Source organism: Arthrobacter sp. ZBG10, from assembly GCF_001238605.1.
Classification (GTDB): domain Bacteria; phylum Actinomycetota; class Actinomycetes; order Actinomycetales; family Micrococcaceae; genus Arthrobacter.
Map to the genome: position 1 here is coordinate 1 of NZ_LFQH01000005.1, position 111,445 is coordinate 111,445.

The 111,445-nt window shown below is 67.9% G+C and carries 110 protein-coding genes and 1 riboswitch; of the genes, 40 read left to right on the forward strand and 70 right to left on the reverse strand.

Annotation, left to right across the window (positions count from 1 at the left end):
- Nucleotides 1–20 precede the first annotated feature (20 nt).
- The 5 genes from ACU18_RS00950 to lysS all read right to left on the reverse strand — a co-directional run bounded on the left by ACU18_RS00950 (nt 21) and on the right by lysS (nt 7,267).
- The gene (locus ACU18_RS00950; protein WP_050683654.1) at nt 21–2,138 is read right to left on the reverse strand and encodes a S9 family peptidase; all 2,118 of its coding nucleotides are present in this window, start codon (nt 2,136–2,138) and stop codon (nt 21–23) included.
- Between the two features lie 145 nt (nt 2,139–2,283).
- Entirely contained in the window at nt 2,284–4,776 is a 2,493-nt protein-coding gene (locus ACU18_RS00955) for an ATP-dependent Clp protease ATP-binding subunit (protein WP_050683655.1), read from the reverse strand.
- 322 nt (nt 4,777–5,098) lie between these two features.
- Nucleotides 5,099–5,428: a histone-like nucleoid-structuring protein Lsr2 gene (locus tag ACU18_RS00960; protein ID WP_050683656.1), complete on the reverse strand. Its 330-nt coding sequence runs from the start codon at nt 5,426–5,428 to the stop codon at nt 5,099–5,101.
- 130 nt (nt 5,429–5,558) lie between these two features.
- A complete protein-coding gene (locus ACU18_RS19825; RefSeq protein WP_164468860.1) occupies nt 5,559–5,726 on the reverse strand; it encodes a hypothetical protein in 168 nt (55 codons plus the stop codon).
- Between the two features lie 2 nt (nt 5,727–5,728).
- The gene (lysS, locus tag ACU18_RS00965) at nt 5,729–7,267 is read right to left on the reverse strand and encodes a lysine--tRNA ligase (protein WP_050683657.1); all 1,539 of its coding nucleotides are present in this window, start codon (nt 7,265–7,267) and stop codon (nt 5,729–5,731) included.
- 68 nt (nt 7,268–7,335) lie between these two features.
- On the opposite strand from lysS, the gene ACU18_RS00970 reads away from it, so the two are divergent.
- Together ACU18_RS00970 and ACU18_RS00975 are read left to right on the forward strand one after the other, a co-directional pair.
- Nucleotides 7,336–8,190: an alpha/beta fold hydrolase gene (locus tag ACU18_RS00970; RefSeq protein WP_050683658.1), complete on the forward strand. Its 855-nt coding sequence runs from the start codon at nt 7,336–7,338 to the stop codon at nt 8,188–8,190.
- Nucleotides 8,191–8,241: 51 nt separating this feature from the next.
- Entirely contained in the window at nt 8,242–9,081 is an 840-nt protein-coding gene (locus ACU18_RS00975; RefSeq protein ID WP_050683659.1) for an alpha/beta fold hydrolase, read from the forward strand.
- Between the two features lie 111 nt (nt 9,082–9,192).
- Here ACU18_RS00975 and ACU18_RS00980 read toward each other — a convergent pair whose 3' ends face one another.
- From ACU18_RS00980 to ACU18_RS01055, 16 genes are all read right to left on the reverse strand, one after another.
- Entirely contained in the window at nt 9,193–10,674 is a 1,482-nt protein-coding gene (locus ACU18_RS00980; RefSeq protein WP_050683660.1) for a DHA2 family efflux MFS transporter permease subunit, read from the reverse strand.
- Between the two features lie 142 nt (nt 10,675–10,816).
- Nucleotides 10,817–11,383: a type 1 glutamine amidotransferase domain-containing protein gene (locus tag ACU18_RS00985; protein WP_050683661.1), complete on the reverse strand. Its 567-nt coding sequence runs from the start codon at nt 11,381–11,383 to the stop codon at nt 10,817–10,819.
- 122 nt (nt 11,384–11,505) lie between these two features.
- On the reverse strand, nt 11,506–12,096 hold the full coding sequence (locus tag ACU18_RS00990) for a TOPRIM nucleotidyl transferase/hydrolase domain-containing protein (RefSeq protein ID WP_050683662.1): 591 nt from the start codon (nt 12,094–12,096) through the stop codon (nt 11,506–11,508).
- Between the two features lie 33 nt (nt 12,097–12,129).
- On the reverse strand, nt 12,130–13,056 hold the full coding sequence (locus ACU18_RS00995) for a 4-phosphopantoate--beta-alanine ligase (protein ID WP_050683663.1): 927 nt from the start codon (nt 13,054–13,056) through the stop codon (nt 12,130–12,132).
- 2 nt (nt 13,057–13,058) lie between these two features.
- On the reverse strand, nt 13,059–13,952 hold the full coding sequence (locus tag ACU18_RS01000) for a Rossmann-like and DUF2520 domain-containing protein (protein ID WP_050683664.1): 894 nt from the start codon (nt 13,950–13,952) through the stop codon (nt 13,059–13,061).
- A complete protein-coding gene (locus ACU18_RS01005; protein WP_050683665.1) occupies nt 13,945–15,477 on the reverse strand; it encodes a PH domain-containing protein in 1,533 nt (510 codons plus the stop codon). The genes ACU18_RS01000 and ACU18_RS01005 overlap by 8 nt, the downstream gene beginning before the upstream one ends.
- A 35-nt stretch (nt 15,478–15,512) precedes the next feature.
- Nucleotides 15,513–16,025, reverse strand: a complete 513-nt coding sequence (locus ACU18_RS01010; RefSeq protein ID WP_050683666.1) for a PH domain-containing protein — start codon at nt 16,023–16,025, stop codon at nt 15,513–15,515.
- Nucleotides 16,006–16,539, reverse strand: a complete 534-nt coding sequence (locus ACU18_RS01015) for a DUF3180 domain-containing protein (RefSeq protein WP_050683667.1) — start codon at nt 16,537–16,539, stop codon at nt 16,006–16,008. Before ACU18_RS01015 ends, ACU18_RS01010 begins: the two co-directional genes overlap by 20 nt.
- On the reverse strand, nt 16,536–17,081 hold the full coding sequence (gene folK, locus ACU18_RS01020) for a 2-amino-4-hydroxy-6-hydroxymethyldihydropteridine diphosphokinase (RefSeq protein ID WP_050683668.1): 546 nt from the start codon (nt 17,079–17,081) through the stop codon (nt 16,536–16,538). Before folK ends, ACU18_RS01015 begins: the two co-directional genes overlap by 4 nt.
- On the reverse strand, nt 17,078–17,455 hold the full coding sequence (folB, locus tag ACU18_RS01025) for a dihydroneopterin aldolase (RefSeq protein WP_050683669.1): 378 nt from the start codon (nt 17,453–17,455) through the stop codon (nt 17,078–17,080). The genes folK and folB overlap by 4 nt, the downstream gene beginning before the upstream one ends.
- Nucleotides 17,456–17,462: 7 nt before the next feature.
- Nucleotides 17,463–18,383: a dihydropteroate synthase gene (folP, locus tag ACU18_RS01030; RefSeq protein WP_050683670.1), complete on the reverse strand. Its 921-nt coding sequence runs from the start codon at nt 18,381–18,383 to the stop codon at nt 17,463–17,465.
- Nucleotides 18,384–18,393: 10 nt separating this feature from the next.
- A complete protein-coding gene (gene folE, locus ACU18_RS01035) occupies nt 18,394–19,026 on the reverse strand; it encodes a GTP cyclohydrolase I FolE (RefSeq protein ID WP_050683671.1) in 633 nt (210 codons plus the stop codon).
- A gap of 9 nt (nt 19,027–19,035) precedes the next feature.
- A complete protein-coding gene (gene ftsH, locus ACU18_RS01040; RefSeq protein ID WP_050683672.1) occupies nt 19,036–21,099 on the reverse strand; it encodes an ATP-dependent zinc metalloprotease FtsH in 2,064 nt (687 codons plus the stop codon).
- Between the two features lie 206 nt (nt 21,100–21,305).
- A complete protein-coding gene (gene hpt, locus ACU18_RS01045; protein WP_050683673.1) occupies nt 21,306–21,857 on the reverse strand; it encodes a hypoxanthine phosphoribosyltransferase in 552 nt (183 codons plus the stop codon).
- Nucleotides 21,858–21,888: 31 nt separating this feature from the next.
- A complete protein-coding gene (tilS, locus tag ACU18_RS01050; RefSeq protein ID WP_231685980.1) occupies nt 21,889–22,932 on the reverse strand; it encodes a tRNA lysidine(34) synthetase TilS in 1,044 nt (347 codons plus the stop codon).
- A gap of 135 nt (nt 22,933–23,067) precedes the next feature.
- A complete protein-coding gene (locus tag ACU18_RS01055) occupies nt 23,068–24,198 on the reverse strand; it encodes a zinc-dependent metalloprotease (protein ID WP_050683674.1) in 1,131 nt (376 codons plus the stop codon).
- A 187-nt stretch (nt 24,199–24,385) separates the two neighbouring features.
- Here ACU18_RS01055 and ACU18_RS19485 point away from each other — a divergent pair, with 187 nt between their 5' ends.
- The gene (locus ACU18_RS19485; protein ID WP_050683679.1) at nt 24,386–24,592 is read left to right on the forward strand and encodes a hypothetical protein; all 207 of its coding nucleotides are present in this window, start codon (nt 24,386–24,388) and stop codon (nt 24,590–24,592) included.
- Nucleotides 24,593–24,609: 17 nt separating this feature from the next.
- Here the strand turns inward: ACU18_RS19485 and ACU18_RS01065 are convergent, their stop codons facing one another.
- Complete coding sequence (locus ACU18_RS01065) at nt 24,610–26,136, reverse strand: D-alanyl-D-alanine carboxypeptidase/D-alanyl-D-alanine-endopeptidase (protein WP_082178107.1); 1,527 nt, start codon at nt 26,134–26,136, stop codon at nt 24,610–24,612.
- 158 nt (nt 26,137–26,294) lie between these two features.
- Between ACU18_RS01065 and ACU18_RS01070 the strand changes: the two genes are divergently transcribed.
- The 3 genes from ACU18_RS01070 to ACU18_RS01080 all read left to right on the forward strand — a co-directional run bounded on the left by ACU18_RS01070 (nt 26,295) and on the right by ACU18_RS01080 (nt 28,968).
- On the forward strand, nt 26,295–26,786 hold the full coding sequence (locus ACU18_RS01070) for an inorganic diphosphatase (protein WP_050683682.1): 492 nt from the start codon (nt 26,295–26,297) through the stop codon (nt 26,784–26,786).
- Nucleotides 26,787–26,882: 96 nt separating this feature from the next.
- Nucleotides 26,883–28,208 (forward strand): carboxylesterase family protein, encoded by a 1,326-nt coding sequence (locus ACU18_RS01075; RefSeq protein WP_050683683.1) that lies wholly within the window; start codon nt 26,883–26,885, stop codon nt 28,206–28,208.
- A 7-nt stretch (nt 28,209–28,215) separates the two neighbouring features.
- Nucleotides 28,216–28,968 carry a DUF429 domain-containing protein gene (locus ACU18_RS01080; protein ID WP_050683684.1) on the forward strand — a complete coding sequence of 251 codons (753 nt, stop codon included), beginning with the start codon at nt 28,216–28,218 and terminating at the stop codon, nt 28,966–28,968.
- Nucleotides 28,969–29,001: 33 nt separating this feature from the next.
- Here the strand turns inward: ACU18_RS01080 and ACU18_RS01085 are convergent, their stop codons facing one another.
- Nucleotides 29,002–29,592: a GNAT family N-acetyltransferase gene (locus ACU18_RS01085; RefSeq protein WP_050683685.1), complete on the reverse strand. Its 591-nt coding sequence runs from the start codon at nt 29,590–29,592 to the stop codon at nt 29,002–29,004.
- 147 nt (nt 29,593–29,739) lie between these two features.
- Between ACU18_RS01085 and ACU18_RS01090 the strand changes: the two genes are divergently transcribed.
- Entirely contained in the window at nt 29,740–30,483 is a 744-nt protein-coding gene (locus ACU18_RS01090; RefSeq protein WP_050683686.1) for a siderophore-interacting protein, read from the forward strand.
- 40 nt (nt 30,484–30,523) lie between these two features.
- Here the strand turns inward: ACU18_RS01090 and ACU18_RS01095 are convergent, their stop codons facing one another.
- Nucleotides 30,524–32,920 (reverse strand): phosphoketolase family protein, encoded by a 2,397-nt coding sequence (locus ACU18_RS01095; protein WP_050683761.1) that lies wholly within the window; start codon nt 32,918–32,920, stop codon nt 30,524–30,526.
- 121 nt (nt 32,921–33,041) lie between these two features.
- Between ACU18_RS01095 and ACU18_RS01100 the strand changes: the two genes are divergently transcribed.
- Nucleotides 33,042–33,641 carry a MarR family transcriptional regulator gene (locus tag ACU18_RS01100; protein ID WP_050683687.1) on the forward strand — a complete coding sequence of 200 codons (600 nt, stop codon included), beginning with the start codon at nt 33,042–33,044 and terminating at the stop codon, nt 33,639–33,641.
- A 50-nt stretch (nt 33,642–33,691) separates the two neighbouring features.
- Here the strand turns inward: ACU18_RS01100 and ACU18_RS01105 are convergent, their stop codons facing one another.
- The 9 genes from ACU18_RS01105 to ACU18_RS01140 all read right to left on the reverse strand — a co-directional run bounded on the left by ACU18_RS01105 (nt 33,692) and on the right by ACU18_RS01140 (nt 43,237).
- On the reverse strand, nt 33,692–34,276 hold the full coding sequence (locus ACU18_RS01105) for a histidine phosphatase family protein (RefSeq protein ID WP_050683688.1): 585 nt from the start codon (nt 34,274–34,276) through the stop codon (nt 33,692–33,694).
- Nucleotides 34,273–34,413, reverse strand: coding sequence for a hypothetical protein (locus ACU18_RS19490; RefSeq protein WP_157407503.1), 141 nt, complete (start codon nt 34,411–34,413; stop codon nt 34,273–34,275). Before ACU18_RS19490 ends, ACU18_RS01105 begins: the two co-directional genes overlap by 4 nt.
- A gap of 12 nt (nt 34,414–34,425) precedes the next feature.
- Nucleotides 34,426–35,283 carry a Cof-type HAD-IIB family hydrolase gene (locus ACU18_RS01110; RefSeq protein ID WP_050683689.1) on the reverse strand — a complete coding sequence of 286 codons (858 nt, stop codon included), beginning with the start codon at nt 35,281–35,283 and terminating at the stop codon, nt 34,426–34,428.
- A gap of 99 nt (nt 35,284–35,382) precedes the next feature.
- The gene (locus tag ACU18_RS01115) at nt 35,383–37,044 is read right to left on the reverse strand and encodes a dipeptide ABC transporter ATP-binding protein (protein ID WP_050683690.1); all 1,662 of its coding nucleotides are present in this window, start codon (nt 37,042–37,044) and stop codon (nt 35,383–35,385) included.
- The gene (locus tag ACU18_RS01120) at nt 37,041–38,057 is read right to left on the reverse strand and encodes an ABC transporter permease (protein WP_050683691.1); all 1,017 of its coding nucleotides are present in this window, start codon (nt 38,055–38,057) and stop codon (nt 37,041–37,043) included. Before ACU18_RS01120 ends, ACU18_RS01115 begins: the two co-directional genes overlap by 4 nt.
- A gap of 8 nt (nt 38,058–38,065) precedes the next feature.
- On the reverse strand, nt 38,066–39,013 hold the full coding sequence (locus tag ACU18_RS01125; RefSeq protein WP_050683692.1) for an ABC transporter permease: 948 nt from the start codon (nt 39,011–39,013) through the stop codon (nt 38,066–38,068).
- A gap of 57 nt (nt 39,014–39,070) precedes the next feature.
- Nucleotides 39,071–40,714: an ABC transporter substrate-binding protein gene (locus ACU18_RS01130; RefSeq protein ID WP_050683693.1), complete on the reverse strand. Its 1,644-nt coding sequence runs from the start codon at nt 40,712–40,714 to the stop codon at nt 39,071–39,073.
- Entirely contained in the window at nt 40,711–42,126 is a 1,416-nt protein-coding gene (locus ACU18_RS01135; RefSeq protein WP_050683694.1) for an NtaA/DmoA family FMN-dependent monooxygenase, read from the reverse strand. Before ACU18_RS01135 ends, ACU18_RS01130 begins: the two co-directional genes overlap by 4 nt.
- 13 nt (nt 42,127–42,139) lie before the next feature.
- The gene (locus ACU18_RS01140; RefSeq protein ID WP_050683695.1) at nt 42,140–43,237 is read right to left on the reverse strand and encodes an LLM class flavin-dependent oxidoreductase; all 1,098 of its coding nucleotides are present in this window, start codon (nt 43,235–43,237) and stop codon (nt 42,140–42,142) included.
- Nucleotides 43,238–43,276: 39 nt separating this feature from the next.
- Nucleotides 43,277–43,385: riboswitch (SAM riboswitch) on the reverse strand.
- Between the two features lie 191 nt (nt 43,386–43,576).
- Between ACU18_RS01140 and ACU18_RS01145 the strand changes: the two genes are divergently transcribed.
- Together ACU18_RS01145 and ACU18_RS01150 are read left to right on the forward strand one after the other, a co-directional pair.
- Complete coding sequence (locus ACU18_RS01145) at nt 43,577–44,728, forward strand: LLM class flavin-dependent oxidoreductase (protein WP_050683696.1); 1,152 nt, start codon at nt 43,577–43,579, stop codon at nt 44,726–44,728.
- A 37-nt stretch (nt 44,729–44,765) separates the two neighbouring features.
- Nucleotides 44,766–45,152, forward strand: a complete 387-nt coding sequence (locus ACU18_RS01150) for a rhodanese-like domain-containing protein (protein WP_050683697.1) — start codon at nt 44,766–44,768, stop codon at nt 45,150–45,152.
- Here ACU18_RS01150 and ACU18_RS01155 read toward each other — a convergent pair.
- Nucleotides 45,149–46,654, reverse strand: coding sequence for an MFS transporter (locus ACU18_RS01155; protein ID WP_082178109.1), 1,506 nt, complete (start codon nt 46,652–46,654; stop codon nt 45,149–45,151). The genes ACU18_RS01150 and ACU18_RS01155 overlap by 4 nt on opposite strands.
- Before the next feature lie 202 nt (nt 46,655–46,856).
- Between ACU18_RS01155 and ACU18_RS01160 the strand changes: the two genes are divergently transcribed.
- On the forward strand, nt 46,857–48,230 hold the full coding sequence (locus ACU18_RS01160) for a PLP-dependent cysteine synthase family protein (RefSeq protein ID WP_050683699.1): 1,374 nt from the start codon (nt 46,857–46,859) through the stop codon (nt 48,228–48,230).
- A 47-nt stretch (nt 48,231–48,277) separates the two neighbouring features.
- Here the strand turns inward: ACU18_RS01160 and ACU18_RS01165 are convergent, their stop codons facing one another.
- Complete coding sequence (locus tag ACU18_RS01165; protein WP_050683700.1) at nt 48,278–48,712, reverse strand: hypothetical protein; 435 nt, start codon at nt 48,710–48,712, stop codon at nt 48,278–48,280.
- A gap of 258 nt (nt 48,713–48,970) precedes the next feature.
- On the opposite strand from ACU18_RS01165, the gene ACU18_RS01170 reads away from it, so the two are divergent.
- The gene (locus ACU18_RS01170; protein ID WP_050683701.1) at nt 48,971–49,507 is read left to right on the forward strand and encodes a GNAT family N-acetyltransferase; all 537 of its coding nucleotides are present in this window, start codon (nt 48,971–48,973) and stop codon (nt 49,505–49,507) included.
- Nucleotides 49,508–49,517: 10 nt separating this feature from the next.
- On the opposite strand, the gene serS is transcribed toward ACU18_RS01170, so the two are convergent.
- Nucleotides 49,518–50,798 carry a serine--tRNA ligase gene (serS, locus tag ACU18_RS01175; protein WP_050683702.1) on the reverse strand — a complete coding sequence of 427 codons (1,281 nt, stop codon included), beginning with the start codon at nt 50,796–50,798 and terminating at the stop codon, nt 49,518–49,520.
- An 89-nt stretch (nt 50,799–50,887) separates the two neighbouring features.
- Here serS and ACU18_RS01180 point away from each other — a divergent pair, with 89 nt between their 5' ends.
- A complete protein-coding gene (locus tag ACU18_RS01180; protein WP_050683703.1) occupies nt 50,888–51,952 on the forward strand; it encodes a diacylglycerol/lipid kinase family protein in 1,065 nt (354 codons plus the stop codon).
- Nucleotides 51,953–51,995: 43 nt separating this feature from the next.
- Here ACU18_RS01180 and ACU18_RS01185 read toward each other — a convergent pair whose 3' ends face one another.
- From ACU18_RS01185 to ACU18_RS01195, 3 genes are all read right to left on the reverse strand, one after another.
- Entirely contained in the window at nt 51,996–52,190 is a 195-nt protein-coding gene (locus ACU18_RS01185) for a hypothetical protein (protein ID WP_050683704.1), read from the reverse strand.
- Between the two features lie 93 nt (nt 52,191–52,283).
- Nucleotides 52,284–53,261 carry a prephenate dehydratase gene (pheA, locus tag ACU18_RS01190; RefSeq protein WP_050683705.1) on the reverse strand — a complete coding sequence of 326 codons (978 nt, stop codon included), beginning with the start codon at nt 53,259–53,261 and terminating at the stop codon, nt 52,284–52,286.
- Nucleotides 53,262–53,321: 60 nt separating this feature from the next.
- On the reverse strand, nt 53,322–53,648 hold the full coding sequence (locus ACU18_RS01195; protein ID WP_050683706.1) for a rhodanese-like domain-containing protein: 327 nt from the start codon (nt 53,646–53,648) through the stop codon (nt 53,322–53,324).
- A 186-nt stretch (nt 53,649–53,834) separates the two neighbouring features.
- On the opposite strand from ACU18_RS01195, the gene ACU18_RS01200 reads away from it, so the two are divergent.
- Together ACU18_RS01200 and ACU18_RS20125 are read left to right on the forward strand one after the other, a co-directional pair.
- A complete protein-coding gene (locus ACU18_RS01200; protein ID WP_050683707.1) occupies nt 53,835–55,241 on the forward strand; it encodes an amidase in 1,407 nt (468 codons plus the stop codon).
- 143 nt (nt 55,242–55,384) lie between these two features.
- Entirely contained in the window at nt 55,385–55,831 is a 447-nt protein-coding gene (locus ACU18_RS20125; RefSeq protein ID WP_050683708.1) for a LapA family protein, read from the forward strand.
- A 75-nt stretch (nt 55,832–55,906) separates the two neighbouring features.
- Here the strand turns inward: ACU18_RS20125 and ACU18_RS01210 are convergent, their stop codons facing one another.
- Genes ACU18_RS01210 through ACU18_RS01220 form a run of 3 tightly spaced genes read right to left on the reverse strand, consistent with a single transcriptional unit; the run spans nt 55,907 to nt 60,070 of the window.
- Complete coding sequence (locus tag ACU18_RS01210; protein WP_050683709.1) at nt 55,907–57,448, reverse strand: carboxyl transferase domain-containing protein; 1,542 nt, start codon at nt 57,446–57,448, stop codon at nt 55,907–55,909.
- Nucleotides 57,448–58,656, reverse strand: coding sequence for a CaiB/BaiF CoA transferase family protein (locus ACU18_RS01215; RefSeq protein WP_050683710.1), 1,209 nt, complete (start codon nt 58,654–58,656; stop codon nt 57,448–57,450). Before ACU18_RS01215 ends, ACU18_RS01210 begins: the two co-directional genes overlap by 1 nt.
- Nucleotides 58,657–58,702: 46 nt before the next feature.
- Complete coding sequence (locus tag ACU18_RS01220; protein WP_050683711.1) at nt 58,703–60,070, reverse strand: SLC13 family permease; 1,368 nt, start codon at nt 60,068–60,070, stop codon at nt 58,703–58,705.
- Between the two features lie 132 nt (nt 60,071–60,202).
- On the opposite strand from ACU18_RS01220, the gene ACU18_RS01225 reads away from it, so the two are divergent.
- Nucleotides 60,203–60,901: a FadR/GntR family transcriptional regulator gene (locus ACU18_RS01225; RefSeq protein ID WP_050683712.1), complete on the forward strand. Its 699-nt coding sequence runs from the start codon at nt 60,203–60,205 to the stop codon at nt 60,899–60,901.
- A gap of 111 nt (nt 60,902–61,012) precedes the next feature.
- Here ACU18_RS01225 and ACU18_RS01230 read toward each other — a convergent pair whose 3' ends face one another.
- Both ACU18_RS01230 and ACU18_RS01235 read right to left on the reverse strand, forming a co-directional pair.
- Nucleotides 61,013–61,615: a DUF4190 domain-containing protein gene (locus ACU18_RS01230; RefSeq protein WP_050683713.1), complete on the reverse strand. Its 603-nt coding sequence runs from the start codon at nt 61,613–61,615 to the stop codon at nt 61,013–61,015.
- A gap of 45 nt (nt 61,616–61,660) precedes the next feature.
- Nucleotides 61,661–62,599: a nuclease-related domain-containing protein gene (locus tag ACU18_RS01235; RefSeq protein WP_050683714.1), complete on the reverse strand. Its 939-nt coding sequence runs from the start codon at nt 62,597–62,599 to the stop codon at nt 61,661–61,663.
- Nucleotides 62,600–62,845: 246 nt separating this feature from the next.
- Between ACU18_RS01235 and pgm the strand changes: the two genes are divergently transcribed.
- Entirely contained in the window at nt 62,846–64,495 is a 1,650-nt protein-coding gene (gene pgm / locus ACU18_RS01240) for a phosphoglucomutase (alpha-D-glucose-1,6-bisphosphate-dependent) (RefSeq protein WP_050683762.1), read from the forward strand.
- 103 nt (nt 64,496–64,598) lie between these two features.
- Here the strand turns inward: pgm and ACU18_RS01245 are convergent, their stop codons facing one another.
- A complete protein-coding gene (locus tag ACU18_RS01245) occupies nt 64,599–65,204 on the reverse strand; it encodes a malonic semialdehyde reductase (protein ID WP_050683715.1) in 606 nt (201 codons plus the stop codon).
- 195 nt (nt 65,205–65,399) lie between these two features.
- Between ACU18_RS01245 and ACU18_RS01250 the strand changes: the two genes are divergently transcribed.
- Entirely contained in the window at nt 65,400–66,749 is a 1,350-nt protein-coding gene (locus tag ACU18_RS01250; protein WP_050683716.1) for a uracil-xanthine permease family protein, read from the forward strand.
- On the opposite strand, the gene ACU18_RS01255 is transcribed toward ACU18_RS01250, so the two are convergent.
- The 3 genes from ACU18_RS01255 to ACU18_RS01265 all read right to left on the reverse strand — a co-directional run bounded on the left by ACU18_RS01255 (nt 66,727) and on the right by ACU18_RS01265 (nt 69,136).
- Nucleotides 66,727–67,446 (reverse strand): GAF domain-containing protein, encoded by a 720-nt coding sequence (locus ACU18_RS01255; protein ID WP_231685975.1) that lies wholly within the window; start codon nt 67,444–67,446, stop codon nt 66,727–66,729. The genes ACU18_RS01250 and ACU18_RS01255 overlap by 23 nt on opposite strands.
- Nucleotides 67,447–67,836: 390 nt before the next feature.
- Complete coding sequence (locus tag ACU18_RS01260; RefSeq protein WP_050683717.1) at nt 67,837–68,172, reverse strand: hypothetical protein; 336 nt, start codon at nt 68,170–68,172, stop codon at nt 67,837–67,839.
- 64 nt (nt 68,173–68,236) lie between these two features.
- Nucleotides 68,237–69,136 (reverse strand): SDR family oxidoreductase, encoded by a 900-nt coding sequence (locus tag ACU18_RS01265; RefSeq protein ID WP_050683718.1) that lies wholly within the window; start codon nt 69,134–69,136, stop codon nt 68,237–68,239.
- A 205-nt stretch (nt 69,137–69,341) separates the two neighbouring features.
- On the opposite strand from ACU18_RS01265, the gene ACU18_RS01270 reads away from it, so the two are divergent.
- On the forward strand, nt 69,342–69,851 hold the full coding sequence (locus ACU18_RS01270; protein ID WP_050683719.1) for a DUF6328 family protein: 510 nt from the start codon (nt 69,342–69,344) through the stop codon (nt 69,849–69,851).
- Nucleotides 69,852–69,865: 14 nt separating this feature from the next.
- Nucleotides 69,866–70,528: a DUF6766 family protein gene (locus tag ACU18_RS01275; RefSeq protein ID WP_050683720.1), complete on the forward strand. Its 663-nt coding sequence runs from the start codon at nt 69,866–69,868 to the stop codon at nt 70,526–70,528.
- A gap of 82 nt (nt 70,529–70,610) precedes the next feature.
- Here the strand turns inward: ACU18_RS01275 and ACU18_RS01280 are convergent, their stop codons facing one another.
- From ACU18_RS01280 to ACU18_RS01290, 3 genes are all read right to left on the reverse strand, one after another.
- Complete coding sequence (locus tag ACU18_RS01280) at nt 70,611–71,735, reverse strand: glycerate kinase (RefSeq protein ID WP_050683721.1); 1,125 nt, start codon at nt 71,733–71,735, stop codon at nt 70,611–70,613.
- Between the two features lie 71 nt (nt 71,736–71,806).
- A complete protein-coding gene (locus tag ACU18_RS01285) occupies nt 71,807–72,595 on the reverse strand; it encodes a class I SAM-dependent methyltransferase (protein ID WP_050683763.1) in 789 nt (262 codons plus the stop codon).
- A gap of 131 nt (nt 72,596–72,726) precedes the next feature.
- On the reverse strand, nt 72,727–73,146 hold the full coding sequence (locus ACU18_RS01290) for a DUF7793 family protein (RefSeq protein ID WP_442853698.1): 420 nt from the start codon (nt 73,144–73,146) through the stop codon (nt 72,727–72,729).
- Nucleotides 73,147–73,177: 31 nt separating this feature from the next.
- Here ACU18_RS01290 and ACU18_RS01295 point away from each other — a divergent pair, with 31 nt between their 5' ends.
- The 3 genes from ACU18_RS01295 to ACU18_RS01305 all read left to right on the forward strand — a co-directional run bounded on the left by ACU18_RS01295 (nt 73,178) and on the right by ACU18_RS01305 (nt 77,634).
- Nucleotides 73,178–74,842 carry an ATP-binding protein gene (locus ACU18_RS01295; RefSeq protein ID WP_231685976.1) on the forward strand — a complete coding sequence of 555 codons (1,665 nt, stop codon included), beginning with the start codon at nt 73,178–73,180 and terminating at the stop codon, nt 74,840–74,842.
- A gap of 20 nt (nt 74,843–74,862) precedes the next feature.
- Nucleotides 74,863–76,404 carry a putative bifunctional diguanylate cyclase/phosphodiesterase gene (locus ACU18_RS01300; protein ID WP_050683724.1) on the forward strand — a complete coding sequence of 514 codons (1,542 nt, stop codon included), beginning with the start codon at nt 74,863–74,865 and terminating at the stop codon, nt 76,402–76,404.
- 336 nt (nt 76,405–76,740) lie between these two features.
- On the forward strand, nt 76,741–77,634 hold the full coding sequence (locus ACU18_RS01305; protein WP_231685977.1) for an EAL domain-containing protein: 894 nt from the start codon (nt 76,741–76,743) through the stop codon (nt 77,632–77,634).
- A 12-nt stretch (nt 77,635–77,646) separates the two neighbouring features.
- Here the strand turns inward: ACU18_RS01305 and ACU18_RS01310 are convergent, their stop codons facing one another.
- From ACU18_RS01310 to ACU18_RS01340, 7 genes are all read right to left on the reverse strand, one after another.
- On the reverse strand, nt 77,647–77,898 hold the full coding sequence (locus tag ACU18_RS01310) for a DUF6480 family protein (protein ID WP_050683726.1): 252 nt from the start codon (nt 77,896–77,898) through the stop codon (nt 77,647–77,649).
- Between the two features lie 164 nt (nt 77,899–78,062).
- Nucleotides 78,063–78,878, reverse strand: a complete 816-nt coding sequence (locus tag ACU18_RS01315) for a glycerophosphodiester phosphodiesterase (protein WP_050683727.1) — start codon at nt 78,876–78,878, stop codon at nt 78,063–78,065.
- Nucleotides 78,879–78,905: 27 nt separating this feature from the next.
- A complete protein-coding gene (locus ACU18_RS01320) occupies nt 78,906–79,154 on the reverse strand; it encodes a hypothetical protein (RefSeq protein ID WP_050683728.1) in 249 nt (82 codons plus the stop codon).
- A 123-nt stretch (nt 79,155–79,277) separates the two neighbouring features.
- Nucleotides 79,278–80,096 (reverse strand): Cof-type HAD-IIB family hydrolase, encoded by an 819-nt coding sequence (locus tag ACU18_RS01325; protein ID WP_050683729.1) that lies wholly within the window; start codon nt 80,094–80,096, stop codon nt 79,278–79,280.
- Between the two features lie 40 nt (nt 80,097–80,136).
- Nucleotides 80,137–80,889 (reverse strand): phosphotransferase family protein, encoded by a 753-nt coding sequence (locus ACU18_RS01330; protein WP_231685978.1) that lies wholly within the window; start codon nt 80,887–80,889, stop codon nt 80,137–80,139.
- A gap of 95 nt (nt 80,890–80,984) precedes the next feature.
- Nucleotides 80,985–81,599 carry a hypothetical protein gene (locus tag ACU18_RS01335; RefSeq protein WP_050683731.1) on the reverse strand — a complete coding sequence of 205 codons (615 nt, stop codon included), beginning with the start codon at nt 81,597–81,599 and terminating at the stop codon, nt 80,985–80,987.
- 67 nt (nt 81,600–81,666) lie between these two features.
- Entirely contained in the window at nt 81,667–82,923 is a 1,257-nt protein-coding gene (locus ACU18_RS01340; protein WP_231685981.1) for an ABC transporter substrate-binding protein, read from the reverse strand.
- Between the two features lie 175 nt (nt 82,924–83,098).
- On the opposite strand from ACU18_RS01340, the gene ACU18_RS01345 reads away from it, so the two are divergent.
- Nucleotides 83,099–83,773, forward strand: a complete 675-nt coding sequence (locus ACU18_RS01345; protein WP_050683764.1) for a GntR family transcriptional regulator — start codon at nt 83,099–83,101, stop codon at nt 83,771–83,773.
- A gap of 46 nt (nt 83,774–83,819) precedes the next feature.
- Here the strand turns inward: ACU18_RS01345 and ACU18_RS01350 are convergent, their stop codons facing one another.
- Both ACU18_RS01350 and ACU18_RS01355 read right to left on the reverse strand, forming a co-directional pair.
- Nucleotides 83,820–84,800, reverse strand: coding sequence for an aldo/keto reductase (locus ACU18_RS01350; protein WP_050683733.1), 981 nt, complete (start codon nt 84,798–84,800; stop codon nt 83,820–83,822).
- A 9-nt stretch (nt 84,801–84,809) separates the two neighbouring features.
- On the reverse strand, nt 84,810–85,652 hold the full coding sequence (locus ACU18_RS01355; RefSeq protein ID WP_050683734.1) for an SDR family oxidoreductase: 843 nt from the start codon (nt 85,650–85,652) through the stop codon (nt 84,810–84,812).
- 157 nt (nt 85,653–85,809) lie between these two features.
- Here ACU18_RS01355 and ACU18_RS01360 point away from each other — a divergent pair, with 157 nt between their 5' ends.
- The 5 genes from ACU18_RS01360 (at nt 85,810) to ACU18_RS01380 (ending at nt 89,811) form a co-directional block, all read left to right on the forward strand.
- On the forward strand, nt 85,810–86,688 hold the full coding sequence (locus tag ACU18_RS01360) for a helix-turn-helix domain-containing protein (protein WP_050683735.1): 879 nt from the start codon (nt 85,810–85,812) through the stop codon (nt 86,686–86,688).
- Between the two features lie 122 nt (nt 86,689–86,810).
- Entirely contained in the window at nt 86,811–87,401 is a 591-nt protein-coding gene (locus ACU18_RS01365) for a dihydrofolate reductase family protein (RefSeq protein WP_050683736.1), read from the forward strand.
- 92 nt (nt 87,402–87,493) lie between these two features.
- A complete protein-coding gene (locus tag ACU18_RS01370) occupies nt 87,494–88,012 on the forward strand; it encodes a GNAT family N-acetyltransferase (RefSeq protein WP_050683737.1) in 519 nt (172 codons plus the stop codon).
- 175 nt (nt 88,013–88,187) lie between these two features.
- Nucleotides 88,188–89,474, forward strand: coding sequence for an MFS transporter (locus tag ACU18_RS01375; protein ID WP_050683738.1), 1,287 nt, complete (start codon nt 88,188–88,190; stop codon nt 89,472–89,474).
- Nucleotides 89,434–89,811, forward strand: coding sequence for an ArsR/SmtB family transcription factor (locus tag ACU18_RS01380; RefSeq protein WP_050683739.1), 378 nt, complete (start codon nt 89,434–89,436; stop codon nt 89,809–89,811). Before ACU18_RS01375 ends, ACU18_RS01380 begins: the two co-directional genes overlap by 41 nt.
- Nucleotides 89,812–89,825: 14 nt before the next feature.
- Here the strand turns inward: ACU18_RS01380 and ACU18_RS01385 are convergent, their stop codons facing one another.
- Both ACU18_RS01385 and ACU18_RS20130 read right to left on the reverse strand, forming a co-directional pair.
- Nucleotides 89,826–90,605, reverse strand: a complete 780-nt coding sequence (locus tag ACU18_RS01385) for a CPBP family intramembrane glutamic endopeptidase (RefSeq protein ID WP_050683740.1) — start codon at nt 90,603–90,605, stop codon at nt 89,826–89,828.
- Nucleotides 90,606–90,655: 50 nt separating this feature from the next.
- On the reverse strand, nt 90,656–91,213 hold the full coding sequence (locus tag ACU18_RS20130; protein ID WP_231685979.1) for a CPBP family intramembrane glutamic endopeptidase: 558 nt from the start codon (nt 91,211–91,213) through the stop codon (nt 90,656–90,658).
- Between the two features lie 583 nt (nt 91,214–91,796).
- On the opposite strand from ACU18_RS20130, the gene ACU18_RS01395 reads away from it, so the two are divergent.
- The 7 genes from ACU18_RS01395 (at nt 91,797) to ACU18_RS01425 (ending at nt 99,508) form a co-directional block, all read left to right on the forward strand.
- A complete protein-coding gene (locus ACU18_RS01395; RefSeq protein WP_050683742.1) occupies nt 91,797–92,972 on the forward strand; it encodes an ABC transporter substrate-binding protein in 1,176 nt (391 codons plus the stop codon).
- 249 nt (nt 92,973–93,221) lie between these two features.
- On the forward strand, nt 93,222–94,241 hold the full coding sequence (locus ACU18_RS01400) for a VOC family protein (RefSeq protein WP_050683743.1): 1,020 nt from the start codon (nt 93,222–93,224) through the stop codon (nt 94,239–94,241).
- A 6-nt stretch (nt 94,242–94,247) separates the two neighbouring features.
- Nucleotides 94,248–95,204, forward strand: a complete 957-nt coding sequence (locus ACU18_RS01405) for a fumarylacetoacetate hydrolase family protein (RefSeq protein ID WP_050683744.1) — start codon at nt 94,248–94,250, stop codon at nt 95,202–95,204.
- The gene (locus tag ACU18_RS01410) at nt 95,201–96,235 is read left to right on the forward strand and encodes a cyclase family protein (protein WP_050683745.1); all 1,035 of its coding nucleotides are present in this window, start codon (nt 95,201–95,203) and stop codon (nt 96,233–96,235) included. The genes ACU18_RS01405 and ACU18_RS01410 overlap by 4 nt, the downstream gene beginning before the upstream one ends.
- Before the next feature lie 59 nt (nt 96,236–96,294).
- Nucleotides 96,295–97,419, forward strand: a complete 1,125-nt coding sequence (locus tag ACU18_RS01415) for an FAD-dependent monooxygenase (RefSeq protein WP_050683746.1) — start codon at nt 96,295–96,297, stop codon at nt 97,417–97,419.
- Complete coding sequence (locus ACU18_RS01420; RefSeq protein ID WP_050683747.1) at nt 97,416–98,489, forward strand: amidohydrolase family protein; 1,074 nt, start codon at nt 97,416–97,418, stop codon at nt 98,487–98,489. The genes ACU18_RS01415 and ACU18_RS01420 overlap by 4 nt, the downstream gene beginning before the upstream one ends.
- Before the next feature lie 11 nt (nt 98,490–98,500).
- Nucleotides 98,501–99,508, forward strand: a complete 1,008-nt coding sequence (locus ACU18_RS01425) for a fumarylacetoacetate hydrolase family protein (protein WP_050683748.1) — start codon at nt 98,501–98,503, stop codon at nt 99,506–99,508.
- Between the two features lie 46 nt (nt 99,509–99,554).
- Here ACU18_RS01425 and ACU18_RS01430 read toward each other — a convergent pair whose 3' ends face one another.
- From ACU18_RS01430 to ACU18_RS01450, 5 genes are all read right to left on the reverse strand, one after another.
- On the reverse strand, nt 99,555–100,118 hold the full coding sequence (locus ACU18_RS01430; protein WP_050683749.1) for a DoxX family protein: 564 nt from the start codon (nt 100,116–100,118) through the stop codon (nt 99,555–99,557).
- Between the two features lie 129 nt (nt 100,119–100,247).
- Complete coding sequence (locus ACU18_RS01435; RefSeq protein WP_050683750.1) at nt 100,248–101,210, reverse strand: LysR family transcriptional regulator; 963 nt, start codon at nt 101,208–101,210, stop codon at nt 100,248–100,250.
- 45 nt (nt 101,211–101,255) lie between these two features.
- Nucleotides 101,256–102,473, reverse strand: a complete 1,218-nt coding sequence (locus tag ACU18_RS01440; protein WP_050683751.1) for an MFS transporter — start codon at nt 102,471–102,473, stop codon at nt 101,256–101,258.
- A gap of 148 nt (nt 102,474–102,621) precedes the next feature.
- On the reverse strand, nt 102,622–103,563 hold the full coding sequence (locus ACU18_RS01445; protein WP_050683765.1) for a carbohydrate kinase family protein: 942 nt from the start codon (nt 103,561–103,563) through the stop codon (nt 102,622–102,624).
- Nucleotides 103,564–103,614: 51 nt separating this feature from the next.
- Complete coding sequence (locus tag ACU18_RS01450; protein WP_082178112.1) at nt 103,615–104,553, reverse strand: alpha/beta hydrolase; 939 nt, start codon at nt 104,551–104,553, stop codon at nt 103,615–103,617.
- A gap of 243 nt (nt 104,554–104,796) precedes the next feature.
- On the opposite strand from ACU18_RS01450, the gene ACU18_RS01455 reads away from it, so the two are divergent.
- Nucleotides 104,797–105,042: a hypothetical protein gene (locus ACU18_RS01455; RefSeq protein WP_050683752.1), complete on the forward strand. Its 246-nt coding sequence runs from the start codon at nt 104,797–104,799 to the stop codon at nt 105,040–105,042.
- Nucleotides 105,043–105,062: 20 nt separating this feature from the next.
- Here the strand turns inward: ACU18_RS01455 and ACU18_RS01460 are convergent, their stop codons facing one another.
- The 3 genes from ACU18_RS01460 to uriH are packed head-to-tail and all read right to left on the reverse strand — an operon-like array spanning nt 105,063 to nt 108,487.
- Nucleotides 105,063–106,028 carry a ribokinase gene (locus ACU18_RS01460; protein ID WP_050683753.1) on the reverse strand — a complete coding sequence of 322 codons (966 nt, stop codon included), beginning with the start codon at nt 106,026–106,028 and terminating at the stop codon, nt 105,063–105,065.
- The gene (gene uriT, locus ACU18_RS01465; protein WP_050683754.1) at nt 106,025–107,452 is read right to left on the reverse strand and encodes a uridine transporter UriT; all 1,428 of its coding nucleotides are present in this window, start codon (nt 107,450–107,452) and stop codon (nt 106,025–106,027) included. Before uriT ends, ACU18_RS01460 begins: the two co-directional genes overlap by 4 nt.
- Nucleotides 107,453–108,487 carry a uridine-preferring nucleoside hydrolase UriH gene (gene uriH, locus ACU18_RS01470; RefSeq protein WP_050683755.1) on the reverse strand — a complete coding sequence of 345 codons (1,035 nt, stop codon included), beginning with the start codon at nt 108,485–108,487 and terminating at the stop codon, nt 107,453–107,455.
- Nucleotides 108,488–108,647: 160 nt separating this feature from the next.
- Between uriH and ACU18_RS01475 the strand changes: the two genes are divergently transcribed.
- The 3 genes from ACU18_RS01475 to ACU18_RS01485 all read left to right on the forward strand — a co-directional run.
- Nucleotides 108,648–109,694 carry a LacI family DNA-binding transcriptional regulator gene (locus ACU18_RS01475; protein ID WP_050683756.1) on the forward strand — a complete coding sequence of 349 codons (1,047 nt, stop codon included), beginning with the start codon at nt 108,648–108,650 and terminating at the stop codon, nt 109,692–109,694.
- A gap of 54 nt (nt 109,695–109,748) precedes the next feature.
- Nucleotides 109,749–110,855: a GTP pyrophosphokinase gene (locus ACU18_RS01480; protein WP_050683757.1), complete on the forward strand. Its 1,107-nt coding sequence runs from the start codon at nt 109,749–109,751 to the stop codon at nt 110,853–110,855.
- 372 nt (nt 110,856–111,227) lie between these two features.
- The coding region (locus tag ACU18_RS01485; RefSeq protein ID WP_050683758.1) for a hypothetical protein at nt 111,228–111,445 on the forward strand (218 nt) is incomplete at its 3' end.

Consider the following 111,445-nt stretch of genomic DNA (forward strand, 5'->3'; position numbering starts at 1 on the left):
AACTTTCGGGGACCAGTTCACTAGAGACCCAACTCCCCGGGCAGTTCGGTTTCCTGATCCAGCACGTTGCGGGCCAGGAATGACTCCACCACCTGGTACCAGATCTTCGAGTGGTTGGGCTGGAGGACCCAGTGGTTTTCGTCCGGGAAGTACAGGAACCGGTGCGGGGTCTGCCCGTCCCGGTCGGCTGCCAGCTGTGATTTGGACAGCAGTTCGTACCAGAGCCGCAGGCCCTCGCCGATGGGCACACGGTAGTCCTTGTCCCCGTGGATGACCAGCATGGGGGTGCTGATCTTTTCGACGTGCAGATGCGGGGAGTTCTCCCGCGCCATCTCCTCCGTCATTTCCTTCAGCCAGTACTGGGAGGAGTCGGTGGTGGGGCCGAACTGGTCCAGCGCCCAAAGGCTGGCGTGGGTCACAATGGCCTTGAACCTGTCGGTCTGTCCTGCCACCCAGTTCGCCATGTATCCGCCGAAGGACCCGCCCATGGCGGCCGTGCGGGTCCCGTCGATGTCCACCCGTTCCTCTGCCGCGTCGGTGACGGCCATAAGGTCCGTGAACGGCGCCTTGCCCCAGGCTCCCCAGCCGCGCTGGATGTAGGCCTGGCCGTAGCCGGTGGACAATGCCGGGTCCGGGAGCAGCACGGCGTATCCCTTGGCCGTGAGCAGCCAGGGGTTCCAGCGCCAGGTCCACGCGTTCCAGGATCCCAGCGGACCGCCGTGGATCCAGAGCAGCATCGGGGCGGGCGAGGCTGCGGACGCACCCTCCGGCAGTGCCAGGTACGCGGGCACCCGGGAGCCGTCGGCGGCGGTGGCGGCGATCCGTTCAAGCCGTCCGGAGGCCACGGGCCGCTCAGCGGGGGCCGGCAACCGTGTGGTCTCGCCCGTGGCCAGGTCGATCCGGACCGCTTCGGGCGGGAATTCGTAGGAGCTCCGCAGGGCATAGGCTGTGCGGCCTTCCGGGGACACCACAACGTCGGTATACGCCGCGGCGTCCTGCGTTACCCGGGTGATACCGACTTCAGCCGCAGCGGACGGGACGCTGATCCGGAAAACCGGCGACGCGCCGTCGTCGTCCGCGGTCACCAGGAGGGCGGACCCGTCAGGGAGCCAGGCCGCGGGCTTGGCCCACCGGTCCCAGTCGTGCGCCAGCGGCTGCAGCGCCACAACCCCCCGGCCCGCAGATACGTCCAGCAGGTGCAGCTTGATTTCCGGCGCCTGGTGGGGAGTGGAATCACTCTCACTGACCACCACCAGCGTGCTGCCGTCCGGGCTGACGGGGCCGGGAAAGAAGCTCATGCCTTCCTGGTCCAGCAGGACTTCCTGCGTGCCGGACGCCACGTCCACGGCCACCAGCACAAACCGGCTGTCTGCCCTGGCCAGCGGCTTGGTGTAGCTGGTGTAAATGGTCCGGCCGTCAGGGCTCACAGCGGTTTCCGCTTCCCGGAGCCTGGCACCGGCGTCCGGGGTGAGGTTCCGGAGGGCCAGCGGCGCGGTGGCGTCCACCGTGGCGGGCTTCCCTGGCGCATCGCCGGCCCCGGGTTCCACGGCGAAAATGCGGGGCTGGCCGGGGCCCAGGTCCTCGTCCCAGTACCGCACCGGGTATTCGCTGTGCAGGATGGCGGAAACCTTGTTGTCTTTGCGGGCCTTGCGGCGCGCAGCGTCATCCTCCTCGTCTGCGGACCCGGCCAGGACGTCCGCGGTCACGAAGGCCGCAGCGGCGTTCCTGGCGGTTTTCACGGCCGACACGCCACCGGGCCGGCTCAGGACGATCCGGGCTTCGCCGCCGCCCGCGGGCAGGCGCCAGAGCGCGCTGACGGGCTCGTCCTCCGGGTTCTCCGGATCGGGGCGGGCGGAGGTGAAGTAGACGTCACCGTTGGCGGCGAAGCATGCGCCGGCCTCGCCCTTGGCGCTGCGGGTGATGCGGCGGGCCTGCTGCCGGCCGGCCGGGTCGATTTCCCACAGGGCGGAGGCAAATGCGGTGCCCTTGCTGTTCAGGGTGCCGACGGCGGTGACCAGGCGGGTGCCGTCCGGGCTCAGGCTCAGGCCACTTACCCGGGGGATGGAGAGGTAGTGGTCGAGGTTGTGGAACGGGGTCAGTGGTTGCTCTTCCGGGGTCTCCGGTTTCAGGGTAGCCATGCGTCCGATTCAAACACGTTTTGTGCGCCAGGACACAGTACGCATGGTTTCGTCGCGGCGGGCCCGGCCAGGGAACGGATCCCGGGTTAAACGCGGAAGCCCCGCCCTCTCCTGGTGGGAGAGTGCGGGGCTTTCGTCGCTGGCGCTAGACGCTCGGAGCGATCTCCGGGATGCGTGGCTTGGCGTTACCGGCGAACGTGAACTTGGCTTCGTCGCCGTCGCCTTCCACATCCACCACCACGATGTCACCGGCGTGGATCTCGCCGAACAGGATCTTCTCGGAGAGCTGGTCCTCGATCTCGCGCTGGATGGTCCGGCGCAGCGGCCGGGCGCCCATGGCGGGGTCGTAACCGCGGGTGGCGAGGAGGACCTTGGCCGCGGGCGTGAGCTCGATGCCCATGTCCTTGTCCTTGAGCCGCTTCTCCAGGCGGTTGACGAACAGGTCCACGATCTCGATGATCTCGTCCTGGGTGAGCTGCGGGAACACCACAACATCGTCAACACGGTTCAGGAACTCGGGGCGGAAGTGCTGCTTGAGTTCCTCCGTGACGCGGGCCCGCATCCGGTTGTAGCCGGTCTGCGTGTCCGTGCCCGACTGGAAGCCGGTGGCCACGGTCTTGGAGATGTCCCGGGTGCCCAGGTTGGTGGTCATGATGATCACGGTGTTCTTGAAGTCCACCACCCGGCCCTGGGAGTCGGTCAGCCGGCCGTCCTCCAGGATCTGCAGCAGGGAGTTGAAGAGGTCCGCGTGGGCCTTTTCCACTTCGTCGAACAGCACCACTGAGAACGGACGGCGCCGGACCTTCTCGGTCAGCTGGCCGCCTTCCTCGTAGCCCACGTAGCCCGGAGGGGCACCGAAGAGCCGCGAGACGGTGTGCTTCTCGGAGTATTCGGACATGTCCAGGGTGATGAGGGCGTCCTCCTCACCGAACAGGAATTCCGCGAGGGCCTTGGCCAGTTCGGTCTTGCCGACGCCGGTGGGGCCGGCGAAGATGAACGAGCCACCCGGACGCTTGGGGTCCTTGAGTCCGGCGCGGGTCCGGCGGATTGCCTGCGACAGTGCCCTGATGGCCTCGTTCTGGCCCACCACGCGCTTGTGCAGTTCGTCTTCCATCTTGAGCAGTCGCGAGGATTCTTCCTCGGTGAGCTTGAAGACGGGGATGCCGGTGGAGTTCGCCAGCACCTCGGCGATGAGGTCCTCATCCACCTCGGAGATGTCGTCCATGCCGCCGGACTTCCAGTGGCGTTCCTTTTCGGCCCGCTCGGTGATCATCTTCTGCTCCTTGTCACGGAGCGAAGCGGCACCCTCGAAGTCCTGCGCATCAATCGCGGACTCCTTTTCCAGCTTGAGCTTGGCGATGCGCTCGTCCATGGCCTTGAGCTCCGGCGGAGCGGTCATGCGGCGGATGCGCAGGCGTGCGCCGGCCTCGTCGATCAAGTCGATCGCCTTGTCCGGCAGGAAGCGGTCGGAGATGTACCGTTCCGCGAGGCTGGCCGCGGAGGCCAGGGCGCCGTCGGTGATGGTGACGCGGTGGTGTGCCTCGTAGCGGTCACGCAGGCCCTTGAGGATCTCGATGGCATGCGCCACGGAGGGTTCCTTGACCTGGATCGGCTGGAAGCGGCGCTCCAGCGCGGCGTCCTTCTCGATGTGCTTGCGGTACTCATCAAGCGTGGTCGCGCCGATGGTCTGCAGTTCCCCGCGGGCCAGCATGGGCTTGAGGATGGACGCAGCATCGATGGCACCTTCGGCGGCACCCGCACCCACCAGGGTGTGGATCTCGTCGATGAAGAGGATGATGTCGCCGCGGGTGCGGATCTCCTTGAGGACTTTCTTCAGGCGCTCCTCGAAGTCACCGCGGTACCGCGAGCCTGCCACCAGTGAACCGAGGTCCAGGGTGTACAGCTGCTTGTCCTTGATGGTCTCAGGGACGTCGCCGCGGACGATCGCCTGGGCGAGGCCCTCAACGACGGCGGTCTTGCCGACGCCGGGCTCACCGATCAGGACCGGGTTGTTCTTGGTGCGGCGGGAGAGGACCTGCATAACGCGTTCCATCTCCTGCTCGCGTCCAATAACCGGGTCCAGCTTGTTCTCGCGGGCAGCCTGGGTGAGGTTCCGGCCAAACTGGTCCAGCACCACCGAACCCGCAGGGGTGCCTTCGGGCTGGCCCGGGCCGACGCCTGCGCCGGTGGTTTCCTTGCCCTGGTAGCCGGACAGCAGCTGGATGACCTGCTGGCGGACCCGGTTGAGGTCGGCGCCGAGCTTGACCAGCACCTGGGCGGCAACGCCTTCACCTTCCCGGATCAGGCCAAGCAGGATGTGCTCAGTGCCGATGTAGTTGTGGCCCAGCTGGAGCGCCTCGCGCAGCGAGAGTTCCAGGACCTTCTTGGCGCGGGGGGTGAAGGGGATATGGCCGGACGGGGCCTGCTGGCCCTGACCGATGATCTCCTGCACCTGCTCGCGAACGCCGTCGAGCGAAATGCTCAAGGACTCAAGAGCTTTGGCGGCAACGCCCTCACCTTCATGGATCAGACCCAAGAGGATGTGTTCGGTACCGATGTAATTGTGGTTCAGCATGCGTGCCTCTTCTTGGGCAAGCACCACTACGCGACGGGCACGGTCCGTAAATCGCTCAAACATTTCGCCACACTCCTAGCTACGACGTACTTTGATGCTACGTGGCCCGCTACAAGATGGGGAGCGTGTTCGCCACGGGGGAAACCGGGACCGGTCCCGAATAGCAGCCGGCCGCCGTTGCCGGCATTTCCGGGGGGTGCCGGCAGCATCCGGCGGGAGGAAAAAATACCCCGGCCCAAATGAATTGACAAATCCGGTGCCGCTTCGGTTAGCCACAACAAAGTATGCGGTTTTTGCGGGCCGGACCGCATTCGCGGCTGGAACACAAAAAACCGCGCTTCCCGGAGTCCGGGCGGCGCGGCTTTCCGTGCATCACTGCGCAGGGCTAGGAATTTGCCTTTTGGTAGGCTTCCTGGATTTCCGCCTGAATTCGGCCGCGGCTGTTAACGGTGTAGCCGTTATCACGGGCCCACTGGCGAATCTGCGCCGAATCATTGTTCCGACCGGCAGCGGGCGCCTTGGCGCGGGCCGCGCGGCCACCGGACGTCTTACGGCCGGCGTCGATAAAGCGCTCCAGCGAAGTGCGGAGCTCGGCGGCATTAGCTGCCGAGAGGTCGATCTCATAGTTGGCCCCGTCAAGGCCAAACTTTACATTCTCGTCTGCGGATCCCCCATCCAGATCATCAACGAGGATGATGTTTACTTTCTGTGCCATTAAAAGACTTCCTTGTGAGGGGTGGATTTTCAGAGAAGCAGGATGTTTCCTAAAAAGTTTTACTCTCTTTATGGCAACGCGTCAAAGTACGCAATGGTTCCTGGCTATATTCCCGGAAAGTTCACAGGGTTTAGTTATTGGAAACCGGACCGTGGCCGGCCGCTTTGGCATCCGCCTCGGCCTGCGCCCGCGCCTCTGCCTGCCGCTCGGATTTGTCCGCATTGAAGATTGACTTCATGGCGAACCAGAACAGCAGGCCCACCACCAGGGAGGGTACAAGGACAGCTACATACTCCACGGTCAGTTTCCTTCGGGCTTCAGGAGTGGGAACAGGATGGTTTCGCGGATGCCGGCACCCGTGAAGAGCATCACCAGCCGGTCGATGCCCAGGCCGATGCCGCCCATGGGCGGGGCGCCGTATTCCAGGGCCCGCAGGAAGTCCTCGTCGAGCTGCATGGCCTCGTCATCGCCTGCGGCGGCGTGCCGGGACTGCTCGGTGAGCCGGTCCCGCTGGATGACGGGGTCGATCAGTTCGGAGAAGGCGGTGCCGCGCTCCATGCCGCCGATGATGAGGTCCCAGGCCTCGATGAGCCGGCCGTCCTCGCGGTGCGGGCGGGCCAGCGGCTGCGCCGAGGGCGGGTAGTCGTAAACGAACGTGGGGTTCAGGAGGGTGGGTTCGACGATTTCGCCGAAGAGCTCCACGGCAAGCTTCTCGGCATCCCACTTGGGGTCAACCTTCACTTCGTGCTTTTCGGCGATCCCGCGAAGCACCTCAACGGACGTGTCCGGCGTGACTTCCTGGCCAACGGCGTCGGAAAGTCCCGGGTAGACGGACAGCCAGGCCCATTCGCCGTCGAGGTTGATCTCCCCGGCGTCGGTCTGCAGCACACGGCCGGCGCCAACGGAATCTGCGGCGTCGAGGATGATTTCGCGCATGCGTTCGGCCATCACGAACTGGTCCGCCCAGGCCTCGTAGCATTCCAGCGTGGTGAATTCGGGGCTGTGGGTGGAGTCCACGCCCTCGTTGCGGAACACGCGGCCCATGTCGTACACCCGGTCGATTCCGCCCACCACGGCACGCTTGAGGTACAGCTCGGTGGCGATCCGCAGGGTCATCTTCTGGTCGAAGGCGTTCATGTGGGTCTCGAAGGGCCGGGCGAGGGCGCCGCCGTGGACCAGCTGCAGGATCGGGGTTTCCACCTCAACGTAGCGGCGCTTGAACAGCGTCTCGCGGATGGAGCGGGTGATCGCCGCGCGGGTGTAGACCATCTCGCGGGCCTCGTCACGGACCATCAGGTCAACGTAGCGCTGGCGAACGCGGGTTTCCTCGCTCAGTTCTGCATGCAGCACCGGCAACGGGCGCAGCGCCTTGGAAGCCATGGACCAGGAATCGGCCATCACGGAGAGTTCACCGCGGCGGGAGGAAATCACCTCTCCCTTGATGAACACGTGGTCACCCAGGTCCACCAGCGCCTTCCAGTCGGCCAGCGCCTCCTCGCCCACGTTGGCGAGGCTGAGCATCGCCTGCAGGCGTGCACCCTTGCCGTCCACGCCGCCTTCCTGGAGGGTAGCGAAGCAAAGCTTTCCGGTGTTGCGGACAAACACCACGCGCCCGGTGATGCCTACGGTCTCCCCCGAGGCGTCGTCGGCCTCAAGGTGGGAGTACTTTTCGCGGATCTCCGTCAGCGAGTGGGTCCGTTCCACTCCCACCGGATACGCCTCGGCGCCCCGCTCGATCAGTTTGGCGCGCTTCTCCATGCGGATCCGCATCTGCTCGCTGGCGTCGAGGGGCTCGGGTGCGTTTTTGGGGGCGGGGGTGTTTTGGGAAGTCACAGTCATCAAGTTTACGGGACGCCACCCATCCGGGCTTGCCGGGCCGTCCGGGGCCGGAAGCCTAGGATGGGGTGGTGAAAGAACAGGCACTTCCAACGCACGACGGCGGCCGGCTGGCTTTGTACAGTTACGGCACCGAGGACGCGCCGGGCGAACGCCGGGTGGTGGTTATCGGCGGCGCTTTCCTCACGGCGTTGATTTACCGGCCGTTTTCGATTGCGCTGGCCGACGGGCTGGGACCGGGCTGGGCCGTGGACGTCTACGACCGCCGCGGCCGGGGCAGTTCCACCCCGCAGCCTCCCGGCTACTCCATGGCCACGGAGATCGAAGACGTCCGGACGGTCCTGGACGCCACCGGCGCCCGGAATATCCTGGGCCACAGCCTGGGCGGCTCGGTGGCCCTGAACGCCGTCCAGGAGTTCACCGGGACGGCGTACGTTCCGGACAAGCTGGCCGTGTACGACGCCGCCGTGAACATTGATGGGAGCATCGACACCGCCTGGCTGGACGGGTTTGAGGCGGCGGTCAACGACGGGAAGCTGGGCCATGCCCTGGCTCATGCGAAACGGGCGGTCAATCCCGGATCGGCAATGGCCCGTGTCCCCGAGCCCATCCTGGCGGGACTGATGGCGCTGGTGTCACGGACCAAGGTGAACAAGGTGTTCCGCGACGTTATGCCGAGCGCCGTGGGCGAATTGCGGGCCGCGTACAACGAGGCCGAATCCGCCAGGGATTTCCGGGTGCTGCCGGCAAACACCCACTTCATGGCGGGCGGGAAAAGCCCCGGCTATTACAAGGTCACCGCCGAACGGCTGCACGCGGCCGTTCCCGGCAGCACCTATGAACTCTCGCCGAAGGGATTCCACGGCTCCATCCCGGCCGCGGTGAATGAACTGGTCACCGACATTTCGGAGTACTTCAAGGGCTGAGCATCAGGGTGCGTATCGCCTGCGTCCGGATTGCTCGGCTAGGCTTCGACCATGACGCGCGAGAACATCAGGACCCCCGACGGCGGCACTCTGGAGCTCTTTTCCACCGGCGCTGAACTGGCCAAGGCCGGTTCCGGCATCGTTGTGGTGCCACCGTCCATGGTGACGGCTGCCGACTACACCAAGTTCGCCCAGAAGCTCAGCGCTGCCCTGGGCCGCCCCGTCCACACGTTCAACCGCCGCGGGCGGGGTTCTTCCTCACCCCAGCCGGAGGACTACACGCTGGATGTGGATATCCGGGACCTCGACACCATCATGAAGCACACGTCCAGCACTGACGTGTTCGGGCACAGCTTCGGCGGCGCCGTGGCGCTGCACGCGGCGCGGACCCTGCCCGTGGAGCGGCTCGCCGTGTACGACCCCGCGGTGTCCGTTAACCACAGCGTCACCGCCGATTGGACCGCCGAATACGAACGCGCCGCCGCTGCGGGCGACGACGACCGCGCCCTGGCCGTGATGAAGCGCGGCCTGGAGTCAGGCGGCAGCAGCTTCTCGTCCCGGATGCCGCTGTCCATGCTGACGCTCGCCAACAAGCTGACCGCCGGCACCAGCGAGGGCCGGCAGCAGCGGGACATGATGCGGACGGGCGTCCGCGAGATCAAGGCCATCATCGCCGCGGACATGCCCGCCGAGCCGTTCCTTGAACTGCCGCTGGAAACCCTGATCGTGGTGGGCGAGAAGAGCCCCGCTTACTTCGGCGTGGCCTGCGGCCAGATCCACGACGTGCTCTCCGGCTCCAGCTACACCATCCTGCCCGGCATGGGGCACGACGGTGTGATCAAGGCCCCGGACCGGCTGATCCAGGAGCTGAGCGACTTCTTCGCAGGCTGACGGTTCCTGCGCCCCGGCTCACCAACCTCCCTGAGCATCCCAACTAGATCGCAGTTGTTGTCGTTTTGACGGGTCTAAACGACAACAACTGCGAGCTAGTTGGGGCGGGGGTCAGTGGGCGCCGTGACCGCCGGCCGCGCCCGCAGCGTCCGTCTTGCGCATCATGGCGGACAGGACAACGGCAGCCAGGGCAATCACCGTCGCCGTCATAAAGGCGGCACTCATTCCGGCAACCAGCCCGGACGTCGCTGACACCACGGAGAAGATGGACACCAGCAGCGCCGTGCCGGCGGCGCCGGCCACCTGCTGCGTGGTGCTCATGATCGCTGAGCCGTGTGAGTACAGGTGGGGCGGCAGCGGGTTCAGGCCGGTGGTGAAGGCCGGCGTGAACAGCAGGGCCAGGCCCAGACTGAGTCCCACGTGCAGGGTGATGATCCACCAGACGGGCGTGCCGGCGTCGAGCATGGAGAACTGCCACAGGGTCAGGACCATCATGACGGAGCCGGTGACGGTGAGGGGCAGCGGCCCGATCCGGTCGAACAGCCGGCCCACCACGGGGCCAAGCAGGCCCATGGCCAGGCCACCGGGCAGCAGCGCCAGGCCGGTCTCCAGTGAACCGAGGCCCCGGACTTCCTGCAGGTACAGCGGCAGCAGGATCACGCCGCCGAACAGCGCCATCATGGCCACAACCATCAGCAGGACGGAGACGGTGAACATCCGCAGCTTGAACGCGCGCAGGTCGAGCAGGGGCGCCGCGGACTTCTGCAGCCGGACCTGGCGGAGCACAAAAACGGCCAGGCTCGCGACGCCGATGACCAGGGCCGCGATCGCCGTGGTGGCGGGCCCGGCGTCGCCGCCATGGCCGCCGCCGATCTGGCTCAGGCCGTAGACCAGGCCGCCGAAGGCGGGAACGGTGAGCAGTACTGAGACGATGTCCAGCTTGGTCTTTTCGGCTTCACCGATGTTGGTGAGGTACTTTGCGCCGATGGCCAGCGCCACGAGGGCCACGGGCAGGACAAACACAAACATGAACCGCCAGGTGAAGTGCTCAAGGATCAGGCCCGAGACGGTGGGGCCCATGGCCGGCGCCACGGAGATGGCGATGCTGACGTTGCCCATCACGGCGCCGCGACGCGACATGGGAACCAGCGTAAGGATGGTGGTCATCAGCAGCGGCAGCATGATGGCGGTGCCGCCGGCCTGGATGATGCGGGCCAGCAGGAGGATTTCGAAGCCCGGGGCCACTGCGGCCAGCGCGGTGCCTACGGAAAAGAGTCCCATGGCCAGCATAAACACGGCCCGGGTGGACAGGCTCTGCAGGATGAAGCCCGTGGTGGGGATGACAATCGCCATGGTGAGCATAAAGCCGGTGGAGAGCCACTGCACGGTGGGGGCATCCACCTGGAGATCCACCATCAGGCGCTGCAGCGCCACGTTCATGATGGTTTCGTTGAGGATCACCACGAAGGTGGCCACCAGGAGCGTGGCGATGACCGTCACGGATTCCCGGGACATCTTCTCCGGCGCGGCAGGGGTGGTTGCCGCGGCCGGAGCTGGCTGTCCGCTGGTGTTGGGCGATACTTCGGTAGACATGGGTGTTCCCTCAGGGAGTAAGAAGAAGTGGGTGCGCGGGAATCGCCGCTGCAGATGCAAACATTCTAGCGGCCGGACTAATTCCTCCGCACGGAATATTTTCCCTAACCCTGAGGGAACACTGGGGGCCTGGGCCCGGAGATCAGGCGGTCTGGCCTGCGTGCTGCCCTTCGGCGATCTCCTCCACCAGTTTGGCGTTGAAGGCCGGCAGGTCGTCCGGGTTCCGGCTGGTGACCAGGCCCTGGTCCACCACCACTTCCTCGTCCGTCCAGTTGGCGCCGGCGTTGACCAGGTCGGTCCGGAGCGTGTGGTACGAGGTCACGTTCCGTCCGTTGAGCACGCCTGCCTCGATCAACAACCATGGGGCGTGGCAGATCGAGGCCACCGGCTTGTGCTGTTCGAAGAAGTTCCGGGCGAAGCGCTGTGCGTCCTGGTCCACGCGGAGGTGGTCGGCGTTCACCACGCCGCCGGGAAGGACCAGCGCGTCGTAGTCGCCGGCGTTGGCTTCGGCCACGGTGAGGTCCACTTCAAAGGTGTCGCCCTTGTCCGTACCGTTATAGCCCTGCAGCCGGCCGCTGGCGGGTGCCACCAGGGTGGGTTCGCCGCCGGCATCCCTGACGGCCTGCCAGGGGCTGGTCAGCTCGACCTGCTCCACGCCGTCCGTGAGCAGGAACGCTACCTTTTTACCGCTGATGCTGTGTTCTGACATTGGTCCTCCTCGGTGCGGAGCGGGACCGGACCGCGCCCGGAAGGGCGCGGCAATGGCCGCTCCAAGAGTTGCTTGCCTGACGGTTTCCAGCCTAGGAACAATCAAAGTGATAAGCAAGCTGACTATCTGGGTCCCGAGTGCGGGGTGCTGGCTGCTGCCGCCGCTGCAGCCGGGAAGCAGGCCACGAGGCGGGCCAGCGGCTCCGGCGCGTGCCCGGCCGGCAGGGCGCGGACCAGCAGCGGCGCGTACCTGATCTTGTTGCCGCTGCGGCCGCCGAAGAAACGGTGCAGCTGCGCCGTTTCGGTCCGGTCCCGGAGGGAAGGCTGGCGTTGCAGGAGCCGGAAGGACGGCAGTTCGCCCTGGGCCTCGATGATGCCGAGCACACACTCCACGCCCAGGCAGCGGATGAGCTCGTCTTCCAGATCGGAGCTGCAGATTTGGAAGCCCAGCGACGCCAGGGTGCCCGGCCCCAGGCCTGCCCTGCCGAGCGCGCGGGCAATGAACGTGGACTCGGCTGCATCGCACAGGCCCAGCAGCCGGTGGCCGGCGCCGCCGGGGCCGAAGCGGCGGAGGTACCTGCCGATACTGGTGGCACCGCCCATGGGAACCACCGCGACCTGTTCCGCTGCCAGGTTGTGGCCAAGACCCAGGGCCAGCGCCTCGACCGCCAGCCGGTCACTTTCGCCTTCGACCAACACCGTTGTCGCCTGCATCAGATCAGTATGCCTGATGCCTGCCCGTCCGGGTCAGGAGCTGAGCGGGAGGTTGTCGATCAGCCGCACGGGGCCTACTTTGGCGGCGATCAGGGCCAGCGCCTCGCCGCTGAAGGGGGTTTCGCGGCAGTTCTCGGCCAACGGTTCGAGGGTGCGCGGGTCCACCACGTCGAAGTAATCAAGTTCCACAAGCGGCTGCGACGCGACCAGCGCCTGCGCCGAGCCGAGGTCCAGCGGTTCGCGGGCGTTGGCGCGTTCCTGGAGCAGGCGCAGGGCCCGGGACAGGACCAGGGCAGCGTCCCGTTCCGCCGGGGAGAGGAACCGGTTGCGGCTGGAGAGTGCCAGCCCCTCCGCAGACCTGACGGTGGGCACACCGACGATTTCCACGGGGAAGTTCAGGTCAGCCACCATACGCCGGACCAGGGCCAGCTGCTGGGCATCCTTCTGCCCGAAGTACGCGCGGTAGGCGGGCAGCGCGGCTCCAGCTGAGGGTGTGAGGGCGCCTGCGGCCAGCCCTGCCGCGGGGGTGCCGTAGTGCAGCAGTTTGGCCACCACGGTGAGGGCGCCGTCGAAGTGGCCGGGACGGGACGCGCCCTCCCACTTGTCGCCAAGCCGGCCTGAGGTCAGCCGGACCAGCGGTTCGCCGCCCGGGTAGACCTCGTCCACGGAGGGGGCGAACACGAGGTCCACACCTTCCGCTTCAAGGAGGGCCAGGTCCGCTTCCAGGGTGCGGGGATAACGGTCCAGGTCCGTGGCGTCCCCGAACTGCAGCGGATTCACGAAGATGGACGCCACCACCACGTCGTTGTTTTCGACGGCGGCCCGGGCCAGGGCCGCGTGTCCTTCGTGAAGGGCGCCCATGGTGGGCACCAGGGCCTGCGAAGCCCCGCTCCGGGCGGCCAGGAGGCGGGCGCTTGCGGCCTGCAGGCCGGTGACCGTTGTGACGAGTTCGATGGCCATGCTCAGTCTTCCGTGGTGTCGAGGGCCTGGCGGAGGCCGGCAGCCTGGTCCGGTGTCAGCAGTCCCCGCCGTTCGGCGCGCTGGGCGGTGGCGCCGGCCATGGCCGTGTAGGCGGCCAGCACGTCGCCGTGTGCCCCGGCGTCGAACTCCCGCAGCGCCTCCGCGTGTGCGCTGACTGTTCCCAGGTCCCCGCGCGCCACCGGGCCGGTAAGGGCTGATTCACCGGAGGCGAGCGCGTTTTCCAGCGTGGCGCGCAGCAAGGGGCCCAGCATGCGTTCGGGGAATTCGACGGCCACTTCGCGGAGCAGCTCGGAGGCCTGCGCCACCAGAGTGACCAGGTGGTTGGACCCGTGTGCCAGGGCAGCGTGGTACAGCGCCCTGTCCGCCTCGGCGATGGCCACCGGCTCGGCGCCCATCTCCACCACCAGTGCCTGCGCGATAGGAAGCATTGCCGCGTCCGCGGTCACCCCGAAGGTGCAGTCCAGCAGCCGGGTCAGGTCCAGGCTCATTCCCGTGAACGTCATGGCCGGATGCAGGGCCAGCGGGATGGCGCCGGCGGCCCGCACCGGACGCAGCACGCCCACGCCGAACCTCCCGGAAGTGTGCGCCACAAGTTGCCCCGGCTGCCACGCGCCCAGCTTGGCCAGGCCGTCCACCAGGTCCGGCAGGGCGTCGTCGGGCACCGCGAGCAGCACCAGTTCCGCGCGCTCCACGATGTCCTGGACCTCAAGGACGGGCACGCCGGGCAGCAGGGCCTCGGCCCGGTCCCGGCTTGCCTCGGAGACGGCGGAAATGCCGATGACGGCGTGTTCGGCGCCGCGCAGGGCAGCGCCGAGGACCGCGCCGACTTTGCCTGCGCCGATGATTCCGACGCCCAGGCGTCCGGGCTTAGCCATGGGGGTGGCCTTCCTGTGGCGGGAGGGATGGGTGTTCCGGGCCGCTGTGGGCGGCCGCCGCAACACTGCTGCCCGGCGGTGCCACCTCCCGCAGCCATTGCTCGGTGGTTTGCCGTTTCCGGGCGAGCCGGGCACGTGCGGATTGATCGTTGAACAGGGTCCGGGCCTGCTCCAGTCCGGCCTGGTAGAGGCGCGGCGCCACTGGCCCTGCCGTGGTGTGGAGGACCAGGTCGGCCACGCCGAACCGGCGGGCCAGCGGCCCCTGGTGCAGCGCCATGGACTGGGTGCGCTGATGCGGGACCACAACAAGGGCCCGCCACCAGCGGCCGGAGCGGATCAGCAGCGCCGTGTCCGTGGCCGCATACGCGTTCCGCCGCCAGCCCAGTGGAGCCAGCAGCCGGGCCCCACGGGGCGTGGTGACAAAGCCACCGTCGGAATCCAGCCCCGCCAGCCCGGCGCCGAAAACCACGTCCGGCTCGCTGGTGCCCGGGTCGGGAAGCACCAGGGCCAGCATGGCCATGGCGTCTGCCTGCTTGCCGACAGGCAGCAGCGTGGTCCGTGCGGAATTGCCGCCGGCGCCTTCCACTGCTCCGTAGCCGGCCACGTTGACCTGGATCCGGTACCAGCCGAAGATCCGCCACAAGGGCGGCTGGCTCATTTTGAGGGCCTGGATGCGGCCGGGCGGGAGGGTTTGCGCCTGGGTGTCCAGCAACCCGTAGCGAAGCCTGATTCCGTCCGGGGAGATGGCCGCGGTGAAGTTGTAGCCCTTGTTGAACAGGCTCCAGTAACTGGCGGCCAGGCCCAGTGCCGCGGGAATCAGGTAGAAGTAGAAGCCGCGGTTGTCGGTTACCGCGGAGAGGACCACCGCTCCCACGCCGCCCAGGAGCACAAAGAAACTCTGCTCGCTGAGCAACAGCGACCCGATCAGGCGCGGCGGCGCAACGGACAGGACCTGGTGTTCCGGCGCCTCGGGCGCCTCAGCGTCCGGGGTGTCCGGCCCGACGGTGACGCCTGCGGCGCGTGCCAGGATGGTGGCCCGCAGCTGGCGGGCCTGGTCCACCTTGAGGTACGCCAGGCGGACGGCGGACTCGCCGGCGTCGGCCACTTCGAACTTAAGCTCGGCGAGCCCGAAGATGCGTGCCAGCAGGGGCTGGACGATGTCGATGGCCTGCACCCGGTCCAGCCGGGCCTGCCGCTGCTGACGGAACACAAACCCGGAGTTGACCCGGACATACCCGCCGGACACCTGGTACTTGGTGAAGTACCAGGTAAGGACAAAGCCGAGGACGGCGATGACCAGCACAATCCCGCCGCCGGCGATCAGCCACGGCGCGCGGGCGGCGAAGTTGCCCTCGAACATCGGCCGGCCCTGCAGGGTTCGTTCAAAAATGTCCCTGCCGAAGAAAAATGCGATGGCGGCCAGGGCCACCCAGCCGCGCACAAAAGGCGACGCCGGATGCACGCGCAGCCACGCGCCGTCGGCCGTTTCAACGGCGGGCCCGTCCAGCGGCGCCGGCCCGTCCAAGGGAGCCGCCCCGTCAAGGGCTGAAGGACGCTCCGTCACAGCCCGGCCAGCCTTGCTTCGCCGCGCGCCGTCAACTGCTCACGGAGCCGTGCCCCCTCCGCTGCAGGAAGGCCCGGGATGTGGGCGTTGGTGCCGGGCGATGCGGTGTGCAGCTTCAGGGTGCACAGGCCAAGCCCGCGCTCCACCGGCCCCACGCCGATGTCCACGTATTGCATACGGCCATACGGCACGGCCATGGTCCGCTGGAAAAAGATGCCGGTCCGGACCAGGAGGTCATCGTCCCGTTCGGCGTAGCCGATGGCGCGGACCTGCCGCGGAATGAGGACCAGCCGCCACAGGGCGGCCACCAGGAGCACCGCCGGAACAGTGATGGCCAGCCACAGCGGCGGCCACCGCCACCAGCCCAGGAGGACAAAGACCAGGGGCAGGCAGAAGACGAGGATGCTCAGCAGGTTGGCCAGCGCCCACTGCACCAGCCTGACGGTGACGTACTTCGGTGACACACGGACCCAGGTTATCCCTGGTGGATCAATCGCCTCTGTACGCATATTCGCCTTCCCCCGTGGCTTCTCCGCGGACTGCCCGGCCGGGCTTTCCGTCAATGTTCTTGGTGTCGGTGTCTTCGGGCGGGATCCTGCAGAACCGCTCCACGAGCAGGCCCACAACGATCATCACCAGGCCGCCGCCGGCCATGGCCAGGGCCAGCCAGGTGATGCCCTGGTTGCTCCGCAGCGTCCAGATCCGCAACTGGTCCAGGAAAATGCCAACGTGCCAGCCCAGCAGCACAGTGCCGGCGTAGGCGCAGGCCTGGGCAAGGACCAGGGTCCTGGCGGCCAGGAGCGGGTCCAGCACAGTCTTTTTGGTGGTGCTGTTGCGCCAGCGGAGCACCCGGATGCCCAGGACCAGGGTGATCACCACAATGACGCCCATGGTGGCCAGCGCCGTGGCGGGAAGGACGGGGGTGGCCATGCTGTAGCGGCCGGTCACCACCGTGGCGGACCAGCCGGCCACCGCCAGGATCACCACAATGAGCAGCAGGCGGACGGGGCTCAGGGGTTTCATCGTTCCTCCACCGCACCAGCCGTGGGCAGGCCGTCGAAATCGCCGAACCCGTCGAACGGGACCAGGTCGCCGAAGTCGGCGGCCCGGGCGGCCAGGGTGCTGACGCGCTCACCGTTCAGCATGGCGGCGGGTTCAATGGTGGACCAGGGGTAGAGCACAAAGGCGCGCAGCGCCGCCCGCGGGTGCGGCAGGGTCAGAACCGGGTCATCGCTGGCGAGCTCGCCGTAGGTAATGATGTCCACGTCGAGGGTGCGCGGCCCCCACCGGACCTCACGGACGCGGTGGTGCTTGTTCTCCACCGCCTGGCAGTGGGCCAGCAGTTCCAGGGGGCTCAGGCTGGTTTCGACGGTGATGACCATGTTCAGGAAATCGGGCTGGTTCGCGGGTCCGCCCACGGCTTTGGTCTGGACCGCGGAGGAGACCGCCAGGAGCCGGACCTCAGGCGGGTCCACCAGGTCTGCCACCGCGCCGGAAAGGGTGTCGTTGCGTTCGCCCAGGTTGCTGCCCAGGGCAAGCACTGCCTTGGCGTAGCCGGCGGTCATGCCGGAACCCCTGCGGCGGGCCGTTCGCGGTGGACGGCGACCGTGACATCGCCGAACGGCACCTCGATGGGCGCCTGGGGTTTGTGGACGGTGATGTCCACCGCCTGCAGCGGGAATTCCGCCAGCAGGCTATCCGCGATGCGCACGGCCAGGGCTTCGATGAGGTTCAGCGGCTCGCCGGTGATGTGGTCGGTGATCCGCTGCGCCACCTCCCCGTAATGCGCGGTGTCGCTGACGTCGTCGGACGCGGCGGCGGGACCGAAGTCCAGGTACAGCACGGCATCCACCACAAAGGGCTGGCCGTCGCGGCGTTCGAAGTCGAAGACGCCGTGATGGCCGACGGCGGTCACTCCGGTCAGCGTAATCCTGTCCATGGCGCGCCTACCGGGAGGGTCGTGGCGGGGCCATGCGTGCAGCGGCCTTGACGGCGTCAAGGCTGGGACCGACGTTGTGCACGCGGACCGCCCAGGCGCCGCGGAAAGCGCTGACGGCGGTGATGGCGGCGGTGGCGGCGTCGCGTTCCTCCGGTGCGGCAGCCTTGCCGGCCACGGTGAGGAGGGTGCCGAGGAACCGTTTGCGGGAGGCGCCCACCAGGACCCGGTGGCCCAGGCCGTCCAGCCGGTCCAGCTGCTGGAGCAGCTCCCAGTTCTGCGCATCGTTTTTGGCGAAGCCCAATCCCGGGTCCACGATGATCTGGTCCGCTGCCACGCCCGCGGCCAGGAGCTTGTCCCGGACCCCGGCCAGTTCCGCGGCCACTTCTCCGGCGACGTCGGTGTATTCGGCCAGCGAATCCATGGTGCGGGCATCGCCGCGGCGGTGCGTGAGGATGTAGGGAACTTTGGTGGCCGCTACCAGCTCGGCCATCTCCGGTTCCATGGTCAAGCCGGAAACGTCGTTGATGATGGCCGCGCCGGCCTTGACCGCAGCCGCGGCCGTGGCAGTGCGCACAGTGTCGATGCTGACCAGCGCGCCGGCCTTTACCAGCGCTTCGACAACGGGAAGCACACGGCGCTGTTCCTCGTCGGGGCTGACTTCCTCGGCGCCGGGCCGGGTGGATTCGCCGCCCACGTCGATGATGTCCGCTCCCGCGTAGAACATCCGCAGCCCGGCGGCGATGGCAGTGTCCGCCGTAGGGTGCTTGCCGCCGTCGCTGAAGGAGTCCGGGGTGACGTTGAGGATCCCCATGACCAGGGTGCGGCCGGTTGGCAGCTCATCGAAGCGGGCTGCCGGGCGCGGTTTGCGCAGGACGGGCAGCGGGGAGGTCGCGGGCCCGGTGCCCGGGTTTGCGGCGAGTGAATCCATGGTTTGTTGGTTACCTTCCGAGGATGAGGCTCATGGCTTCGGCACGGGTAGCCGGGTCATGAAGCTGCCCGCGGACCGCACTGGTGACGGTCTTCGCTCCGGGCTTGCGGATACCGCGCATCGACATGCACATGTGTTCGCATTCAATAACGACGATCGCGCCACGGGGTTTGAGGTGGCTGACCAGCGCTTCGACGATCTGGGTGGTGAGCCGCTCCTGGACCTGGGGGCGGCGGGCGTAGATGTCCACCAGCCGGGCCAGCTTGCTGAGCCCCGTCACTTTTCCTTCGTGCGACGGGATGTAGCCCACGTGGGCAACGCCGTGGAACGGCACAAGGTGGTGCTCGCAGGTGGAGTAGAAGGGGATGTCCTTGACGAGGACGAGTTCCTCGTGGTCCAGGTCGAAAGTGGTGGACAGGACGTCGGCGGGGTCGTGGTGCAGGCCCGCGAACATCTCCGCGTAGGCCTTGGCCACCCGCTTGGGGGTGTCCAGGAGGCCACCGCGGCCCGGATCCTCGCCGATGGCCAGCAGGATTTCGCGGACGGCCGCTTCGATCCTGGGGCGGTCAACCGCAGGGTGGGACCCGCCCTCCGCCTGGTATCCGGCGGAGGGGGGCACGTCGTCGTCGTCGAAGAAAGTCACAGGGGAAGCTTAGCCGCGAAGGGTGTCCGGCCCCGAGCCGGTGACGCCGCCCTGGAACGGTGCGTCGTTGCTGACGCCCTGCGGGTGCGGGGGCTGGGCGTCCAGCGGTTCATCCAGGCGGGCCTGGGTGGCTTCCTCCTGGGCTTCGCGCTCAGCCTTTTCGCGGCGGCTTTCCACGGGACCCGCCGCCTGCACGGGGCGGGTGTCCTTGGACAGCCAGACCTGGCGGAAATCGCTCTTGCGGACATCGGTGAAGATCTCCGCCACTTCCGCCTGGTTCAGGGTTTCGCGTTCCAGCAGTTCCACGGCGAGCCGGTCCAGGACATCGCGGTTCTCGATCAGGATGGCGTAGGCCTCGTCGTGGGCCTGGTCGATCAACCGGCGCACTTCCTCATCCACCACAAACGCAACCTGGTCGGAGTAGCCGCGGTCACTGCCGCTGTCGCGGCCCATAAACGGTTCGCCGGCACCCTGGCCCAGCTTGACGGCGCCGATCCGCTCGCTCATGCCGTATTCGGTGACCATCTTGCGGGCCGTGGAGGTGGCCTTCTCGATGTCGTTGGACGCACCCGTGGAGGGGTCGTGGAAGACGATTTCCTCGGCGACGCGGCCGCCCATGGCGTAGGCCATCTGGTCCAGGAGTTCGTTGCGGGTTACGGAGTATTTGTCGTTGTCCGGGACCACCATGGTGTAGCCGAGGGCGCGGCCGCGGGGCAGGATGGTGATCTTGGTGACCGGCGCGGAGTTGCGGAGGGCACCTGCCACCAGGGCGTGGCCGCCTTCGTGGTACGCGGTGATTTTGCGCTCGTGTTCCTTCATGACGCGGCTGCGCTTCTGCGGGCCGGCCATCACGCGGTCGATTGCCTCGTCCAGGGCGCGGTCATCGATGAGGTTCGCGTTGGAGCGGGCGGTCAGCAGCGCGGCTTCGTTCAGGACGTTGGCCAAGTCCGCACCGGTGTAGCCGGGCGTCTTCTTGGCAACACCCTTGAGGTCAACGCCCGGCGCCATGGGCTTGCCCTTGGCGTGGACCTGGAGGATCTGGTCGCGGCCGATCAGGTCCGGCGCTTCCACCGAGATCTGCCGGTCAAAGCGGCCCGGGCGCAGCAGCGCGGGGTCCAGCACGTCCGGCCGGTTGGTGGCGGCGATGAGGATCACGTTGGTCTTGACGTCGAAGCCGTCCATTTCAACCAGGAGCTGGTTGAGGGTCTGCTCGCGTTCGTCGTTGCCGCCGCCGATGCCGGCGCCGCGGTGCCGGCCCACAGCGTCGATTTCGTCAACAAAGATGATGGCCGGGGAATTGGCCTTGGCCTGTTCGAAGAGGTCACGGACACGGGAGGCACCCACACCTACAAACATTTCCACAAAGTCGGAGCCGGAGATGGAGAAGAACGGGACGCCGGCCTCGCCGGCCACGGCGCGGGCCAGGAGCGTTTTACCGGTACCGGGAGGGCCGTAGAGCAGCACACCCTTGGGGATCTTGGCGCCCACGGCCTGGAACTTGGCGGGTTCCTGGAGGAACTCCTTGATCTCCTGCAGTTCCTCCACGGCTTCATCGGCGCCGGCAACATCGGCGAAGGTCACCTGCGGCATGTCCTTGCTGACCATTTTGGCCTTGGACTTGCCGAACTGCATGATTTTGGAGCCGCCACCCTGCATCCGGGTCATCAGGAACCAGAACAGCGCACCCAGCAGGATCACCGGGATCAGCAGCGACAGCAGGCCGGAGAACCAGTTGCTTTCCACCGGCTGGTCCGTGTAGCCCTGGGCGGGCTTGGCGTCGGTGACGGCCTTGACCACGTCCGCGGCGCGGGCATCCACAAAGAAGAACTGGACGCTCTTGCCCTTGTCCTGCCCGTCCACCTGGTAGTTGTCCTTCAGGGTCAGGTCCACCCGGTTTTCACCGTCGAAGATCTTTGCCTGCTCCACCTTGTCGCCGGTGAGCAGTTCCAGGCCCTTGTCCGTGTCGATCCGTGCCGCACCGCCGGGAGCAAGCGTTGCAAAAGCCACAAGGAGCAGGCCGACCACAACGATGATCCAGATGCCCGGGCCCTTGAAGAAGTTCTTAGCTTTCATCTGTTCGGGGGCTGGCCCCGTCCCTTCCGGTAGTGCTGCACGGCGTGTGTTTCGCGCGTGATGGTGCTGCGTCAGCTTCTAGCTATACACCGTCCGGAGTAAATCACGCTCGGTGGAAACCAAAAGTTCCCTGTGGGCGTAGCGGCTTAACGCACGACGGCGGCCCGGAGGCCGCCGTCGTCAGCGCGCTTTAAGTCCCCTGCGCCTTACTCGTAAACGTGCGGGGCGAGGGTGCCCACGAAGTCCAGGTTGCGGTACTTCTCGGCGTAGTCCAGGCCGTAGCCCACCACAAACTCGTTGGGAATGTCGTAGCCCACGTACTTGACGTCGATTTCCACCTTGGCGGCGGTGGGCTTGCGGAAGGCGGTGCAGATCTCCACCGAGGCGGTGCCGCGCGATTCCAGGTTGGTCTTGAGCCAGGACAGGGTGAGGCCGGAGTCGATGATGTCCTCAACGATCAGCACGTCCTTGCCCATCAGGTCCGTGTCCAGGTCCTTGAGGATCCGGACCACCCCGGAGGACTGGGTGCCGGAGCCGTAGGAGGACACAGCCATCCAGTCCATGGACACGTGGCTGTGGAGGGCCCGGGCCAGGTCTGCCATGACCATAACGGCACCCTTCAGCACCCCCACAATGAGCAGTTCGCGGCCCTCGTAGTCCTTGTCGATCTGGGCAGCGAGCTCGGTGATCCGTTGCTGGATCTGCTCCTTGGTGTAGAGAACGTGCTTGAGATCTGCATGGACGTCGTTTGAATCCACCAATGGCTCCTGTGTAGATGCGGGGGTGCGACTAATTCTTGGGCGGTTTTTTGGACCGGAATACTAGCTTCCCACAGCGCGCGGGTTCGCGGGGACCGGTGGCCTGCGGCGCCTGCCCTGCGGGGCCGCCTGCTCCGGTGGCGTCCTGCAGCTGTGCCAGCGACAGCCGGTACACGGACACCGCGCCGGGCAGTTCCACGGGGCCGGCGGATCCCTTCCGGCGCAGCAGCTCTTCCGCCGCCAAAAGCCGCTGGTAGCTGGGTTGCTGGCCGCCGACGTCGGCCGCCGCCCGGGCGATCACCCGGAACCGGATGGCCGGGGCCAGGGCGCGCAGCGGCTCCTCCGGCAGGGCCACGTCCGTTCCGTCCCGCTCCACCAGGGACTCGAAGGTGGTTTTTGCCACATCTTCGAGGTAGTCGGCGTCCAGTTGCAGGATTGCTGCGGTGCGGGCCAGGGATTCGGCCACCCCCGGGCCCAGGTTGGCTTCGAGGTGCGGCAGGACATCAACGCGGGTACGGGACCGGGCAAAGGCGGGATCGGAGTTGGTGGGATCGTGCCACGGCTGGAGCTCCTCCACGTCGCAGATCTCCTCGGTGTCCGCGCGGCGCAGGGTCAGGAACGGCCGGAGCAGCAGGCCCCGGGCGGGCCGCATGCCTGCCAGCGACCGGGTGCCGGACCCGCGGGCCAGGCCCAGCAGCACCTGTTCGGCCTGGTCATCCAGGGTGTGGCCCAGCAGGACAGCGCCGGCGCCCTGGTCCCTGGCTGCGGCGTCCAGCGCGGCGTGCCGGGCGTCCCGGGCTGCGGCTTCGGGGCCCATCCCGGTGCGGTCCACCGTGACGGTGCGGACCTGCACCGGTTCCAGGCCCAGGTCCCGGAGCGCTGCTGCCGTCCGGGCGGCCACCCCGGCGGACCCTTCCTGCAACTGGTGGTCCACCACCACGGCGCCCACGGTGACCGGGTGGCCGTCCACGTGGCCGCGCCGGGCGAAGTACCCGGCCACGGCGGCCAGCGCCAGGGAATCGGGCCCGCCGCTGCAGGCCACCACCACGTGCGAAGGGTAGCCGGCCCCGGCCATGGATTCCTGCAACCGTTTCCGCGCAGTGCCCACAACCGGCGCCAACCTGCCGGGCCGCCGTCGTCCGCCCTGGACGCCGGGGACAGCGGCCTTGCCGGCCGGGACACCGGCGTTGCCGGCGGGAACGTCAGGCAATTAGAGGCCCATCCGCTCAAGCCACAGCTTGGCGTCGTGGATCTCGGGTTCGGTGGGCAGGTGGTCCGCCGATTCCCAGACCCGGTTGAAGCCTTCCATGCCGGCGGCGGCCACCACGGCACGGACAAAACGGGCACCGTCCGAGTACTGGCGCATCTTCGCGTCCAGGCCCAGGAGGTTGCGAAGGAACTTCTCCAGCACACCGCGGTCCTTGCCGCGGGCGTTGAACCGCTGCCGGATGGTCTTCACGGACGGCACGATGCTGGCGTCCACGGCGTCCATAACCACGTTGGCGTGCCCCTCGAGCAGGCTCATCACGGCGGTCAGGTGCGAGATGGCCGCCTTCTCCTCCGGGTCCTGCAACAGGTCCAGGATGGCGCCGCGGCCCGGGGTGTCGCCGGTGGCTGAGCGGTCCTTGAGCGAGCGGGCTGCTGCCCCTGCCCGGTCCATCAGGGAATCGACGTTGCCCAGCAGGTGCCCGCTGAGGTCATCGATCTGCGCCAGCATGTGGTGGCGCAGCCAGGGGGCAGCGGCGAACTGCACCCGGTGGGTCTGCTCATGCAGGCACACCCACAGCCGGAAGTCCTCCGGCGTGACGTTGAGTTCGCGCTCCACGGAGACGATGTTGGGGGCCACCAGCAGCAGCCTGCCGCCGGCGGGCGCCTTGGAACCTTCGGCGAGCGCGGCAAAGGGATCGTACTGGCCCAGGACCTTGCTGGAAAGGAACGCCAGCACGGCGCCCAACTGGCTGCCGGTGATGGCGCCGCTGACCCCGGCGGCGGCCGGGCTGATGGTGCCCCGCCGGCTCTCGACCATCTTTTCCATGGCCGGCCGGAGCATCACGGCAAAGCTTTGGGTGTTGGCCTTGGCCCAGGAAGCCCTGTCCACCACCAGCACGGAGGAGTCCCGGAGGTCCCGCGCTGCCTCCAGCCCGGTGATCTCGTGGACGTGCGGAACGGACTTATCAGCCAGTTCCCGCAGGCTGTCCACGGCCTTGCCGATGTCCGCCGGGGACAGTGTTGGCCCGGCGGGGGTGAGCCGGGCCGCGGTGGACGCGGCCAGGTCCCAGTTGATGAGGGACTGGGCAGATGCGGACAACGGTTGTGCCGACTCGCGCGCGGTGGTCTCCATAAGTCCCATCAGAACACAGCATGCTGCTGATCGGCCTTAAGTTCGCTGACCGGCGAACAGCCCGCGGCTCACAGCGGGCGCATAGGCCGGCGAAAGCCCCGGCCTATGCACGCCGGGCAATGTTGGACCCATCAAGCACACCGGCGGCTCCCCCGCACGGACCCCACACACTCGCCAGGAGGACCCCATGATCCCGTACCGTCCCATCGCTCCCCTGACCGCAGGCCCGCGGAAGGGCTGGACGTCCGTGCTGGCCGCCGTTGTCCTCGCAGCCCTGCTGGGCACCACGGCTCCGGCGGCCCTGGCTGCCGACACCGGCACGGCGTCTTCCGTGGCGGCCGCAGCCGCCGCCACCCCGCTGGTGGCCACGGAACCCGTCCGCCGGGAGTCCTGACCCGACCCTGTTGCCGCCTACCGGCAGCCGCAGGCCGCGAGGGCCGTCGCGGCCCGGTCCAGCGCTGCCCGGTTCCCTGCCGCGCCGGGGGTCAGTCCGTTGCCGATGAAGGAGAACACCAGCAACCGGCCGTCGGCGTCCACCACATATCCGCTGAGCGCGATCACAGTGTTCAGCGTCCCTGTCTTGGCCCGGACCAGCCCGGCACCGCGGGCTGTGGCGTCGTCGCCGAACCGTGAGTCGAGGGTGCCGGAGACGCCGGCCACCGGGAACCCGGCCAGGGCAGCCCGGAGCCGGTCATCCGGGCCGGAGGTGATGGCAGTGACCGCCCGGACAAACGTGCCTGCCGGGACCTGGTTTCCCATGGCCAGCCCGGACACGTCCGCCAGCTGCAGTGGCGCCGGGGCGATGCCCGCCGCCACGGCCTCCGCCCCGACCACGGCGGTGGCCCCGTCATTGCTGCCGGGCCGCCCCGACGCAAGTGCCGCCAACCGGCCCAGTGCCTCGGCCAGGTAGTTGTCGGAATCCTGCAACATTGCCCCTACCTGCTCCGCCACGGTGGCCGAGTCCGCCGCGGCCAGGACTTCCTGCCCTGCCTCGCCCACGGTTCCGGTTCCGGTTCCGGTTCCGGCCGGAGCAGGCGCGCGTTCGACGGCGGCCGCCACCGTCAATCCCGCCGGTTCGACTGCCGCCCGCAGTTGGCCGGCAAACTCGGCCGCCGCGGCCGCCGCCGGGTCCTGGGGCCGCGGCCCGGTGGTCACGGCGGGATCGTAGCGGGCCGCGTTCAGCGCCAGCGGAGCCAGCGGAGCCACTTCGCCGGCGGCCACGTCCCCCAGGCCCCAGGCCGGATTCAAGGCCGGCCCGCTGAACAGCGAATCATCAAAGCCCACCGTGACCTCACCGGTCACCCCGGCACTGCGCAGGGAATCCGCCGTCCGCGCGGCCAGCGTCGCCAGGCCGGCATGGCCGCGCACCCCGTCGCGGTCCGAGGCGCCGGCCCCCAGCAGCACGTCTCCCCCGCCGGTCAGGACCACCTGGCGGTTGTCCGGACCGGCAAGGACCTTGGTGCTGAACCGGTGATCGGGGCCAAGGGTGCGAAGGGCAGCGACGGCGGTCAGAAGTTTCAGGTTGGAGGCCGGCACCCTGGCGTCCGCGCCGCCCCTGTCGAACAGGACTTCGCCGGTGAGCGCATCCTGGACCTGCCCCGTAAAGTTTCCGCCGCCGTCGGCCGCCAGGAGCGGATCCAGCTGCGCCGCGACGGCTGCGGGCCGCGGGATGGCTGCGGCAGCCGACAGCGGCGCCAACGCCGGCACGGCGGACAACGTGGCCGGGACCTGCTGCCAGGCGGGTGCCGCCGGCGCCGGGGCGGGCTGGTCCGGGGCAAGGAAGCCCGGCACCACCAGCAGCGCCGAGGGGATGGCCACTGCCAACAGGACCGCGACCAGGAGCGCCGCCGGCCAGGACTTCCGGACGCGCGCCACCACCGCGGCGGCAGCCCTCCGGGCACGGTGCCGCCGGGGTTCCGCGCCTGCTGTTTTGGTCATGCCAGTGCCGGTCCTCACGTCCTGAAATATCCCCACAAGTTCCTGATTCCAGGGCCGCTCGCTATATCCTCAATAATAGTCGGCGGCACGGACACCCCATTTTTGGCGGCGGTCTCCCCTGTGCCGCGCACCCCCTGCCATTGCCGAGGAGCATTTCCATGAAGCATGACGTCACCATCGAGATCCCCAAGGGATCCCGCGTCAAGTACGAAGTTGACCACGAGACAGGCCGCGTCCGCCTGGACCGCGTCCTGTTCACCTCCATGCAGTACCCCACCCACTACGGGTTCTTCGAGAACACCCTGGGCGAGGACGGCGACCCGCTGGACGCACTGGTGCTCCTGCAGGACTTCGACCTGCACCCCGGCGTCATCGTCGAGTCCCGGCCCATCGGCGTCTTCAACATGACGGACGACGGCGGCGGCGACGCCAAGGTCCTCTGCGTCCCCGTGGATGCCCGGTTCGACCACATCCAGGAAATCAGTGACGTCAGCGACTTCCTGATCAAGGAAATCGAGCACTTCTTCACCCGTTACAAGGACCTGGAGCCCGGCAAGTGGGTCAAGGCCGAAGGCTGGGGCGACCGCGCCGCCGCTGAAGCCGAGCTCGAAGCCTCCATCAAGCGTTACGTGCCGGCAGCCGGCCACTAAGGTCCAGCAGCCGCCAATCACCGCGGGGCCACTTCCGGTTCGATGCACCCGCTGCATCGGACCGGAAGTGGCCCCGTGTTGTGGTTAAGGTGGAGGGTGAGCTCCGAACCCCTTTTCGCCCCGCCCTCCGGACCGGTCATCGGCCGCCGCGACGGCGATGTCATCCGCGCCACCGGCATCCCCTACGCAACGGCGGCCCGGTTCCAGCCGCCCACCCATGCGCCGGACCGGACAGCGCCACTGGTTGCCACGTCCCCGGCGCCGGCCTGCCCGCAGGCGCCGGTGCCGTTCCTGGACGACGTGCTGGGCACCAAATACGGCGAGCTGCCCGGCAGCGAGGACTGCCAGAACCTGTCCATCACCCTCCCGGCCGGCACCCCGCCGGACGCAAAGCTGCCGGTCATGGTGTGGATCCACGGCGGCTCGTACACCACAGGCTCGGGCGACCTGGCCATCTTTGATCCGGCAGTGCTGGCAGCGGAGAACAAGGTGGTGGTGGTGTCGGTGACGTACCGGCTGGGGCTGTTCGGTTTCCTGTCCACCCACAGTGGCAGGCCGGGCAACCTGGGCCTGCTGGACCAGCTTGAGGCCTTCCGCTGGGTGCAGCGGAACATCGCGGCGTTCGGCGGCGACCCGGGCCGGGTCACGGCCTTTGGGCAGTCCGCGGGCGGCGACGCCATTGCGCACCTGATGGCCGTCCCCGAGGCGCCCCGGCTGTTCCAGCGCGCCATCATCCAGAGCGCGCCGCTGGGCATCTCCCGCGGCCGGGCCAAAATGAACCACGCCATGGGGATCGCAGCCGGGTCCGTCACAGCGGACACCCCGGCCATGGACGTGGTGGCCGTCGAGGAAAACGTGGCACAGGTGGCCCGCAGGTTCGGCATGCTGGCAGCCATGCCGTTCGGCACCCAGTACGGCCATGACCCCCTTCCGGCGGAAGCCGACATCGAAGCAGCCTGGGACCGGACAGCGCCGGGAATCGAGGTGCTGATCGGGCACACGTCCCAGGAAGCGCGGCTCTTCCTGCCCCGCAGCCCGTTCCTCGGCCGGCTGGAACAGGTTCCGCTGGCCGGCAAAGGCGCCCTCCGCGCCGTCAACCGGGTGGTCACCGAGGCCGTCTACGGCCGGGCGTCCAGGCGGTTCGCACGCCGCCACGCTGCGGCCGGCGGCACGGCGCACCACTATGTCCTGGACTGGCACGCACCGGACAACGTCTACGGCTCGGCCCACACCATCGACCTGCCCCTGCTGTTCGGCAACCGGGGCACCTGGGACGGGGTGGGCCTGATCCGGGGCGCCACGTGGGACGAGGTGGACGCCGTGGGCCGGAAGGTCCGGGCGCTGTGGGCAGGCTTCGCCCGCGACGGGAAACTGGCTGCGGCGGGCGGCATCCCGGGCGTCCTGCGGTATTGGGCAGCGTGAGCGGGCGGTGAAGTCGCTGGGTGTTGACCTCGCCGCGGCGGACCGGAAAACGGCGGTGGCCGTCCTCGAGTGGGGCCCGGCCGGGGCTACCCTGGCTCACCTGGCACTCGGGGTTGACGACCAGGAGATCGTTGACCTCTTCGGCGCCACCGACGTCACCGGCATCGACTGCCCGGTGGGCTGGCCGGACGCGTTGCTCCCCTTCCTGACCGGGCACCTGGCGTCCGACGCAGGACCGGTCCTGCAGCACGACGGCATCGCCGGGCGCCGGCTCCTGGCCTACCGCGACACCGACCGGTTCGTCACCGCACAGACGCGCCTGATCCCGCTGAGCGTCTCGGCTGACCGGCTGGCGCACCCCGCCATGCGGTGCGCTGTGCTGCAGGCCAAAATCGCCGGCCTGCACGGACCCCAGCCCAAAGACGGCTCAGGCAGGCTCGCCGAGGTGTACCCGGCCGCTTCGCTGCGGATCTGGGGCCTGAACGGGCGCGGCTACAAGGGCCGCGGCAGCACCGAAACAGAACGGCTGGCCGCACTCCTCGCGGAGCTGCGTGCGCAGGCGCCCTGGCTGGACCTGGCCGGGAACGAGGCCCGGCTGGCAGGGTCTGATGACCTGTTTGACGCCGTCGTGGCCGCCCTGACGGCACGCGCCGTGGCCTGCAACCTGACCCTGCGCCCCGACGCTGCGCACGCTGCGGCGGCGGGGACCGAAGGCTGGATCCATCTGCCCTCGTGCGGGCTCGACGGGCTGCCGGACTGACGCGTGCCGGCCTGGCTCCAGCAAGCGGGGCTGTCAGTTACCCGCGAGCATGGCCGGCGTCAGGAAAGCCAGCTGGGCTTCCTTGTCCGCCAACTGAACAACGGGGCCGAGCTCGAAGGATGAGGCAAGGAGCCGCCGGATGGCCTTGCCGTTGCGGGCGTCGGGCTCGGCGATGATGCGCTCCGTGCCCGGGTCCGCGAAGACGAACCGGGTCAGCGCCGCCGCCAGCACCGGGGTGAAATGCGGGATGAACCTCGACGCCGGGCCCAGCAGCAGATGCGTACCCGTGTCACCGGGCAGTGCAGGGTAGGCCTGGCCCACCGGATCGTGGATGGCCTGGTAGGTCTGGAAAATGCCGAATGGTTCGCCGGCCAGGTCGATCAGGTAGGCGTGGTGGGTGTCCAGCCCGGCCAGGAATTCGTAGACTTCCCGGACTTCCGCCACCGTATAGCCGGACATGCCCCAGAACCTGGCGCGCTCCGCCGTGACCCAGCCGTGGAGAACAGCGGCGTCCGCCACGGGGTCGATGGGCAGCAACCGGAACAGCCCCCAGGTTTCGAACTCCTCCTGGTAAGCAGGGGTCCGCCGGGCGGCTTCGGGTGCCGCGATTGGGCTGGTGGACATGGCTCTCCTCGGAATAGTCCTGCGGGCTGAATTTTGCCGTAACGCCGCTGCAACGGGACCAGCGGAAAGCGCGGGTTAGGTTAGGCTGTCCTCATTAAAGCATCGATTCCCGTTTTGCGTGCACAGCGTCCGGGCAGAAGGAGAACCATGAAGCGCAGCTGGGAGGGCGCCGTCCTCAAAGTCTTCGGGGCCAAGGATTTTTCCTTGGCCGTGACGGGCCGCGAGCAGATCGGCCCGCAGTTTATGCGGATCCACGTGGACGGCGGTTCGCTGCTGGCTGACTGCGGCGTCCATCCCACCATGTGGATCCGGCTGTGGTTCGACGACAACGGCAAACCGCACCAGCGCGCCTTCACCCTGGTCAACCCGGATGCCGCGGCCGGGACCTTCAGCCTGGACTTCGCCCTCCACGAGGGCCGGGCCGCCGACTGGGCGCGGGCCGTCCAGGCCGGGGAAACCATCGAGGCCACCGTCCAGGGCAGCAAATTCGACCTCCCGGACCCGGCGCCCACGGCCGCGGTGCTGGTGGGCGATCCCGCCTCAATCCCGGCCATCAACTCACTGCTAACGGTCCTCGGCGACATACCTGCCACCATCTGGCTCGAATACAGCCACGACCCGGACCGTTCCCTGCCGGTACATGCCAGGGCCAGGGATACGGTGTCCTGGGTGCCGCGCCAGGACGGCGGCGACCGGCTGGTTGGCGAGGTCTGCGCTGCGTTGACCGCCCGCGCCGAAGCGACCGGCGCGGGCATGGATACCGGCTATTACTGGCTCGCCGCCGAGGCCGCCAGCACCCGCGCCATCACCAGGCACCTGCGGAAAACCCTGGGCGTGGACAAACGCCGGATCAACGCGTTGGGCTACTGGCGGTCCGGCGAAGCTTCCTGACCCGCCGGCGGCGCGGCCCCGCCGTCGGGCGCCCTCCTGCCTACGCCCCGCCGAGGGTCCAGCCGGTAATTTCCTCCGGATCCTCACCGTACGTGCGGGTGTGCTCGAAGGCCTTGTTTTTGCGGTCCAACAGGTCCTGGCGCAGGATCGAGTGCCGCGCCGCCAGTCCCGGCACGCGGTCGATCGCGTCGATGGCAAGCTGGAACCTGTCGATCCCGTTGAGCATGGCCATGTCGAACGGCGTGGTGGTGGTCCCCTCTTCCTTGTAGCCCCGCACGTGCAGGCCCTCCTGGTTCGTCCGGCGGTAAGCCAGCCGGTGAATCAGCGCAGGGTAGCCGTGATAGGCGAAAATGATGGGCTTGTCCGTGGTGAAGATGCCATCGAAGTCCTTGGCGGGCAACCCGTGCGGGTGCTCGGATTCGTCCTGGAGCCGCATCAGGTCCACCACGTTCACCACCCGCACCTTGAGTCCAGGGGCTCCCAGCCTGAGCAGTTCCGCCGCCGCGACGGTTTCCACCGTGGGCACATCGCCGGCGCAGGCCATCACGACGTCGGGCTCCTCTCCGGGGACTTCCGAGCCGGCGAACGTCCAGATTCCCAGGCCGCGGCGGCAATGGTTGGCGGCGTCGGCCGGGCCAAGCCAGGTGGGTGACGGCTGTTTGCCGCTGACCACGATGTTCACATAATCCGTGGAAGCCAGGCAGTGCTCCATCACGGAGAGCAGCGTGTTGGCATCCGGCGGCAGGTAGGCACGGATCACCTCCGCCTTCTTGTTCACCGCATGGTCGATGAAGCCCGGGTCCTGGTGGGAAAAACCGTTATGGTCCTGCTGCCACACATGGGAGGAGAGCAGGTAGTTCAGGGAGGCAATGGGCTGGCGCCACGGCAGCGTCCGGTGCACCTTCAACCACTTGGCATGCTGGTTGAACATGGAGTCGACAATGTGGATGAACGCCTCGTAGCAGCTGAACACGCCGTGCCGCCCGGTCAGCAGGTAGCCTTCCAGCCAGCCCTGGCAGAGGTGCTCGCTGAGCACCTCCAGGACCCTGCCGGAACGCGCCAGGTTCTGGTCGACGTCCTCAATCCGGTACTGCCAGACCTTGTCGGTGACCTCATAGACGTCCTGGAGGCGGTTCGAGGCCGTCTCATCCGGGCCGAAAAGCCGGAAGTTTTCCATGTTCAGTGCGATCACGTCCCGCATCCACGAACCAAGCGTGATCATGGGGCTGACGCGTTCAGTTCCGGGCCGGGCCACCTCGACGGCGTGGTCCCGGTAGGCGGGCAGCAAAAGGTCCCGGCGGAGCAAGCCGCCGTTGGCATGCGGTGTGGCGCTCATCCGGAAATCCCCTGCGGGGGCAGCCTCGGCGACGTCGGCACGCAGCCTCCCGTCGGCGTCGAACAGTTCCTCCGGCCGGTACGACTGCAGCCACTGCTCCAGCATCTTCAGGTGCCCGGCGTTGGTCCGCACCTCCGAGAGTGGCACCTGGTGGCTGCGCCAGGTCCCTTCCACCTGCAGTCCGTCCACAACCCGCGGACCGGTCCAGCCCTTCGGTGAGCGCAGCACAATCATGGGCCAGCGGGGTGCCGGGTCCTGCCCGGCACCGTCCGCTCCGGCGGGGCCGGCGGGGTTCCGGCGCCGGTCCTGGATGGCGCGGATGTCCGCCATGCAGGCGTCCAGTGCCTGCGCGAAGTCCTGGTGGGCCTGTTCCGTGGCGTCCGGATCCGCCACCGTGACGAAATACGGTTCGTGGCCGTAGCCGCGGAGCAGCTGGTCAAGCTGCTGTTCGGGCATCCGGGCCAGGATGGTGGGGTTGGCGATCTTGTAGCCGTTCAGGTGCAGGATGGGCAGCACGGCACCGTCCGCGACGGGGTCCAGGAAGTTGTGCGAGTGCCAGCTCGCGGCGAGTGGTCCGGTCTCCGCCTCGCCGTCCCCGATCACCACGGCCGTCACCAGCTGGGGGTTGTCGAACACGGTCCCGTAAGCATGGGCCAGCGAGTACCCCAGCTCGCCGCCTTCATTAATGGAACCGGGAGTTTCCGGCGCCGCGTGGCTGGGGATGCCGCCGGGGTAGGAGAACTGCCGGAACAGTTCGGCCATACCGTCAGCATCGTTCCCCACGTGGGAGTAGATCTCCGAGTAGGTCCCTTCCAGCCAGGAGTTGGCGACGACGGCGGGACCGCCATGTCCCGGACCGGCAACAAAGAGCATCTCGGCGGCGTCACGCCGGATGACGCGGTTCAGGTGGGCATAAACAAAGTTCAGCCCGGGGGTGGTGCCCCAGTGTCCCAGCAGCCTGGCTTTGGTGTGCGCCGGTTGGAGCGGTTCGCGCAGAAGGGGGTTGCTTCGCAGGTAGATCTGGCCCACGGACAGGTAATTCGCCGCCCGCCACCATCTGTCCAGGAGGTCCAGTTCGTTCGGTCCCATGCTGCCGGCCATGATGGTCCTTCCGTCGGTGGCGCCGCCCTGGGACGGCATTAGCACCCATCGCACCAGATGGGGAAACCTGGTGCAACCCTGCTTGCCTGCCCGGCACTGCCAACGGGTAGTCTTTGGTTCAATGTTCACGTTGACCATCAACCAAACGGATAGCCGGCGCGACGGCGACCGCGTCCCTCAGCTGTTGAAGGACCTGCGGCATATCCCCGCGCGCCTGGATTTCGACAGGTCCGTGGAGGATGAAGTCCAAGGCATTGTGGACTGCCCGCACCAGGCAGTGGAAGCAGCCCTGGTGGCCCTGCGTTGCGGCTCCTGGTTCGTGGGGATCGGGGTGGGGCCGGTGAACGAGCCGCTGCCCAACCAGATCAAGGACGCCTCCGGGCATGGCCTGGTTTATGCCCGGCGGGCCGTGGACCGGCTCCGGAACGGCAAGGAACGGGTGCCTGTTGCGGTGGAGGGCCCGGTGGCGGACATTGCGCACGACGCCGAAGCCGTACTGCGCCTGCTGGGCCTGATAGTCCGGGACCGGTCAGGGGCCGAGTGGCGGGTGCTGGACCTGCTCACACCAGGGGTCCGTGGCCAGCAAAAAGCTGTGGCCCAGGCGCTGGGCATCACCACGCAGGCCGTCAGCAAGGCGGTGGCGCGGGCGCAGTGGAACGAGGAGCACGCCGCCAGGCCTGCCGCTGCCCGGCTGTTGGCGTTAATCCTCGAAGCCAGGTAGCCGGCGCCGGCTGCTTTGTGTTTCGCGGGCCGGCTGGGCGTTGTCAGGTGCTAGCTGCCTGCGGTGGCCAGAACCGGTTCGCCGTTGAAAAATTCCAGTTCCCAGCCGTGGACGGCGTGGTGGTGGGCCAGGTTGAGTGCGGCGTTGTCCACGCTGGCGAGGGTCCGGCCGGTGGCCCGCCCCAGGCTGACGCGGAGCAGGGTGCCGTGCGTGACCACCAGGACGCGCTGGCCGCGGAATTCGTCGGCCAGCGCTTCGAGGGCTGCCAGGCCGCGGGTGGCCGCTTCGTCTTCGCTCTCGGCTCCCCGGAACCCGCCGGGAATGCGGAGCGCCTCAAGTTCAGGACCCGCCTGCATGCCCTCCGCGGGGCCGAAGCTGCGCTCGGTCAGTTCGGGGACGCGCCGCGACACGGTCAGCCCCAGCCCCGCGGCAATCAGGTCGGCGGTTTCCGCCGCGCGGCTCAGCGGCGAGGACACCACGGCGTCCCATTCGTAGGGTGCCAGGACGGCTGCGGCGTCGCGCGCCTGTCCGCGGCCCACGTCGTTGAGCGGGATGTCGGTGGCACCCTGCAGCCTGCGTTCGGCGTTCCAGTCGGTCTGGCCGTGGCGGACCAGGGCGAAAGTGGTGAGGCTCATGGCTTCCATTCTGCCTTGCGGGGCGGCCCGGACGGGAACCGGCCCACGGGCGCGCCGGCGATGAGGGCAATCTGGAAGACAGCGAGTCCGGCAAGCAGGGCGCAGGCGGCCAGCGCCGCCGTCTGGACCACTGTCATCCCGGTGTGGCGCTAAAGGAGGCTGTGGAGCACACGGGCGGCGCCGTCGTCGTGAACGGAAAGGGTGACCTCGTCCGCAGCGGCGAGAACTTCCTCCGGCGCCTGCCCCATGGCCACGCCGCGGCCGGCCCACGTGAGCATCTCGATGTCGTTCCGGCCATCACCGATGGCGACCGTCTGCTCCGGCCCGATGTCCAGCCGGGTGCGCAGGTTTTCCAGCGCGCTGGCCTTGGTGACGCCGGCGGCGGCGATGTCCAGCCAGGCAGTCCAGCCCACGGAGTAGGTGACGCCGGCGAGGCCGATGTGGCGGATGGCCTCGTTGAACTCCTCGGGGGTGTTGTCCGTGCTGAACACCACCACGCGGACGGCCGTGGCAGCAAGCATGGTCTGGAAGTCGACGCCCACGGCCTCAACACCAAAACTGGCGTCCTGGAACCGCTCGGTGGAGAGGAAGTTGCCGTCCTCGTCCTCCAGCGCGTACTTGGCTGCCGGAAGCCGCTCGCGGAGGGCGCGGAGTGCGGGAGCGGGGTTGAACGTGGCTTTGTGGATGATCTCGTAGCCCTTGTCCAGTTCCGGGTGCAGCCGGAGGGTCACGCCGCCGTTGCAGCATACGGCGTAGCCGTGTTCGATGCCGATCAGCTCGATGATGGGCAGCGTGGCGTTCAGGGACCGGCCGGTGGCAATCATTACTTCGTGGCCTGCGGCCACCACGGCCTGGGCTGCGTTGCGGACGGCCGGGGACATGTGCCCGTCGTGGTTGACCAGGGTGCCGTCCACGTCCAGGGCCACCATCAGCCGGGTGTCGTTGTTGTTGGGGTTCTCTCGCCGGTCATCGTTGCCGGCGACTGAGGATTCAGTCAGCGTTGTCATTGAACAAGTGAAGCAGACGCCCGGCATGGCCGCTAGGACGCGCGCCACAGCTTTGTTGAACGTCCGGTTAATATTCACAGGTTGTCCCCGGTGTGGGTATTAACCCTGGTGGCCCCGGCCCGGGACGGCGGCGATCAGCTCCCGGGTGTACTCATGTGCGGGACGCTCCAGCACCACCCCGGCGGGTCCCTCCTCCAGCAGTTCCCCGCCCCGCATCACGGCCACGCGGTCCGAAATCTGTTGGACCACGGCGAGGTCGTGCGAGATAAAGAGGTAGCTCAGGCCGTCCTTGGCCTGCAGTTCGGCGAGGAGCGCCAGGATCTGGGCCTGTACCGACACGTCGAGTGCCGACACCGCTTCGTCCAGCACCACCAGGTCGGGCCGGAGCGCCAGCGCCCGGGCAATGGCCACCCGCTGCCGCTGTCCGCCGGACAGTTCGACAGGCTGCCGGGCACCATAGGTCGCCGGTAGGTGCACTGCCTCCAGCAGCGAGGCAACACGTGCCCGCCGGTCCGCCGTGGTGCCTTCCCCGAACGCCCGGAGCGGTTCACCCACGCTGTCCGCGACGCTGAAACGCGGGTCCAGGGAAGCGTAGGGGCTCTGGAAAACCACCTGGAAACGCCGCCGCAGCTGGCGCAGCTGTTCGCCCCTGGCAGCGGCGAGGTCCACCCCGTCAAAGTGCACCGAGCCGGAGGTTGGCCGGTCCAGCCGGAGGAGCAGCCGTGCCACGGTGCTTTTTCCCGACCCACTCTCCCCCACCAGCGCCAGCGTCTCGCGCCGGCCAATCTGGAGCGAAACGTTGTTCACGGCCGTCAGGGTTTTGGGTCCCTTGGCGGTGCGGGGCAGGTGGAAGAGCTTAAGCAGGTCCGTGGCCACCACCAGCGGCTCCGCAGCAGCGGCAGCAGCACGGGGCAGGCCGGCGGGATCGGACAAGGCGCCGGGCACCGCCGGCCGCAGCCGTCGCGGGTTCAGCCCGGGCGCAGCCGCAATCAACTGGCGGGTGTAGGCGTGCTGCGGGTTGCCCAGGACGTTGGCCACCGGGCCGTGTTCAACGATGTCGCCGCTGCGCATCACGATGATCCGGTCGGCCCGGTCCGCGGCCACCCCAAGGTCATGGGTGATCAGCAGGACGGCGGTTCCGCGTTCAGCGGTGAGGGCCGAGATGTTGTCCAGGATCTGCCGCTGCACCGTCACGTCCAGGGCGCTGGTTGGTTCGTCCGCAATCACCAGCCGCGGCGAGGCGGCGAGCGCCGTGGCAATCAGCACCCGCTGGCGCATCCCGCCGGAAAACTGGTGCGGAAACTGCCGGGCCCGCGCTTCCGGGTCCGGGATGCCGCTTTCGGCCAGCAGCCGCACGGCACTTTGCCGGGCCACCTTCCGCGGCTCCAGCCCATGGATGGTGAGCGCCTCGGCCACCTGGACTCCTACGCGCTGCAAGGGGTCCAGGGCAGCTGTGGGATCCTGCGGGATCAGGCCGATCTCCTTGCCCCGTACCCCCTGCCATTCCTTCCGGGTGAGCTTTGCCAGGTCGGCGCCGGCAAACACCACGGAGCCGGCGTCAGTGCTGGCGTTGGCGGGCAGCAGGTTGATGATGGCGTGCGCGGTGGTGGTTTTGCCGGAGCCGGATTCGCCCACAATCGCCACAACCTCGCCGGCGTGGACCTCGAAGCTGACACCATGGACCGCTTCGGTGGTTTCCCCGTTGACGCGGTAGCTGACGCGCAGGTCCTCGACTTTAAGCAACGGCTGGGTGCCGGTCATGTCCGGTTCCTTTCGGGGTTGGCGAATGCGTGCGATAAGCGGTTGGTGGCCAGCACGACGGCGGCAATCACCACGCCCGGCAGCGTCACCAGCCACCAGGCGGCCACAAGGTAGTCCCGCCCGCCGGCCACGAGGGATCCCCATTCGGCCGACGGGGGCGGGGCGCCGAAGCCCAGGAAGCTCAGCGAGGAGATGGACAGCACCGCCATGCCGAATTCGAGGGCCGAGAGTGCCAGGACCGGGCCGGCGGCGTTGGGCAGCACGTGCCGGAGCAGGATGGTGTGCCAGCGGACGCCGGCGGAGCGCGCCGCTTCGACGTATACGGCGGTCCCCACCCGCAGGGCCTCCGCCCGCATGATCCGGGCGAAGTTCGCAACACTTGCCACCCCCACGGCGATGGCAATGTTCACCGTGCCGAACCCGAGCACGGTGATGAGCGCCAGGGAGAGCAGCAGGCTGGGGATGGCGAGCAGGACGTCCATGACCCGCATGATCGCGTCATCCACCCAGCCGCGCAGCGAGCCGGCCAGCAGCCCCAGGAGGGAGCCTGCCACCAGGCCCACCCCAACGGCGACGGCCGTCGCCGCGAGCGAAGTGGCGGCTCCGTGCACCACCCGCGAGTAAAGGTCGCGGCCCAGGCTGTCGGTGCCGAACCAGTGGGCGGCTGATGGCGGTTGCAGCCGGTCGGCCGGAACCCCGGTGTCCGGCGGCCAGGACGAGAAAGCCCCGGGCACCACGGCCCACAAAACCACCACACCAAGGACCAGGCCGGCCAGCACCAGGCCGGGGGCACGGCCCAGCCTGCGGCTGGCGGCGGCCAGGCGCGGGAGCGCTGCGCGCCCGACGCCGGCAGCCCGGCCGGGTGCGCGGCGGCCGGTTCCGGGCGTTCCCGGCGAAGCCGGGGAGACGTCCGGGGCGGGACCGGAAGCCGTTGGGACTGGACCGGTACCCTCAACTGCATGGTCCCCGGGACGGGTCTGTGCCGGACTGGGCCGGACGAGTTGCTGCGGCATGGTGCCTCCTAAACCGATACCCGGCGGGCGGTGTTGATGCGCGGGTCAACCAGTGGGTAGATCAGGTCCACCAGCAGGCTGGTGAGTACAAAGATGGCGGCGGCGAGGACCACAAGGGTTTGCACCACCGGGATGTCCCTGCTGTTGACAGCGGTGACGGTGAGCCGGCCGATGCCGGCGCGGGAGAAGACGGTTTCACTGACCACGGCGCCCGCCAGCAGGTTGCCCACCAGGATCCCCAGCATGGTCAGGGTGGGGATGGCGGCGTTCCGGAGGGCGTGACCGAAGTGGATCAGGGCGTCGCTGGCGCCCTTGGCCCGGATCTGTTCGATGTAGGGCTCGCCCAGCGTCCGGTGCAGGCTACGGGACAGCAGCTGGGCGATCACGGCGGCGGTGGGAATCGCCAACGTCAGGGCGGGCAGCACCAGGCTCGCCACGCCGTCGTTTCCGATGGCCGGGAACAGCCGGAACCGGAAGGAAAAAAACTGCAGGAGCAGCAGCCCAATCCAGAACGTGGGCACGGCGATGCCCAGCGGAGGCAGGGCGGCAAAGGCCTGCCGGAGCCAGCGGTTCCTGCTGAACGCGGCCCCGATGGCCAGGGCGCTGCCCAGGATGACGGCGAGCGCAAAACCGGCCGCGGCGAGCTTGATTGTTTCGGGCAGGACCTCCGCCACGGCCGCCGTGGCGGAGACGCCGTTCTTGATGGAAATGCCGAAATCGAGCTGCAGCGCCTTGACCAGCGCAATGAGGTACTGCTCGGGAAGTGGCCGGTCCAGCCCGTATTCGCTTCGGAGCCGGGCAACCAGCGCGGGGTCAACCGCGTTTTGCTCGTCGCCGCTGGCCATAATGCTGACCGCGTCGCCGGGCAGGAGGTAGAGGATAAAGAAGGACACGGTGTAGGCCGCCCAGAGCACGAAGGCTCCCTGCAGCAGGCGTCGTCCGATGAAGCGGATCATGGTGGTCCTTGGGATCGGGCGGCGGCTGGCCTGTGAGGGGCCGGCCGCCGCTGCTGCCTAGTTGCTGAGCCAGGTGTCGTAGAAGTCCAGCCGGCTGGACGCCTCGAAGGTCAGGCCGTGCACTTTTTCGCTGGCCGAGATGGTGGTGGAGAGCTCGTACAGCGGGATGGAGTGGGCGTCCTTGATCAGCGTTTCCTGGGCCTGGTCCACCAGCTTCTGCCGGGCGGCCTGGTCCAGGGCTGCTGCCTGTTCGCCCAGGGTGTCGTCCACCGGAAGCTGTTCCCTCAGGTTGCTGCCGCCGCGGGCGGTGGCGGAGGAGAACACTGTCCGCAGCACGTCCGGATCACTGCGGGTCAGGTTGCCGTAGGAGAAGTCATAGGTCTTGTCCGCCTGGGCGGCCGTGACATCCGCGATGGTGGTGAATTTCAGCTGCAGGTCCACCCCCACGGCCTTGAGCTGCTGCTGCACCAGTTCCAGGACTTCCTTGGGCGACTGCCAGTAGGTGACCTGGAAGGAGAGCTTTTGGCCCTCCTTTTCCCGGACACCGTCCGGGCCTTCCTTCCAGCCGGCGGCGTCCAAAAGTTTCCTGGCGCCGTCGGGATCATGGGCCAGCAGCGGGCTGAGGTCCGTGAAGTACGGCGTGGTGTGGGACAGGACGCCCTTGGCCGGCTGGTCGGCATCGGTCAGCAGGGTGCTGGTGATTTCCTCCCGGTTGATGGCCTTGGAAATGGCCTGCCGGACGGCGGTGTCCTTGAGCTTGGGGCTGGACTCGTTGGGGTAGAGGTTGTAGACCACCCCGGGGTTGGCGCGGGTTTCGGTGCTGAAGCCGTTGCCGTTGAACAGGGCAACGTCCGCGGCGGAGATGGCCGCGGTGGCGTCGATCTGGCCGGACTGCAGGGACCCGGTACGGTTCCCGGCCTCGGGGATGATCTTGAACGTGACAGTGTCCAGGTACGCCTCGCCCTTGTTGGTGTTGGTGGCTGCAGGCCAGGAGTAGCCGGGCCGGCGTTCCAGGACTGCTTCCTTATCCACGGTGTAGCTGCGGACGCTGAACGGTCCGGAACCGGAGAATTTACCGGCGCAGCGATCCGCTTCGGACAGGGCGGCGGACGCCGGGGAGAGCAGGCCCAGGGTGAACGTGGACGTGGCCTGCAGGAACTGGGCGTTGGGCTTGGAGAAGTCCACCACCACGGTTTTGGCGTCCGGCACCGTGATGGCGCTGACGTCGCTGAGGTAGGTCGAACCCAGGGTGGCCTTCGCGCCGAGGGCCTTGATGGCCTCGAAGTTGGTCTTCACGGAGGCCGCGTCGATGGCGGCTCCGTCGGCAAACGTGGCCCCGTCCCGGAGGGTGAAGGTGAAGCTGGTGGCGTCGGCGTTGGCCTCGAACTTTTCGGCCAGCCACGGCACGATCTCCCCTGTTTTCGGGTCCTGCGACGTCAGCGAGGCAACTGTCTGCCGGGCCACGGCGATGGCGTCGTTGTTGCCCGCCTGTTGCGGGTCAATGCAGCCGCGGTCCACAGAAAGGGCGAAGTTAAGGTTTCCGCCGGAAACAGGGGTGGCGTCGGCGGCCGGTTCGGTGCCGGCGCCGGCCGTCCCGCCGCAGGCGGACAAGAGGAGGGCCGCAGCGAGGAGGCCGCCCACGACGGCGGGCCTGCTGGTGGGGCGATTGGCGGTGGTTCCAGCGGGGTTGAAGGGGTTCATGCGACGTTTTCGCTTTCCTGGCGGCCGGCCGCGGACAGGGTGCCGCGCCGGTGTGATGAGGGGACCCGAAGTCCCAGGTTTTCGCGGAGGGTGGTGCCTTCGTATTCGGTCCGGTAGACGCCGCGGTCCTGCAGGCGCGGGACGAGTTCGTTGACAATGTCGTCCAACCCGCCGGGGACAAGCCAGGGGGTGATGTTGAATCCATCCACCGCTCCGGTCCTGGCGTATTCAGCCAGCAGGTCGGCGACGCCGTCGTAGGAGCCCACCAGGCCGCGGCCGTTCAGGCGTGACCGGGCAGCAACGAACTGGCGGATGGACTGGCCCTTCCCGCGGGCCTCGTCCCGCCACTGGCCAGCGAGTTCCCTTGCGCTTTTGCCGTGGAAGGCGTTTCCGCGGGTGGGGTTCGTGACGTCCACTACGGGGTCGATCTCAGGCAGCGGCCCGTCGGGGTCATACCCGTCCAGGGTCCGGCCCCAGAACTGTTCCAGGTAGGCGATTGCCGTCTCCGGGCCTACCTGCTGCTCCCGGACCCAGTGTTCCTTCTCCGCGGCCTCCTTTTCTGTGGCGGCGAGGATGAATTCCTGGCCCGGGAAGATTTTGACGTCATCCGCGGGGCGGCCGGCCTTTAGTGTGCGGGCCACGATGTCCGCCCGGAACACCTTCGCATCCTCGAGTTCCGCGTGCCGGGAGAAGATAACGTCGGCATTGCGGACAGCGAAGTCGCGGCCGTCGGGTGAATCCCCCGCCTGGAAGAGGACGGGGTGGTGCTGGGCGGACCGCGGCAGCCGTCCCGTGATGTCCACGTCGAAGCTTGCGTCGTTCCGGCGCACCGGGGTGATGCTTCCTTGCCGGAGCCAGCGCCCGTCGCTCCGGGACCCGGCGATTGCGCCGTCGGCCCAGGAGTCCCAGATGGCTTTGGCGGTCTGGACAAAGGCTTCGGCCCGGACGTAGCGGTCCTCGTGCTTGAGGAACCCGCCGCGGCGGAAGTTGGCGCCGGTCCAGGCATTGTCCGTGGTGACGATGTTCCAGGCAGCGCGGCCGCCGGAGAGCAGGTCGAGGCTGGCCAGCCGGTGGGCCAGGTCCGCGGGATCGTTGTAGGTGGTGTTTTGGGTGGCCACCAGGCCGATGTTGGTGGTGACGGCGGCGAGTGCCGCCAGGGCGGTCTGCGCGTCCGGGCGGCCCACCACGTCCAGGTCGTGGATCCGGCCCAGGTGTTCACGGAGCCGCAGTCCTTCGCCCAGGAAGAAGGCTGAGAACAGCCCGCGTTCGGCGGTCTGGGCCACGCGGCGGAAGGATTCAAAGTCGGTCTGGGAGCCGCTGTCCGGGGCTTTCCAGACGGTGGTGTGGTTGACGCCCTGGAAAAAGACGCCGAACTGGATCCGGCCGTTGCCGGTGGGACGGTGCGTGGTCATGGGGTGCTCTCTTTCAGGCCGCTGCGTAGCGGTTGGCGGGGCGGGGAAGGCCGAAGGACCGGCGCAGCGTGGTGCCGGCGGCGGGCGCGCTGACCAGGCCGGCGGCGCGCAACGCGGGCAGGACGTTGAGCGCCAGTTCCGGCAGGTCGACGTCCACGACGGCGGGATGCAGCCGGACGCCGTCCGCGGCATCGAAGAGCCGGGCCAGCAGGGACACGAGGCCGGCGGGGCTGCCCACGTACCGGGCGCCGCCGGTCCACGGCTCGTGGCGGTCCAGCTCCGCGAGCCGTTCCGCGGCCGTTTGGCCGCGGGCGTCGAGGATCACGTCGAGCTCCACGAGGGTCCGGGGAACGCCGGTGGCGGCCGCCGCTGAGGCTGCTGCGGCGAGCCCGTCAACGGTGGCGGCTGAAGCGAGTGCCACGTCGGCTTCCACGGTGGAGAGCAGCGCCGCCGGAGCGATGACCACCAACTGCCCCTGCAATGGCCGGGGAATGATCGCCGGGCCCTTGACGGCGAAGCGCTCCCCTTCGAAGTCGGCGTAGTGCAGTTTGTCGCGGTCCAGGTAGCGACCGGTGGAGGCGTCGCGGATGACGGCGTCGTCCTCCCAGGAATCCCAGAGCCGGCGGCCGGCTTCCACGGCGTCCGCGGCTTCGAGGGGCGCTGCGGCGGCGGCCAGCTGCTCACGGCCCACGGCGCGGGCTTCTTCGGGCGCGTTGGCCGCGCTGACCAGCCAGCCCGCCCTGCCCTGGGAGGCGTAGTCGAGGCTGGCCAGCTGGGTGGCGACGTGGAATGGCTCGGTGTAGAGGGTGTCCACCTCGGGTACCAGGCCGATCGAGCCGGTGATGGGGGCAGCGAAGGCGGCCCGTTGCACGGCATCGATCCGGCCGGGAATCCCGGCCGTGCCGGCATCCACCACGCGGGAATCGCGGAAGGTGGCCAGGTGGAAGCCGGCGATGTCTGCGGCCTGGACGGTGCCGCTGATGCGGGCACCGCCCAGCAGTCCGTCCGGAAGGTGGTGGGCGTGGCGCCACGCGGCGGGGTGCGCCCCGTCGCCGTCGAGCTCAACGGCCACCACGTTGGGACGGTTTTCGGGTACTGGTAGTGAAGGCATGGCTTTCCTCTTTCAGGGGCCGCTGGTGCGGCCGGGACGACATTTCACTTGCCGCAGTGCGGCCAGGTCTGTTTCCGGAGCACCCCGCCACTAAATGCCTGAGGGTTGCCGCAGCACGAGCCGGTCCTTGGCGTGCTGACTCTTGACCTATGGCTCGAATGTACGATCCCCGAATGACCCCCGCAACCGCCGTTGTCGCACGAGGTCAACGCGCGAAACGCCACGTCAAGCGACGGCTTAAACCGTCATCTGGCGGCGCCTGTGACGGCCTGTTGCGCACCGTTGAGTCCGGTGACATGGCGCTTTGGGCGCCGGAGCCGGCGTCCGTAGGGTCAAGCCATGAGCCCAACGGATGCCCTGCTGTCAGTTCTCGATCTGAGCCCCATCCCGGCGGGGGTGGACGCCGGGCAGGCGCTGCGCAACAGCGTGGAGCTGGCCGTCGCTGCCGAGGACCTCGGCTACCACCGCTATTGGCTGGCCGAGCACCATCTCAATCCCGGCGTCGCGGGTTCCGCCCCGCATGTGCTGTCCGCCCTGGTTGCTGCCGCCACCCGGACCATCCGGGTGGGGACGGCTGCCACCATCCTGGGCAACTACCGGCCGCTGCAGGTAGCCGAAAACGTCGGAACCCTGGCGGCAGTGTTCCCGGACCGGATCGATCTGGGATTTGGCCGCTCCGGCCAACCCGCTTCCCCGCCGGCAAGCACCGGCGGGGAAGACCTCCGGACTGCCGGCGAACCCGCGCCGGAGGACGCGGGCCGGGTGGTGGCGGGCCTGGTGGTCCCCGCCAAACGGCAGCCGTTCAGTTCCGTGCTGCCCCGGAAGTTCCGGCTCCAGGCCGAGCTCCTGGGCCGGGAGCCCGGGGATGCGGACAACTTCGAGAGCGACGTGCAGGACGTCATCGGCTTTTTCGACGGCGGCTACCGCACTCGGCACGGCGAGGGGATCACGGTGACACCTGCCCTGGGACATGCCCCGCAGTTCTGGCTCCACGGTTCCACGGCGGGGCCCAGCGCCCGGCTTGCCGGGAAGCTGGGCCTGCGGTTCGGCGCGAATTACCACGTGTCGCCGGCCACGGTACTGGAGTCGGTGGCCGAATACCGGGCCCACTTCCGGCCCTCGGCGGCGGTGCCGGAACCGTACGTCACGGTATCCGCGGACGTGCTGGTGGCCGAACGCGAACAGGACGCCCGGCGGCTCGGCGCGGGCTTCGCCGCCTGGGTGCACAGCATCCGCAGCGGCCAAGGCGCCATCGCCTATCCCGCCCCGGCCGACGGCGGCCGGCTGGACGCCGCGGTGGGCTCCCCGGAGCTGGTCCGGGACCGCGTGGAAACACGGTTCGTGGGCGCCCCCGGGACGGTCACCGCCAACCTGAGGGCGCTGCAGCGGGCCACGGGCGCCCAGGAGCTCCTGATCACCACCATCGCCCACGGGCAGGCGGAGCAGGTGGCATCCTACGGGCTGCTTGCCGACGCCTGGGCCCGCGGCTAAGACCCCGGTCCAACCAACCCATCCTCAAAGGAGAACCATGAGCACCGAAACCGACACCCAACTGGTCAGCGCCGCTGACGCCGCCCGCCTCATCGCCGAAGGGGCCCTGCTGGTTGACGTCCGCAGTGACGCCGGCCGGAACAGCACCGGGGCGATCCCCGGGGCGCTGGTGGTCAACCGGGAGCGGGTGGACCAGGACTTCGGCCCCGACTCCCCCGAACTGTTGCCCGAAGTGGAAGCCGCGGGCCGGAACATAGTGGTGTTTTGCGGCTCCGTCAACGGCTCCCGCCCTGTAGCCGAGAAGCTGAAGGTGCTGGGCTACGCCAACGCCGTCCATGTGGACGGCGGCTTCCCGGCATTGCGGGAGGCCGGGGTGCCCACCACAGGCCCCACGGACCCGGGCGCCCAGAGCCCGGCCGCTTAAGGACCGGCCCGCCGGCGCTTCGAAGGCTGCCGGCGGGTGGCCTGCCGCCCGGCGACAGCGGCTGTGCGGAGCCAGTCCGCACTGCCGGCCAGCACAGCGACGCCCAGCAGCACCGAGCAGAGCACCACACCCTGGTGGAAGGCCCGGCGGGGGTCCGCGCCGGCGGTGAGGAACATGCCGGCGGCGGCCGCTGAACACAGCGCCGCCGTGAACCGTTGGCTGAGTTGGTAAAAGCCCGCGGCCACCCCCGTGGCACCGGGCGGGGCCTGGGCCAGTGTCAGGGTCTGGTTGGGGGCCACCACCAGACCCACGGCTAGCCCCTGCAGGAGCCCGACGGCGGCCACCGCCATCGCAGCGGCTCCGCTGTCCAGGTACTGGACGGCCAAGTCCTTGCCGGGCAGGCAGGCCAGGCCGGCCACCAGCGCCCAGACGACACCGCCCCGCCCGTAGCGGCCCAGGAACCGCCAGCTGAAGCTGGAGGCCAGCAGCATCCCTGCGGCCTGCGGCGCCAGGATCGCGGCGGCCGCCAACGGCGGCAGGCCGGTGCCGGCAAGGAAGTAGAACGCGGTGACCGCGGCCATGGCCGCGCCCACGCCAAACTGGCACAAGGCAACCACGGTGCCAAGGACGTAGCCGGGCGAGCGGACCAGTGCCGGGACCAGCAGCGGGGTCCGGCCGCGCCGGTGGTACAGGACCTCCCAGCCGGCAAACACGGCCAGCGCCACGGCGCTGCTCCCCAGCCAGATGGGCGTTTCCGGACCCGGGCCCTGGATGGTGGGCACCAGCGAGGCCAGCACCACGGCACCCAGGAGCAGCGCGCCTACTGCATCGATGGTGGGCCGGCGTTGGCCGGGCACCGCCGGCGACCGGGACCGGCGCGGGAGGAACACCAGGGCCAGCGGAACCAGGACCAGGACCAGCGGAACGTTGACCAGGAACAGCAACCGCCAGCTCCCTTCCTGGCTGCCCACGGAGAGGATCACGCCCCCAATCAGCGGACCGCACACGGCAGCCGTTCCGCCCGCCGCCGCGTAGTACCCCAAGGCTTTGGCCCGGCCGGCACCGGCATGGACATCCTGCAGCAGGCCCAGGACCTGTGGGTTGAGGGCCCCTGCACCGAGGCCCTGCAGGAGCCGTGCCCCAATGACCACGGTCGGATCGGTGGCCAGGCCGCCCAGCAGGCTGAACGCGCCAAAGACGCTGAGCCCTGCCACGAACAGGGTGCGGCGGCCCACAAGGTCACCCAGCCGGCCCGCCGGTACCAGCGCCAGCCCGAACGCCAGTGAATAACTGGCCAGGATCCACTGCACCTGCCCGGCGTCCGCCTGCAATCCGGCGGCCATGGCCGGTACTGCCAGGACAAATACCGACTGGTCCAGCAGCGTGATGAACCCGGCCCCCAGGCACAGCCACAGGACAGTCCGGGGCGGCACCTGCCGCTGCGGGGTTTCCTGGCTGCGGCCACCGCTGGGTTGACGTCTTTGCTGGATTCGGAGGGCCATGTCCGGACTCTATGGCGGGTTTCCGGGCGTTCCGGAATTTCGAGTCGGAACGTGAATCCCAGTGACCGCAGGTGACATCAGCGGACCTGGGAGGGCATATTTATGACGGCTGCAGGGCCATTGCCGGACGCATTGGCTCATCCTGCGACACCCGGGGAAACGCAGCTTTGGGCCCCTGCCGGCTGCCCCCTACCGTGGCCCCATGACCGTTCACGAATCAGTCCTCGACGCCATCGGCGGCACACCGCTGCTCCGCCTCCGCAGGCTCGGCGCCGGCCTCAGCCCGCGGATCTACGCGAAGCTCGAGTTCCAGAACATCGGCGGCAGCGTCAAGGACCGGGCAGCGTTGTCGATGGTCAGGGCTGCCGAAACTGCCGGACACCTGCGGCCGGGAGGCACAGTGGTGGAGGGGACCAGCGGCAACACCGGCATCGGGCTGAGCCTGGTGGCGGCGCAACTGGGCTACCGGTCGGTGATTTTCGCACCGACGGCCACGGCGGCGGAAAAGATCAGCCTGCTCCGGGCATACGGTGCCGAGGTCCACCTGGTGGCTGATTTTGTGCCGCGCGGACACCCGGACCACCTGGCCAGCCGCGCCGCGGACTTCGCTGCCGCCACCCCGGGAGCCTGGTTGGCGCAGCAGTACGACAATCCTGCCAACCCGGCAGCGCACCGGGAATCCACCGGGCCGGAAATCTGGGCGGACACCAAAGGCACTGTTACCCATTTGGTGTCCAGCGTGGGAACCGGCGGCACACTGTCCGGAACGGGTGGACACCTCAAGGAGGCCAGCAGCGGCCGGATCCGGGTGGTGGCCGCGGATCCGGAGCACTCCCGCTACGCCGGTGGCGACGGCGCCCTCAAGTATGTGGAAGGTGCCGGCCACGCGCTGCACCCGGATTCCACGGAAGACATCTGGCCCGAAGCGTTTGATACTTCGGTGGTGGACCAGTACGTTCGGGTCAGCGACCGGGAAGCCATCTTCACCGCCCGCCGCGCCGCCCGGGAGGAAGGGCTCCTGACGGGGGCAACCGGCGGCCTGGCCCTGGCCGCAGCGCTCCGGCTGGCCGGGACCCTCGATGCGGATGACACCGTCGTGGTGGTCCTGCCCGATTCCGGCCGGAACTACCTTTCGACCTGCTTCGACGACGGCTGGCTCACCCGGCTGGGCTTCCTTGAACCACCGGACCCGGCAGGAACGGTCCGGAGCCTTCTGGCGGGCCGCGAACCGGCCGGCGTGCCCATCCTCCCGGCCTCGCTGACAGCTGGCGAAGCCATCGCGGCGGCAGCGGCACTGGGCCTGGAACCCACGGCGCCGGTGTTCCTGGCCCTGGACCGGGGAACCCGGCACGGCACAGTGCATCCCCGCGAGGTCCGTGCCGTGGTCACGCCGGAGTCCCTCCGGCAACTGGCCGCCGGCTCCGGCAGCCCGGAAGACGCCGCCTTGGCTGGAGTGGCGTACCAGGCTCTGGGTGCCGGGGAGCCGGCGCCGGGGCGCCGGCCGGACGCAGCGCCGGGTTTCCTCGCGGTCCTGGTGGATGGCCGGATCGCCGCCGCGGCGCCGTGGCCGGCTTGAAGTCAAGCCAGGCCAGGTCTCGTCAGCTTGTCCGCAAAGCCCAGGCTTTAGGTCCCTGAGCTGCGGACAAGCTTAGGAACTGCGCTGGATGCGTCCTTGAGCCGGTAATGGAACACCATGCCGTTTTCGTCCTCGTGCCGGGCACTGATCCCCGCCACGACCAGGGCGGGGGCTGCCACAGCGTCCGCCCAGGCGTGCGCCTCATCCCAGAACACATCCAGGGGCCACCGCTGGTAGTCCAGCAGCAGCGAAACGGACAGGGTCAGCACGGGCGGACCGGCCGCCGGTTTGGTTCCGAAACCCACAATGGTGACGGATGAACCCTCCGTCAGGAGGGCGGGCCTGCGCTGCAGCGCCGTAACGGCACTCTCCAGGCCGCCGCTGTACATGTCCTCCCGGGCCAGGGCGGCAAGCTGGGACCGGAAGGTTGCCAGTTCGCCGCCGCACAGCCTGGTGATCCGGTGGGTGAGGGTGCCGGCCATCCGGTCTCCTTGTTCATTGCGGGGCCGACGGCGGCCCGGGGCCTTTTCCAACCAGCCAACCACCGGGCAGGAGGCTTTCCAACACGGACGCAACCCGCCGACGCGCGGCGCAACAGATGTCCTCCCGTTTCCTTGGATGACAAGGCGCGACGCCCCGTTGCGGCCCGGGATGACCACGGGCTGCCGGCATGCTTAGCCTGTCGGTCAGGGAACCCGCGCAGCCGGTGCGGGGCCGGCCGAACACGAGAGGGCGCCACCATGACCGCCACCGCCACCACGTCCACTGAGCCGCTGATCGTCAGGCGGGCCCGCGAATCCGAGTACGCAGCGGTGGGTGAGCTGACCTACCGCGGGTTCGGCCACCACCTGCCGGCGGCGGACCAGCCGGACAGCGAGCGCCTGACCCTGCTGGTGGATGCGGAGGCACGCGCAGATGCGGGCACCCTGCTGGTCGCCGAGGACGTGCGGACGGGAAAGCTGGTGGGCACCATCACGGTACTGCTGCACGGATCACCGCTGGCCCGACAGGCTGAACCAGGGGAGGCGGAGGTTCGACTGCTGGCGGTCCTGCCGGAGGCACGGCGCCAGGGTCTGGGCCGGCTCCTGCTGGAACACTCGGTGCAGCTCGCAGCCCGGAACGGCGCCCGCGGCGTGGTCCTGGACACCGGCGTGGACAACCTGGGCTCCCAGGAGCTCTACCGGCAGTTCGGCTTCATCCGCCGGCCGGACCGGGAAAAGCCCCGGCCCGCGCCCAAGGTGCAACTGGTGGTCTACACGCTGGACCTGGCCGGCTGACCGCACCTGGCTACAGGACGGGCAGTACTTCCAGCCCACCCAGGTACTTCTGCAGCGCCTTGGGGACGTTGACGGAGCCGTCCGGGTTCTGGTGGTGCTCCAGGATGGCCACGATCCAGCGGGTGGTGGCCAGGGTTCCGTTCAGGGTGGCGACAGCCCTGGTGCCCTTGGCCACGCCGGCGTCGTTGACGGTGCGTTCGCGGATGTTGAGGCGGCGGGCCTGGAACGTGGTGCAGTTCGAGGTGGAGGTGAGCTCCCGGTAGGCGCCCTGGGTGGGAACCCAGGCCTCGCAGTCGAATTTCCGGGCCGCGGACATGCCCAGGTCACCGGCTGCGGTGTCGATGACGCGGTAGGGCAGCTCGCACTTGGCCAGCATCTCCTCTTCCCAGGCCAGCAGCCGCAGGTGCTCGGCAGCGGCTTCCTCAACGGTGGTGTAGATAAACATCTCCACCTTGTTGAACTGGTGCACCCGGATGATGCCGCGGGTGTCCTTGCCGTGCGAGCCCGCCTCACGGCGGTAGCAGGAACTCTGCCCGGCGAACCGGATGGGCCCGGCGCTGAAGTCAAGGATTTCGTCCGCGTGGTAGCCGGCCAGGGCCACCTCGGAGGTGCCCACAAGGTAAAGGTCGTCTTCGGCGAGACGGTAGATCTCGGCGTCGTGCTTGACGTCGAAGCCGGTGCCCTGCATGGTTTCGGGGCGCACCAGGGTGGGCGTGATCATAGGGACAAAACCGGCGTCGATGGCCTGTTCCATGGCCATCTGCAGCAGTGCCATTTCCAGCCGGGCGCCCACGCCGCGGAGGAAGTAGAACCTGGAGCCGGACACTTTGGCGCCGCGCTCCATGTCGATGGCGCCAATCAGCTCGCCGATTTCCAGATGGTCGCGGGGTTCGAAGCCGGCGAATTCCCGCGGCTCGCCCACTGTCTTGACCACCACGAAGTCGTCCTCGCCGCCTTCGGGGACGCCGTCTTCAATAACGTTGGGGACGGCGCGGAGCAGTTCCTCCTGCTTGGCCTGCGCGGCGTCGGCTTCCGCCGAGGCTGCCTTGACCGAGTTGGCCAGCTCGCGGACCTCGGCAAGCAGCGCCTGCTTTTCCTCACCCTTGGCCTGCGCCACCTTCTTGCCGAACACGTTCTGCTCGGCGCGGAGGTTTTCGTAGCGGATCAGCGCAGCCCTGCGGTCCGAATCCGCGGCGATGATCGCGTCCACCACTGATTCGTCGGCGCCGCGGGCGCGCTGGCTGGCACGGAACTTGTCCGGGTTTTCGCTGAGGTCTTTTACGTCGATCACTCCCCAAGGGTATCCAATCCAACGCACGACGGCGGGCAGCCGGGGCGGGCGCGCGGGTGCGGCGCCCGCCGGGCTACTGTTGAAGCACCATGAGCGACTGGATCCTGTACCTTCTGAGCGCGGCGGCGCTGGCCTTCGCCGTCTCCAGCTGGTGGGGGGTGCGGCGGCTCAAGGCCCTGCACATCCGCAGCGCCGTGGGCGGCGACGCGCACGAGTCCGGGCTGGCCCGGCAGCGCGTGGCAGTGATCCTGAACCCCATCAAAGCCCGCGCCGGCGAGGCCAGGGCCACCATCCAGCGCGCCTGCCTGTCCGCCGGCTGGGACGAGCCGGTGTTCTTCGAGACCACCGCCGAGGATCCGGGGTATTCCCAGGTGAAGGCGGCCCTGGCCGGCAGCCCGGACGTGGTCCTGGTGGGCGGCGGCGACGGCACCGTGCGGGTTGCCGCCGAATCGCTGGCGCACAGCGGCGTGGCCATGGGCCTGATCCCGCTGGGAACCGGCAACCTCCTGGCCCGGAACGTGGACCTTGATGTCCACGACCTGCACAGCAACGTCCACACGGCCCTGTTTGGCCGGCAACGCTACATCGATACCGCCCGGATGGGGATCGAGAACTCACGGACCGGGCATTCCTCGGAGCACGTGTTCCTGGTGATTGCCGGAATCGGCGTGGACGCCGAAGTCCTGGCCGACACCAACGACGGCCTCAAAAAAGCGGTGGGCTGGCTGGCGTACACGGAAGCAGGGGTGCGCCACCTGCCGGGCCGGCGCAAGAAGGTTTCCATATCACTGGACGGCAACCCGGAACAGGTCCGGAACATCCGCAGCGTGCTGTTCGCCAACTGCGGCCTGGTTCCCGGCGGCATCGACTTCATCCCGCAGGCCATGATCGACGACGGGATGCTGGACGTGGTGGTGATGAGCCCCCGCAGCGCCCTGGGCTGGCTGCTGATGTACCTGAAAGTCATCTTCAAGCACAGCGGCAAGCTGCCCATCATGACTGTGTACCGGTCCGGCCGGATCGTCATTAAATGCCCCGAGCCCATGCCCACGCAACTGGATGGGGACACGTCCGGGCTTGCCACCCGACTCACTGTCCAGGTCAAACCGCAGTCCCTGCTGGTCCGGGTGAAAGGGCCCGCGGCGGGGCACTGAACCGGCACCTGCCGGAATGCGGCGGACCTGCAACGTGCGGGCGTCAGTCCCCTGCGGCCTGTGCGGCGGCTTTCGCGGCAGCCCTGGCCTCGGACTGCTCACGGATCATCGCCTGTTCCTCTTCAAAGCGCAGGCGGTCGGCGCGGTCGGCATCGTCTCCGTCCCAGTCCTGGTTGTCGGCTGCAGGCTTGGGGTTCACAATCATTCCCTGGCCGTCATCGGTGCTGTTCGCAGTCATGACCCGCTCCCTTCATTCGGGGCCATTCCCCGGTGGATCAAGCAAGCTTACGCACGGCCGGGGCCCTAAGGAAGTACTCGGAACGGTATTCACCTACGCTGTGGGCGAAGTGGTGGAACCGCTTTCCGGTCCTGTTGATGCCGGTTGGAGAATGCCTTGGACCCAGGCCTGCGCAGCGCCGAAGGCGTGATCGGACGTGTGCGGCTCCACCACCGCAGCCTGTCCGTCGGCCCGGGGGTAGGAGCCCAGGAACCGGGTGGCGGGGCTGATGCGGTGCAGCCCGGCCAACGCATCCGCCATGCGGGCGTCGGCGGCGTGCCCGTCCGCGTCGATGCTGAAAAAGTAGTGCCCAAGGTACTGTCCGGTGGGCCTGGATTCGATCCGGCTCAGGTTCACGCCCCGGGTGGCGAACTGGTCCAGGATCTCCATCAAGGCACCCGGCCGGTCCGCGGGCAGCGGCACCACCACGGTGGTTTTGTCGGCGCCTGACGGGGGCGGCAGGGCGCCGGGCCTGCCCACCAGGATAAAGCGGGTCACGGCCGCGGGATTATCGCCGATGTCAGTGGCGAGCACCTCGAGGCCGGGCTGTGCCTGCGCCACCAGCGGTGAGCAGATGGCAGCGTGGTAGGGGCAGTCTGCCACCAGCAGACCGACGGCGGCTGCTGCCGTTGAGGATGCCGGGACATATTCTGCCTCCGGAATATTCCCCTCCAGCCAGCCACGGCACTGCGCCCAGGCGTGGCCGTGGGTGGCCACGCTGCGGATGCCCGCCATTGGTGTGCCGGAACGGACGGCCAGCACAAAGCTGATGGGCACCAGGACTTCACGGAGGATGCGAAGTTCCGCACCGCCGGCGATCGCGTCCAGGGTTGCGGTGACGCCGCCCTCGACGGAGTTTTCGATGGGCACCATGGCCGCGTCCGCCGTGCCCCGGCGGACCAGGTCCAGGGCAGCGTTGACGTTCGAAGCGGGGATCCGGGTGGCCCCGGCCGCATCCGGCACCTGCAGGAGGGCCGCTTCGGTGAACGTCCCCTCAGGTCCCAGGAACGTGTACGTGACGGGTGGCGGCATGGTGAAGCCCTTCGGCTGGTGGTTGGTTGCTGCCCGGACGCGGGCCGGAGGGCCGGGGGCTCAGAGCACCAGCGGCTTGAGCCCGTTGTCCGAGACCAGGGGCTTGCCGGCCTCCAGCCACTGGTCCATGCCGCCGGAAACGTTCAAGGCGGAGTAGCCCTGTCCGGTCAGCCACTGGGCCGCCCGGAAGGAACGACCGCCGGTACGGCAGATGACGTAGAGATCCTCATCAGGGTCCAGTTCATCGAGGCGCGCGGGTAGCTGGTCCAGCGGAATGTGGCGGGCGCCGTCGGCGTGCCCGGCCACCCACTCGTAGTCTTCCCGGACGTCAAGGATTGCGGCGCCGGCGGGGACGTCATGGACGGGGACGGTGTCAAAGTCGCTCATTGGAAGTCCTGTCGTGGCAGATCGGAAGACACCATTAAGCCTAGTGCTTCCGGCGTCCGCCGGCCCCGTTGCCGGCCGCGATACGCTACGTGAAACGCTTGGAGGATGCCATCACTGCAGTTCAGCCCGCCGGACCCGCCTTCTTCCGCGCCGCAAACAAGCCCGGGCAGCAGGACCCAGGCAACCGTGGCTGAGCTGCACGAGCTGGGGGCCGTGGAACTGCGGGACCTGCTGCGCCGGGGTGCCGTCTCCGCGGGCGAGGCCGCGGCGCACTTCCTGGCCCGCATCGCTGACCGGAACCCGCTGCTGGGTTCATTTGTGACCGTCACCGGAGAGCAGGCCATGGCCGGCGCCCGGGAGGCCGACGCGCTCCATTCCCGCTCCAGCGCCGGGGACCTTCCGCTGCTCCACGGGATGCCGGTTGCGTTCAAGGACCTCACGGATGTGGCAGGTGTGGTGACCACCCACGGCAGCGCCGCCGTGGACCACAAACCGGCCCCGGCGGACGGGCAGCTGGTGGCCGTCCTCAAGGCCGCGGGCGTGGTGTCCCTGGGCAAAACGCAGGTTCCGGAGTTCGGACTGACGGCGTACAGCGAAAACCGGATCGCGCCGCCGTCGCGTAATCCGCACGCTCCCAGCAGGAGTTCCGGCGGTTCCTCCGGCGGCAGCGCAGCGGCTGTTGCCGCGGGCCTGCTTCCGGTGGCACCCGGGACGGACGGCGGCGGATCCGTCCGGATTCCCGCTGCTGCCTGCGGGTTGGTGGGACTGAAGCCGGGACGCGGCGCCATGCCGGCCGCGGAATCCCAGGGCGATCCCGCCCGGCTGGTGGTGCCGGGCCCGCTGGCAAGGAGCGCCGCGGACGCCGCGCTCCTGATGGACGCCATGGTGCCCGGGGCGGGCTACCTGGCAGCACTGGGCCCGGACCCGCGGAAGCTGAGGATCGGCCTGACACTGGAGTCCCCGTGGGCCGGAACGTTCCCGTTCACCGTGGAGCAGGAGGCGCTGGACGCGCTCCACACCGGGGTGGAGCTGCTGGCCCGGGCCGGGCATGTGGTGGCCGAAGCCCCGGTCCGGTACGACAACCGCTACCCGGACGCCTTCACCACCACCTGGACCGCAGGGGTGGGCAGCGCCCGGATCAGCCCCACCAGGGAGGCGCTGCTGGCCCCGCTGACCAGGACCTTCCGGCGGCGGGCCCAGCAGCGGAGCCCTGCCAAGCTGCAGGAAGCGCTGGCGTTCCTGCGCAGGTTCGAACATGACACGGTGACCCAGTACGCCCAGTGGGACCTGATGCTGATGCCTGCACTTGCCCAGACACCCCGCCCGGTGGGCTGGTTCACGGGAACAGTCCACGGCGGCGACAGGTGGCCTGCGGCGCAGTGGCCCGGGGATGCCGACGGGGATTACCGGAAGCAATGCGAGTACGCGCCATGGTCCTCCATGGTGAACGTGTGCGGCCTGCCCGCCATCACCATTCCCGTGCACTGGACGGGCGGGGCACCCGGGCAGGGGCTGCCCATGGGCATCCAGCTGGTGGGGCCGGCCGGCTCAGAGTCGTTGCTGCTGCAGGTGGCGCATCAGATCGGATTCTGAAAGCCCGTGGCGGGATCCGGCAGCCCGCCAACTCCGCCCTAACATGTGGAGAGCCGGTGGGAGCCTTCCCGGAGCAGTTGTTCCCGGCAGCCCCGCCAACTAAGGTTGCACCATAAGCATGCTTATTAGTTAAGGGGAGCAACATGAGTTCTGGACAGTACACCCCCGGCACGGACGGCCAGCCGGATCCCGCCGGGCAGGTGCCGGCGGTTCCGGACCATGAGCCCGCAGCACCCGCGACCGAACCCCAGGCGGGCACCGCGGAGACCCGGAAGCAGGACTCCCGCAGGCAGGAGCCCCGGCAGCCAGCGACCCGGCCGGCGGAGGAGCCCAAGGTGACCCGCGCCGGCGTGGTGTGGGCCGCCGTCGTGGCCTCCCTGGTCCTGCTGATCCTCCTGATCATCTTTATCCTGCAGAACCAGGACCAGGTCCTGGTCCGGTACTTCGGCCTGGAGGGTCAGCTGCCACTGGGCATGGCCCTGTTCATCGCCAGCGTCACGGGCGGCGTGCTGGTGGCCGCGGCCGGCGGGGTCCGGATCCTGCAGCTCCGCGCCACGGCGCACCGGACCAGGGCCGCGAACCGCCGCTGAGGCGGGCCGCAGCGCGGGCCCGGGCGGTAAGCTCCGGGCCCGCCTGCCCGGCGCAGGCCTGGAAGCGGCGGGAGCCTAGAAGGCGCCCAGGTTCCGGTACTTTTCCGCCCGGGACGCCACCAGCGACGCAACCGGCGCCCCGGCCAGGTTTCCCAGCTCGTACTCGATGGCCCGGGCCATCCGTTCGCAGAATCCGGCGGGCTCCAGCGAAGCGTCGCCGCGCTCGTCAACAATGTGGTCCACCAGGCCGTTGGCGTACAGCGATGCCACGTTTACACCCTGTGCCTGTGCCATGGCCGGAGCGTGGGCGGTGGTGCGATGCACAATAGCGCTGGCGCCCTCTGGCGGCAGCGGCGACAGCCAGCTGTGCTGCGCCGCGATGGTCCGGTCTGCGGGCAGCAGGGCGAGCGCCCCACCGCCGGCACCCTGCCCCAGCAACACCGAGACGGACGGTGATTCCAGTCCGATCAATTCGTGCAGTGAGCGGGCAATCTCCCCCGCCAGGCCGCCCTCTTCGGCTTCCCTGGACAGATCCGCGCCCGCAGTGTCAATGACGGTCAGCAGGGGCAGCCGGAGTTCTTCGGCGAGCTTCATGCCCCGCCGGGCCTCCCGCAGCGAGCCTGGGCCCATGCCGGCGGCGTCCTTCCGCAGCGGCCGGGCGTGGCCCAGCACAATGCAGGACTGGCTGCCGAACCGGGCCAGCGCCAGGAGCAGCCCGGGATCCTTTTCCCCCTGGCCGGTACCGTTGAGGGGCAGCGCATCGCTGGCGCCGTACTTAAGGAGCTGGCGGAGGTCCGGCCGCCGCGGTTTCCGGGAGATACCGATGGAGGTCCAGGCGTCGACAGTTGACGGCCGGACGGCAAGGGTTTCCGGCGGAGCCGGTTTGGCAGCCGGGCCGGACCCCTCCGGGCCCACACCGGTACCCGGCGCTGCGGCCAGGATGTCCAGGGCCCGTGCCACCAGGTTCGCCAGCTGTCCGGGCGCCACCACACCGTCGATAAGGCCCTTGCTGAACAGGTTCTCCGCCGTTTGCACGTTGTCCGGAAACGCCTCCCCGTACAGCGCCTCGTAGACGCGCGGGCCGAGGAAGCCCAGGAGGGCGCCGGGTTCCGCCACGTTGATGTGGCCCAGCGAGCCCCACGAGGCCATCACCCCGCCGGTGGTGGGGTGCCGCAGGTAGACCAGGTACGGCAGGCCTGCCTGCCGGTGGGCGCGGACGGCGCCGGTGATCTTGACCATGGACAGGAACGCCAGGGTGCCTTCCTGCATCCGCGTTCCGCCCGAAGCGGGACCGGCAAGCAGCGGAAGCCCCTCGGCGGTGGCCCGTTCCACGGCCGCCACGATCCGCTCCGCGGCCGCGTGCCCGATCGACCCCGCAAGGAACGCAAACTCGCTGACGATGACCGCCACGCGGCGGCCCTGGATCAGCCCGGCCCCGGTGAGCACCGACTCGTCGGTGCCGCTGCGGTCGCGGGCCCTGGCCAGGTCGGCGGCGTACCCATCGGACACGGGCGGCTGCTCCGCGGGCGCGTCCCAGGAAACAAACGACCCCGGATCCACCACGGCCGACAGCAGCTCGGCGGCGCCCAGGTGCCGGACCTTCTCCGACGTAGGCATTACTTGGTGCCCGCCGCGGCGGTGAGGCCAAGCCACTCCCGGATCGCGCCGCCGTCGGCGTCCAGCAACGGCGGCGCGCTGTGGCTGGTGATGGTGGTTTCCGCGCTATCGCCTGCGGCGAAGAAGCGCAGCGGCGGGCCGGGAAGGCTGACGGTGCCCAGCAGCGGATGCTCCACGTCCACCACCAGCCCCTGCGACGCCACCTGGTCCCACGCGTAGACCTCATCCAGCGAGCGGACCTTGCCTGCCGGGATCCCGGCGTCGTTCAGTTTCTGCAGCAGTTCCGCAGCGCCATAGGCGGAGAAGGCGCGTTCGACGGCGGCAATCACCCCGGCGCGGTTGCGCACCCTGTCCGCGTTGCTGGCAAAGCCGGCGGCCGCCGGGTCCAGGCCGAAGGCCGCTGTGAACGCCGCCCACAGCTTCTCGCTGCCCACGCTGATCTGAACGCTGCCGTCCTTGCAGGCGAACAGGCCGTAGGGGGCGATGGAGGGATGGTGGTTGCCCTGCGCCTGCGGCACCTCGCCCGCCACGGTGGTCCGGGTGCCCTGGAAGGCGTGGACCCCGATCAGCGAAGCCAGCAGCGAGGTGCGCACCACCTGCCCCTTGCCGGTCCGGCCCCGTTCGACCAGGGCCGCGAGGACCCCGGACGCCCCGTTCATGCCGGCCAGGAGGTCGGCGATGGGGACACCCACGCGCTGGGGGTCGTCCGGGCCGGAGCCGGTGAGCGACATCAGGCCGGCTTCGCCCTGCAGGATCTGGTCGTAGCCGCTGCGCTGGGACTCAGGGCCGTCGTGGCCGAACCCGGTGATGGACAGGATGATGAGCCGCGGGTTGAGCTCATGCATGGCACCGGTGGAGAAGCCCAGCCGGTCCATCACACCGGGGCGGAAGTTCTCGATCACCACGTCGGCGCGTTCCAGCAGGCCGCGGAGCACCGCCTGGCCGTCACCGCTCTTGAGGTCCAGGCTGATGGATTCCTTGTTGCGGTTGCAGGACATGAAGTAGGTGGACTGGAGATCGTCCTCGGGTCCCACGAAAGGCGGGCCCCAGCCGCGGGTGTCATCGCCCGTGCCCGGGTTTTCCACCTTGATCACGCGGGCACCCAGATCCGCCAGCATCATGCCGGCGTGCGGCCCGGCCAGGGCGCGGCTCAGGTCGATCACCGTGTGGCCGGCCAGGGGTCCTTGGGTGCTGTCAGCTCTGCTCATGTGCGGTGTTCCTTTTCTGATGCGGGGTGGCGGGGAGCGGTGGTGGCTAGAGCCAGCCGGGGACCACCAGGGCCAGCCATGCCAGGACTGGGCCTGCGACGATGACGATGCCGCTGTAGCCGAGGATCTGTTTGTAGAACCTGTCCTTGTCCAGGCCTTCCGGTGCGTTGGCCAGGACCAGGGCGCCGTTGGTGGAGAACGGCGAGACGTCCACAATCGTGGACGCAACCGCGAGGGCGCAGATGACGCCGACAGCGCCGATGTCGCCGGAGGACAGGAACGGGACGGCCAGCGGGATCAGTGCGGCCAGGATGGCGGTGGAGGAAGCGAAGGCGGAGACCACGGCGCCGATGTAGCAGATGAGGAGTGCGGCCAGGAGCGGCAGGCCCATCCCCGCGACGCCGCCGGAGACAAACTCGATGGTGCCGGCTTCCTCCAGCACACCCACGAAGGTGAGCATGCCGCAGATGAGCAGCACGGTGGACCAGCTGATCTTGTTGATCGCGCCCTTCTGGGCGGCCGGGGACACCAGTGCCAGCACAATCGCGATGGTGATGGACACAAAGCCCACGTCCACCTTGAAGCCCAGCGCGATGACCGCAAGCGCGATCAGGCCGGCGATGGTCACCAGCTGCGGGAGGCGCTGCGAACGTTCCCGGGTGGCTGCCACGCCGTCGCCGGCGGGGTCGCGGGGACCGTACATGCCGGAGCCGAAGCCCTTGAAGGCCACGTCACTGCCGGCCTTCGCGCCGACGCTGACGGACATCCGGGCCTCCGCTGCCTGCTCCACAAAGTGGCCCACGCGGGAGGACAGCAGGGCCTTCCCGCCCAGGACGATGAAGAGGATCACGGCGATCACGAGGTTGAAGCCCAGGCTGGAGAGGAACAGCGCCGTGGGGCTGAAGTCCAGGTCCGTTTTGGCCAGGATGCCGTTGACGGTGACGCCATACACGGCAATGGGCGAGAAGCCGCCTGCCTGGGCGCCGTGGATCACCATCATGCCCATCAGCAGGGGGCTGATCTTGTATTTTCCGGCGAAGCTGAGCGCGATCGGCGCGATGATGGCGACGGCGGCGGGAGACAGCGCGCCCACGGAGGTGATCACGGCGGTGATGGCAAACATCACCCAGGGAATGAGCGCCACCCGGCTGCCCACCAGCCGGACGGCACCCCGGACCAACAGGTCGATGGTGCCGTTGTTCTGCGCAATCGCGAAGAGGTAGGTGACCCCGACGATGGTCAGGAAGAGGCCGCCGGGGAAGTTGGCGAGGATGTCGTTGGTGGACATTCCCAGGACAACGCTGCCCAGCAGGAAGGCACCCACAAACGCCAGCGCGCCCATGTTCAGGGGCAGCACGGTGGCGAGCAGGAACATCGCCGCCAGGATGATGATGGACAGGACAGGAGCGGACATCGTTGGTTCTCCATTGCAGAAAATTGTGACGTGGATTACTGGCTCACTGGACTAGCCTCTTAGACAGTGAGTCTATCTGTCAATAGGTTTGCGCTGTATTCTGGGAGACAACGACGACGTAGCGGGGGTTTTGTGGAGAAGTCATCACGGCTGGGACTCGAGCGGGTGGCGCGGCCACGGCTGTACGAGCAGCTGGTGGAGCAGATCCTCGCCTACATCGAATCGGCCAGGCTGGGTCCCGGCGACCTGCTGCCGGCCGAACGCGACCTCGCAGAAAGGCTCGGCGTTTCCCGTGCCACCCTGGCGCAGGCACTCGTGGCCCTCGAGGTGCTGGGGGTCATTGACGTCCAGCACGGCACCGGCGCGGTCCTGGCCCGCCGGCCCAGCGTCGCTTCGGTGATCAAGGGCCTGCGCGAGCACCGCAGCCGGCTGCCGGAGATTGTCGAGGCCCGCAGTACCTTGGAGGTTAAGCTTGCGGCCCTCGCCGCCGTCCGGCGCACGGACGCGGACCTCACCGCCATTGACGCGGCGCTGGAGGTGATGGCGGCGGAAATCGGCGATGGGGACCGCGGCACGCATGGCGACGAGCTGTTCCACCAGGCCGTCACGGGCGCGGCGCATTCCTCGGTGCTGGCGCAGTTGATGGCGTTCATCGCCGAGATGATCCTGGAAACCCGGATGGAGTCCCTGGGCCAGCCTGGCCGGCCGGAGCAGTCCCTGGCCTCACACCGGAAAATTGCCGACGCCATCCGCGCCCAGGATCCTGACGGCGCAGCCGATGCCATGCTGGCCCACATCGAACTTGTCTCGGATGTGGAGCTGCTCCGCTAGCTGCCCGGGCGGGCGCCGTGCGGCACGGAACAGCCCGGATCCTAAGGTTGTCCGCAGATCAGGGCCCTGAAGGTTCGGATCCGCGGACAAGCCTGGAAAGGCAGCAGCAGGTCAGTACCCGTAGGAACTGGAGCTCGCGTACGTGAGCCCGATGATCAACAGCAGCCAGAAGGCGCCGTACCCCAGCAGGCACAAGTAGCCCAGCACCAGGCCGGTTATGGACATGCCCTTGCCGGCCGGTTCGCGCTTCAGCGCCATGTGGCCCGTGATGATGGCGGCGATCTGCGGGATCATCAGCCAGCCCACCAATACCGAGGCGATGCCACACACCATGCTGGCAATGCTTAGCGTCTTGGGCTGGGGGGCCATGCCGTAGTAGCCCTGCGGGGCATATGGGCTGCCGGGCGCACCGAAGGGACTGCCGGGCTGGGCGTACGGTCCCGCGGCGTACTGGTTGCCGTATTGGCCCGTCGGGGCCCGGTTCGAGGCGTACTGGTCGCCGTGGGCCGACCCCTGCGGCGCCTGGTAACCGGCCGGCCCATGGCCCTGGCCATAAAGCGGCGGCGCCTCGTTTGCGCCGTAGGGCGGCACGGGCGGGGCGTCGGAGCCGTACGGCGGCACAAAGGCAGGCGGTTCATAGCCCGACGGCGGGACACCGGGCTGCGCCGGATCGAAGCCTTGGGCGTCGGGCTTGTTGGCAGGCTGGTCGGTCAAGAGGGTCCCCCTAGGATTTCTTTCCAGCCTACCGCCGCGTGCCGGTCAGCGCCCCAAATACGGCAGCAGATATACCGCGAAAACTACAACGACAGCCAGCAGCGCCAGCCGGAGCCCGCTGGTGGTTCCGGGGTGCTGGACCTTGATGCTGCGTCCCTTGCGGGACCGGTTTCCCATTTGCCGGGCGCCGGTCTTACGGCCGGCCTTATTAGCGGGCCTGGCTTTGCCGGCGGTCCCGGAAAGGCTGCCGCCGGCCGGCTGGGCGTTGGCGGCGCTGCCGGGTCCAGGACTGCCGGGTCCGGGGCTGGCGGGCACCGGCCGGGGTCCGCGCGGCGGGAGGCCGCCGGCCGGCCGGACCACGGTGCCTGGCTGAACCGTGCGGAACGCCGTGATCCCGGGCTCCTGTTCGTGGGTGAGTTCCTGCCCGAGCTGGGCGTACAGGCCCACCACCGCCTGCGGGTCGAGGACCGGGGGCAGCGCGTTGATGGCACCGACAACGCGCCCGGCTCCGGCCACGGCCACGTCCGAGTTGGTGACGCCGAAGAGGTCCGGCTGCGCGGCCATGCAGATCATGGGACGCACCAGCCTGCGGTGCTGCGGCGCCAGGACGGACGCCACGGCGGCGCACTGCGCCAGGGCGCCTTCCACCGCCTGGGTCCGCGCGTACCGGCCCTGCCACAGCACCCCGGCAGCAACACGCACCTCACCGGTCCAGTTTTTGGCGTCCACCACCACCACGCCGCCCGGTCCCACCAGGACGTGGTCCAGGTTGGCTTTGGGGCGGCCGGGCCAGTGGACATCGTGCAGCACGTACCAGCCGCGGGGCACCAGTTCGCCGAGCTTATCGGCCACCATGCGCTCCCCCACGGCACCGGCATCCCAGGCTTTGGTGGCCCGCTCGGCGCGGTCCAGTTGGAGCTTCAGCCGGGCCACCCTTTCGGCCGCCAGCCGTGACTGCTCAGCTGCCCCGTCCCCTGCGCCCATGGCCGTCCCTGCTTCCTGGCCGGAGCAACGATGGCGGCAGGCCGGCGTCGTCCGTGGTTGATGTCATCCCTGGATTTTCTTGAAAAGTAGCAGCGGGCCAAGGACCCGGTATATAAGTACTTTCTGACCGGGGTACTCGGTGCCACTACTTGGTTGATGACGCCCCCGCGTCACAGGGGCGCCCAAAAGGGACCGGATTCTGGACGGTTCGTTTTGACTGCCGCCCGCTTCTGGCATGCTGGTCCCATGGCTAGCCGCGCGGGTACAGTTGCCCAACCCCAGGACCTTGTTGACATCACTGCGCTCCTTGACGCGTATTACGACATCACCCCGGACCTGGGGGACCCGGCCCAGAGGGTTGCCTTCGGCACCTCCGGGCACCGCGGCTCCAGCCTCAAGGCGTCGTTCAACGAAAAGCACATCGTCGCGATCACCCAGGCGATCGTGGAGTACCGGGCCGGGCAGGGCATCACCGGCCCGCTGTTCCTGGCCAAGGACACCCACGCACTGAGCGAGCCGGCGCAGAACTCGGCCCTGGAAGTACTGGCAGCCAACGGGGTCCAGGTCCTGGTGGACGCCCGCCACGGCTACACGCCCACCCCCGCCCTCAGCCACGCCATCCTCACCTACAACCGGAAAGCAGCGCCCGGTGCGCCGCAGGCGGATGGCATCGTGGTGACGCCCAGCCATAACCCGCCCGGCGACGGCGGCTTCAAGTACAACCCGCCGCACGGCGGACCCGCCGATTCGGACGCCACCGGCTGGATCGCCAACCGCGCCAACGAATTGCTCGAAGCCGACCTGCGCGGCGTGAAGCGGATCCCCGTCGCGGATGCCCTGGCCGCGGAGAGCACCGGCAAGTTCGACTTTCTCAGCAGCTACGTGGACGACCTGCCGTCCGTGCTGAACCTGGACGCCATCCGTGAGGCGGGCGTGCGGATCGGCGCCGACCCCATGGGCGGGGCGGCTGTTGACTACTGGGGTGAAATCGGCGAGCGGCACCACCTGGACCTCACCGTGGTGAACCCCACCGTGGACCCGCAGTGGGCGTTTATGACGCTGGACTGGGACGAGAAGATCAGGATGGACTGCTCATCGCCGTCCGCCATGGCCTCCCTGATCAACCGCATGTCCGACGGCGCCGCCTTCGACATTGCCACGGGCAACGACGCCGACGCGGACCGCCACGGCATCGTCACCCCTGACGGCGGGCTGATGAACCCCAACCACTACCTCGCCGTGGCCATCGACTACCTCTACCGAAACCGCAGCGGCTGGAACCCGGAGTCCGTGGTGGGAAAGACCCTGGTGTCCTCCTCCATCATCGACAGGGTTGCGGGCAGCCTGGGCCGGAAGCTCGTGGAAGTTCCCGTGGGCTTCAAATGGTTTGTTCCCGGCCTGCTCTCCGGCGAGGGCGCCTTCGGCGGCGAGGAATCCGCCGGCGCCTCCTTCAACAAGCTGGACGGCAGTGTGTGGACCACCGACAAGGACGGCATCCTGCTGGCCCTGCTCGCCTCCGAGATCACCGCCGTGACGGGCAAATCACCCTCCCAGCTCTACAAGGGCCTGACGGACCAGTTCGGCGCCCCGGTGTATGCCCGGATCGACGCCGCCGCCACGCGTGAGCAGAAGGCGGCACTGGGCAAGCTGTCGTCGTCGGACGTCACCGCGACGGAACTGGCCGGCGAGGCCATCACCGCCAAGCTGACCGAGGCCCCGGGGAACGGCGCTTCCATCGGCGGCCTCAAGGTGGTCACCGAGAACGCGTGGTTCGCGGCCCGCCCATCCGGAACCGAAGACGTCTACAAGATCTACGCCGAGTCCTTCAAGGGCGAGGAACACCTCAAGCAGGTCCAGGCCGAAGCCAAGGCCCTGGTGGACGGCGTCATCGCCTAGCCCGAAACGCCAGATGCTCTATCACTTATGGTTCCCATCCGGCCTGGTTGGGAACCATAAGTGATAGAGCATCACTGGTTTAAGCGGCGTTCCTGACTGCGGGTCAGAGGGTGCGGACAACCTCGTCGTAGGAGAACTTGGGCTTGGCCGCACCATAGGCGTCGGCTCCGGGCTGGCCGATGTTGACCACCAGGAAGCTCTTCTGGTCACCTGCCGGGAAGAATTCGGCATCGATGGCGGCGAAGTTGGCGCCCGTCATGGGACCGGCGGCAAAGCCCAGGGTGCGGACGGCCAGGATGAAGTAGCCGGCCTGCAGGTGCGCGTTGTTGTTGCCCGTGGCGGCGGCCAGGGCGGGATCGGCGTCGTACATGGCCTTGGGGGCGTTGTAGCCGGGCAGGAAGTTGTCCCACTGGCCGGCCCAGTCGGTGTCATAGCTGAGGACGGCAACGAGCGGCGCGGAGGCGGTCTTGGCCTTGTTGCCGTTGGCAAGGGTATCCACCAGCTTGGCGCGGGCCTCGTCGGAGCGGATGTAGGTCACGCGCAGCGGCTGGGAGTTGAAGGCCGTGGGGCCGAACTTGGTCAGCTCGTAGATGGCGCGGGCCTGGTCCTCGGTGACATCCCCCGTGAAGGAGTTGGCGGTGCGGGCCTCGGCGAAAATCGCGTCGACGGCTGCGGAATCGATAACCGCTTCTTCATGGGCAATGGTCATTGGCTTACCTTTCGCTGTACCTCCCCGTTCACGGGGGGGAGACTTGTTGCTTCCTATGGTTGCAACTTCAACTGAAGTTGTCCTCTTCCCGTGACGGCCCGTGACGTTCACCACAGCAGCGCCGCGCGGTAGTCTGTTGCCAGCAAATCCCCGCCCTCCACGGCGCCCTCCCCACCTTTGAAAGGCCCCGCCCCCATGAGCATGCTCGGAACCAAATGGAAGCTGCACGGCACCGGCAAGGCCATCAAACCGGGCCAGGTGGTGGCGCCGGACGAGCGGCTGGCCTGGCCACTGACCATCGGGGTGGGCATGCAGCACGTGGTGGCCATGTTCGGCGCCACCTTCCTGGTTCCGATCATCACGGGCATGCCGCCTGCCACCACCCTGCTTTTCTCCGGCATTGGTACCCTGCTGTTCCTGGTGATCACCCGCGGGAAGGTGCCCAGCTACCTCGGCTCGAGCTTCGCGTTCATCGCACCCATTACGGCGTCGCAGGCGCAGTTCGGTGTGGCCGGCGCCCTGGGCGGCGTGGTTGTGGCCGGTGCGGCGCTGGCCCTGGTGGGGGCCATTGTCCAGAAGTTCGGATCAGGCTGGATCAACCGCCTGATGCCCCCCATTGTCACGGGCGCGATCGTCGCCCTGATTGGCCTCAACCTCGCGCCGGCGGCCAAGGACAACTTCGACAAAGCCCCCATCACCGCGGTGATCACCCTGGCCACCATCATCCTGGTCAGCGTTTTGTTCCGCGGGATCCTGGGCCGGCTCAGCATCCTGGTGGGCGTGGTGGTGGGGTACCTCGTGGCCATGCTCCGCGGTGAGGTCAGCTACGAAAAGATGGACGCCGCAGCCTGGGTGGGGCTGCCCCAGTTCCAGACCCCTGAGTTCCACATCGGCGTCCTGGGCCTTTTTGTCCCCGTGGTCCTGGTGCTGGTGGCAGAAAACATCGGGCACGTGAAGTCCGTGGCGGCCATGACCGGGCAGAACCTCGACGGCGTCTCCGGACGTGCGCTGATGGCCGACGGCGCCGCCACGGTACTGGCCGGCTTCGGCGGCGGATCGGGCACCACCACGTACGCGGAAAACATCGGCGTGATGGCAGCCACCAAGGTCTATTCGACGGCGGCCTACTGGGTGGCGGGCATGTTTGCCATCCTGCTGAGTTTCTCGCCCAAGTTCGGTGAACTCATCGCCACCGTCCCGGCCGGCGTCCTGGGCGGCGCGGCCACCATGCTGTACGGCATGATCGGCATCCTGGGTGTCAAGATCTGGGTGCAGAACAAGGTGAACTTCGCCAACCCGGTGAACCTGACCACCGCGGCCGTGGCCCTGATCATCGGCATCGCCGATTACACCTGGACCATCGGCGACCTGACGTTCACGGGCATCGCCCTGGGGTCGGCTGCGGCGCTGGTGATTTACCACGGCATGAAGGCCATCGCCAAGGCCCGGGGCACCGTGGCGGAACCCGAAATGGAACTGGCCCCCCTTCCGCCCGCGGCGAAGGCCGCCGCCAACGCTGCGGCTAAACGCGCCAGGAAGCGCTAGCTTCCGGAGCCGGCCCCGGTTCCGTTCCGGGCACAGCCTGGGGCCGGATGACTGGGCCTTCCGGCGCCGGGCCTGGAACCACAACGTGCAGGGCATCCCGGAGGTCCAGTTCGTGGCTCAGCGCCTGCGCCTGCAGGATGCGCAGCGCCGCCTCACGGCTGAGGCCGTATTCGTTCATCAGGCCCCGCGCGGCCAGATCCACCAGCACCAGGGAGCTTCGGACCACGGCGATCCCCGCCGCGGACTCCGCCCGGCCGGCCACCTGCGCCACCATCCGGAGGGCGCCCGCCACTTTCCGGGCGTAGCTGGTACTGCGGAGGATGTCATCACTGGTGAAGGTGTAGGGCTCCGGGGAATACAGCGTGATGGCGGCGCTGCCGGCCCCCTCGGACACGATGGGGACGGCCAGCAGCGACAGGACGCCGTGGCCGGCCGCGGCGCTGGAGTACCCGGGCCAGCGCCTGTCCACTGCCAAATCGGACAGGAGGACGAACTCACCGCTGCCCAGGGCTGCCAGCACCGGCCCGTCAGCGAACGAACACTGTTCCCGGTCGGCGGCCCGGGCCTGCTCACTGCTGGCGGCGAGGGTCCGGGATGACCCCTGCCGGAAGATGGTGGCCGCCCACCCGATGCCACGGTCCGCGGCCCTGATGTCCGTCATGAACCCGCGGGTCATCTCCCCGAGATAGTTCTCCACGTCCTTGCTGTCGAGAACTGGCTCGGGTGGAACTGGAAGCGGTCCCCAGCCGACCTGCCCCGAAGGTTCAGCAGCCATGTTCCAGCCTTGCTCGTGTCCGTTGCGGCCTGCCATGAAGCCTTGTTCAAGGATACGTCGCGGCGGCGCTCCGGCGGGAGGTTTTCAGGCACCCGCAGGCACCAGGTTATGCCTCGGGACGCACCCACCCGGCGGTCATGCCGGGTCCTTGCGGCCGGGTGTGACGGGATGCCGCGGCGCGCGGACGTCCGCGCCTCTGGAGCCGGCTCTACGCTGGCGGCGGATGCGCCGCGAGAGGGTGCCGGCACGGGAAAGGCCTCCGTCCAGCCTTGGGGAAGGATGAACGGAGGCCTCCGGAACAGGGGTGCCTGCTCAGCCGGCGGCGAAGTCCTCGCCGTCGTCGTCCTTCGGGGACTTTTCCTGCGGAAGATCGTTGCCGCTGCCATCCGGGACGCCGGCCGCCTCCTGCCCCGGCTCCGAAGAGACAGGCGCGGACCCCTTGGAGTCATCATTGGTTTCGTCGATCTCCGCCGCAGCGGACGGCAGGTCCATGTCGCGTGCCACGGGCGTGTCGCCGTCGGCCTGGGACTCGTTGGTGGCGGCGTCGCCCTGATGCTGGGCGCTGCCGGCCGTTTCCTGTTCGGCCGTCGGCGTACCGTAGCCTCCCGGGTCCTTCTCGGGCTCTGCGTGCTGGTTGTCCTGTGCCATGGTTCCTCCTGGTTGCTGGTGTGGAGCGGGGTTTTGCTGGTGTGGAGCGGGGGTTGGTTGGCCGTCAGAGGCCTTTGCCGCCGGTCACGGGCAGCACCGCGCCGGAGATGTATGACCCGTCCTCGGACGCCAGCAGCACGTAGGCTGCCGCGAGTTCTGCGGGCTGGCCGGCCCTTTCGAGGGGCGTGTCCTGGCCGAAGGACGGAAGCTTGTCCGGCCATTCGGTGGCGGGGATGAGGGGCGTCCAGATGGGACCGGGCGCCACCGCGTTGACCCGGATTCCCTTGGGCCCGAGCTCCTGGGCCAGCGCCTTGGTGAACGCCACCTGTGCTGCCTTGGTCATGGCGTAATCGATCAGCGCTGGGGAAGGATTGAAGGCCTGGATGGAGGCCGTGGTGATGATGGCGGATCCGGCCTTCAGGTGCGGTACCGCGGCCCGGGCGGTCCACAGCAGGGAGTAGAGGTTGGTCTTGAACACCCGGTCGAATTCCTCGGTGGGCAGCGTCGCCAGGCTTTCCCGGTTTTTCTGGTAGGCGGCGTTAAGGACCACCACGTCCAGCCGGCCGAACTCCGCAGCCGTTTCGTCGGCAATACGCGTGCTGAACTCCTCCTCCCGGCCGTCTCCGGCGAAGAGGAGGGCCCGCTGGCCCGCCTTCCGGATCCAGGCCGCGGTGTCCTGCGCGTCGTCCTCCTCCTCGGGAAGGTAGGAGATGGCAACGTCGGCACCTTCGCGGGCGAACGCGATGGCCGTGGCCTTGCCGATCCCGGAATCGCCGCCGGTGATGAGGGCGGCCTTGCCCTGGAGCTTGCCGTGCCCCTCGTAGCTGAGTTCGCCGTGGTCCGGGGTGGGGTCCATGGGGGCCGTGAGGCCGGGCTGCTTTTGTTCCTGTTCCGGGAACGGGCCCGCGTGGTAACCGCCCCGGGGGTCTGTGGGCTGGGTGGTCTGCTTGTTCGTTCCGCTCATGGTCCGCCTGCCTGTGTCGGGTTTCGAAGAGCTTCGCCGGGTACCTGTCTTTCGAAGCTATCCCGGCCGGCGGACCGAAGTCCACCGTTTCCGTGCGAATAATCAGCAAACTTATCAAATATTGTTTCCGGACGCAGCAGCCTTGTTTCTCTGTAGCGGAGGAGTAGAAATGGATCAGCACCGATGCACGGCAGAAGGAGGCGGCGTGTCCGCAGTGGAGGACTACACTGGCCCGACCGGGAGGAATGAAACCCGGGAGGAGCAGCTGGACCGGAACTGGGCCGAACTCCTGCAGGAACTGCGGGTCCTGCAGACCGGCGTGCAGATCCTTGCGGGCTTCCTCCTGACCCTGCCTTTCCAGGAGCGGTTTGGGGATTTGGACCGGTTCCAGGTCACCCTCTACCTGGTCAATGTGGTGGTTGCCGCGCTGACCACCGCGTTCATCCTGTCGCCCGTCAGTGTGCACCGGCGGCTCTTCCGCAAGCGGCTGAAGGAAACCCTGGTCTCCAGCGCCGATGCCATCACCAAGATCGCCCTGGCAGGGATCGCCCTGCTGAGCGCCGGAACGGCCGCCCTGGTGTTCGACGTGACCGCAGGCCGGCAGGCGGGGCTGACAGCCGGTGGGGTACTGCTGGCCGTCATGGTGGTGCTCCTGGTCTACGTTCCGCTGCACTTGAACAGGCGTGCCGCCGCTGCAGGCAACGGCGCCAAATGAAGGAGGGCCGAAATATGGGCAGATGGGCCAAGGAGCACGGACTGCTCCTGGCGAACGCCGGACTGTTCCTGGTGTTCTTCGGCGGGATGATCCTTTCCGGCGCCGCATCGTACAGCGACGAGCAGCAGGCACACGGCGAGGCAGCGGTCTCCGTGCTGGAGTTCCTTGGCACCGGGGCGTTTGTGGAGGCCACCTTCGAGAACTGGGAGTCGGAGTTCCTCCAGATGGCCATGTACGTGATCCTGACGGTTTTCCTGTTCCAGAAAGGCTCTTCGGAGTCGAAGCCGATGGGAAAGGCGGCCCCGCAGGACCAGGACCCCCGGGACGCCACCGTGGGTAAATCCACGCCGTGGCCGGTGAAGCGGGGCGGTGCCGCGCTGGTGCTCTACGAGCACTCGCTGTCCATCCTGCTGCTTCTGCTGTTCCTGGCGTCCTTCGCCCTGCACGCCGTGGGCGGCGCAGCAGCCTACAGCGAGGACCAGCTAAGCCACGGCGCGGCGCCGGTCACTGTCCTGCAGTACCTGGCCACCAGCCGGTTCTGGTTCGAGTCCTTCCAGAACTGGCAGAGCGAATTCCTGGCCGTCGCCGTGCTGGTGGGAGCGTCGGTGTACCTCCGGGAAAAGGGGTCCCCGGAGTCCAAGCCCGTTGCCGAACCCCATTACGAGACGGGCTCGTAGCGCTCCCGGCCCGGGAAATCCCCGCCCGGCCCAACCGGGCCCGGCCGGCGCAGCGCCAAGTGCCGGCAGGTCCGCCGGGGGGTCAGGCGCCTTCCAGGACCTGCGTGGTGGCCCGGGTCAGGTACTTTGCGGCGTTTGCGATCGCTTCTTCCGGGCTTCCGGCCACGTCCAGCAGCTGGGCGGCGGCCACCACGCCATGTCCGGCCAGGTCTTCGGGCGTCACCAGGATCCGGCCGGCCACCACAATCACGGGGATGCCGCGGTCGCGTGCGGCATCTGCCAGGGCGATCGGCGCTTTGCCGGTGAGGGACTGTGAGTCCATGGATCCTTCGCCGGTGATCACCAGGTCGGCTGAGCCGAGCTGGTGGGCGAGGCCGGTCAGTCCGGCAACCAGCGCAAAGCCGCCTTCCAACGTGGCGCCGGTGAAGGCCAGGAACGACGCCGGGAAGCCTCCGGCGGCGCCGGCGCCCGGGACGTTCACGTCCCGGCCCGTGGCCTCCCGGAGGATGGACGCCCAGTTGCGGAGCCCGGCGTCGAGCGCTTCGATGGCGTCAGCATCCGCTCCCTTCTGTGGCCCGAAGACGTGTGCTGCGCCGGTGGTGCCGTACAGCGGGTTGCGGACGTCCACGGCGATCCGGAAGGTGGTGGCCGCAAGCCTGGGGTCCAGGCCGGTGCTGTCCAAGGCCACAATGTCCGCCAGCGCGCCACCGCCCAGCGGGACCACATTGCCGGCTGCGTCGAGCGGCTTCAGGCCGAGCGCCCGGAGGGCGCCGCTGCCGCCGTCGGTCATGGCCGAGCCACCCAGGCCCAGCACGATCTCGGTGGCGCCGGCGTCGAGGGCGGCGGCAATCAGCTGGCCGCAGCCGTAGCTGTGGGCACGCAGCGCGTTGGCGGGTGTGGGTTCCATCTCAGCGAGCCCGGAGGCCTGCGCCGTCTCGATCACGGCGGTAACGTGGCCGGCGGCGTCCTTGTGTAGGGCCCAGGCCGCGCCCACCGGGGCAAGGATGGGGCCCACCACGGCGTTGACGCGTTCCTCGTAACCCGCGGCCACTGCCGCTTCCAGGGTGCCCTCGCCGCCGTCGGCGATGGGGAACTGGGTGGCCACCGCGTCAGGGTAGACGCGCAGCGCGCCTTCCGCGATGGCCACTGCCGCTTCGGCAGCGGTCAGGGAACCCTTGAACTTGTCCGGAGCAATCAGAATGCGCATCCGACCATCATGCCAGCCTGCGGCGGGAAAGCGCTTGCCGGGGTCGCGCCGGGGTGGGGTTTATTACGGCCCTAGCTGCGGGGTCGCAGCACTGCGAAGTAACCGGGCACGCGGCTTTGCTCCGGCACCCCCGTGGCGGGGTTGGTTTCGATGGCCACGGCACCGTCCGCCAGCAGCTCCCAGTCCGCCGCCGGCAGGGCCCGCGCCCGCTCCACGGGACCGAAATGACCCGGCATGGGCAGCTCGCGGATGGCGCGCTCCAGTGGCGCGGGAATGCCGCGGCCGGTGGCGCCCAGATGCGAAACGTACGCCACCGGGTTGCCCTGGAAGTTTGTTTCGGCGATAAACACAGTGCCGCCCGGACCGGCGAGCCGCCGGAGGTTCGCGGCAAACGCAGCCTGGTCCGAGTGGTCCAGGACATGGAGGACGCCGCGGACAAAAACGTTGGCGCTGCCGCCGGCCACCAAGGATTCCGCCGCGCCCGGTGCAGTCATGTCCCGGACCTCGAAGCTGGCATTGCCCAACCCGGCGGCTTCGGCCCGGGCCCGCTCCACCGCGTGCGCCGAGATGTCCACACCAATGGCCTGGCTAAACAGGCCGGCCAGGGACCGGGTGAAGCTGCCGTGGCCGCAGCCAACGTCCACCACGGGCAGGGCAGGGTCCAGGTATTTCACCAGCGTGTCCCGGTAACCCAGGAACTCGTGTTCGGTGCCGGAGTCCCACAGGACTTCCCCGCCGATACCGGTGGTCCTGATGCCGGCCCAGTAACGGTCCCAGGCCACCGCCCGGTCTTTGGGGGCGGAGCGTGAGAGCCGGGCCAGCCGGGGAATCAGCAGGTATCGACGCGCTGCAGCCAGCAGGGAGCGCAGTGCCGGCGGGCATGCGCCGAAGGAACTTTTGACGGTGGACACGCCTCAAATATAAGTCCGGAACGCCTTTCCGGGCGCCCATGCACTTGTTCTGTGACAGCGCCAGCCCCGGGCACTGCCCGTCAGGCTCCGTGCCCGGAGTCCAGCTGAAGCCACGCCATGGCCTCCGCGCGGGAGGTGAAAAAGCGCGTAGGGCACGGCAGCTTGTTGATGCCCAGGATGAAGTTGGCCAGCACCTTGTCCACGGGCGAAGAGCCCAGCAGGGCAATCCGGGATGCCTGGCAAGGCCGGCCGAAAACGGCCCGGGCGCCGCGGCTGACCTGCGCCGTGGTGGCCATGTCAACCAGCATGGGATGCGTGTCGGTGCCGCAGAGGAGGTTCACCCGGCGCATGGCATCCTCGGCATCGGCCTCGCTGATGGACGCGCCGCGCGGCCACAACAGCTGAAGCACGCCGCCCGCATCGAGGGTCAGGTCGCCCTTCACAGGTTCAGCCGGCTGATCCGTCACGCGTCTCCTTCGCAGATTACCTATGGAGCCCATCACCCCTGCTCCCCCTACAATGTACTCAACTGTGAGGGAAGGGGACATTGTGGCGGCTGATGTGCCGTGTGAATGGCGCGCACCCCGTACCGCCGTCGTGGCAGATCCCGACGCCGGCCGGCTGGAGGTCAACGCCGCTGCACTCCGGCGCGTCGGTTACGCCGTCCGGACCACCGGTGACGCCGCCGGCCTGGCTGCCCTCCTTGCCACCGGCCAGCCCTCGGTCATCGTGGCGGACGCCTCCCTGTCCGCCGTGCATTCCGACGCGCCCATGTTGGTCCTTGTGGACCTTGATGACCCGGCCGACATTGCCGCGATGACGCCCCCCGGCATCCACGACTGCATCACCAAGCCCCCGCCGCCCGCCGAACTGGTCCACCGTGCCACGGCACTGATCGACCAGGTGGCCCGCCGCAGCAGTGCCAGGCAGGAAGCCGAGGCCCTCCGCGGGCAGCTCCGCCAGGTCTCCGCAGCCGTCCGCGCCACGAACAACCCGCAGGAAATAGCCCAGCACGTCGTGGCGGGCTTCGGTAAAACCTTCGGCGCCGACCGGGTGTGGCTGACCACGTTCGAAGACGAACGGGTTCCGCGCATCACGGCCACGTGGAACCGGCCCGGCCTGGTACCCGCCGGCGCCGAGGCCATCCCGGACGAAGTGCAGGCCCGCCAGGTGGCGGATTACCTCTGGGCCGGGACCGAGACCCTCTCCACTGACGCCTCCGATGAGGAAGCCACCGGCGGCGAGGGCCCGGCGTCGGGCATTACCGATGCCGTTTCCTCACTGGCCGTGCCCATGGGCGAAGGCGATTCCTCCCTGGGCATCATCTGGATTGCCATGGTGGACCAGCCCCGGCAATGGTCCCGGACCGAACGCGGACTCATCCAGCACGTGGCCGGCAACGCGGCGCACGGGCTGATCCAGAGCCACCTGATCAGCAACCAGCTGCAGGTGGTCAAGCAACTGCAGCAGCTGGACAAGGCCAAAACCGATTTCCTGGCCACCGTCAACCACGAGCTGCGCACACCCCTCACTTCGATCATGGCGTATTTGGACATGATCCAGGAGAGCACCGAGGGTCCGGTCTCCTCCGAGGTGCACCAGATGCTGGACATCGTGGTGCGGAACACGGAACGGCTCCGGTCCCTGATCGAGGACATGCTCAGCGTCTCCCGCGCGGGCCTCGACAACAGCTTGCTGCACCTGACCCCGGTCCGGCTGGGGCACACCCTCGACCTGGTGGCAGCAGCCCTCCGGCCGCTGGCCAAACTGCAGAACGTGACCATCGCCGTCGACTCCGTGCCTGAAGACCCGGAAATCCTGGCGGACGAGGTCCAGCTGCAGCAGGTCTTCACCAACCTGGTCTCCAACGCCATCAAGTTCACCCCCAGCGGGGGCCGGATCGAGGTGGGCAGCGTCTCGCACAAGGCCCCGGACGGCAGCCGCTGGGCCACCGTCAGCGTGGCGGACACGGGCATCGGCATCTCCAGCGAGGAAATCGATCACGTCTTCACCCGGTTCTACCGGGCCTCCAACGCCATGTCCGGTGCCATCCCCGGCACCGGACTGGGGCTGGCCATCACCCGCGACATCGTGGCCAGGCACGGCGGCAGGATCGACGTGGCGTCCACCCTGGGCCTGGGCACCACGGTCACTGTCAGCCTGCCGCTGGACGCCGACAGCAACCGGGCCAACTAGGGCCGGAAGGAGGACCACATATGTTTTCCGACGAAGATCCCCGGCTTTCCCAGCTCCTGGAAGGCATTGTCCGGCTCGCCTCGGGTGACCTCAGCTCCAGGATCGAGGTGTCCGCCAACCGGGATGAACTCGACGCGATCATCATGGGCACCAACCTGCTGGCCGAGGATCTCCAGGTCATCTACGAAGAGCTTGAGCAGCGCGTCCAGATCCGCACCCGGCTGCTGCACGAGGCGCACCTGGAAATGCAGCAGATGGCCATGCAGGACCCGCTGACGGGTCTGGCCAACCGCTCCGCGCTGATCGAGGCGTTGCGCTCCGCACTGGACGCTGAGCGGGAGGCCGGCGAGGGACCGGTGATCCTGCTGCTGGACCTCGACGCGTTCAAGTCCATCAACGACACCCTGGGCCATACGGCGGGCGACCAGGTGCTGATTACGGTCGGGGAAAGGATCCGCGGTGCCGTCCGCAGCTCCGACGTTGTGGCCCGCCTGGGCGGTGACGAGTTCGCTGTGGTGATGCCCTCGGCGTCCCCCGACCAGGCCACCATTGTGGCCCACCGGATCCTGGCGGCACTGAAGGAACATATCGAACTGCCGGGCCGGAGCGTCCGCTGCGGCGCGAGCATCGGCCTGAGCGTGGGCGGTGAAAACCCGACGCCGGAGGACATGCTGATGGAGGCCGACGTCGCCATGTACGCGTCCAAAGCCGAAGGGCAGAGCCGCCTGCACCGGTTTGAACCCGGCCTCCTGCTGGTCCGGCGGCTCCGGAGCCAACTGGTGGAGGACCTCCGCACCGCCATCAGGAGCAGCGGGCTGACGCTGTATTACCAGCCGGTGGTGGAGCTGGGCACGGGCAGGATCGAAGGTGTGGAAGCCCTGATCCGCTGGAACCACCCCAAACGCGGGTTCATCATGCCGGACGAGTTCATTCCGCTGGCCGAGGAAGCCGGGTTGATCTCCGAGCTTGGACTGTGGGTGCTCCGCACCGCGGTGCGCCAGCTCCGCGGCTGGATCGACGACGGCCTGGTGGATGCCCGCTTCTCCGTGCGCATCAACATCTCCGCCACCGACCTGCAAAGCCTGCAGTTCATCGAGGATGTGCGGACCGTGCTGAAGGAAACCGGGGTGCAGCCGGACCAGGTGGTGCTGGAACTGACGGAAGTTGCGATCGTCAAGGGCAACGAGCTGGACCGCTACTCCCTGGGCGGACTCCGCGGGCTGGGCGTCGGCATCGAAATCGACGACTTCGGGACCGGCTACTCGTCCATCAGCTACCTGCGCCGGCTGCCCGTGGACAGGGTCAAGGTGGACCGTTCGCTCATCACGGGGCTGGGCACCGATCCCAACCAGCCGGCCCTCGTCGCAGCGGTTCTGCAGCTGGTACGCGCCTGCGGCCTGGAAGCGGTCTGGGAGGGCGTTGAAACCGCCGAACAGGCCCAGATCCTGCTGGACCTGGGCTGCCTCAGCGCGCAGGGCTACTATTTCAGCCGGCCCGTCCCGCCCGAGAAAATTCCGGCATTACTGGCTGACCAGCCGGAAAGCGCTAGCCCGAAACTGTAAAAGTACTGCGCTTTCGGTCACTCCGATATACGATCATCGTGCGGCGTCAGGTTCTCAGCACCGCACCATGTTGGGCATCAACAGCAACACCGACCGTAAAAGGCGTTTTGAAATTTGAACAATAAATGGTCCATGGGGTCATTACTTCGTCAACTGGGGGCGTAGCTAATGTCGGTTCGGGTACAGGCATGGGGAATTATTGCGGCTGTTCTGGCGGATTCTGATCCGTCCGGAGCGGCCATACGGCAGCGCCTGAGCAACAGCCTCGATGAGAATCCCGGCGTCCCCGAGCGGGCGTTGCTGGAGTACCTCCTGGAGACTAGGCGCAATGACGCCATGGCGGCTCAGGAACCGGAAGATGGGCCGCGCCGGCTGGCGCCGCCGGTCCTGCCACCGCAGATCATCGAGCAGATGGATGCGATCCAAAGCATGTCGCGGATCAGCGCCCTGCTGGAAAGCCAGATGCTGATGACGGCGTTCCAGCCCATCTACGGGCTGGCCGGCAGGAACGTGGTGGGCGTCGAGGCGCTGTCCCGCTTTGTCAGCGACGACGGCGCCGCGGCGGAGCTGTGGTTCGCGGAAGCGGCCGCCGTGGGGCTCGGGGCCAACCTTGAGTTCTCGGCGCTGGGGTCCGCCGCAGCAGCGGCGCGCGACCTGCCCGAACACCTCTACGTCTCCTTGAACATTTCCCCCTCATCCTGCATTGATCCGCGGCTGCCGGAATTGTTTGCGCACATCGACCTGCCCATCAACCGCGTGGTCCTCGAATTAACGGACAGCATTTCGGATGAGGAATACCTGCAATTCATCGCCGCGATTAATCCGCTGCGGGAAAAGGGCCTGCGCATTGCCGTGGATGACGCCCACTCCGGGGCCGGCGACCTGAGCCGGATGATCCACCTGCGGCCGGACTTCATCAAAGTGGGCCGGAACGTCATCAGCAGGGTGGACTCCGACGGCCTGCAGCAGGCCCTCGCAGCCTGCCTGGTGGACTTCTCGGACCAGATCGGCAGCACGCTGGTTGCCGAAGGCGTCGAGACCGTGGGCGAGCTTAAGGTCCTGTCCCAGCTGGGCATCAGCGCCGGCCAGGGCTACCTGCTGGGCCGGCCTTCCGTGCGGCCGCAGGACTGGGCCACCTGGAACAAGCAACTGGACGTGGACGTGCTGGAGCGCCAGCTGCGCGAGCACGAAACAGCGTCCGGCTCAGCCCCGCCCAAAAAGTCCCGTTAGGCAGCGGAAGACCTATTCTGCGTGGCCCTGGTCCCCGCTCATTTGGTCTTCTGCAGGCGGCGTTTCGCCCGGCGGCACTCCCCCGCCGGGTTCCAAACCGGTGATGTTGCCTTCGGCAGGGTCCGGATTGGACGTACCGGCGGAGTCCTTGCCATGCGGGTGCGGCCCGGCCTTGTCCGTGCCGGCCGGCCCTGCACTGCCGGCCTGGTCGCTTCGGGGCTGATCGGGATTGGCGGGATCATTTTCCGGATGGTAAGTGCTCATGGCGTGTGCGTCCTCCCTGTCCGGCCGTGGCGGATTCCCCAGCCTGGACTAATTGTAAGCATACTGATAATCCTGAAGGACTGGCCGGTGCGGCCGGCACGCTTGAGAGGAGCGCCGCGCGCGAAGGTCCCGGACCCGAACACGCCCGGAGACGGACACCGGTCCTAGGACCGCCCGCCGGCCGCCGGCCATTCCCCGCGGGCCAGCAGCACGTCCCGGAGCAGGTCGGCGCGGTCCGTGACGATGCCGTCCACACCCAGGTCCAGGAGGCGGCGCATTTCGTCGGCGGAATTGATGGTCCACACGTGCACCACCAGCCCCAGGGCGTGCGCACGGCGGATGAAGCCCGGAGTGGCCACCCGGACGGGGCCTTGCCGGACCGGGACCTGCAGGGCCTGGACATCGCGGAGCACGTGCCGCATCAGCCGGGCAAACATGGGCGCGGGGAGTACCGGGCCCAGCAGCGTGAACAGGGCGTTGGAGACCAGGCCCGCGGACGCGGCGACAGGCCGGGTCAGCAGTTCCAGCACGGCCCTGCGGCGCCGGTCCGAAAAGCTCGTCACCAGGACCCTGTCGTGGACCCGGTGCCGCTCGATGGCCGCGGCGAGGCTCCGGACTGAACTCCAGTCCTTGACGTCCAGGTTCAGCCGGACGGCAGGCAGTGCGGTGACGAGTTCGTCGAACAGCGGCACGCGCTCCCGGCCGCTGATCCGCGCGGCGGCCACCTGGGCCGCGGTGAGCTCCGAAACTTTGCCCCGGCCGTCCGTCACCCGGTCAAGGGTGTCGTCGTGGAAAAGGTGCAGCACGCCGTCGGCCGTGGTGTGCACGTCCGTCTCCAGGTACCGGTACCCCAGCCCGGAAGCAGCCCGGAAGGCCGCCATCGAATTCTCCAGCCCCTCCCGGGAAAACCCGCGGTGGGCCATGGCGATGGGGAGTATCCGGCCGCCGTCGCCGGTGTTCTCGAAGTAGGGCAGGGTCACACAGCGAGCGTACCCGAGCCGCGGAGGCTAGCTCTCGGCGGGCAGGATCTCCACGCCGTCGCTGCAGTGCAGCAGGGTCCGGCCACGGCCGCCGTCCAGGTTGATCCATACGGCGGTGTGGTCTGCGGTGATGGCATCGACCAGGCCGCCGGTCTCAAAGCCCGGGCTCAGCAGGACCCGGACACGGTCGCCCTGGCTCAGGTTCCGCCAGTGCGGGGCCGGCGTTGCCCGGCGCAGTGGTGCTTCGGCGCTGCCATGCTTGACGTTCTTTGCCATCGTTACCCCTCAGTGCTCGTAAGGAGAGGTTGGGGCTCTCCGGAAGCCACGCTACGGAGGGAAGGTAAACGCGGAATGATCGTTAGCTGAATGCCACCTTGGAACCTGTCCGGCGGCGGCGCGTCAGGACAGCGGCGCGCCCAGCCCTGCGAGCCTGGCCTCAAGGACCTGGGCCACGCCGTCGTCGTCAAAATGCGGTGCCTGCTGGCCGGCGGCACTGATGGCGTCCGGATGCCCGCTGGCCATCGCGTAACCGTGGCCGGCCCAGCGGAGCATCTCGATGTCGTTGGGCATGTCGCCGAACGCCACCACGTCCGCGGCGTCGATTCCCAGGGCGGCAGCGTAGCCCGCCAGGGTAACGGCCTTGTTCAGGCCTGGCCGGGCAAGTTCCAGCATGGCCACGGTGGGTGCGGAGTGCGTTACGGAGGCCAGATGCCCGACGGCGGGACGCACCTCCGCGAGGAATTCGTCCGCGGTGCCCTCCCGGACAATGGCCAGGAACTTCACCACGGCGTCGTCGTCCGTCAGGGTGTCCGCCAGCGGCGCGGGTGTGAATTCTGCCAGGAGTTCGCTGGATTCGTTTTCCACAAACCCGGACTCCAGGTGGAAGCCGGCCAGCGTTTCCACCGCGAACCGGGCGGACGGCCGCAGGTCCTTGATGATGCGGCGGGCTTCGAGGACCGTGGCGATGTCAAGGGTTTTGGCCGACACCAGCCGGTCCGCTTCGAGATCCCACACCACAGCGCCGTTGGAGCAGATGACCGTGCCCGAGTGACCCAGCTGCTCCTGGAGGGGGTAAAGCCAGCGCGGCGGCCGGCCGGTTACAAAGACCAGTTCGACGCCGGCGTCACGGCAGGCGTGGAAGGCGCGGATGGTGCGGTCGCTGATCTTTCCGTCGTGCCCCAGGATTGTTCCGTCAATATCACTTGCCACCAGCCGCATGCTGCCAGTCTACGTGGGAATCAGGGGTGCCGGTCCTGCGTCAGAATCGCGACAGCGCCTGGTCCAGCATCCGGTGCCCCTGCGTTTCAAACGCCCCGTCGCCCACTTGGTGCGCCCACACGGCAGTGCCGATGGCTTCGCGGAGCAGGTAAACCGGCCAGGCGTCCCCATCCCGCGGGTCTGCGCCGTAGCCACGGAGGAAGGCCGCTTCCAGGGCCGGGTCCCGCTGCCACTGCTGGACGGCCAGCCGGCACAGGTCGGTGGCTGCCGGCCGGAGGTCGAACCTGCCGAAGTCGATGACGCTGATGGCGCCGTTGTTGCTGATCCAGTTCCGCGGCTGCCAGTCCCCGTGGGTGGGCACCATCTCGGCGGCGGCGGCCCGGTAGTCAGCGAGGCACTGCCTGGCCCGGCTTTCCACCCGGGGATCGATCCGGTGGTCAGTGTCCAGCCAGGCGAGGGCTTTGGCGGTAGCGCGGGTTTCCCAGCCGCTGTCCGCTGTGCGGGCCTGGCTGTGGAATGCCTTCAGGAGCCTGCCGGCCTGCAGATATGTCTCCGGGTTCTGTTCATCCGGGGTGCCTTCCACCAGGACCCCGGGCAGGTAGCCGGCCACCAGGAGGGCCTCGTTGATGCTTGCGTGCAGCATGGTTGCGGCCCGGCCGGACTCCACCAGCGGTCCAGTGAAGGAGGTGTGGGCCATGATCTCGCGGCCGAGGTGGTGGTTGTCCGGTCCGCCGGCTTTCACAATCAGATCCTTGCCCCTGGAGCGGATGCGAAGAACCGTGGTGTCAGTCAAACCCCAGGACAGATCCTCAATGAGTTCCGGCTCACCGCACCAGGCAGCCACCAGCTCCGATTGCCTCGCCGTGAGCGTCCCCCCATCCCAACGCATCACGCCGTTTCCCGCAGGAATTTTCCGGTCCTGGAGAACTGGCGGAATGCCTGGTCGCCAAGGGGGATGGTGGCCACGAAGAGCAGTAGAGACAGCGTGTTGGAGACGCGCCAGGGGTCCCCGTCCACAGCCAGGGCAGCGAAGTAGAGCGACAGTCCTGGCGTCGTCACCAGGCGCCGGGCAGTACGTTCACGCATCTGGGCGGCCGCGCCACGAAGAACACCCAGCGCGGCAGGATCCACCGCTTCTATTCCCAGGATCTGGCGCCGGACGTGACGCGCCGCTGCCGGCCCCAGTTCCGAGGTGACAAGGGCGCGCAGCGGCTGGACTTTGGGCATAATCCGCAGCCAGCCGTACAACACTCCTACGGCGAGGACCCCAACCGCGGCCAGGTACAGGCCCAGCGTCAAGCCGGAAAGGTGAATACCGACGGCTGACACGGCGCCGCTGGCTGCCAGGGCCATTCCCGCACAGAGTGCGGCCAGCATCGTGGCGGGGAAGACCGCCTGGAAGTAAAACCGGACAGTTGCCTCGACGCCCACGTCCTTGATGCCGTCAGCGACGGCGGAAGCGCTGGCCCAGCGCGCCTCCGGTCCAGCAGCGGAACGCCTCATGCATGCCCCCTAAGTGATGTGTCAGCCCAGCTTAAAGCCGACGGGGCCGGTCACCGCGCCTCTGGACTCAGTCGCTGATGGCGGCTTTCATTTCGTCCACCGCTTTCTGCCCGGCTTCTTCCGGCGACAGCCGGTTGAACAGGACCTCCACCGTGTAGCGGCGGATGATCTCCTGGACGATACCGGCGCCTTTCGGCGGTGGGGCGGGAGCAGCTCCCAGCTCTCCCTTGATCTGGTCGATGAACTTAACCACCTTGAGGTCGGCGGACGGCAACTTCGCTTCCGTGGCGGTCCGGATCCCGGAATTCGGGTTTACGCCACGCTCCGCAAGCAGGATTTCCCCGGCCTTGATGTCATTGGCCAAAAAGTCGATGAACCGGGCCGTTTCTTCGGGGTGTTTAGTCCTTGCGGACGCCGACCAGAACTGCGAGGTCTTGTACCAAAGCTGCGTATCGGCTGCTTCGCCTGTCCGCGAGGGGAACCGCAGGATCTCCAGGTCGCCACCGGCTGCCTTCTCCAGTGCCGGGAGCTGGTTGGACCATCTGAAGGCGAATCCGTTGGTGCCCACGGCGATGCCGCTCTGATCCAGCGTGGCGGCCTCGGCTTCAACCACTTCAGAGGCGGTGGGCACTGCTTCCTTCTCGCGGAGCTCCTTCAGGAAAGCCCACCACGCCGCGATGTCCGGCGCTTCGAACCCAAGCGTGCGGTCCTGGGTGTAGAGGGACTTGCCGTTCTGGCGCAACCAGACGCCGAGGGAGGCTTCGTCCCCGCCGTACGCAGCGGATCCGTAGGTGCCCTGCGGTGACTTGGCCGTGACTTCGGCGGCGATGCGCCCGAAGTCCGCCCACGTCCAGGTTGCGTCATCCGGCAGTTCAACACCGGCGGCCTCGAAGACCCGCGGATTGGCCAGGATGGTGGGCGCATTAATGCCGGCCGGCAGGCCAGTGAGGCCATCTTCGCTGGTTCCCGACTGGAGTGCTGCTGGATCAAATTTTGACGTGTCAATCTTGTACTTCGACAGGTCCAGCAAGGCGCCGCGGCTGGAGTACTCGGTGATGTACTTCTCGTCCATCTGGATGATGTCCGGGGCATCGTTGGCTGCAACCTGGGTGGCCAGCCTGTCCCAGTACGGCCCGGAATCACCAAACTCCGGCCTTATCTTGACGTCCGGGTTTTCCGCTTCGAACGCGGCGATGACGTCCTGGGTCAGCTGGGCCCGTTTGTCGCCGCCCCACCAGGCAAACCGAAGCTCCACAACACCATCAGCCTCCTGCCCGGAGGTTCCGCCGCCGCAGGCGGTTAGCGCAAGGACCGCTGCTGTCAGCGCGGCGGCTAGCCCCGAACCGGAGCGGCGTCCCGGGCGGGACCCCGCTCCGGTTCGGCCGAATGAGGATGAAGACTGCACTGGGGCTCCGATCGTCGGTGATCACGTGACTCATGATACATCATATACTAAGTACGATGCAGCATGCGGCCGTGGAATGTGGGAAAGTTTGAGCGTGACCAGCCAACCAACTCCCCATGGCCTCCTGCCGTCAGCGTCCCGGACAGGCCTCGTTGTTGAGGCGCTCCGCCGTTCGATCCTCACCGGCGAACTACCCGCTGGCCGGGCCTTGGTTGAGGCCGAGCTGGCCCGCTATTTCGGGATTTCGAAAACGCCGGTGCGGGAGGCGCTGAAGACGCTTGTGGGCGCGGGCCTGGTGACCATGAGCGATTACAAGGGCGCCACCGTCCGGGCGGTCGATGCAGAGATGGCCCGCAGTGTCTTTGACGTCCGCTCCCTGCTTGAGCCGGTGGCCGTTGCCCGGACCATCGAACGGGGCCTTGACCTGGAGCTCGCGCAGGACGCGCTGAACCGCGCGGCCAGGGCACTGGATGAAGCCGACCGGAGCCTCGCCAACCGCGATTTCCACCAGTTGCTCTATTCAAACTGCGGCAACCAGGTCCTGGTGGACATGCTGGACGGGCTCCGCGAACAGACGGCGCTGATCTCCGTCAACGCGTGGACCCAGCAGCCGTCGTGGGACGTGGAGGCCGCGGAGCATGCCGACATACTGGCCGCGGCCCGCCGGGGTGACACCGACGCCGCGACGGAACTGGTGCTGAACCACATCCGCAGCTTCGAGGCCCGCGCCGTCGGACAGCTCGCAAGGCCGGCATCACACACAGGGTGACGTTCCAGCAGGGAGATCGAGCGGCAGTCGTTGTCCTGGCTTCGAATCATCGGTCGATCGAGGCCATGTTGGTCTCGTCGTGGCGTTCGCCAGCAGCGGGCCGGAGCGTGTTCAGCCGATTCAGCTGGTCGGCGGTGAGTTCGATGCTGTGCGCTGCCGTATTCTCCTCGACGCGGGAGACCCGGCGTGTGCCGGGGATCGGGGCGATGTCGTTGCCCCGGGTCAGCAGCCAGGCGAGGGCTGTCTGTGCGGGCGTTGCTCCAACCTCGGCGCCGATAGCCTTCACCTCGTCGACGATTGCGAGGTTCCGGTGGAAGTTCCCGCCAATGAACCGTGGGTTGGTTTTGCGCCAGTCATCGTCGGCGAAGTCTTCAACGGAGCGGATCTGACCGGTTAGCAGGCCGTGTCCAAGCGGTGAGTACGGGACGAAGCCGATGCCGAGTTCGCGAAGCAGCGGCAGGATCTCTTCCTCCACGTCCCGGGTCCAGAGGGAGTATTCGGTCTGCAACGCGGTGACTGGCTGGACGGCGTGGGCGCGGCGGATGGTCTCCGGGGAGGCTTCTGAGAGCCCGAAGTGCAGCACCTTACCCGCGGCTATCAGGTCTGCAACGGCGCGGGCGGTTTCTTCGATCGGTGTGTCCGGGTCGACCCGGTGCTGGTAGTAAAGATCGATGTGATCGGTGCCGAGGCGTTTGAGGGAGCCCTCTACGGCGGTCTTCACGTTTGCGGGGCTGCTGTTGATGACGCCGGGACCACCGCCGGAATGCGAGACCAGGCCGAACTTCGTGGCGATTTTGACCTGGTCGCGGCGTCCCCGGATGGCCTGGCCGACGATCTTTTCGCTGAGGAATGGTCCATAGATCTCGGCCGTGTCGATGTGGGTGACTCCGAGATCGAGGGCGCGGTGGATCGTGCGGATCGACTCCGCGTTATCGAGGGTTCCCCCGCTGGTGTAGGTACCGGCCATGGTCATGGCACCGAGCCCGATGGCGGAGACTTCCAGGTCTCCAAGGTGAGCGTTTTTCATGGTGTTTCCTTAGGAGTTGTAGGACAGCGCCGCGGAGAGATTGCGGTTCGTTTCAATCTGCTCCTGGACGGCGGCCTGCTTCCGCTCGATGGCGTCCATGGCATCGGCGCCCGCGACAAAACGCTCGGGCAGGCTGCCGAGGTCGGAGATCATGACCAGCGCATCGGCCAGTTTTGCCGGGTCGCCGCCCTGCTTCCCGTTCATGTTCTTCCAGGCCGCGATGGTGGAAGCTGATTCCTGGGCATAGTCCTCAATCTGTACCTCCGGCCAGATCGTCGAGGAACCCTCGACCAGCAGTTCGGTGCGGAAGAAGCCCGGCACGACGGCCATCGTTTTAATGCCGAACGGCGCTACCTCCTGGCGCAGCGACTCCATCCACCCTTCGAGGGCAAACTTCGACGCTGCGTAGGCGGATGTGAACGGCCCCCCGACAAAGCCGGCGGTCGAAGTCACCGTGATGATCTGGCCCGAGCGTTGGGCGCGCAGGACTGGCAGGACAGCACGGGTCACATTCAGCGGACCGAAGAAGTTTGTCTCCATCTGTGCCTTGATCTGCCCGGGACTGAGGGTTTCGAAGAAGCCGGCGTAGAAGTTCCCGGCGTTGTTGACCAGAACATCGATCCGGTCGAAGCGGTCCACCGCAGCCTTGACTGCGGTTTCGCCCGCCGCTGGATCGGTGACGTCCAGTGCAAGAGTGAGCAGGTTCTTATGGGCTCCAACCGCCGAGGCGACGCGGGCCGCGTCACGGCCGGTGGCAACGACGCAATGGCCTGCGGCCAGGGCGGACTTGGCAATGTCGATGCCCAGTCCGCGGCTTGCTCCGGTGATGAACCAGACGTTTGCTTCTGCCATGACTTAAGGTCCTCCTGCTCTGCGGATCCGGCCCGTTGCCGATCCATTGACGTAATACATCCAGTAAAGAAGAACCCGAGAGCCCGAGGCAGACCCGCTGTATAGGGTTAATACGCGGGACCCCCTCAGGGATGGGCGCCTGACGTAGATTTAGAGCATGACCACGTCCGCCAACATCCGCGAGTTTCTTATGACCCGCAGGTCGCGGCTGACCCCGGCAGAGGCCGGACTGCCTGACTTCGGAGGTCGCCGCCGGGTGCCAGGGCTTCGCCGTGAAGAGGTGGCCCTGCTCGCGGGAATGAGCGTTGAGTACTATGTGCGGCTGGAGCGGGGCAATGCGTCAGGCATCTCGGACACCATCCTCGACGGAATCAGCCGCGCGCTCAAGCTCGACGACGCCGAGCACGCCCACTTGTACGCCCTGGTGCGAGCCGCCAACCGGGGCACGAGGACACCGCAACGAAAGCCAACCTCCCGCACCCATCAGATCCGTCCCGGCACCCGGCAGATCCTGGACGCCATGACGTTTCCCGCGATCGTACAGAACGGGAGGATGGACGTTGTGGCCACCAACACGCTAGGGCGTGCGCTCTTCTCGGAGATGTTCGTAGAGACTCATGGGCGGCCCGTGAACTTCGCCCGGTTCCTCTTCCTCGATCCCAGGGCCAGGGTTGCCTACCGCGAATGGAACGACTCGGCCGAGCAAATTGTCGCCTTGCTGCGCGCTGAATCAGGACGAGTGCCCTCCGATGGTGCCCTGCGCAGCCTGATTGACGCGCTCTCAAAGGGCAGCAGCGAGTTCGCGGCCCTTTGGGAAGCCCACGACGTTCGGATACACCTTGCCGGCAAAAAGCTCTTCCATCACCCTGACGTGGGCGACCTGGATCTCAATTATGAAGCCATGCAGCTCATGACCGATCCGGGACTCCAATTCGTTGGCTTCACTGCCGAACCGGGATCCTCTACTGACCACGCTCTCCGCCTGCTCGGAAGTCTCGCAGCACGCCACCCCGAGGACGCCAGTCTCGAAAGGTAGGAAAGCGTCCAGCAGGGCGGCCACTTTATACATCTTTGGAACCAGGATCCTGCTGCTGGCTAGGTCATCAGCTTTATCCTGGCTGATTCCATGGTGATCCACCGCAGTGGCATGATGGGCGCATGAGCCTCGTCACCTGCGACCTGACCATCTCCCTCGACGGCTTCGTCGCTGGCCCGGACCAAAGCATGGCCGAGCCGCTGGGCCGGGGCGGCGAGCGCCTGCACCGCTGGATGTTCGAAGAACCCGCGGAGCACACAGCCGAGCGCGACGGCATCCTGGCAGCGGGCGCCTACATCCTGGGCCGGAACATGTTTGCCGGGCCGGGGACGTGGGATCCGGACTGGCAGGGCTGGTGGGGTGCGGAACCGCCCTACCACGCACCCGTATTTGTCCTCACCCACCATGCGCGCCCGCCGCTGGAAATGGCGGGCGGCACCACGTTCCATTTTGTCAACGATGGAATTGAAACGGCCCTGGCGCAGGCCCGCAAAGCCGCCGGCAGCGGGGATGTGGCCATTGCCGGCGGGGCACAGACTGCACGGCAGTACCTGTCGGCCGGGTTGATCGATGAACTCCGGCTGCATATAGCGCCCATCGTCCTGGGGGCAGGCGAGCGGCTCCTGGACGGCGTGGCCGGCCTGAACCTGGAACCCGCCGAGGTGAGCGGGACGGCGCTGGTCACACACATCCGCTACCGCCTCACCAACTGACCGGCCGCCGTCGTGCGTTCCGGAGAACCCCCGCCAATCCGTCAGCGGACGACGGCGGCGCATCACCGGATCCGTTCCGTTACGATCTGTTGATGCCTACGCTTGCCGCACCACACGTCAACTACCACCCCTCCTGGCTGGCAGCAGCCGCCGAGTTTGGCGGTACCCGGATGGATGGCGCCGGCGCCGACGGCTGGCTCCTGGCGGACCTCAAGGAAGCCGCGACGTTCCGCCGGTTTGTTGACACGCTGGCCAGGGACGCCCTGCCGGAAAGCCCCCGGCAGTCGGGCCATGTCCCTTGCACCTATCTGTGGATGGTGGATGGCGGAACGTTCCTGGGCTCGCTGGCGATCCGGCATGGGCTCAATGAATATCTGCTCAACGAGGGCGGGCACATCGGCTACAGCGTCCGGCCCTCCGCAAGGCGCCGCGGCCACGCCGCGGCAGCGCTGGCTGCCGCCCTGCCCATCGCCCGCGACCTGGGCATCACCCGGGCCCTGCTCACCTGCGATGAGGATAATGCCGGCTCGCGGGCCACGATCGAAAGGAACGGCGGCGTCTATGAGGACAGCCGCAACGGCAAGCGCCGCTACTGGATCGCCGCCGGGTAGGCATCACTCGGCAGGAACCCGGCCAGATGCACCTGTAACGAGCCTGGACGCCGTCAGCGCGGGACGGCTCTGAAGCCTCGAACCTGCATATTCTGCAACTCCGACAGCTTCGCTCTGCGGCGTTCGCCCCTATAATAAGTGCATAGTCGTGCACTCATGCACTCAAGGGGTTCTGATGTTGTCTGTTCTGCGGAATGAAACGTACCGGAGGCTGTTCGCGGCTCAAATCGTAGCGCTGGTCGGGACGGGTTTTCTGACCGTGGCCCTGGGCTTGCTCGCATACGACCTGGCCGGGAGCAATGCCGGCGCGGTGCTCGGCGTTGCATTGACAATCAAAATGCTGGCCTATGTTGGCCTGGCCCCGGTGATCAACGCCTTGGCCGTGCGGTGGCCGAAGAAGCGGGTGCTGATAGCTGCGGATCTGGTCAGGGCCGCGATGGCCTTGTGCCTGCCGTTCATTACCGACGTTTGGCAGATCTACCTTGTGATCTTCCTGCTGCAGGGCGCCTCCGCGACGTTCACCCCGGCGTTCCAGGCACTGATACCGACCATTCTGACCAAGGAGAACGAGTACACCCTGGCGCTGTCACTGTCCCGGCTGGCATATGACATGGAAGCCTTGGTCAGCCCGGCTGTTGCGGCTTTGTTGCTGACGCTGGTCAGCTACAACAACCTGTTCATCGGCACCGCCGCCGGCTTCCTGTTCTCGGCTTTGATGGTCACCGTCACGGTTCTACCCCGGTTGGCTGCCCCGACCGGACCACAGCCGTCCCTGTGGCACCGGACCACCCTTGGCACGAGGATCTTCTGCCGGGACGGTCGCCTGCGGTCGCTGTTGGCCCTGAACCTGGTCGTCGCCGCCCCCACCGCTCTGGTCCTGGTCAACACTGTAGTCTTTGTCCGCGATGTCCTGCAGCGGCCTGACACCGACCTGGCCCTGGCCCTGGCCTGCTTCGGGGTGGGGTCCATGATCGTGGCCCTGTCCGCGCCCCGGGTCCTGGCCCGGTTCGGGGACCGGTCCGTGATGCTCACCGGCGCTGCAGTCATCCCGCTGGTCCTGGCCGGCGCGTCAGCCCTGACGCTGCCGGGCGTCCCCGGCATGGGGTGGTGGCCGTTCCTGGGACTGTGGTTCCTGCTGGGGGCGGCGAACTCCACCATCCTCACGCCCTCCTCCCGGCTGCTGCGGGACGCGTCCACGGAGGAAACCCGGCCTTACGTGTTCACGGCCCAGTTCTCGCTTTCGCACGCCTGCTACATCCTCACGTATCCGCTGGCGGGGTGGGTGGGAGCCGTGGCCGGTTTAGGCTGGGCAGCGCTTGCACTGGCAATTATTGCGATGATAGGTAGCGCAGGCGCCTTCCTGTCCTGGCCAGGGCATGAGGACGCAGCAAACACGGAACCGGCGGAGAAGGAGCCAGGCATTGAATGCACACCCAGGCAGCCCGGCCGTCCCCGTTCCTGAACAACCCTCACTCGCCCACCGGGTCACCCCGGGTCCGCAGCTGTTGGAATCCGCTGCCGGCACACTGAGGATGCTCGCCGAACCGACCCGGCTGAACCTGCTCTGGCAGCTCGCCGAGGGCCCCAAAAGCGTCACCGAACTCACCGCCGCAGCCGGGGTGCCGCGGACCGTCGCCAGCCAGCACCTGGCCAAGCTCCGTCTTAGCGGGCTGGTAGATACCCGCAAAGACGGCCGACACGTCATCTACTCCCTCCACGACGGGCACCTGGTCCGGCTGATCCGGGAAACCATCAACCACGCCGATCACCGCATCACCGGTGAACCCACGCACGGCTAGGACCCGGCGGGGCTTTATGACCGCGCGGCTGCTGCGGCCAGGGTTGGTTGGACCGGTTTCTCGTCCGTTCCTTTGATCACCCAGTGGACGACACCGACTGCCAGAATGCCGATGACCGGCGTCAGGTAGGCCGCCCAAGCAGTGCCGAGCGGGGCAAAGCCGACCGAAAACGCAGCGATATCCCAGATGCCGTGCAGCGCCATCGCCCAAAGGAGGGAGCCCGTGACCCGCCGCACGATGTAGAAGCTTGTACCCGACATCGCAGCCAGCACCACTTGTCCAAGGGTGTTCGAGAGGGGAGCCCCGAGAGCGGCGTTGATGAGGTGCATGGCGCCGAAGAGGACGGAGGTGAGCAGCCACACCCAGACTTCCGGCAGTCGTGAGCGGAATGCCGTCAGCAGGAGCCCCCGCGACATCAGTTCCTCGCAGAATCCGACTGCGATCCCGAGGGCAAGCAGGGACAGGAGGAAGGAGGCATCGAACTTTGACCAGTCAGTGTTGAACAGGTTCAGCACGGCGACGAGGAGCATTAGCGCGGGGACGAAGATCGGCCACTTATGGTGCGACCGTTTCCGCTCGAACAGCGCAGGTTTCCACCACCCCAGGAACCAGGTGGTGATGGCCAGCAGTACCGCGCCGACGGCGAGGTCCAGGACCGCTCCCCGCCAGGTGAATTCCGCGGACGTGCCGATCTCGGTGTAGGCCACCCCGCTGAGTTTTGATACGGCGTAGATAACAAGGACATAACCGACGTAGATTGCCAGGCCGATCCAAGCACGAGGGGTGATGCGCATACGCTGTTGCCTTTCAGTCGGCGAAGAGGGCGCTGTCCAGGTTTCCCCTGTTAGGAGGCGGCGCTGGGCGCGTGGAGCTTTTGTGCAGACCGGTCCGAGTGCCCTTTCACAAGGAAAATCGCGACGAGTGCCAGGAGGATATAGGCCCAGTTGAAGAGCCCGGCCAGGGATATCAGACTTGCCGTTCCAGCCGTTTCCGTGGCGGCGTCGATTCCGCCGGTGGCCAGGAATGTGGTGGGATCTGTGGCTGCATGCAGCAGGATGGCCCAGGTGATCCGGCCTGTGACGCGCATGGACAGGTACATCATGGCGCCGAATCCGAAGGTGTAAACCACGGTGATTCCGACAACGAGAGGTGACATGCCGGAAATGATGTTTCCGCTGTGCAAAAGGGCGAAATACAGGGAGGACAAAACGAAGACCAGGCGCTCCCCATAACCTCCGTTCCGGAGCATGTTGACCACAATGCCCCGGGTGGCGAGTTCTTCGGTGAAACCCACGCACAGGCCGAAAAACACCATCACCAGCAGCAGCCCCACCGAGTACGCAGACCAGTTGGTGGCTGCTGCGCGCAGGAAAATGGGTACGACAACAAGAACAACCGCCACCCACATCCAGGGCCGCCCTCGAACGGGTTGCGGTCCGAAGATTTGGCCGACCCAGCCGAGTGAACGCGCAAAGAGAAACAGCAGGATCCCGGCGATGAATATCGGCAGCGCCAGAGTGAGGAAAGCGCTCAGCGGATCAGCCAGCAGGTTTTCCAGATTGATGGAACCCGAGAATACGGATGTGATCCCCAGCCCGATCAGTTCATACAGACCCCAATAGACAACGATGAAAAGAAGCGCTTTCCACCACGTTCCTTTGTTCCAGAACCGGCTCCATCCAGAACCGTCAATATGTGCAGCCAAAGTTCTACCCCCAAGTATTTTGGTCCAGCGCTTTTAGGTTTATCGAACTAATAATATGTGTCACCCAAGGCTTCACGGCTCTCGTCCAGTGCGCTGCCCGGGCCGGCCATCCTGCGGACCCTGCCCGGCGCAGGAAGACGTCCCGCGTCCCTGGATGACGCCGGGCTACGCCATATTGAGCCTTCGCGTCGTCCCGTGAACGTGCGCGACCGGAACGATTGTGGCCCCGCTGGGCGCTCCGTACTCTCAACTCAGCATCCCCCCACCGAAGGAATCCCCGATGTCTGAATCCCAGGACAAGAGTCCGCAGAGTTCCACCCGCATTGTGGCCGGCCAGTCCGCAACCCCGAAACGCCCGCTCGGCCTGAAGATCGGCATTGGCGCCGCCATCCTGGCCCTGGTAGGTGGCGGTGTCGCCGTCGCATCCGCCGTCAACGCCAACAACGGCGGCACGACCCCCGCCGGGGACAGCGCCCCCGCCGGCAACCCGGCCGCCGACCTGAAGCTGGGCTACTTCGGCAACGTCACGCACGCCCCGGCGCTGGTGGGAGTCAGCAAGGGCTTCATCGCCGAAGAGCTGGGCAGCACCAAACTCAGCACCCAGGTCTTCAACGCGGGCCCGGCCGCCATCGAGGCCCTCAACGCCGGCGCCATCGACGCCACCTACATCGGCCCCAACCCGGCCATCAACTCGTTCGTCAAGAGCCAGGGCCAGTCCATCAACATCATCGCCGGCGCTGCAGCAGGCGGCGCCCAGCTGGTGGTCCGGCCGGAGATCACCTCCGCCGCCGACCTCAAGGGCAAAACCCTGGCCACCCCGCAACTGGGCGGCACCCAGGACGTCGCACTCCGTGCCTGGCTCGTCACGCAGGGCTACAAGACCAACGTGGACGGCAGCGGCGACGTCGCCATCAACCCCACCGAAAACGCCCAGACCCTCAAACTCTTCCAGGATGGAAAGCTGGATGGCGCCTGGGTACCCGAGCCGTGGGCCTCCCGCCTCGTGCTGACCGCCGGCGCCAAGGTGCTGGTGGATGAAAAGGACCTGTGGGACGGCTCGCTGTCCGGCAAGCCCGGCGAATTCCCCACCACCATCCTGATCGTCAACCAGAAGTTCGCAGCCGACCACCCGGACACTGTAAAGGCGCTGCTAAAAGGCCACGTGAAGTCGGTTGAATGGCTGAACAAGGCTTCCGACGGCGAGAAGGCCACCGTCATCAACGCAGCCCTCAAGGAAGCTGCCGGGGCAGAGCTGAAGGCGGACGTGATCGACCGCTCGCTGAAGAACATCGTGTTCACCGTTGACCCCCTTGCCGGAACCTACCAGAAGCTCCTGGCCGACGGCGTCACCGCCGGCACCACCAAGCAGGCGGACATCAACGGCATCTTCGACCTGCGTGCCCTCAACAGCGTGTCCGGCGAGCAGACCTCAGCTGCGAAACTCGGCAAGGAGTAACACCGGCTCCAGCCAGGACGCTCTCACTAGATGCGCCATTTTGGCCAACACCCGCTCACCGTCCCCAGGAAAGTGAGCGGGCGTTGGCGATTTAAACGCATTAAGTGAGGGAACGGCCATCCAATGGGTATCGGTGAGGCAGATAGTTGATATCGAAAAACTCGCCTTCCCCAAATATATGAAGTGCTTCACAGTGGTTACAGGACCTGCACCAAACCGACCGCAGCCAGTAACCAGAAGGACTTCAACGTGGAAACTCCCCTCTCCCATCTTGCCCACCTCGAGATCACCGCCCCGGACGTCGAAGCGTCGGCACGGTTCTACGAGGAAAAGTTCGGCATGCGCATCATCGACCGCGTGGATGGCAACGTTTACCTGCGCTGCTGGGGCGACTACTACCGTTACAGCCTGGTCATCACCGAAGGCCCCGAAGCGTCCCTGGGCCGGATGGCCTGGCGCACCAACTCCCAGGCAGCCCTTGAAGCCGCAGCCCAGCGCATCGAAGCGACCGGCGTCCAGGGCACCTGGACCGCCGGCGGCCACGGCTACGGCAAGGCCTACGAATTCACCGGCCCCTACGGCCACCACATGCGCCTGTTCTACGACGTGGAAAAGTTCGTGGCCGAGCCCGGCTTCGAATCCACCTACCCGGACCGGCCCGAGCGCCGCAGCAGCCACGCCGCCGCCCCCCGTTTCCTGGACCACGTCACCGTGGCATCCTCCGATGTCCGCGGCTTCGCCAAGTGGTACAACGAGGCCCTGGGCTTCCGCGTCATGGCGTTCGTTGACCTGGACGAAGCACCCATCACCGTGTTTTCCGTGCTGACCACCAACGAAAAGTCGCACGACCTCGGCGTTGTCCTGGACACCTCCAGCCGCGCCGGCCGCGTCAACCACATCGCCTTCTGGGTGGACGCCACCGAGGACCTGCTCCGCACCGCCGACGTCATGATGGAAAACGGCACCCCGATGGAATACGGCCCCTCCATCCACGGCGTGGGTGAGCAGAACTTCCTCTATTTCCGCGACCCCTCCGGCCTGCGCGTGGAGCTCAACTCCGGCGGCTACCGCAACTACGTCCCGGACTGGGAAGCCAACACCTGGAAGCCCTCGCTCGGTTCCAACAACTTTTACAAGAACGGCGCCATGCCGCACTCCATGACTGAATCCTTCCCGCCGGCCGAGGGCTTCACTGCCACGGAGGAAGGTGCGTCCCCGGAAATGAAGGAAGCCCTCCTGAACCCGTACGCCAAGCAGGGCCGGGGCTAAGACACCATGGCTGAAACCTATGCACTCATCCGGTTCCAGGAAGCCGGCGACGCCAAGGCACGCACCGGCCTGCTGGTTGACGGCCGGGTCCTGCCGCTGGACGGGGACATCAACTCCCTGATCGAGCACTGGGACACCACCGAACCACAACTGGACTCGCTGGCGGCCTCCGCTGACGGGCACACCGGCCTGGCGCTGGCCGACGTCGAAATCCTCGCCCCGGTGGAGCCCGCGCAGGTCCTGCAGACCGGCGCGAACTACCGCAAGCACGTGATCGACCTCGCCGCAGCCCACCGCGAACCCGGCGAGGACGAGGAGGAAGTGCGCGCCAAGACCGCCGCCATGATGGACAAGCGCGCAGGCCAGGGCACGCCGTACTTCTTCATCGGGCTCCCGACGGCGATCGCGTCCGCCACGGACGACCTCACCCTGCCGTCCTACTCCACGTCCCACGACTGGGAGCTGGAACTGGCAGCAGTGATCGGAAAGACGGCATTCCGGGTCACCCCCGAGGAAGCCCTGGAGTACGTGTTCGGCTACACCATGGTCAACGACATCACCACCCGCGAATACGTCTTCCGCAAGGACATGCCCGCCATCGGCTCGGACTGGTACCGTGCCAAGAACGCGCCGGGCTTCCTGCCCACCGGGCCGCTGCTGGTGCCCGCCAAGTTCTTCGGCGACCCGCAGGACGTCCAGGTCACCCTGAAGCTCAACGGCAAAGCCATGCAGGACGAGTCCACGCAGGACATGATTTTCGGTGTCGCCAAGCTGGTCAGCGAAGCATCGCAGATCATGCCGCTGCGCCCCGGCGACCTCGTTCTGACCGGCAGCCCAGCCGGCAACGGCCAGCACTGGGGCCGCCTGCTCCAGGACGGGGACGTGATGGAAGGCACCATCACCGGCCTGGGCACCCAACTGATCCATTGCAAGGACGAACCCACAAGTGAAGGTGCCCAGTGACCACCCAGGACACAGCACCAACCGGCACCGGGGAATCAACTGATTCCCCGGTTATCCGGCGTGACGATCCGCTCGGCAGCATCCGCGCCATGGCCGCGGCCCACAACAACTGGGGCCGCTGGGGCCAGGACGACGTCCTGGGCACCCTGAACTTCATCGACGCCGCCAAGCGCGTCGAAGCCGCAGCACTGGTGAAGACCGGTGAGGCGTTCTCGCTGTCCCAGCCGTTCGACACCAACGGCCCGCAAAAGGGCTGGCGCCGCCGCACAAACCCCGTCCACACTATGACGGACACCGGGGTGGACGCCGAACGCGGCAACCAGGGTTTCCCGCACGGCTTCGGCGGCGCGGACGACGTGATCGCCATGCCGCTGCAGTGCTCCACCCAGTGGGACGGCCTGGGCCACATCTTTGACCAGGGCAAGGCCTGGAACGGCCGCGCCGCCGGGGACGTCGTCACCTCCGAAGGCGACCTGGTGACCGGCATCGAGACAGCCGCCGCCAAGATCGTCACCCGGGGCGTGCTGCTCGACGTCGGCCGGGCGCTCGGCCCCGAGCTGGGAAGGAACGACGGCGAACTGCCGGACGGCTTCGCCATCACCCCGGAACACCTCCAACGGACCATCGAGCTCCAAGGCCCCAGCTCAACCGTGGGCCAGGGCGACATCGTGGTAATCCGCACCGGACAATACACGCGGGTCCGCCGCGACGGCTGGGGCGACTACGCCGGCGGCTCTGCCCCGGGGCTGTCCTTTACCACCGCGCCCTGGCTGCACCGCTCAAAAATCGCCGGGATCGCCACCGACACCTGGGGTTTCGAGGTCCGTCCGAACGAGTTCGACGCCGCCTTCCAGCCCCTGCACCAGATCGCCATCCCCAACCTTGGCCTGTTCCTGGGCGAGATGTGGGACCCGGACGGGCTGGCCGAGGCGTGCGCGGCGGACGGCAGGTACGACTTCCTGCTCACCGCAGCCCCGCTCCCGATCACGGGGGCCGTTGGCTCGCCGGTCAACCCGATCGCGGTCCGGTAGCTTTCAGCTAAAGCAGAACAACCACCAGCAGTATCGCCGTCAATACAAAGGAGTCAGCGATGGCAGCAGTACAGAACGTCGGAATCGTTGGGGCGGGAGCCGCTGGGCTGGCCGCAGCCATCCTCCTGGCCGACGCCGGAATCCAGGTCGAAATCCTCGAAAAAGCGGACGCCCCGCAGAGCCTCGGGTCCGGCATCACCCTGCAGGGCAACGCGTTGCGGGTGCTCCGCCAGCTCGGCGTCTGGGACCAGGTGGAGGCGAAAGGTTACGGGTTCAGCACCCTGGGCCTGCGCGCCCCCGACCCCGCCGGCACCGTCATCGCCGTCCTCGAAGACATCCGTACCGGCGGCGAGGACCTTCCCGCCACCATGGGCATGTACCGCCCGGACCTCACCGCCATCCTCCGCGAACGGGCCGAACAGGCCGGTGCACGGATCAGCTACGGCAGGACCGTCACCGGAATAACGGACGACGGCGGGTCCGTCACTGTCAGCACCGCCGACGGCGGCAGCGCCACATACGATCTCCTGATTGGCGCCGACGGCCTGCACTCAGCCGTGCGCAAGGCCATCGGCATCGACGTGGAACCCCAGCCCACCGGCATGGGCATCTGGCGTGCCTTCGTGGAGCGGCCCGACGAGGTGGTCCGCACCGACCTGACCTACGGCGGCCCCTGCTTCATCGCCGGCTACTGCCCCACCGGCCCGGACACCATCTACGCCTACCTCGTGGAGAAGGCCCAGGAGCGCAAGCACGAGGACGGACCCCGCATCATGGCCGAACTCGCCGCAGCCTACGGCGGCCCGTGGAAGGAAATCCGCGCCAACCTGGACCACAGCGCACGCATCAACTACACGTGGTTCACCACCCACCTGGTGGACGGTCCCTGGAACCGCGGCCGCACCGTGATCATCGGTGACGCCGCACACAGCTGCCCGCCCACGGTGGCCCAGGGTGCCGCCATGGCGCTGGAGGACGCGGCCGTCCTCGCCGAACTGCTGATCCAGGCCGACGAGATCACCGAAACGCTCTGGAAAGAATTCACCGACCGACGCCTGGACCGGGCCACGGCAGTGGTTACCGCCTCCGTCCAGCTGGGCCAGTGGATGCTCGACGGCGTCCGCGACGCCAACGTGCCCGGCCTGATGAACTCGCTGTCCACCATGCTGAAGGAACCCGCATGAGCACCGATCCTGTTCAGGTACCTATCGTGGACGTCCACGCCCATATCCTGCTTCCGGCCCTGCAACAGCTCGTGGCCGAGGCGGACCCCGAAGGCTTCGGCGCCCAGCAGGCCCTGGAAGTCCGACGCAACGGGCCGGAGTCCATGGCCGCTTCGGGCAGGATGATCAAGGAACGCTGGCCGCAGCTGACCGACCTCGACCGCCGGCTCGCGGATATGGATGCCCAGGGCGTCGATGTGCAGCTGGTCTCGCCGTCGCCGTCGCACTTCTACTACTTCGCCGGCGGGGAACTGGCTCTGAAGCTGGCGAAAGCTGCCAACCAGGCGGTGCGGGAGTTCGTGGACCGCGCACCCGGGCGGCTCAACGGCCTGGGCCTGGTCCCGCTCCAGCACCCTGCCCTGATGGTGGCGGCCCTGGAGCATGCCGTGCTGGACAGCGGCCTGTTGGGTGTGGAGATCGGCTCGTTCGCCGCCACCCCGGAGGACCCGGAGCGCAGCACCGTGGAACTGTCCGATCCCCGGCTGGAGCCATTCTGGACCCGCGCGGCGGAGCTGGGCGCCCTGGTGTTCCTGCACCCGTTTGGCTGCTCGCTGGATGAGCGGCTGGACCGCTTCTACCTGGCCAACACGGTCTCCCAGCCGGCCGAAAATGCGGTGGCCCTGTCCCACCTGATCTTCAGCGGCGTCCTGGACCGGCACCCTGAACTCAAGGTCCTGGCAGCGCACGGCGGCGGTTACCTTCCCACCACCCTGGGCCGCTCGGACCGCGCGTGGACGCTCCGGCCCGAGGCACACGGCTGTGCCCAGCCGCCGTCGTCCTACCTGAAGAAGCTGTACTTCGACTCGCTGGTCCACAGCCCCGCTGAACTGCGGGCACTCGTGGCCGCAGCCGGTCCGGAGCAGGTGCTGCTCGGCTCGGACTACCCGTTCGACATGGGATCAGACCTCCCTGTGGACGAGGTGCAGGCCGCCGGACTTCCGGCCGACGACGAAACCCAGGTTTTGGGCGGCAACGCACGCACCCTGGGCATCACCGCGGCGGCCGCCCTGGCCGCCCGACGCGACGCTTAAGGAACACGCACATGGTCAAGATTGCCCGTTGGGATCACGACGGCGGGACGCAGTCCGGCTTTGTGGACGGCGGAAACTGCTATGCCCTGCCCGCAGGCCAGTCCGTCCAGACGCTGCTCGACGCCGGACTTGAGGAGACGCTGGCACTTGCGCGTCAGGTGGTTGGTTCCGCTGCTGCCGTTCCCCTGGCGGACGTACACCTGCTCGCCCCACTGGAGCCGGCCACCATCCGCGACTTCGTGGCGTTTGAGGAACACGTCGAAGGCGTGCGGAAGAGCATCGACGGCGTGGCCGGCGTGGTGCCCGAATGGTACGAGGCACCCACCTTCTACTTCACCAACCCGCACACGGTGACGGGCACCGGCGAGGTCATCGGTATTCCGGCAGGGTGTACGGATCTGGACTTTGAGACGGAAGTGGCCGCCGTCGTCGGACGCGTTCCGGGCAGCGACGGGCGGAACCTGGGCGCGGAGGAGGCCCACCGGCACATTTTTGGGTACACCGTCCTCAACGACTGGTCGGCGCGGGACCTGCAGCGCCGGGAAATGAAGGTCAGCCTGGGGCCCTGCAAGGGCAAGGACTTCGCCAATACGCTGGGGCCTTGGATTGTCACGGCGGACGAGCTCGAGGACGTGCATGACGCCGAGGGGTTCCTGCCCATCTCCATGGCTGTCGAAGTCAACGGTGAGGCGATCGGCCAGGACCTGCTCTCCAACATGGGCTGGCCGTTCGCGGAGCTGGTGGCTTATGCCTCGCAGGACTCGGTGGTGCGGCCCGGCGACGTGCTGGGCTCCGGCACCTGCGGCAGCGGCTGCCTCGCCGAACTTTGGGGCCGGAACGGCGCCCGGACTCCCCCACCGCTGAAAACCGGCGACGTGGTCCGGATGACGGTGGAAGGAATCGGAACCATCGAAAACACCGTCGGCACCCGGCGCGAGGCCGTGACCCGGGTTCCCGCCCGGCCCCGTCCACGCAACCGGATTGCCGCTGCGGCTCCTTCCGGAGACGCCCTGCGCTGAACAGCCCCTCCCCCATCCGGGTTTCGGCTGGTCCCGAGGACGGTCCTCAGCCGTGTTCCGCGGCAGTGCCGGCAGCCGGAGCCGCAGAGTCTGCGGCGAGGGCTTGCCGCCGACGGTAGATCTGGACCGCAATGGCGGTGGGGATCGCAGCCAAAGCGGTGATCCGCATCCAGGGCCGGTCCAGGACATGGCCGGTGAGCGCATCCAGGGAGTACGGTCCGGAGCCGCCAATAGTGAACGCGGCGGCAGCCAGGCCCAGGACGGCCGGGTACTCGAGGCCGCCCTCCTGGGCGAAGAAACCGTTCGGGGCGTGGACGCTGGCCGCTACGCCCATGGTGGTTGCGGCAGCGGCGCCCGCGGCAGGGGTGGCCAAACCCAGGGCCAAGGCAAGCCCGGCTCCTGCTTCACCAACGCCCGCAAGGACGGCGCTTGCCTTAGCGGGGCGGAAGCCCATGGCGTGCATGCCCTCACTGGTGCCTTCGACGCCTCCCCCGCCGAACCAGCCGAAGAGTTTTTGGGATCCATGAGCCACGAGCACCCCTCCCAGAGCCACCCGGAACAGGGTCTGCGCGGCGGCCGCCGCCTCAGGGCTGGTGGTTACATTGCTCATAACAGTCCTCCTTGGGTTGTTTGAGTCGCTGCACGGCTCGTTTCAGCATGAGTCTACGGCTGCGCGACCACCGCGTCACAGGAGAGCATCAGGCAGGTACCCCTCCGGCAGCAGGCACCAGCCGTGGGTCTACGGGGTATCCGCCGCGTGGATAGCCACCGGATGCGCGTTGACGGGAAAGAGCTCGTGGAGCCGGGCGCAGGAGCGCTGGACCACGGACCGCAGCCACACGTTTGCCGGGTCCTCCGCCTGGGACGGATGCCAGTACATGGCCTCCACCAGGGACGCTTCGGTCCCGCCCGAGAACTCCAGCACCGCGATGTCCGCGCCGCGCTGCGCCCGTCCGGCCAGCATCCGCGGGACAAGTGCCACAAGGTCCGTGCCTTCGACCAGGAGCGGCAGGGAGAGGAAGCCGGCCACCACGGCCGCCACCCGGCGCTGGATGCCGCGCGCTTCGAACAGCTTGTCCGCCGGCGTGCTGATGCCCTCGCCGAAATAGCCGACGGCGTGGGGCACCGCGGTCAGGTCTTCGAGGGTCAGGAGCGGCTGCTGGAGCAGCGGGTTGCCGGCGTCGGCCACGGCCACAAAGCTGTCACGGAAAAGCTGTTTGCTGGCTCCCTGCATCTGGTATCCCGTGGGCCCCACCAGCAGGTCGATCCTGGAGTAGTCGGCCATCTGGCCCTGGATCCCGGAGCCGGCGGTGGGGACGAAATCCACGGAAACGCCCGGTGCTTCTTCCCGCAGTATCCCGCGCAGCGGTCCGACGATGAGCGCCGCAGCGTAGTCGGAGGCGGCGATGATGAACTCCCGCTCACTGGTGGCGGCGTCGAACCCGGACCGCACGCGCGTGGCCCGCTGGATGTGAAGCATGGCTTCATCAACCAGCGGGACCAACGACTGGGCAAAAGGCGTGAGGTCGTAGGTGCGGCCGTTTCGGACCAGCAGTTCGTCGTCGAAATGGCGCCGGAGCCTGGCCATCGCCGCGCTGGTGGCCGGCTGGCTGAGCTGGAGCCGCTCCGCCGCCCGGGAGATGTTGCGTAGTTCCAGGAGGACCTGAAGTTGGGGCAGCAGGTTCAGGTCCAGGTTCTTCATACCCACAGGTTATCCGTGCCCGGAGTTCCGCCCTTCCAAGGCCGGCTACTGGCTGACCGGCACCAGGCGCGGTCCCCGGACCAGGACGGCGAGGAGGGCCACCGCGCATGCGATGCCCAAGGCGCCCAGGGCAAACCCGAGGCTGCCCAACCCCGCCGCGGCCGCGCCGAGGACGATGGGAGTCAGGAACTGGCCGATGAACAAGGTTCCGGTCCAGATGCCGGTGCCGCGGCCGCGCTGCTGGTATTCGAGTCCGTTCACGGCCCAGGTCAGGAGGGTGGGCAGCAGGACACCGGTTCCCGCGCTGGCTATGACGGCCCCGGCAATGGCCAGCGGAACATTCCCGGCAACGGAAACGAGTGAAAGTCCCACGGCGGCCAGACCGAAGGCGAGCGCCAGCAGGTTCTTCGTGCCCAGCTTCACCAGGAAGCGGAAGGAGATGGCGCCCGCTGCGGTGGCGAGGGATGCGATGGCTGCGGCGAGCCCGATGAGTGCCGCGTCGGCAACGCCGAGGCCGGTGATGACATACGGCAGGTGCACGATGAGGGCGTAGAACACGATGCCCCCGAACAGCGTGACCGCGGCCGGGGCGCCGATCTGCCGCCAGGGCACCGGGGTGCGCACCGCCGTCGTGCGCTGGCTCCTTGCCGGTTCCCACAGCTTAAAGATCATGGGGATAACGATCACGGCGCTGGCCGCGTAGAGCCAGAACGGCGTCCGCCAGCTGATGCTGCCCAGGGCACCGCCAAGGGCAAAAAATGCCGTGGCGGCGAGCGCGCTCACCATCGTTTGCAGGCCCAGGTACTTGTTCCGCTGTTCGCCCTGGTAGTAGTCGGTGAGGAGAGTGGTGCAGCAGGTCATGATCGCAGCCTCCGCGATGCCAACGCCGACACGGGACACTGCGATGGACTCCAGGCTGGTGAGCCACAGCGGCGCCGTCCCGAAGGCGGCATAGGCCAGCATGGCGACAACCAGGAGCTGCTTCCGGCCCACCCTGTCAGCAACATAGCCGGCCAGTGGCGAGAAGAGGGCCACAAACAGTGCCGGCAGTGTCAGGGTGAGCGGTACCAGGATGGCCACGCCTGGTGTGCCCGCAAACACCTGGCTGAGCGTCGGCAGGATGGGCGCGAGCAGGACGGCGCCCAGCACCGGCATGCAGCTGCCGGCAACCAGCAGGGCCGCCTGGAACCGCCCGGCCCGGTGCGTCACCCCGGGGTTGCGCGTCCCGGCCCTGGCGGTACCCGCAAGCTGAATATTCTCCATTGAATTTTCCTTAGCCTCTTGATGGTCACGGAGGGGACGGCACCGCTGGGGCACCGAAGAGTGACTTCCCTCACTGTGACAACACCGGGGCCAGCGCGGAATCATGGATTTGGGATAGCTGGTATCCACGGGACGGATGGGCGCCGGCCTAACCCTCCCCCGACGCCCCGTTCAGCTCGGCGCGCGTGGGCGGGTTGGCGCCGGGCCGGGACACGGTGACGGCTGCGGCGCGGGCGGCGTGAGCCAGGAGCTCGCGCAGGCCCTCGGCGGAAAGCGCCCGGAGCACGTCACGGTTCTGCGCCCCGTCCAGCCCCCGGTCCACCAGGCCTGACAGCAAAGCGGCCATAAAGGAATCCCCGGCACCCACGGTGTCAGCCACAGTCACGGAAGGGGCCGGGTACTCGGCAACGCCGGCGGCAGTGATGCCCCACGGGCCGTCGGCGCCACGGGTCACCACCACCATCGCCGGCCCTTCGGAGCCGCCCAGCGCCAGCCAGTGCCGCGCCGATTCAAGCACGTCCCGGCCCGGATACAGCCACGCCAGGTCCTCATCCGAGGCCTTGACCACGTCGGCGAGCGCGGCGAACTTCTCGGCCTGGCCGCGCGCATAGTCCACATCGGTGATGATGCTGGGGCGGCAGTTGGGATCGAAGCTGATGGTGGCGGACGGGTGCGCGAACTCGACGGCGGCCAGCACGTCAGCGGCGCCGGGAGCCAGCATGGTGGCGATGGATCCGGTGTGCAGGAGCGTGGTGCCCTGCAGCATAAAGGCGATCCTGTCGGCCAGGCCGGGGAGCTCCCAGGCGAGGTCGAACGTGTAGGTGGCGGCGCCGTCGTCGTCAATCAACGCGGTGGCCACGCTGGTGGGCAGGCCGTCGGGCCCCTGCGGCAGCATCACCGAGCTGGCGCGCAGGTGCGCGGCCACGGAGTCGCCGTACGCGTCCCGGCCGTACCGGCCGATGAACTGCACCGGGTGGTCCAGGCGGGCCAGGCCCACCGCAACATTGAGCGGGCTGCCGCCCACGTGGGCTTCGATTCCGGAGGCGCGCTGGACAACGTCAACAAGGCCTTCGCCGATAACTGTGAGCATGGACATACTCTGCCAGAGAAGTGGGCCCGGCAGCAGTTCGTTTCACTCCGGTCAGCGCAGCAGCCCCTGGAGCAGTCCCCGGCACCTGGCATACGCCGCGGCCCCCGGGTCGATCAGCGAAAAGTGGTCTCCCGGCACCATCACCAAATGGGCGGGCTGGTGCCCCGCCTGGGCCGCGTCCGTGTAACTGGTGGACATGGCGAGCGGGACGGTGGTGTCGTCCACCGCGTGGACGGCGTACACGGGAACGTCCAACGGCAGGGCATTCATGGGATCCGCGGCCCGGTACCGGTCCGGGAAGTCCGACGACGGCCCACCCAGCAGGTTGGCCACCGCCCCGTCGCTGAGATTCAGTTTCTCCGCCTCGGCGAGGTTCAGGACGCCGGACTGGCTCACCACACCTGCGAGCCGGACGGCGTCGGGCCCGCTGCCCAGCCCGTCCGGCTCCGGGGCGGGACCGTACCCGGCCAACCGGGAACGCCCCGCCGCCCACACCGCCAGGTGCCCGCCGGCTGAATGGCCCAGCGCCACCACGTTGGCCAGGTCAAGGCCGTGTTCCCCGGCCAGTCCGCGAAGCCTGTCGATGCCGGCCAGGACGTCCTGGAAGGTTTCCGGCCAGCCGCCGCCGTTGCCCGCGCGGCGGTATTCCAGGTTCCAGGCTGCCATGCCGTGGGCGGCAAGGTCCCTGGCCAGCGGCTCGCCCAGCTCGGCACCGTACTGTGCGCGCCAGTAGCCGCCGTGAATTACCACCACCACGCCCTGGCTGGTCCTGTTGGCGGGGCTTTCCGGAAGGAACAGCTCGCCCCACTGGCTGGGATCGTCGCCGTAGGTGTAGCGGTGCCGCTGAACAGTGATGTCTTCGATGGGGTCCCCCGTGGATGGTTGCGTGGTCGACGTCCGCCCGGCGCCAGGCTCCGAAGCCGGGCTGCAGGCTGCCAGCGCGGCCGCGGCAACTGAGGCCAGGAGCGCTCGACGCCTGAAGCCAGTCATGTTCCGACACTATCGCGGGTGCAACGGGGGAACGTCCCAGGCCCCGGATGCCGCCCGGTCCGGGCGCGCATCCATGCCAGTCAAATGTGATGCAGGCGTTATCTCCGAAGGGTGTTACACGAGTGACGGATGGGGCTACTGTCGTAACAAGGTGCATATCGGGCTACGAGCGAACCGTCAAGGGGCGTCCGAAACTGCACCTCACTGCATGGCAGCAACGGTGCTGTTTATAAGGGGGCATGTATGTGGGAGAAGCCAGGGGCCGGCCAGGTCCGCACGGGACGGGTGTCTGCACTGCTCGGCCGTATTGGCGGCCGCGGCGGTGCACTCCGTCCGCACTACAAGGTGGGCGAGGTGCTGATCGGGGATGATCCGTTTACGGGCCGGCGGCACGGCCGGCTGGCCGTTGTGAACAGGAACTCCGTGGGACTGGAAGTCCAGAACCGGATCTACTTCTACGACCACCGCCAGGTCCGGCGGCCCGGCTAAGCCCCCGCGCCCCGGAAGGCCTAGGAATCCTGCCGGAGCCGTGCTTCCACGTCCGCCGCGGAAGGGTAGGCCGCCTGGGTGCCCTTGGCCGTGGTGGCCAGCGCGGCCGCCACCGAGGCGAACGCCGCGGCCTCGGCGAGCGCATCGCCCGCGGCAAGCCGGACAGCGACGGCACCGGTAAATGCGTCCCCGGCGCCGGTGGTGTCGACGGCCTTAACGGCGGTGGGGGCAACCCGGGTCACCGCCGGCGGTTCGGCCAGGGAATCCAGCACCAAGGAGCCTGCCCCGCCGAGGGTCAGCAGGACACGGCGCACACCGTGGTCCGCAAAGCGCAGCCGGACGTCCTGCCACTCGGACAGCGGCGCCTCAGGGCCGGGCATGCCGGCGCCGCCCAGGAACAGCGCAGCCTCGTGCGCGTTCACCAGCAGTACATCGGTCAGCCCGGCCAGGGCTGCGGGGATCTGCGCATACGGCGAGAGGTTCAGGAGCACTGTTGCACCGGCGTCGTGCGCTGCCTGCGCGGCGGCCGTCACGGTCTGCAGCTGCACCTCAAGGCAAAGGCTCACGACGGCGGCACCCGCCATGGCGTCCGACGCGCCTGCCACGTCGGCCGGCACCAGCGTCCCGTTGGCGCCGGCGGAAATGATGATGTTGTTCTCGCCGCCGGCGTCCACCGCGATGACGGCCACGCCGGTGGGCTCCTGCGACATGCGGACATGCCGCACGTCCACGCCTGCGCCCGCGACGGACTCCCGGAGCATGGCGCCGTTGGCGTCGTCCCCCACAGCCCCCACCAGCGAGACGGTACCGCCCAGCCGGCCGGCAGCCACGGCCTGGTTGGCGCTTTTGCCGCCGGGATTCACGGCGAATCCGTTTCCGTGGACGGTCTCCCCGGGGGCCGGCAGCCGTTCGCAGTAGATGGTCAGGTCCGCGTTCAGGGAACCGACGACGACGATCCGGCCGGGGGCCTGCACTGCGGAACTCATTCGGCCACCTCAGCCTCAACGGGCTTGGGAATCAGCAGCGAGGCACCAAACGCGGCGACGGTCAGCGCCAGGCCCACCAGCACAACGGTGAGGTAGGACGCCTTCGCGTCCGCCAGGCCGGCGGTGGCCACCAAAACAGCGGGCAGGACCAGGAAGCTGAGCCCGGCGCCGAGGTTGAAGGCTCCGGCGTTCATGCCGGGAAGGAACCCGGGGTTGCCTGCCGGGGAGAGGACCACACCAAGACCGTTGAGCATGATGTTGACCGTACCGGCGTACATGATGCCCAGCAACACCGTGCCCGCAACCATCATGGGCAGGCTGCCCAGGCCCAGGAAAGCGATGATGGCCAGCGCCGCCACACTGCCCAGCAGCCCGATCCGGAGCACCTTGGTGTAGCCCAGGACGGGGGCCAGCCGGCCGCTGAGCGGACCCACCAGCCAGCCCAGCAGGGCGTACGGGGTGAGGATCAGCAGCGACATTTCGGTGGGGCCCACGCCGAAGCCCGGCCCGGCGGCCTGCACATAGGCGGGGACAATGCCGTTGATCACGGCGAAGATGCCGGTCATGGTGAGGGTGGTGGTCAGCAGCGGCGCCCAGGTGGAGCGCTGGCGCAGGTGCACCGTCTCCACCATGGGCTGGCTGGTCCGCTGTTCCGTCCGCCAGAAGGCATAAAACGCCGCGGCGGAGACCAGCACCAGGCACAGGCTCAGCACCAGCGTGCCGGCGGAGAAGGCGCCCACCAGTTTGGCACCCTCGTTAAGGGCTGTGAGCAGCGCGCCCACGGCCACCACAATGAAGAACACACCCAGCCAGTCCATCCGGGTGCCGGCCGCGGGCTTGCTTTCGGTGGCCAGGAAGGCGATCAGTGCGGTGGCCGCCAGGGCCAGGACCACCATCAGCCAGAAGATGCTGCGGAAGCCGAAGTGCTCGGCGAAGTAGCCGCCCACAAACGAGTCCACGTCGGCCACGCCGCCGTTGACGGCCGTGATCAGTCCCATCAGGGTGCCGTATTTACGCGGGTTGCTGACGGCCGAACGCAGCATGATCAGGCAGAGCGGCACGGTGGGTCCGCTGATGCCCTGGATGATGCGGCCCACAAAAAGCCAGGTGACGTCCGGGGCCAGGGCGGCGATGACGGACCCTGCGGCCATCAGCACCATCATGCCCACCAGGACCTTCTTCCGGCCGATGATGTCAGAGAGCCGCGGCAGGAACAGGGAGAACAGGGCGGCGGCGGTGAAGAACCAGGTCTGGGACAGGCCGATGACTGCCTGGTTGGTGTTGAGCTCCTCGCCCATGGTCACCAGGGCGGGGCTGAGCATGGAGGCGTTGAGCTGGAAGGCCACGCAGGCGGCCAGCAGGGCTGTCATCAGGGCGGCGATGTTGCCGCGGCCCGTGACGGGGGCGGTAAGGGTGGCAGACATTTACTTTCCCCCTGCGGTGGCGAGGTCCGCGGTGGACTGGCTGCCGCCGTCGTGCGGGTCCCCGATCCGGACCAGCGCATCGGTGACCAGGTCCCAGAACCTTGCGTGGTCCAGGTCCACGGCCACGCTGGTGGTGCAGTCCGCCGGCGCGGGGGCACGGAAGTCCGCCACGGTCATGCCCAGGGTGAGTGCGCCCTGGAGTTCGATGTTGACCGGGACCTTGCGGGTGGTGACGATGCTGGGGTCGATCACGTAGGCCACGGCGCAGGGATCGTGGACCGGCGGGAAGTCGAAGCCCTGGGCGTCCTTGTAGGTGGCGGCGAAGAAGTCCATCAGTTCACGGACAAAGCGGGCCGGACCCGTGCCGATGGCGTCGATCCGCTCCACGACGTCCGTGGTGGCCAGGGCCTGGTGCGTGAGGTCCAGCCCCACCATCACCACGGGCCACTTCTCGTTGAACACAATGTGCGCGGCTTCTGGGTCGATGATGATGTTGAACTCGGCCACGGCGCTCCAGTTGCCCACGTGGTAGCCGCCGCCCATCAGGACAACCTCCTTGACGCGCTCTACGATGCGGGGTTCCTTGCGGGCCGCCATGGCGATGTTGGTCAGGCCGGCGGTGGGGACCAGGGTGACGGTGCCCGGCTCGTGTGCCATGACGGTGTCAATGATGAGGTCGACGGCGTGGCGCGGGTCCAGTTCGATGGTGGACTCCGGGAGGGCGGGGCCGTCCATGCCGGATTCGCCGTGGATGTCCGGCGCGGTTTCGATGCTGCGGACCAGGGGACGGTCGCAGCCGGCGGCGAAAGGCACGCCGGTGACGCCCGCAATGGTGCCCACGGCGAGGGCGTTGCGGGTGACCTTTGCCAGGGTCTGGTTGCCCACCACGGTGGTCACGGCCAGCAGGTCGATGGCCGGGCTGCCTTGCGCCAGCAGCAGGGCCACCGCATCGTCATGGCCGGGGTCGCAGTCCAGGATGATTTTCCGGGGGGCGGTGGGCTGGGGGTTGGGTTCCACGATCGTTCTCCACGTCATTGGGGCCTGCCGGGGCAGGGTACTGAAGCATTCCAGAAGCGATCATGACACCTGCCTCCGGTTTACGTCAAACGCTTAACGCTGGCCTGTGCGGCATGCGCGTCAAACGCTTGATGCATTGCGGTGGCTGGCGGGGGCTGTTGCCGACTACGATCGAGGGATGGATTCGGCAGAGCAGGTGCAGCAACCCGCGCGGCCGCGCCGGATCACTGCCGCCATGGTGGCGGAGCGGGCGGGCGTTTCGGTGGCCACGGTGTCGCTGGTGGCCAACGGCAAAACCGCAGGCCGGGTTTCCGGGGACAACATCACCCGGGTCCGCGAGGCCATCTCCGAGCTGGGCTATGTGGTGGACGGGATCGGCAGTTCGCTGGCCAGGGGTGTCAGCTCGATCGTGATCCTGGTGGCCCCTGACATCTCCAACCCGTTCTTTGCAAAGGTGATCAGCGGCGTCCGCGAGTCCCTCGGCCCGGACTACCAGCTGCTGCTTTCGGTGACGGACTCGGGACAGTTCCCCAAGGCCGACGACGTGCGGCGGCTGATGTCGCTGCGTCCGGCCGGGCTCCTGGTGGACGCACCCAACGCGGACTTCCTGGCGGACCTGTCTGCTGCCGGCCCGTTGGTGCTGCTGGACGCACCGGGCCTGGCGGAGTTCGCACCGGCCGTGAACCTTGACGTGGCCCACGGCGCCCGGCAGCTTGCTGCCCACCTGGCCGCCCAGGGCCACCGGACCGTGGCCTACGTGGACAGCGTGACCGGCACCGACACATTCGCCGTGCGGCGTGGTGCGTTCCTCACCGAGGCCGCCGCGCTGGGCATCACCACCCCTGCGGACGGCATCATCGCCACCACCATCGACGTCGGCGCTGCCGCGGCCGCTTTCGCCACCTCGTGGACGCAGTGGCGGCGGGAGGGGGTGACCGCCGTCGTCTGCGGAACCGATACCCATGCCTACGGCGTGCTGCAGGAGGCGCGCGTGGCCGGGGTGGACATCCCCGGCGAGCTGGCCGTGGCGGGTTTTGACGACCTGCCCTACTCGGCCACCAGCAATCCCGGCCTGACCAGCGTCCATCTGCCCGCCGCGCCCCTTGGACTGGAAGCCGGCGCGCAGCTGCGCCGGCTGATGCAGGGTGAGGCCCTGGTGCAGTCCGAGGTGACGCTGGAGAGCTCCCTGGTGGTGCGTGGTTCCACGTCCGCTGCCGCGGATTAACTGCACGCCGCGGCGGCGCCTTGGGATGTCACAGCCCCGCCGTAAGCTAAGACCATGCCGAGTAACTGGGAAAGCCTGGACGCCACGCTCCGCGAATCCGTGGAACAGAACGTGGAGATCTACACGCGCGTCCGGCCGGCCCTGAAACTGGTCACCAGGGATGTCCTGCTGACCCTCCGCGACATGCTCAAGGACACGGACGTCACACCGCTGTTCGTCACCGGGCGGACCAAAACGGTGGCGTCGTTCCGGGAGAAGATCTCGCGGATTGAGGAGCCGCTGGAGCCTGGCGGCCCGCCCGTCCTGAAGTTCCCGGACCCGTTCCGCACCCTGAACGACATGGTGGGCATCCGGGTGATCACCAAGCTGCCGGCGGAGAATGCCGCGGTGGCCAACCTGATCAAGCGCCAGCGCCAGCTGTTTGATTGCCGCGGCGACCGGGAAAAGGACATCGGCTCCATTGAGTCCGGCACCTACGGCTATTCCAGCCGGCACCTGATCCTGCGGACCATCCAGAACGAGTCCGTCAAGGAATACCAGCAGGCATTCAACCCGGAAGCCCAGCCCAACGGCAGCTACTTCTTCGAATGCCAAATCCGCACCGTCTTCGCCCACGCCTGGAGCGAGATCGAGCACGACATCCGCTTCAAGGCGGAGGATCCTCGCGCGTGGACGCCGCAGTTCGACCGGCAGTTCACGGCCACGGCAGCCATGCTGGAAACCGTGGAGACAGCGTTCTCGGAGCTCAACGAGAGCTACGAGCAGGTCCGCAGCTTCTGGGACCTGGAGGGCGAAGGGGCTGCCCCGCTGACGCCGAACCGGATCCGCGACGTGTGGCGTACGCTGTTGCCGCACGTGGACCGCAAGGTGGACGACGACTGGGGCTGGGCCGCCGAACTGATGGCAGCGCACGGGCTCAACCAGACTGTCCAGCTGGCCGGGCTGCTGAGCGCCAACCGGATCACCGAGGTCCGCAAAGCCCTTGACCACCGCTACTCCCCGGGTCCGGACCGGCTGCTGGATGACCTGCTGCTTTGGCAGTACGGCACCAAGCACATCGACCTCACCGCGGAATCACCGGACACCATCCCCCACCCCCGGCGCGACAGCCTCCAGCGCCGGCTCAAGCAGATCGAACGGTACCGGCTCACGCAGGCCTAGAAACCTGCGGGCGCCGCCCCGGGACCCACCGGCATCCTCCGGATCAAGGCCGCATGCCGCCCGTCCATGCGGGCGTGCGGGTGCGTCCGCGCGCGCCGATGCGTTCAGTGCGATGCGCGGGCACGAAAAAACTCTGGACACCCACCCGGTCCTGCCCTACACTTCACTGATATATCTCTATAGGTAATTTAAACATATCAATTCTCGCCGCATCGCCGGTCGGACTGCCGGTACGCACCCACGAAGTGCAAGTCGTCGACGGCAACACCAAGGTCACCGCACCGGACGAGGCCCCCAACCTCCCGTCCGCGCCCACCTCCGAGGGCCTGCCTGACCGCACGCCCATGCCTCTCCGAGCAAAAGGACCCGCTCATGGCTTTTGATAGTGACTTAAAATCCCATCCGCCCGAGGAGTTTCCGGCCGATAACACGCCGGCAAAATCCTCCCGCCGCGAAGAACGCGAAATTTCCCGCACAACCCCGCCGGCAGTTGCTGTCTCCAGCGAAGCAGACACCAACCCCGCTGTCCTCGACCCGGAGGAAGTCGCGACCACCCTGCCGGAAGCCGGCGAGCACGCGCAGATCATGGA

Bases quoted from the DNA above. Each gene is read 5' to 3' on its own strand.
- ACU18_RS00950 (WP_050683654.1), bottom strand. From the start codon at position 2,138: ATGGCTACCCTGAAACCGGAGACCCCGGAAGAGCAACCACTGACCCCG.
- ACU18_RS00955 (WP_050683655.1), bottom strand. From the start codon at position 4,776: ATGTTTGAGCGATTTACGGACCGTGCCCGTCGCGTAGTGGTGCTTGCC.
- ACU18_RS00960 (WP_050683656.1), bottom strand. From the start codon at position 5,428: ATGGCACAGAAAGTAAACATCATCCTCGTTGATGATCTGGATGGGGGA.
- lysS (WP_050683657.1), bottom strand. From the start codon at position 7,267: ATGACTGTGACTTCCCAAAACACCCCCGCCCCCAAAAACGCACCCGAG.
- ACU18_RS00975 (WP_050683659.1), top strand. From the start codon at position 8,242: ATGACGCGCGAGAACATCAGGACCCCCGACGGCGGCACTCTGGAGCTC.
- ACU18_RS00980 (WP_050683660.1), bottom strand. From the start codon at position 10,674: ATGTCTACCGAAGTATCGCCCAACACCAGCGGACAGCCAGCTCCGGCC.
- ACU18_RS00985 (WP_050683661.1), bottom strand. From the start codon at position 11,383: ATGTCAGAACACAGCATCAGCGGTAAAAAGGTAGCGTTCCTGCTCACG.
- ACU18_RS00990 (WP_050683662.1), bottom strand. From the start codon at position 12,096: ATGCAGGCGACAACGGTGTTGGTCGAAGGCGAAAGTGACCGGCTGGCG.
- ACU18_RS00995 (WP_050683663.1), bottom strand. From the start codon at position 13,056: ATGGCCATCGAACTCGTCACAACGGTCACCGGCCTGCAGGCCGCAAGC.
- ACU18_RS01000 (WP_050683664.1), bottom strand. From the start codon at position 13,952: ATGGCTAAGCCCGGACGCCTGGGCGTCGGAATCATCGGCGCAGGCAAA.
- ACU18_RS01010 (WP_050683666.1), bottom strand. From the start codon at position 16,025: ATGCGTACAGAGGCGATTGATCCACCAGGGATAACCTGGGTCCGTGTG.
- ACU18_RS01015 (WP_050683667.1), bottom strand. From the start codon at position 16,539: ATGAAACCCCTGAGCCCCGTCCGCCTGCTGCTCATTGTGGTGATCCTG.
- folK (WP_050683668.1), bottom strand. From the start codon at position 17,081: ATGACCGCCGGCTACGCCAAGGCAGTGCTTGCCCTGGGCAGCAACCTG.
- folB (WP_050683669.1), bottom strand. From the start codon at position 17,455: ATGGACAGGATTACGCTGACCGGAGTGACCGCCGTCGGCCATCACGGC.
- folP (WP_050683670.1), bottom strand. From the start codon at position 18,383: ATGGATTCACTCGCCGCAAACCCGGGCACCGGGCCCGCGACCTCCCCG.
- ftsH (WP_050683672.1), bottom strand. From the start codon at position 21,099: ATGAAAGCTAAGAACTTCTTCAAGGGCCCGGGCATCTGGATCATCGTT.
- tilS (WP_231685980.1), bottom strand. From the start codon at position 22,932: ATGGCCGGGGCCGGCTACCCTTCGCACGTGGTGGTGGCCTGCAGCGGC.
- ACU18_RS01055 (WP_050683674.1), bottom strand. From the start codon at position 24,198: ATGGAGACCACCGCGCGCGAGTCGGCACAACCGTTGTCCGCATCTGCC.
- ACU18_RS19485 (WP_050683679.1), top strand. From the start codon at position 24,386: ATGATCCCGTACCGTCCCATCGCTCCCCTGACCGCAGGCCCGCGGAAG.
- ACU18_RS01065 (WP_082178107.1), bottom strand. From the start codon at position 26,136: ATGACCAAAACAGCAGGCGCGGAACCCCGGCGGCACCGTGCCCGGAGG.
- ACU18_RS01070 (WP_050683682.1), top strand. From the start codon at position 26,295: ATGAAGCATGACGTCACCATCGAGATCCCCAAGGGATCCCGCGTCAAG.
- ACU18_RS01085 (WP_050683685.1), bottom strand. From the start codon at position 29,592: ATGTCCACCAGCCCAATCGCGGCACCCGAAGCCGCCCGGCGGACCCCT.
- ACU18_RS01090 (WP_050683686.1), top strand. From the start codon at position 29,740: ATGAAGCGCAGCTGGGAGGGCGCCGTCCTCAAAGTCTTCGGGGCCAAG.
- ACU18_RS01095 (WP_050683761.1), bottom strand. From the start codon at position 32,920: ATGGCCGGCAGCATGGGACCGAACGAACTGGACCTCCTGGACAGATGG.
- ACU18_RS01100 (WP_050683687.1), top strand. From the start codon at position 33,042: ATGTTCACGTTGACCATCAACCAAACGGATAGCCGGCGCGACGGCGAC.
- ACU18_RS01105 (WP_050683688.1), bottom strand. From the start codon at position 34,276: ATGAGCCTCACCACTTTCGCCCTGGTCCGCCACGGCCAGACCGACTGG.
- ACU18_RS19490 (WP_157407503.1), bottom strand. From the start codon at position 34,413: ATGACAGTGGTCCAGACGGCGGCGCTGGCCGCCTGCGCCCTGCTTGCC.
- ACU18_RS01110 (WP_050683689.1), bottom strand. From the start codon at position 35,283: ATGACAACGCTGACTGAATCCTCAGTCGCCGGCAACGATGACCGGCGA.
- ACU18_RS01115 (WP_050683690.1), bottom strand. From the start codon at position 37,044: ATGACCGGCACCCAGCCGTTGCTTAAAGTCGAGGACCTGCGCGTCAGC.
- ACU18_RS01120 (WP_050683691.1), bottom strand. From the start codon at position 38,057: ATGCCGCAGCAACTCGTCCGGCCCAGTCCGGCACAGACCCGTCCCGGG.
- ACU18_RS01125 (WP_050683692.1), bottom strand. From the start codon at position 39,013: ATGATCCGCTTCATCGGACGACGCCTGCTGCAGGGAGCCTTCGTGCTC.
- ACU18_RS01130 (WP_050683693.1), bottom strand. From the start codon at position 40,714: ATGAACCCCTTCAACCCCGCTGGAACCACCGCCAATCGCCCCACCAGC.
- ACU18_RS01135 (WP_050683694.1), bottom strand. From the start codon at position 42,126: ATGACCACGCACCGTCCCACCGGCAACGGCCGGATCCAGTTCGGCGTC.
- ACU18_RS01140 (WP_050683695.1), bottom strand. From the start codon at position 43,237: ATGCCTTCACTACCAGTACCCGAAAACCGTCCCAACGTGGTGGCCGTT.
- ACU18_RS01145 (WP_050683696.1), top strand. From the start codon at position 43,577: ATGAGCCCAACGGATGCCCTGCTGTCAGTTCTCGATCTGAGCCCCATC.
- ACU18_RS01150 (WP_050683697.1), top strand. From the start codon at position 44,766: ATGAGCACCGAAACCGACACCCAACTGGTCAGCGCCGCTGACGCCGCC.
- ACU18_RS01155 (WP_082178109.1), bottom strand. From the start codon at position 46,654: ATGGCCCTCCGAATCCAGCAAAGACGTCAACCCAGCGGTGGCCGCAGC.
- ACU18_RS01160 (WP_050683699.1), top strand. From the start codon at position 46,857: ATGACCGTTCACGAATCAGTCCTCGACGCCATCGGCGGCACACCGCTG.
- ACU18_RS01165 (WP_050683700.1), bottom strand. From the start codon at position 48,712: ATGGCCGGCACCCTCACCCACCGGATCACCAGGCTGTGCGGCGGCGAA.
- ACU18_RS01170 (WP_050683701.1), top strand. From the start codon at position 48,971: ATGACCGCCACCGCCACCACGTCCACTGAGCCGCTGATCGTCAGGCGG.
- ACU18_RS01180 (WP_050683703.1), top strand. From the start codon at position 50,888: ATGAGCGACTGGATCCTGTACCTTCTGAGCGCGGCGGCGCTGGCCTTC.
- ACU18_RS01185 (WP_050683704.1), bottom strand. From the start codon at position 52,190: ATGACTGCGAACAGCACCGATGACGGCCAGGGAATGATTGTGAACCCC.
- pheA (WP_050683705.1), bottom strand. From the start codon at position 53,261: ATGCCGCCACCCGTCACGTACACGTTCCTGGGACCTGAGGGGACGTTC.
- ACU18_RS01195 (WP_050683706.1), bottom strand. From the start codon at position 53,648: ATGAGCGACTTTGACACCGTCCCCGTCCATGACGTCCCCGCCGGCGCC.
- ACU18_RS20125 (WP_050683708.1), top strand. From the start codon at position 55,385: ATGAGTTCTGGACAGTACACCCCCGGCACGGACGGCCAGCCGGATCCC.
- ACU18_RS01210 (WP_050683709.1), bottom strand. From the start codon at position 57,448: ATGCCTACGTCGGAGAAGGTCCGGCACCTGGGCGCCGCCGAGCTGCTG.
- ACU18_RS01215 (WP_050683710.1), bottom strand. From the start codon at position 58,656: ATGAGCAGAGCTGACAGCACCCAAGGACCCCTGGCCGGCCACACGGTG.
- ACU18_RS01220 (WP_050683711.1), bottom strand. From the start codon at position 60,070: ATGTCCGCTCCTGTCCTGTCCATCATCATCCTGGCGGCGATGTTCCTG.
- ACU18_RS01235 (WP_050683714.1), bottom strand. From the start codon at position 62,599: ATGGGCGCAGGGGACGGGGCAGCTGAGCAGTCACGGCTGGCGGCCGAA.
- pgm (WP_050683762.1), top strand. From the start codon at position 62,846: ATGGCTAGCCGCGCGGGTACAGTTGCCCAACCCCAGGACCTTGTTGAC.
- ACU18_RS01245 (WP_050683715.1), bottom strand. From the start codon at position 65,204: ATGACCATTGCCCATGAAGAAGCGGTTATCGATTCCGCAGCCGTCGAC.
- ACU18_RS01250 (WP_050683716.1), top strand. From the start codon at position 65,400: ATGAGCATGCTCGGAACCAAATGGAAGCTGCACGGCACCGGCAAGGCC.
- ACU18_RS01260 (WP_050683717.1), bottom strand. From the start codon at position 68,172: ATGGCACAGGACAACCAGCACGCAGAGCCCGAGAAGGACCCGGGAGGC.
- ACU18_RS01265 (WP_050683718.1), bottom strand. From the start codon at position 69,136: ATGAGCGGAACGAACAAGCAGACCACCCAGCCCACAGACCCCCGGGGC.
- ACU18_RS01275 (WP_050683720.1), top strand. From the start codon at position 69,866: ATGGGCAGATGGGCCAAGGAGCACGGACTGCTCCTGGCGAACGCCGGA.
- ACU18_RS01280 (WP_050683721.1), bottom strand. From the start codon at position 71,735: ATGCGCATTCTGATTGCTCCGGACAAGTTCAAGGGTTCCCTGACCGCT.
- ACU18_RS01290 (WP_442853698.1), bottom strand. From the start codon at position 73,146: ATGGGCTCCATAGGTAATCTGCGAAGGAGACGCGTGACGGATCAGCCG.
- ACU18_RS01300 (WP_050683724.1), top strand. From the start codon at position 74,863: ATGTTTTCCGACGAAGATCCCCGGCTTTCCCAGCTCCTGGAAGGCATT.
- ACU18_RS01305 (WP_231685977.1), top strand. From the start codon at position 76,741: ATGGCGGCTCAGGAACCGGAAGATGGGCCGCGCCGGCTGGCGCCGCCG.
- ACU18_RS01310 (WP_050683726.1), bottom strand. From the start codon at position 77,898: ATGAGCACTTACCATCCGGAAAATGATCCCGCCAATCCCGATCAGCCC.
- ACU18_RS01320 (WP_050683728.1), bottom strand. From the start codon at position 79,154: ATGGCAAAGAACGTCAAGCATGGCAGCGCCGAAGCACCACTGCGCCGG.
- ACU18_RS01325 (WP_050683729.1), bottom strand. From the start codon at position 80,096: ATGCGGCTGGTGGCAAGTGATATTGACGGAACAATCCTGGGGCACGAC.
- ACU18_RS01335 (WP_050683731.1), bottom strand. From the start codon at position 81,599: ATGAGGCGTTCCGCTGCTGGACCGGAGGCGCGCTGGGCCAGCGCTTCC.
- ACU18_RS01350 (WP_050683733.1), bottom strand. From the start codon at position 84,800: ATGAAAAACGCTCACCTTGGAGACCTGGAAGTCTCCGCCATCGGGCTC.
- ACU18_RS01355 (WP_050683734.1), bottom strand. From the start codon at position 85,652: ATGGCAGAAGCAAACGTCTGGTTCATCACCGGAGCAAGCCGCGGACTG.
- ACU18_RS01360 (WP_050683735.1), top strand. From the start codon at position 85,810: ATGACCACGTCCGCCAACATCCGCGAGTTTCTTATGACCCGCAGGTCG.
- ACU18_RS01365 (WP_050683736.1), top strand. From the start codon at position 86,811: ATGAGCCTCGTCACCTGCGACCTGACCATCTCCCTCGACGGCTTCGTC.
- ACU18_RS01370 (WP_050683737.1), top strand. From the start codon at position 87,494: ATGCCTACGCTTGCCGCACCACACGTCAACTACCACCCCTCCTGGCTG.
- ACU18_RS01375 (WP_050683738.1), top strand. From the start codon at position 88,188: ATGTTGTCTGTTCTGCGGAATGAAACGTACCGGAGGCTGTTCGCGGCT.
- ACU18_RS01385 (WP_050683740.1), bottom strand. From the start codon at position 90,605: ATGCGCATCACCCCTCGTGCTTGGATCGGCCTGGCAATCTACGTCGGT.
- ACU18_RS01395 (WP_050683742.1), top strand. From the start codon at position 91,797: ATGTCTGAATCCCAGGACAAGAGTCCGCAGAGTTCCACCCGCATTGTG.
- ACU18_RS01405 (WP_050683744.1), top strand. From the start codon at position 94,248: ATGGCTGAAACCTATGCACTCATCCGGTTCCAGGAAGCCGGCGACGCC.
- ACU18_RS01415 (WP_050683746.1), top strand. From the start codon at position 96,295: ATGGCAGCAGTACAGAACGTCGGAATCGTTGGGGCGGGAGCCGCTGGG.
- ACU18_RS01420 (WP_050683747.1), top strand. From the start codon at position 97,416: ATGAGCACCGATCCTGTTCAGGTACCTATCGTGGACGTCCACGCCCAT.
- ACU18_RS01425 (WP_050683748.1), top strand. From the start codon at position 98,501: ATGGTCAAGATTGCCCGTTGGGATCACGACGGCGGGACGCAGTCCGGC.
- ACU18_RS01430 (WP_050683749.1), bottom strand. From the start codon at position 100,118: ATGAGCAATGTAACCACCAGCCCTGAGGCGGCGGCCGCCGCGCAGACC.
- ACU18_RS01435 (WP_050683750.1), bottom strand. From the start codon at position 101,210: ATGAAGAACCTGGACCTGAACCTGCTGCCCCAACTTCAGGTCCTCCTG.
- ACU18_RS01440 (WP_050683751.1), bottom strand. From the start codon at position 102,473: ATGGAGAATATTCAGCTTGCGGGTACCGCCAGGGCCGGGACGCGCAAC.
- ACU18_RS01445 (WP_050683765.1), bottom strand. From the start codon at position 103,563: ATGCTCACAGTTATCGGCGAAGGCCTTGTTGACGTTGTCCAGCGCGCC.
- ACU18_RS01450 (WP_082178112.1), bottom strand. From the start codon at position 104,553: ATGACTGGCTTCAGGCGTCGAGCGCTCCTGGCCTCAGTTGCCGCGGCC.
- ACU18_RS01455 (WP_050683752.1), top strand. From the start codon at position 104,797: ATGTGGGAGAAGCCAGGGGCCGGCCAGGTCCGCACGGGACGGGTGTCT.
- ACU18_RS01460 (WP_050683753.1), bottom strand. From the start codon at position 106,028: ATGAGTTCCGCAGTGCAGGCCCCCGGCCGGATCGTCGTCGTCGGTTCC.
- uriT (WP_050683754.1), bottom strand. From the start codon at position 107,452: ATGTCTGCCACCCTTACCGCCCCCGTCACGGGCCGCGGCAACATCGCC.
- uriH (WP_050683755.1), bottom strand. From the start codon at position 108,487: ATGACGTGGAGAACGATCGTGGAACCCAACCCCCAGCCCACCGCCCCC.
- ACU18_RS01475 (WP_050683756.1), top strand. From the start codon at position 108,648: ATGGATTCGGCAGAGCAGGTGCAGCAACCCGCGCGGCCGCGCCGGATC.
- ACU18_RS01480 (WP_050683757.1), top strand. From the start codon at position 109,749: ATGCCGAGTAACTGGGAAAGCCTGGACGCCACGCTCCGCGAATCCGTG.